Here is a 98,157-nt window from a genome sequence, read left to right as displayed (position 1 = left end):
GGGAAACGAAGCGGACAAATTACAAAAATCCTAGAAGCAGAAGCGATTCGTTTGGTGGATATCGCGGTTCAAAGAAATAAACCGATTGTTTTAGAGGTATTAGATACAACTCTATCAAAGTCTGCCGGCCGTTACCGCAATCGGAAGCAAAACCGAAGGATGAGCATGTTTGCCTATAAAAAGATGCAGGATAGCATTCACAGCCGAGCCGCTAAAATGGGAGTCATTGTGTTTAAAGTGAATCCTGCCTTCACCAGCCAGATCGGGAAAATGAAGTATATGAAACAGATGCATATTTCCATCCATCAAGCAGCTTCCTATGTCATCGGCAGACGCGGCATGAATCTGAAGGAACAGGTGCCAAAGGTGTTGCGAACCTATACAGAACGTAAGGATGGGGAGCATCACTGGAAACAATGGAGTGTTTTGACAAAAGCATTCAAAGCGATTCGTCCGCACGTATTCTATCATGTATCGGGCGAATCTTATCCATTATTCAATAAAGAGATTTGTAACGATGGGCTGACACAAGCAGAACGTGATGTTTTGCAGAAGTATGTACCAAAAATTTGGTTAGAAGAAAGAGAAACCTGACTTCGTTTGGAATGGCATCATCTGTTCTTGCATCACCATCATTTTGCCGCAAAGGCCAGAGGATCTAGCTCCAGAATGGTGGGTGCATTGGTGCAAGAACATCGCAACACGTATAGGGTGAAAAAAGAGAAGCAACTATCACTACTTGTATGAGACAAAGTCGCCTCGGTGATATTTGTCCCTTACAAGAAAGTGTGAGCTCTCCCTATTTGCCTTATGAGAAGCCTGTTGAACGGCTCTGTATTTCGCTTCCTAGGAAGAAGATACGGAATCTCCCACCTCAAGGAGCGTTAGCGAGTAGGTGGGGGTAGTTCAATTTACACAATCCATTTACTCGAGGATATACAATTCGACCTTTATCCTTATTGGATTACTTAATCAGCTAAGAAAAGTGAGCGTAATCCGATTTTGATTCAATAAATTAATTTCCGCATACTGAAATTTATACCTCTCCCCAACAGAAAGAGGGTATCCCAAAAGGTTAGCGCTAGACGCCGCCCTTTCGAATACCCTTTAGTATTTTTAAATCCTATTTTCAAACGTGTGATTTAAGCGGAGAAACATTTAAAAAGGAAATAATAGCTTCAATCCAAATCCAACAAGGATGCTTCCGCCAAGCACTTCCCCATATGTACCCAGCCAAGTTTTCACATGATTCCCAAGCAAAAGGCCTGCCCATGTAAGAAACATGCTGACCGCACCAAAAATAACGACCGTAGCTACTGTACGGGCTCCATAAATTCCAAGACTTAAGCCGACAGAGAAGCTGTCCAAACTTACGCTGAGAGAAAACAAAATAAGCCCGAATCCTGCCGGAGCGATCTTGCTGTCTTCTTCTCCGAACAATGATGAATAAATAATATGGAATCCTAATCCAAGGAGAAGCAGACCACCTGCTATTGTAGAAATGGAGCCAAATTGTTCTGATAAAAAGCGCCCAATTGCCATCCCTAATAAAGGCATAATCACATGAAATATCCCGATTACAATACCTATGTAAAACATTTGCCTCAGCCTCATGGATATCATACCCATACCGAGGCTGATAGAGAACGCGTCCAATCCTAAGGCAAATGCCATGATAATAAGGGTCATTAGCTCCCCAATTACATGTTGAATGTCCATACCTTCCCTCCTTGGACTTGCTACTTAAAGATATGCAGCGCCAAGGAAGGATAGAAGTTATTTTTCAGATATGCTGCGATGACCGGCAGCCTTTGTAAGACGGTTCATGATAGCAATCCCAATCCCTTCTCCCGGGAACGCTTCGCTATAAATTACATCAACCCCAGCATCGTCAAATGAACGCAGCACATCATATAGATGAGCGGCAACAGTCGCTAAGTCGGAGCGCTGCCCACATGGAAGGATAACATCTGCTTCATAAAAATGCTGGTTTTCTTCTGTCGTCAGTACACCAACCCGAAGTCCTTCCTTCTTTCTCTGCTTCACAAGATCTTGCAGGAATTCCCTCGAGCCTTCTACAATCGTAAGCGGAGCCTTTGGTGCATAATGCGTATATTTCATCCCCGGCGATTTTGGCGCCTCCGTTTCATCCTTCAAAGCTGGATCTAATAGAACTTGTCCAACTGCCTCCTCAAGCTGCTCCTTTGTAATGCCGCCCGGACGCAAAATAACCGGAATGTCTCCTGTACAATCAAGCACAGTAGATTCAACACCGATGCCAGTAGGACCGCCATCGACAATGCCGGGAATTCTTCCGTTTAAATCCTCATATACGTGAGAGGCAAGCGTCGGACTCGGACGGCCAGAGCGGTTCGCACTTGGAGCTGCAACCGGAACATTTGCTTGCCGAATAAGCGCCAACGCAAGCGGGTGGGCCGGCATGCGCACTGCTACTGTGGATAAACCAGCCGTTACCTTGTCAGACACACTCTTCTGCTTCGGGAACAGCAACGTGAGCGGACCTGGCCAAAACATCTCCATCAGCGTTTCAGCAACTGGCGGAATATATGCTGCCATGCTATCTAGCTGCTCTTTCGAAGCTATATGAACGATTAACGGATTATCGCTTGGTCTCCCCTTTGCTTCAAATATTTTCGCAACTGCTTCATCGCTTGTTGCATCCGCTCCTAATCCGTATACTGTCTCTGTTGGAAATGCGACTGTCTGTTTTTGTCGTAAAAGCGCAGCTGCCTCCTCCAATTGTGGATAACCATTTTTATTTTCCACAGACTTATCCACAAGCCATACTTTTGTGTTCATAATTACTCACATCCCTTTTCCTCTCATAATCCTTTGTTTCTTCAGTGTACTATGAAGAAACCTAAAAGCACAAACAAGGTTTATCCACATTTTGTGGATAAACCTTGTTAATTTGTGGATATCCTTGTGAATAGCTGACAATTCAAAATAAGTGAATTTCCCCTCTCAACGCTGCCTGCAAAGTGCTCTAATGAAGCAATTCCAGCTGGAACCCGCACCTTATCCACAAGCTTAAATCCAAACAATCCAAACAGCGGCATGGCGTTTTTACTATTTGTCACCAAATACAAATCCTCGATTCCGCGCTTATGCAGCTGCTCTAAAAACGTTTCAAGAAACCCTAGCAGCTGCATTTGCTCCACATTTGGCGAAAAAACGAGCGACCGCAGCAGAGCCGCATTTCCTGCACGTTCATATCCGATCACTGCTTGTATCGCGTTATCTTCCTCTAAAAGCATAAATTGCGAATACATATCTGGAATACGTGTATCACATATTGGTACTTGTCCAAGAAAAGCTAGTAAGTTATCCACATCCTGTTCTGATGCAAATCGCATATTATTCATTTCGCAGCCCCTCTCCCCATCATACAAACTACTATATGAAATGGAGCCACAAAATAGAACTTATTTAGAAAAAAGGGAGGAAAATACTTCGCCGATAAAGAATTTCACCTGCGGCTCTTCCTCTTCCTTCACGACAATTTTCTTTGGCTGCTCTTTCTGATCCACTTCTTCTAGCTCTGTCTTCTCTTTAGCTTCTTTCTTTTTCTTTGGCTCAGAAGCTTGCTCCGCAGCTTTGGACTCCGCTATGTCCTTTGCTTTTACTGCTACTTCTGTTTCCTTTATCTTCTTTGTTTCTGCTTGGATCTCTTTTATATTTCCTTTTTCTTGCTTAGGCTGCTCCTTCTCGGCATTCTTCTTCTCCGTCACAGTCTTTTTCGGCTTTTCTTCAATTTTAGTTTCTTCTGTTTGCTCCTCTTCTGCAGGCTTCTCTGCTGCTGAGGCAGTCTTTACATCTTCCTGCGCAACAGCGGTACCACTTGAGAAATCCAAGAAGCATAACGGCGGAAACAATACGCACCACCAGTTTGCGCCTTCACCTTTTCCAAGCGTCACTAACACTGCCTCATACTCTCCTGCAGGATATAGAAAATTACCATATATCTTCGTCGGAAATTTAATATGCTTCCCAAATTCTACTGTAAAGGATTGATTGCTTTTTTCTTCTCGTAACGTCTGTTCGACCGTTTTCTCTAGCTCTGGTAGGCGGCTTTGAATGATACGGCGCGCATCTTCGATAGACTTTAGATCTACAACCCAAGTATCAATTTGCGCCTTTACACGATCGCGAACCTTTCTTTTTAAAGCCTGGTCCTCTTCGGAATCACTATTTGCCAAAATCCGCAGGCGAATGGCCTCGTCCGGAATCACCTTTTGCTCAGTTGCTTCCACTGTTGTATATCCGAAATGCGCCATCATTTGCGCACCGATTACCATCAATAAAAGAAATGCGATAATTTGCTTTTTCATTCTCCCCACACCGTCCCTTCAGTAAAACAGTGTAGACACAATTCTGCCAATTTAAACTAGTAGATTAAGAAACTAGTATAAAAATTTTAAAGACCGACTTTTATAAAAGGAGCGTATAAATGTCTACGCTCCTTGCTTTGGTTCCACTTTAAGAAAGCATAAGTGCAACTACGCCTCTGTCTTCGCCCAAGAGCAGGGCTCGCCAGTCGGCGAGTTTTCTTTATAGAGCAGCGTGTTAGATCTCTGCAAATACCATTCGATCTTTTCCATTTATATCAAAAACAATCTCAACAGTTGCTGACTTAAAGGTTTGCTGCAGCATATCCCGTACCGCCTCACCTTGCCCAGCACCTATCTCAAACGCTACAATTGCCTGCTCCCGGAGGACAAGCGGCAATTCTGTCATAAAGCGGCGGTAAAAGTCTAAGCCATCCTCTCCTCCCACAAGAGCCCGTACTGGTTCATGATCCTTTACGACAGTGGATAGACCTTGCCAATCTTCATACGGAATATAGGGAGGATTGGAAACAACTACATCCAGTTTCTTTCCTTCTTGGATAAACGGCTGCAATAAATCGCCATGATAGAATGTTACATGAGCACCGAGGTGCTCCGCATTTCTTTTCGCCACCTCAATGGACTCCTCGGCAATATCAACAGTTGCTACCTGCAAGCCTGGATGTTCCAGCGCCAGTGTAATGGAAATCGCACCGCTTCCTGTTCCAATATCAGCAACCTCAAGCGGAGCTGAGCCAAATTTCCTTTGAATACGCTCCAGCACGCCGAGCACAAGCTCTTCCGTCTCTGGTCTTGGGATCAGGACTTCTTCATTCACAAAAAATGAGCGGCCATAAAAGGATTCCACCCCTGTTATATATTGGACAGGGATTCCCTCTCCATGCTTAGCAACTGCGTCCGAGAATGCGTTCTCTTGCTCCCTAGTTAGCTCTTCTCTCATATTCATTAAAAGCCCAGTCCGATTTGTCCCCATTACGTAGCAAAGCAACAGCTCGCCTGCGTTTTCATCGCGCCCTTTCTCCCGCAAAAAAGAAGAAGCCCATTTGAGGGCTTCGTACACGCGCATTACAGTGCGGACTCCATTTTTTGTGCTTGATCTTCCATGATTAACGCATTGATGATATCATCTAGCTTCCCTTGGATAATTTGATCAAGCTTTTGAATGGTCAAGCCAATTCGGTGATCCGTTACACGGTTTTGCGGGAAGTTATATGTGCGAATACGCTCTGAGCGGTCACCTGTTCCAACTGCTTGCTTACGATTTTGATCGTACTCCGCCTGCGCCTCCTGCTGAAACTTATCATACACGCGGGCACGTAATACCTTCATCGCCTTTTCCTTGTTCTTAATCTGAGACTTTTCGTCCTGACACGATACAACAACACCTGTTGGGATATGTGTCAAACGAACAGCTGACATCGTCGTATTTACGCTCTGTCCGCCCGGTCCGCTTGATGCAAATGTATCAACACGAATATCCTTATCGTGGATTTCAATCTCTACCTCTTCCGCCTCCGGCAATACCGCTACCGTTGCCGTAGATGTATGAATGCGTCCGCCAGATTCTGTCTCTGGTACACGTTGTACGCGGTGCGCACCATTTTCGAATTTCATCTTCGAGTATGCACCGGCCCCATTAATCATGAAAATAATCTCCTTAAAGCCGCCAAGTTCTGTAGGGCTTGCCTCAATAACCTCAGACTTCCACCCCTGTACCTCGGCATAACGGCTGTACATACGATATAAAGTACCAGCAAACAGGGCTGCTTCATCACCACCGGCAGCGCCGCGAATCTCAATAATTACGTTTTTGTCATCATTTGGATCCTTTGGAAGGAGCAATATTTTTAGGCGTCCTGCTAGCTCTGCTTCTTGCTTTTCAAGCTCAGAAACCTCTTCCTTCACCATCTCACGCATGTCTGCATCAAGCTTATCCTCAAGCATTGCTTTTGCATCCTTTAGCTGCTCGCGTACACTTTTATATTCGCGGTACACTTCCACCGTCTCTTGAATATCGGATTGTTCTTTTGAATATTCGCGAAGCTTCTTCGGATCATTTACAATTGCCGGATCACTTAACAGCTCATTTAATTTATCATAACGGTCTTCAACCGCCTGTAAACGATCTAACATATCATTCACCTCAATCTTCAATTTCTAAGGAATAGTATATGGGAGAAAAACAAAGAAAATCAAATACGTACAGAATAAAGAAAACTCGCTGATTGGCAAGCCCTACTTATACTTTATTCCTAAAATTTCTCGCTACGTCGAATGAACTTCCAGCTGGGAATTTATACTTTCTTACAGTGAAACAGCAGCAGCCTGCTTTTTGTCTCATTGCTCGAGGGCCTCTAACATTGAGCAGGTCCCCCAAACAGGAATGCTCTCCTATTTTCAAAAAAACCCGCTTTTTGAGCGAGTTTGCTTTCACCTTGGTACACTATGACAATGACGACACCGCGGTTCGTATGACTCCGATGCGCCAACTAAAATAATTGGATCATAAAATGATGCAGGCCTGTCATCAATAAGCCGCTGCGTACGGCTTGCAGGTGCACCGCACACAGAACAGACAGCTTGCAGTTTTGTTACTTGCTCGGCAATGGCCATCAACTCCGGAACCCTTCCAAACGGCAGTCCGCGGAAATCCTGATCCAATCCGGCTACGATTACACGATAGCCGCTATTCGCGAGAGTTTGCACAACCTCGACGATATTTTCATCAAAAAACTGTACCTCATCAATTGCTACTACATCTATCTCTTCCGTTACAGCATCCAGAATTTCAGCTGAAGACGTTACTGCCATAGCCTTCGTCTTTGCGCCATTGTGAGACACAACATCTTCTTCGCTGTAGCGGTTATCAATACTAGGCTTAAACACGATTGCGTATTGTTTAGCAAATTGCGTACGACGCACACGGCGGATCAACTCCTCTGATTTGCCGGAAAACATACTGCCGCAAATTACTTCAATCCAACCGTTTTGATTCATTAAGTACATGTTCGGCATACCTCCTGCTTTCCTTCACCACGTAAGCGCGAAGGAGAAAAGTGCCTGTTCCAATCATCTATGTTACCTTCCAGCTTATCTGCCGGGTTAGTAAAATTCCTATTTATATCAAAAAAAGCAGGCAAGCGAATATACACTTGCCTGCTTTTATCTCTACATGAATTAAAGACCGTATTTCTTGTTGAAGCGATCTACGCGGCCAGCCGCTGCAGCAAACTTCTGACGACCTGTGTAGAATGGGTGAGAGTCAGAACTGATCTCCACTTTAATTAATGGATATGTTTGACCGTCCTCCCACTCGATTGTTTCGTTGGAGTGCTTTGTAGAACCAGTCAAAATTTTGAAACCTGTGTTCACGTCCATGAATACAACCTTTTTATAGTTCGGATGAATTCCTGCTTTCATTCTTGTCATCTCCTTCCGCCCTGAATCTATTTCGAAACAGAGTTTTTCACCATGTGATGCCCTGAGGCAAAATCTTAGATGAAACACACATGATGAAATTATAACAACAGTGTGTTGAAATTGCAACTACCTGTTTTTTCAAGAAAACAAAACAGGCTGCATCCTCTTTTCTTGCACTTTCAAAAAGGCGTAAAGTTTCATCTCGCATTTCATTTCATGCAGCAAGAAACTTTAAGAATAGAGTGCAAATGCAATTATACCTTTATCCTCGCCTAATGTCACCCATCAGCGAGTTTTCTTGCTTTATTTCATTGTGACGGCGCCTTTGTCTTTTTGCTCTTGTGAAATCATTTGAAAGAATTCTTCGTTTGACTTTGTTGTTTTGAGCGTACGCAAGAAACGGTCTGTGAAGTCGGACATATCTGTCATTGCTTTGCGAATTGCCCAAAGCTTGTCTAAATGCTCCTTCGGAATGAGCAGATCTTCCTTACGCGTACCGGAACGGCGAATGTCGATGGCAGGGAAAATGCGGCGTTCTGCTAGGCTGCGATCTAGGTGAAGCTCCAGATTTCCTGTTCCTTTGAATTCCTCATAAATCACATCATCCATACGTGATCCTGTATCAACGAGCGCTGTTGCTAGAATCGTTAGGCTGCCGCCTTCTTCAATATTTCGCGCCGCTCCAAAGAAACGCTTCGGACGATGGAATGCCGCTGGATCGATACCGCCGGATAATGTACGGCCGCTTGGCGGAATGACAAGATTGTACGCACGCGCTAACCGAGTAATACTATCCATTAAAATAATAACGTCTTTTTTGTGCTCAACGAGACGCATTGCTCTCTCTAATACAAGCTCCGCTACTTTAATGTGATTTTCCGGAACTTCATCGAAGGTAGAGCTGACAACATCACCTTGGACAGAGCGCTCAATGTCTGTTACTTCTTCTGGACGCTCATCAATAAGCAGGACAATTAGCTCTGCTTCTGGATGATTGGTGGTAATGCTATGAGCAATTTCCTTTAACAGCTCTGTTTTCCCGGCTTTTGGGGGAGCTACAATCAACCCGCGCTGCCCAAAACCGACAGGCGCAACTAAATCCATAATACGTGTGGACAACTTATTGTGCTGCGTTTCAAGCTTCATTTGACGATTTGGGTATAAAGGCGTGAGCGCAGGAAAATGAACACGCTCCTTGGCAGATTCTGGGTCATCTCCATTTACTGCTTCTACTTGCAACAGTCCGAAATATCGTTCATTTTCCTTAGGAGGACGTACTTTGCCGGATACTTTATCTCCGTTTCGAAGATCGAAACGACGGATTTGTGAGGCAGAAATATAAATGTCTTCCGAGCTTGGAGAATAATTGATTGGTCGTAAGAAGCCAAAACCTTCAGATTGAATAATTTCAAGAACGCCTTCCATAAAGAAAAAGCCTTCTTTTTCTGCTTGCGCCTTCAAAATCGCAAAAACGAGCTCTTTTTTTGTTAATTTGCTGTAGTAAGAAATCTTAAATTCTTTGGCATGCTCATACAGCTCTTTTAATTTCATATTTTCTAATGCTGCAATTGTTAAACTCATTGAAACACCACTCTTTAGTTTTTTCTTTTTTAAGGGTAAAAGGAAAGGAAGGTATCGTGAAAGGCAAGTGAACGCAAGTAGAATAGTATTCACTATTGTAACCCAATTTTCTCGGTTTAATCAACCGTTTACTAAAAAAGAAAAGGAGAAACGAAGGCAGCGATTGCTGCCTTCGTTCACGGTCTTATTTAATAACAAGGTTCGACCTTTTTGCAGACTATAATGACCATCAACAAGATGGATTTCGCACGCATAACAAGGGATTATATTGTACCCACACTTCCTTTAAACCGTGAGTATTGCTATGAATTTTGTATTTGTTCGATTTCCTGCTCAGTCAGCTTTTCACGCCAAATACGAGCACCAAGTCCTCGAAGCTTCTCTTCTAACTCTTCATATCCTCTATCCACGTGTTCAAGACCGGTTAGTTCTGTTATTCCCTGTGCCATCAAACCAGCAATGACAAGAGCTGCACCAGCACGAAGATCACTTGCCTTTACCTTTGCTCCATTGAGCTCGACAGGACCTGCGACAATAGCTGTGCGCCCTTCTACCTTCACACGTGCATTCATCCGTCTCAGTTCGTCAATATGCTTGAAACGGGCACCATAAATCGTATCCGTAACAACACCCGTTCCGTTTGCTCTCGTTAAAAGCGTTGTGAATGGCTGCTGCAAATCGGTAGGAAAACCAGGATACACAAGCGTTTTAATATCCACCATCTTCAAATCGCGGCTGCCTCTCACGATAATTTGGTCATCGTTTGTTTCGACTTGAACTCCCATCTCGCGAAGCTTTGCAATTACTGATTCAAGATGCTGAGGAATCACATTGTCAATTAACAATTCTTCACTGGCAGCTGCTCCTAGAATCATGTATGTACCGGCCTCAATCCGATCTGGAATAATGGAGTGGTAACAGCCCTTAAGTGTATCCACACCGTCAATACGAATAACATCTGTTCCTGCCCCTTTAATCCGAGCACCCATGCTCGTAAGAAGGGTTGCGACATCAATAATTTCTGGCTCCTTGGCCGCATTTTCAATAATCGTACGCCCTTTTGCCCGGACAGCAGCAAGCATGATGTTAATCGTAGCGCCGACGCTGACAACATCCAAATAAATACGGGCCCCGCGCAGCTCGTCCGCACGCAAATAAATAGCGCCTTGTTCATTTGTTACACGCGCACCGAGTGCCTCAAACCCTTTAATGTGCTGATCAATCGGACGTGGACCTAGGTGACAGCCGCCAGGGAGACCGATAACTGCCTTTTTGAAGCGTCCGAGCATCGCGCCCATTAAGTAATAAGATGCACGCAGCTTTTTTACTTTTCCATTTGGAAGCGGCATGGATACCATACGAGATGGATCTACCGTCATATCCTGTCCATCATATGAAACCACACCGCCAATTTCCTCAAGTAAATCACCTAAGAGTTGTACATCAGAAATACCGGGGATGCCGCCGATTGTAACAGGAGTTTCTGCCAAAATGGTCGCCGGAATAAGAGCGACAGCGCTATTTTTCGCACCGCTGATGCGGACGGAGCCTTTAAGCGGCATTCCGCCTTGAATGATCAACTTTTCCATTTTGTTCTCCCTTCCTGGTGGATCCGCTCCACCGGTGGTTTATGTTTTACTGGTTTTTCCAGTCGTTTGCGAATTGCTCCATACCTTTGTCTGTAAGAGGGTGCTTAGAAATTTGGTCAATTACTTTGTAAGGAATTGTTGCAATATGAGCGCCCGCCATAGCTACGCGAGTAACATGGTCTGGATGACGAACAGATGCTGCAATGATTTGCGTATCGAAATTATGAATGCGGAACAATTCAGCTACCTTTGCTACTAATTGTACACCGTCTTCAGAAATATCATCTAAGCGGCCCAAGAATGGAGATACGTAAGTTGCACCTGCACGAGCTGCCAATAATGCTTGGTTCACCGTAAAGATAAGGGTAACATTCGTCTTAACACCTTTATCTGCAAGATAACGACAAGCTTCTAAACCAGCTAAAGTCATAGGTAGTTTGATTGTAACTTTTTCATCTCCACCGTTAATTTTAATAAGCTCGTCAGCTTGTGCGATCATTTCATCAGCAGTAAGCGCATCTGGCGTTACTTCAGCTGATACAGACTCTACACGTGGAACTGCTTGGCAGATTTCAGCAATACGATCTTCGAATTTAACGCCCTCTTTAGCTACTAAGGAAGGGTTTGTCGTTACACCAGCTAATACTCCTAGCTTATATGCCTTTTTAATGTCTTCTAGGTTTGCAGTATCGATAAAAAACTTCATGGATAAAATCCCCCTTTTAATGTATCAAGCATCCGAAATCGAAGTGGCAAACACTCTGATTCGCAGCTTAGTCTTTAACGTATTAAGCATACCATATTTTTTGAATTTTTCAGCATATTGTTGATTTTTGTCTGTTTTTGTAAAATGTTGACGTTTTCATCGTACAAGAAAAGGAAACCGTCTAACGGACTAGACGGTTTCCAAGCTGTAATTTTATTTCAACAACAAATTAAACTGCTTTACCGTTAGAACCGAATTCGCGAATTTTGCCAATAACAGTTTGCTTAATTGCTTCGCGGCCTGGTCCCATAAATTTACGAGGATCGTAAGCTTCAGCATCGCTAGCTAATACTTCACGAACTGCATGCGTAAACGCGATTTGGTTTTCTGTGTTCACATTGATTTTGGATGTTCCTAAAGAAATCGCTTGGTCGATGTCTTTTTTCGGAATTCCTGTACCACCGTGAAGTACTAATGGTACTCCAGTTAAGTTACGAACTTCTTCCATTTCTTTGAAGCCTAGGTTTGGCTCACCTTTGTAAGGTCCATGAACTGAACCTAAAGCTGGTGCCAAGCAGTCAATGCCTGTACGCTTTACAAGCTCCGCACACTCTTGTGGATCAGCATAAATTACGCCTTCTGCGATAACATCGTCTTCTTGTCCGCCTACAGTGCCTAATTCAGCTTCTACAGAAATACCGTTAGCATGAGCATATTCTACTACCTTCTTTGTAGTCTCAACATTCTCTTCAAATGGATGATGAGAAGCATCGATCATAACAGATGTGAAACCTGCTTCAATCGCAGCTTTACATTTTTCAAAGCTAGAACCGTGGTCTAAATGGATTGCAACAGGAACTGTAATGTTCATATCCTCCATTAAACCCTTTACCATCATAACAGTTGTTTTGAAACCGCCCATATGACGAGCTGCACCCTCAGAAACCCCAAGGATAACAGGAGACTTTTCTTCCTCAGCAGCTGCTAGGATTGCTTGTGTCCACTCAAGGTTGTTAAGGTTAAATTGACCAACTGCGTATTTACCCGCTAATGCTTTGTTAAGCATTTCTGTCATTGAAACTAAAGGCATGGTGAATCCTCCTAAACCGTTTTTGGCATCCGATAAGTTTCCATCATTCGTATTGTTACCGACGTAATAGAAAATATGTATTGAACCCTATCGGACTTTTTTCTACCTTCATAGAATAACAACTTGTCTAGGAAAACTCAACTGAATTCCACAAGGCTTCCGCACTTGAAAGCGTTTTTTTTATAATTATTTTTGGAAATTTTTAAATCTAAGCGTTTACACCAATCTCTGCCCGTACTGCTTGGCGTATTTCATCGATATCAAACGGCTTCGCAAAATGCATAAGAGCTCCTAAATCCTTTGCTTCCTGAATCATGTCCAGCTCACCATATGCCGTCATTAAAATTACTTTAATATCCTTATCAATTTCCTTCACACGTTTTAAAATTTCAATTCCGTCCATCCCAGGAATCTTCATATCCAAAACAACTAAATCTGGACGGTCATTTAAAACGATATCGATGGCCTGAAAGCCATTAGCCGCCTGATATGTTTGATAGCCCTCCTTCTGAAATACCTCGTTCAGTAAAATACGAATTCCGTACTGATCGTCCACAATTAAAATCTTTCCACTCATTGTTTCCCCAACCTTTCTTAGTTAAAAGCACGTGGTATTCTACTTTCTCTCCCACAACTACTTCTATACACTTTATTGTTTTCCTTCTTCGTCTCCTAAAAACTGCCAAAAATTGCTATATTAAGAAGGCGTTCTGGTGTGGAAATCTATTTCTCCTCCATTGTACTTGTCCTCTTCCATTTCTGCCAACTCCTATTTCGAATTTTTCAAGAAATAAGATATAATGAACAGGGATTTCAAAAGGAGTGAATCATTGTGTTAAAAATATTCTCAACGCAGCTGAGCGGGTATTTCAAAAGGATCGCTGAACAGGAAGAAATGAATATAGAAGATGGCGCACGGCTGCTCGCGCAAGCATTAATTGGAAATGGTTCTATTTATATGCATGGAATGAAAGAAATGGAAGGTGTAGTTCTAGAGGCCTTATATGGAGAAGAGCCGCTAGAGGGAACCAAACCCTTATTTGAGGGTGGAGAGCTGGCGGCTATCACTTCAGCTGACCGCGTGCTGCTCATCAGCCGTTTTTCTACAGATACCGAAGCGGTAGAACTAGCAAGGCACCTGCAGACAGAGGGACATTTTATTGTAGGTGTATCCGCAATCAAAGAAGGGATGCATTCCCTTGAGCAATTTACGGATGTTCACATTGATACAAAGCTAATTAAAGGACTTATTCCTGATGAAGATGGCGGCCGCTTCGGCTTTCCAAGCCTAATAATTGCACTGCTTGCATATTACGGCTTAAAATTTACAATGGATGAAATTATGGCAGAATACAAATAAGAGGCGAAAATATGCTCGTCTCTTATTTGTACTCGTCGATTGGTGAAGATAAAAGCAAGTTACACTTATACTGTATTCTTAACAATTACGACTACGTTGAGTTCACGTTCTGCTGGAAATTAAATGCGTTGTACATACATCCTGTCAGTCCACATCCTTGATGGAAAGTGTTCATATTTGCTTTCAAATTGACATTCCACAACATTCTCTCTGCCACTGAAGGTTTAATTTAAATTTTTATAATATTTCAATTCCATACTATCAATCAACGTTAATTTCTCTCGTGCAGGTGTTCTTGGTCTGGCATCTGGAATCATCTCTGGGTATCCAAGTACAAGGCTGCAAACCTTCGATCACTTGAAAAAACATTGCAACAAATCTAAGAATGTTAGCATCATCAACCTACATTCCCTTGTGTCAGCTGATTATTATAAAGGTCAGAGTAAAATCCATTCCTCATTCGGTAATCATTTTTTTAAAAGATTCTTAGAAATTTAAAGATGAAATATTGTATACATGCAAGTATGACTAAAAACGAAAAGTTGTAAACACTGAATTTGATTAAAAACTTTTTGCTCTCTTTACGGTTGGCCTGAATGAATAGTTTATAAGAGATTACACTGGCTAAAGACGCGATAATTGTTCCAAGTCCTCCGATATTTACTCCTAATAATAAGGGTTTCCAATCAGAAGTAAAGTTTGACAGGAGAATTGAAGCAGGCACATTGCTGATCAATTGACTCAAAACTATAGAACTAAAAAAGACAGATGTGCCTCCTCTTAAATTAGCGCGAGCAAATGTGTTCATTTCATTTGAGTTAGATATATTTCCAATAAAAATAAAAAAACAGACAAAGGTTATCAGAAGAAGATAATCAATCTTAAATAGTAATTTTCTATTCAAAATAAATGCTGTCATCAATGTGATTACTAGCGCAATGTAATAATTGATGGCTCCAAAAATAGACGCGATAATAATGACAAGTATCAGGCTCCAGACTACAGCTTTTTTTCGATCTCTTATGGTAGTAACAGGAAGTTCTATTTTTAATTCTGTTTTACGAAGTTTTTGAATAAATATAAACAACGAACTGATGCCAAGCACAGCTAATAACAGGACTGAACCAAAAAATGGGATGGGCTTAATTCCATAGTAAGAATAAATGTACAAATTTTGCGGATTTCCCATAGGCGTCAGGCTGCTTCCGATGTTTGCCGCAATTGTCTGCAGGATGATCGTATCCATCATATTCATTTGTGTCTTTTTACTAATGACAAGTGTTATTGGTACAAAGGTGAGCAAAGCGACATCATTCGTTACAAACATCGAGCAAATAAAGCATAACAAAATCAGAATAACGGATATTGTCCTGCTGTTATTGCATTTATTCAATATAGCAACAGCAAATTTGTCTAATAACTTTAGCTCTTCAAAGGCCTTTATGGCCACCATTAGATTAAATAAACTGATCAGCACTTTAAAATCAATATATTCGAGCCTTGGCGGATATATAAAGCAGCTTACAACTGCCAGTATCAGTGAAATGGTAAGCACTATATCCTTTTTTAAAAATGCAAATTTCATAAGGATTCTTTTTTTATTTTGGACGAATATTAATTCTTTCACAATGCACCACCTGTAATCTACGTTAATAGAAAGAAACGAAAGAGCAATTATTACCCTAAATAAGCATTCTCTAATATATATCCAACAAAATCCATAGATTACAATAAATTCAATAGATTTTCTTATCAACTAGATGTTCCATAATCTGGTCCTTAAATGGAATAATATGACTAACGTTTTTAAACAACAACAATAATATAAGGTATTTTTTATGTGTGGCTCCTGTCAAAAAGCATGCTTTATGACAGACAGGCTCGATATGTCTAGAAAAGAGTAGGTCACAAGGTCCTGAATGAGAATTTTGCAATATGTCATCCCTGCAAAACACTTTATGACATATAGAAATAGGTTCTTAGCGTGACTGAATTGAGGCATTTTTTCTTTTGTAAATCCACGTAATGTTGGCAGGCAAAGAAGCATCTCCTACAAGCTAGATGGCTTTTTCATATTCCCTCATTATTTTATAAAACGTGTTTTTCTTCAATTCTAACATCTCCATAAATATAACGCCTCTCTAATGTCTGCACCGACATTTTGAGAGGCACGACTTGCAAAGAGGTTACATCCAACATCCGTTACTAATGAAAGTAGCGCCACCAACACCATAATCAATCCCGTTTGCTGGATAACGTGGACATTGCGTTCTACTACTCCGAAATTAACAATATGCGCTGCTAATGTGGGCTGGAGCAAATCAAAAATACTTCAAATATCATAAAGAGCGGCCCGAGGATAACGTATTTCCAGTAAGGCCTGATATATGTTTTTAATCCCCACATACTTACTTTGCTCCTTTGGCTAGATAATCTTTTCAAAATTGGCTCATTCTAAGGGTCCTTTTTCTTCCTCTTTCTCTGTTTGATCCGTTTTTGGATTCGTATCTTCGACTTCATGGAGTTCAAAGTGCTTGGTAAATTCGTCAATCACCAACTCAATCGCTTTTAATTCCCCAAGAATAATTGGTTTAATTTCTTGGAACTCTGGTGCTTCTAGCTGCTGTTTTAATGTGATACTTTTTACCTTTAGTCTTTCTAAAAACTCAAGTGCTCGACCTCGGCGAAAGGTTTGAGCACCATGATGATGATGCTTTCCTTTATGTCTCCCTCCCCTATGCTTTTCACCTTTCATATGACCATCAAAATCCTTCATTGCTACACATCCTTTCGTATACATTTGTATACAATATTTATATACCTAATGTATACAAATGTATGCACCCTGTCAAGTAAATTGTTCATAAAGAAAACTCGCCGATTGGCGAGCCCTGCTCTCGGGCGAAGACAGAGGCGTAGTTACACTTATACTGTACTACTAAAATTCCCCACTACGTCGAATGAACTTCCATCTGGGAATTTATACCTTTTTACAGTGTGAAAAGCGAATCATTCCTAAAATTAAAGCAAAAAAAGAAGCTAATCTTCTACATATGTAGACGATCAGCTTCTTTTTCTCTTTAAACGGACTTTTTCAGTGCCCGCTCTTCTTACTATTACTTGCTCTCTGTATTAATTAAAGACGCGTGCACGAAGTCACGGAACAACGGCTGCGGTCTTGTTGGACGAGATAAAAATTCTGGATGGAACTGAGATGCTACAAACCAAGGATGGTTTTTCAGCTCAATAATTTCGACTAGGCGACCATCTGGGCTTGTACCAGAGAAAACAAAGCCCGCCTTCTCCATCTCTTGACGATATTGGTTATTAAACTCATAACGATGACGATGACGTTCATATACAACCGGCTCACCGTATGCATTAAATGCTTTTGTTTCTTCACTAAGCTTACAAGGGTATAGGCCAAGACGAAGCGTTCCGCCAAGATCTTCTACATCCTTTTGCTCTGGAAGCAAATCGATAATTGGGTACGGTGTCGTTGGGTTAATTTCAGAGGAGTTTGCTCCTTGAAGCCCTACTACATTTCGTGCAAATTCAATACATGCCAGCTGCATGCCTAAGCAAATGCCAAGGAATGGTACATGATGTTCACGAGCATATTGCGTCGCAACAATTTTACCTTCTATGCCGCGGTCACCAAAACCACCTGGTACAAGAATACCATCTGCATCTCCTACAAGCTCTTGTACATTTTCGGCAGTTACATGCTCAGCATTAATCCACTGAATGTCAATATCAGCATCAAATGCATAGCCCGCATGACGAAGTGATTCTACAACGGAAATGTAAGCATCTTGAAGCTCTACATATTTTCCTACTAAAGCAATCTTCACGACTTTAGATAAGTTGCGAACCTTATTAACAAGTGACTTCCACTCTTCCATCTCTGCCGGTTTGCAGTCAAGCTTTAAGTGATCGCAAACAATTTGATCCATCTTTTGGTCCTGAAGCGCCAATGGCACAGCATATAGTGTATCAGCATCACGACATTCAATAACTGCCTTCGGATCAATATCACAGAATAGGGCAAGCTTGTCCTTCATATCCTGAGAAACCGCCATTTCTGTACGAACAACAATAATATTCGGCTGAATACCTAAGCTGCGAAGCTCTTTTACGCTATGCTGCGTTGGCTTTGTTTTCATTTCACCTGCCGCTTTAATATATGGAATTAAAGTACAGTGAATGTACATTACATTATTGTGGCCGATATCACTTTTAATTTGACGAATGGCTTCTAAGAACGGCAATGATTCAATATCGCCAACTGTGCCGCCAATTTCTGTAATAACTACATCCGCACTTGTTTCACGGCCCGCACGGTATACGCGCTCTTTCAATTCATTGGTAATATGAGGGATAACCTGCACTGTCCCTCCTAGGTAATCGCCACGGCGCTCCTTTTGAATAACCGTAGAATATACCTTACCTGTTGTAACATTCGAATGCTTCGTTAAGTTAATATCGATAAAACGCTCATAGTGGCCAAGGTCAAGATCCGTTTCTGCACCATCACCTGTCACAAATACTTCTCCATGCTGATATGGGCTCATTGTCCCTGGGTCAACATTGATGTAAGGATCAAATTTTTGAATTGTAACATTTAACCCGCGATTTTTTAATAATCTTCCAAGAGATGCTGCAGTGATCCCTTTTCCTAACGACGATACTACACCGCCTGTTACAAAAATATACTTAGTCATGAATGTTCTCCCTTCCGTCGTATCACATCTATTATTTAATACGCCGCTTATTACGGCAGTATGTAAGGAGCAGCTCGTTTATTTACACTGTAGGAAAGTATAAATTTCCAGCTAGAAGCCATTTGACGTAGTGGGAATTTTTAGGAATACAGTGTAAGTGCAACTACGCCTCTGTCTTCGCCTAACGGCTCACCCTTGCTCTCTTCCGTAAAAATAACCATCCCCGCCCACAGGCTGCTTGCCGATACATAGCAGGGCTTTCTTGCACAGGGATTTAGACATGCCCTAAACTTATGCTACCCAAATAAAAAAAGAAAATTGCTAACCCTATACTGTTAGTGTTTCAAAATAGGGAGCAATTCTCTTTCTATATAAACAACGTACATGTTTTTGCTTTTTTAAAGAGCCCAAAAATGATTGTACCTACACTATGTAGAAAAGTCAAGAACTACAATTCTTCCTCTTCTTCTGTTTCTTCTGTTTCTTCGAAGTCTTCTTCTAGCTCTTCAAGTTCCTCTTCCTCTTCCAGGTCGTCGAGTTCCTCATCGTCTTCAATCAAGTCTTCTTCTTCAATCAAGTCTTCGTCTTCATCTTCATCATCGATGAAGTCAACATCCTCTTCCATCTCATCGAGGTCATCGAGATCATCAGTATCTTCATAATCTGTATCTTCGGCTGCGAAGTCATCAAATTCATCCTCATCGACTTTGCGCTTCTTCTTCGGTTTCGGCTGCGGCAATACTTCTTCTTCAATTTGCTCGTAAGGGTACCAGCTGCGCAAGCCCCAACGGTTTTCACCTAAGCTGATAAAACGACCATCAACGTTCAAATCTGTATAAAACTGAGCGAGTCGTACCGTTACTTGTTCTTTTGATAAACCGAGCGTTTCTGATACTTCCTCTACGATATCTCGGAATGCAGTTGCCTGCTTTTTGCCCTCGAGAATCGCATAAGCAAGCTCGATCATAGACAATTCTTTCAGTTCCTCTGGAGAATATTGCTCTAGATTCACGTGTGAGGCACTTCCTTTCTTTACCATGTATCATCTTACATCATTTCGTTCCGATCGCCAGAAATAGAATCCAGCGCCGATTCATTTGACTAGCCCTTATACCAATTAGCTTATTTTAAGGGAAATCTCATTTTACTATAAGGCCTGTACAAAAAAAATCCATACTATTCATTATAAACAAAACAGCAGGAAATATGCTATAGAAAAGAGTCCTTTTCCTTTAAGAAAAGAGAAACTTTTCTTAAAGTGTAGCAAAAGAGGGAAAACAGCCCGTTTGCCCTCCCTCCAAGCGCTGACCGATAGCCTCAGATCGCTAGCTTTCTTACATATTGCGCCGGTATTGCCCGCCCACTTCATATAACGCCTGGGTAATTTGGCCAAGGCTCGCATACTTGACCGTCTCCATTAGCTCGGCGAAAATATTGCCGCCGGAGACAGCAGTCTGCTTCAGCTGATCCAGAGCCGCTTCCGTTTGCTTTTTATTCCGTGCTTGGAATGCCTTCAAATTACGGATTTGTGTTTCTTTTTCTTCATATGAAGCGCGGGCAAGCTCCATGTTGTTCATGTTCTCTTCTGATGCCTCATTTTGGTTTAGATACGTATTCACTCCGATAATCGGCAGCTCTCCCGTATGTTTTTGCATCTCATAATACATAGATTCATCCTGAATTTTGCCGCGCTGGTATTGTGTTTCCATCGCACCGAGTACGCCGCCGCGGTCATTAATACGCTCAAATTCCTGCAAAACAGCCTCCTCCACGAGATCTGTCAGTTCCTCTAAAATGAAGGAGCCTTGCAGCGGATTCTCATTTTTGGTTAAGCCGTGCTCCTTTGTGATAATAAGCTGTATGGCCATCGCTCGGCGTACTGATTCCTCCGTCGGTGTTGTAATAGCTTCATCATACGCATTTGTATGCAGGGAGTTGCAATTATCATGCAGTGCCATAAGCGCCTGAAGCGTTGTGCGAATATCATTGAAGGCGATTTCCTGCGCATGCAAGGAGCGGCCAGACGTTTGCACATGGTACTTCAGCTTTTGGCTTCTTTCGTTTGCGCCATATCTTTCCTTCATCACAATTGCCCAAATGCGGCGCGCCACACGACCAATTACCGAATATTCCGCATCAAGTCCATTGCTAAAAAAATATGATAGATTTGGCGCAAAGTCATCAATATGCATACCGCGGCTTAAGTAGTACTCTACATAGGTGAAGCCATTTGACAGCGTGAACGCCAGCTGGGAAATTGGATTTGCGCCAGCCTCTGCAATATGATAGCCGGAAATGGATACAGAGTAGTAATTGCGTACCTTATGCTGGATAAAGTACTCTTGAATATCCCCCATTAACCGCAGCGCAAACTCGGTGGAGAAAATGCATGTATTTTGCCCTTGGTCCTCTTTTAAAATATCCGCCTGCACCGTGCCGCGAACGCGCTGCAAGGTTTGCGCTTTGATTCTCTCATATTCTTCATCAGTTATCGTACGGCCAAGCTCCTGCTCTGCCTTTTCGATCTGCTGCTCAATTGCTGTGTTCATAAACATCGCTAAAATGATTGGCGCTGGTCCATTAATCGTCATTGATACCGATGTGGACGGCGCGCATAAATCAAAGCCGCTGTACAGCTTCTTCATATCATCTAGTGTACAAACGTTCACACCGCTTTCGCCAATTTTCCCGAAAATATCTGGACGATGCGCCGGGTCTTCTCCGTATAGCGTAACCGAATCAAATGCCGTGCTCAGGCGCTTCGCCTGATCCTCCTGACATAGGTAATGAAAACGGCGATTTGTACGCTCGGGCGTCCCCTCACCAGCAAACTGCCGCTTCGGGTCTTCATCAGAGCGCTTAAACGGAAACACCCCTGCAGTATACGGAAATTCACCCGGGACATTCTCCTTGCGTACCCAGCGTAATATTTCCCCGTAATCCCTGTATTTTGGGAGCGCGACCTTCGGGATTTCTGTACCAGAAAGCGTTTTCACCTTTAATTTTGTCCGAGTTTCCTTATCACGCACCTTGATGACAAATTCATCCGCCGCATACTTCGCCTTTACCTCATCCCACGTATCCAGAATCCGCTTCGCTTCTGGTGAAAGACTATTTTCATAGCTGATCTTGACAGCCTGCAGCGTCTCAATAGCAGCGGCATCTGCCCCCTGCTCCTCAATCGCCTTTACCGCACCTTCAATTTGAAAAAGGCGCTCTGCTGCCTTCCCCTGTTCCTCTGTACTCTTATGATAATTGCGCACTGTATCGGTTATGTCACGCAGATAGTAGCGGCGGTCATTCGGAATAATCATATTTTGCTTTTGCACAGAACCTGCTTGGATTGTTTTTGGTTTCCAATTCTTATTCGCTTTCCTATTGATGAGCTCTAGCAGCCTCAGAAATACAGTGTTGGTACCCGCATCGTTAAATTGGCTCGCAATCGTTCCGTATACAGGCATTTCCTCCAGCCGCTGCTCAAACAGCATATGGCTTCGTTGGTACTGCTTTTGCACCTGACGCAGCGCATCTTCTGAACCTTTGCGTTCAAACTTGTTAATTACAATGAGGTCTGCATAATCAATCATATCAATTTTCTCAAGCTGAGACGGGGCCCCGAACTCACTTGTCATAACATACATACTTAAATCGCTGTAATCCGTAATGGCTGCATCTCCCTGACCAATACCGCTCGTTTCAACAATAACTAGGTCAAATCCTGCCGCTTTGACAACCGTAATTGCATCCTGAATCGCAAGAGAGAGCTCCGATCGCGACTCCCTTGTAGCAAGACTGCGCATGTAGACGCGCGGAGAGTGAATAGCGTTCATCCGAATGCGGTCGCCAAGAAGGGCTCCGCCTGTTTTTTGCTTCGTTGGATCAATCGAGAGGATTGCTATTTTTATATCATCGATTTCCTGCAAAAAACGGCGGATCATCTCATCTGTTAAGGAGCTTTTTCCAGCACCGCCCGTTCCCGTAATCCCAAGCACAATCGCATTGCCCTTGGCGCACTCGCCTAATGAAGCAATGATTTCACTCCCTTTTCCAACGCTTTCCTCCGCCAGGGTGATGAGTCTTGCAACAGTACTTGCATCGTCTAAGTCGATCTGCTTCGTTATATTCATGACGTCCCGCGTGGTCGGGGCATCACATTCCTCCAGCATTTTATTGATCATCCCCTGCAATCCAAGACGACGCCCATCCTCTGGTGAGAAGATTCTCCTAATACCGTAGGCATGCAGCTCATCCATTTCCCGCGGAATGATGACACCGCCGCCACCGCCATAAATCCGAATTTGGTTCGCTCCTTTTTCCTGAAGAAGATCATACATGTATTTAAAGTATTCTACATGCCCGCCTTGATAAGATGACACAGCAATTCCCTGCACATCCTCTTGAATCGCCGCGTTGACAACCTCCTCTACGGAACGGTTATGGCCAAGATGAATGACTTCCGCTCCGCTTGCTTGCAGAATTCGTCTCATAATATTGATAGAAGCATCATGCCCATCAAATAAACTAGAGGCTGTTACAAAACGAACCTTGTATGTCGGACGGTATACTTGAATTACAGCCATATTTCACTCCCCTATTCCTTTTAGATATCCCTCATTCGAACACCATTCAATAGGTACCTAAGCTGCAAATCTGTGTATTCCTCAATCGTATATAGCTTCTGCATCGCCCAGCGACGAAAGCCCCACATTTGTCCTTGTACGAAAATATTATGGGCAATCCCATCAATCTCCCGCTTCGTTAAGAGGAATTCGCCGTTTTCTACGCATTTTTGTAAAATGGTTTCAAACATCGCAACCATTTCCATCTCTTTTCCGAGAATGTACTTAATGGATTCGCTTGGTAAAGACCGCATTTCCTGATATAAAATCAGAACCTCTTCTTGAAATTCATTCATTACCTTAAAATAGCTGGTCACAGCTGCTGTCAAGCTTTCTAGGCTCCCCTTTTCTGTATTGAGGGCCTGATCGAGCCGTTCCTTTACATTTTCATAAATACTGTCACACACAAGATAAAGCACATCATCCTTGGTGCGAATATATTCATAGAGCGTACCGATGCTAAAGCCGGCAGCCCTCGCAATTTCTCTTGTTGTTGTCCGATGGAATCCTTTCTCTTTAAAGAGGCTTACAGCACCTTTGACCATTTGCGCCCGCCGCACCGCAACGAGCTTTTCATCCTTGACGGATGCTTGTACAGTATGTTTCCCCAATGTAATTCCCCTCTCCTATTGTACAAGGGAAGCACAAGAGAGCCTGCGCTTCCCTCCTCGTCTCCCGCTTCACTGATTCCTTAAAGCACCAAGTTATTTGGCTAATATACGGGAGATAACAAGTCTTTGAATTTCTTGCGTCCCCTCATAAATCTGTGTGATTTTCGCATCGCGCATAAAACGCTCCACCGGGTAATCCTTCGTATAACCGTAGCCGCCAAATACCTGTACCGCTTCTACTGTGACCTTCATTGCGGCATCCCCGGCGAAAAGCTTCGACATAGCGGATTCCTTGCTGTAGGGGAGCCCCGTTGATTCCAGCCACGCCGCTTGATATGTTAATAGCCTTGCCGCCTCCACCTGTGTCGCCATATCTGCCAGCTTAAAGGCGATGCCCTGCTGCTCAATAATCGGCTTGCCAAATTGCCGGCGTTCTTTAGCATACGCCACCGCTGCGTCCAGAGCACCCTGTGCAATTCCAACAGCCTGTGCCGCGATGCCGTTACGGCCGCCGTCGAGTGTCTGCATCGCAATCTTAAAGCCTTGACCTTCCGCGCCAAGAAGATTCCGAGCCGGTACGCGGCAATCTTCAAAGATAATTTCCGTTGTCGGTGAGGAACGAATGCCAAGCTTTGCTTCCTTCTTACCAATAGAGAATCCCGGCGCGTTAGCCTCAACAATAAACGCACTTGTGCCGCGATGCTTTACCCCAGGGTCTGTTAAAGCAAATACAATATAGATGTCCGCAACCCCTCCATTTGTAATAAAAATTTTGGAGCCGTTCAGAACATAATGATCACCGTCACGTTTTGCCGTCGTCTTCATGCCTCCAGCATCAGAACCAGATCCCGGTTCTGTTAAACCGTAGGCTCCGATTTTTTTCCCCTCCGCCAGCGGTCGTAAGTATAATTGCTTTTGCTCCTCCGTACCAAATGTATACAGCGGCCAACCAGCTAGAGAAACATGAGCAGATAACGTGACTCCCGTCGAAGCGCAAACGCGGGACAACTCCTCTACCGCGATGCAATAGGCCAGGTAATCGCTGCCAATTCCGCCGTATTCCTCCGGCCATGGAATCCCTGTTAGGCCAAGCTCCGCCATTTGCTCAAAAATCCCCCGCTCAAAACGCTCCTCCTCATCACGCGCCGCTGCAGTAGGTGCTACTTCATTTTTAGCAAAATCCCGAACCATTTTCCGGATCATCTCATGTTCCTCTGATAATCTGAATCTCATGCTTCATTCCCCCGATTCTACAGATGCTTGCTAATCACAAGGCGCTGAATTTCACTCGTTCCCTCATAGATCTCGCAAACCTTGGCATCGCGGAAAAAACGCTCGACCGGATAGTCCTCTGTGTAGCCATATCCGCCGAAAACCTGAATGGCCTCAATGGAAACCTCCACAGCTGTTTTTGATGCAAATAGCTTTGCGATTGATGCCTCCTTCGCACACGGAAGCCCTCGTTGCCGAAGCGATGCGGCTCGATAGACAAGAAGATGCGCGGCCTCCACGCCTGCGGCCATATCTGCCAGCTTAAAAGAGATTCCTTGCTGCGCGTAAATCGGCTTGCCGAACTGATGGCGCGCCTTTGCGTAACGAACAGCCTCTGCCAGCGCGGCCTCCGCGATGCCAAGCGCTTGAGCAGCGATGCCGATGCGTCCGGCATCAAGATTGGCCATGGCGATATTAAAGCCCTTCCCTTCTGCACCAAGAAGGTTTTCCGCCGGTACCATCATATTGTCAAACGTAAGCTGGACTGTACGTGAGCCGTGCAGTCCCATTTTCTTCTCATCTTTACCGATAATAAGCCCGGGTGCTCCCTTCTCTACGATGAAAGCCGAGATCCCCCGCCGGCCAGCTGACCGATTCGTAGAGGCGAATACGATATACGTATCCGCCTCGCCCCCGTTCGTAATAAATGCCTTTGAACCATTGATTAGATAGTGATCGCCCTTCTTGACGGCATGGGTTTTTAAGCTTGCGGCATCCGAGCCCGCGCTCGGCTCCGTTAAAGCAAATGCACCCAGCAGCTGCCCAGTTGCTAAGCGCGGCACAAATTTCTGCTTTTGCTCCTCCGTACCAAAGTATAAAATTGGATTTGTTCCTACAGAGGTATGCACGGCAAGAATCACACCAACCGCTGCGCTTACCTTTGAAAACTCATGAATAGCAATCACATATGACGTAAAGTCCATGCCCGCACCGCCGTACTCCTCCGGAACCGGAATCCCCATCAGCCCCAGGCTGCCCATCTTCCGCAAGATATCACGCGGAAATTCCCCCTGCTCCATACGAGGAACAAAGGGGGCAACCTCCTTTTGTGCGAAATCCCGAACCATTTTTTGCAGGGTGCGCTGTTCATCTGTCAATGAAAAGTTCACATTCTTCACCCCTAGCTCATATAGTACCGAAGGACAGGCCGGTGCGGCTCAGTCCCTACCGGCTACTCGTATACATAAAAGCCGCGGCCTGTTTTCTTTCCAAGCCAGCCTGCCTTCACATATTTTCGAAGAAGCGGGCATGGGCGGTATTTGCTGTCGCCTAAGCCCTCATGCAAAACCTCCATAATATAGAGACATGTATCAAGCCCAATAAAATCAGCAAGCGTTAGCGGCCCCATCGGATGATTCATCCCGAGCTTCATCACTTCATCGATCGCTTCCTTAGTTGCGACGCCTTCATATAATGTATAGATAGCTTCATTAATCATAGGAAGCAAAATACGGTTCGAAACGAAGCCTGGGAAGTCATTAACTTCTACTGGAACTTTACCGATTTGCTTTGTAACCTCTTCAATTGCTTCATAAACCTCATCCGTTGTCGCAAGACCCCGAATAATTTCTACGAGTTTCATAACGGGAACTGGGTTCATAAAGTGCATACCGATTACTTGTTCCGGTCTCTTTGTCGCAGCAGCAATTTCAGTGATCGGCAAGGATGAGGTATTAGACGCAAGAATTGTCCGAGCTGGCGCAATTTCATCGAGTTGTGCAAAAATTTGCTTCTTAATATCCATGCGCTCGACTGCTGCTTCAATCACAAGGTCTGCTTCAGCTGCGCTTTGGATGGTCAAAACAGGTGTAATACGTGCAAGTGTGTCATTCTTATCCTCTTCTGCCATACGCCCCTTTTCGACCTGCCGAGCAAGATTCTTCGTAATAACAGCAATCCCTTTGTCGATCTGCTCCTTCTTTACATCCTGGAGCACAACGCTATAGCCTGCCATCGCGCATACTTGCGCAATTCCGGATCCCATCTGACCTGCACCAATTACCATAATGTGTTGTACACTCATGTTTTTTCCCCCTTAATAAATATGTAATGATAAGCAAAATCAGCCTGCTTTGCTTGCGCCAAAAGTCTCCTCCCTTAGCAAATAGACCGATGATGCTAGACAACCTTTAAAGAAAACTTGCCGGTTGGCGAGCCCCGCCTTTGGACGAAGACAGAAGCCTAATTACCCCCACACTGTTTCCGGCTAGATCGAATTGACGTCTTCTAGCTGAAAACTTATACATTTTTACGGTGCGAGAAAGGTGAAAGCTCTCTCCCCTTAACGAACCTCAATCATGACTGCATCGCCTTGACCGCCGCCACTGCAAATTGCCGCAATACCGATGCCGCCGCCCCTAGCCTTAAGTGCGTGAATAAGCGTTACAATGATACGAGCACCACTGGCGCCAATCGGGTGACCGAGCGCTACGGCGCCGCCGTTTACATTCACCTTTTCCATGGGGATCCCCGCAATCTTGCTGCTAACTAGCACAACTGCCGCAAATGCTTCATTAATCTCAAATAAGTCAATATCTCTGGCAGCCTTCCCCGTTTTCCTCAGGAGTTCATTAATGACATAGCCAGGCGTCCTTGGGAAATCCTTTGCCTCTACCGCGATGGCCGCATGCCCAAGAATCGTCGCAAGCGGTGCCCTTCCCTCCTGCCGTGCCCGCTCCTCACTCATTAACACAAGCGCAGCGGCGCCATCGTTTAGTCCCGGCGCATTTCCTGCCGTAATCGTACCGTCCGCGCCAAATACAGGTCTTAGCTGGGAGAGCTTTTCTAAAGATGTATCCGTGCGCGGTGCTTCATCCCTTGTAATCATGAGGGCATCGCCCTTACGCCGCGGGATTGCAACAGGAGTAATTTCCTCCTGAAAGCTGCCCGACTGCTGCGCCGCCACCGCTCTCATATGGCTGTGATACGCCCATTCATCCTGCTCCTTGCGCAGGATTCCCTCTTCCTTCGCTACAGCGTTTCCGTATGTTCCCATATGAACACCGGAAAATGCACATGTTAGACCGTCCGCTACATTGGCATCAACAACTTCGTTATGCCCCATCCGATAACCCCAGCGTGCCCCGCCCAATAAATAGGGGGCATTGCTCATTGATTCCATGCCGCCCGCTACAATAAGCGACTGATCGCCAGCGCGGATGATTTGGTCAGCAAGCGTCACGCTTCTCATGCCGGATGCGCATACCTTATTAATCGTTTCTGTACGCGCCTCCCAGGGGATGTTTGCGTACCGGGCAGCTTGACGAGAAGGAATTTGCCCTTGCCCGCCCTGCACAACCGTTCCAAAAATCACTTCTTCCACCTGCTGTGGTACAATATCCGCCCGCTGTAAGGCAGCTTGAATGGCAATGCCTCCAAGCTCGGCCGCCTTTACATCCCTCAAGGCGCCGCCCAATTTTCCAATGGGTGTCCTTGCTGCTCCCAGAATAACTGTTCTAGCCAAGCCCCATCCCCCCTTTGCCGCACTCACGACAGCACAGCACCACTCCCAAAAATGAGATGACTGAACAATTGTTCAACCTTGCTCTATCAGGAGAAGATGAGATACAAACCTCTCTCATCTTAGCTGACCGCATCCCTTAGACTAAGAAGCCGGGTGCCCCATGTCTCCAATCACTGAACGCTCTAGAATCTCTGTTACATCGAGGGTTTCTACCATTTCCTCCACTTCCTTCGCCTTCGTACCGTCGCTTAGCATCGTTAAACAATATGGACATCCTGCGCTAATTACGGACGGACGAACTGCGAGCGCCTGCTCTGTTCTTGCAACATTAATGCGTGTTCCTGCTGACTCCTCCATCCACATCAGCCCGCCCCCCGCACCACAGCACATGCCGGTTTCACGATTTCGTTCCATCTCCACCAGAGTTACGCCGGGAATCGCCCTTAAAATATCGCGCGGCGCATCATATACCTCGTTGTAGCGGCCCAAATAACAGGAGTCATGGAATGTGATTGTCTCTTGAACCGCATGCTGGGGCTTTAATTTGCCTTCCTTTACCCATTTAGCAAGTAATTCCGTATGATGATACACATCTGCCTCTAGACCGAAGTCAGGGTATTCATTTTTAAAGCTGTTATACGCATGCGGATCAATCGTAACAATTTTTTTCACACCCGCTTTTTCAAACTCCTCTATATTCTTAGTTGCCAGATCCTGAAATAAGAACTCATTCCCAAGACGACGAGGTGTATCACCGGAATTTCTTTCTTTATTCCCGAGAATCGCAAATGAGACGCCAGCCTCATTCATCAGCCTTGCAAATGAACGGGCAATTTTTTGGCTGCGGTTATCGTAGGAGCCCATAGAACCAATCCAAAATAAGTACTCAAAATTTTCTCCCCTCTTGGACAACTCCTTCACTGTTGGGATACTTACATCCTCACATGCTTCACGCCACGTCTCGCGTTCCTTTTTGCTGAGCCCCCATGGGTTGCCCTGCCGTTCAATATTTGTCATTGCCCGCTGCGCATCGGCATCCATCCGTCCTTCCGTTAACACAAGATACCGGCGGAGATCGATAATTTTATCAACGTGTTCATTCATAACCGGGCACTGGTCTTCGCAGTTGCGGCATGTTGTACACGCCCAAATTTCAGCTTCGGTAATAACATCGCCGATTAAGTTCGGGTTGTACCCTGCGGCAGCTGCCGTTTCCTGCACGCCCGCCCCTGAGCCTTGCGCTGCAAGCTGATTACCGCGCGTGTGATTGAAGGCAAAGGCCGGAACCCACGGTGTTCTAGAGGTAACGGCCGCCCCTGTATCCGTTAAATGATCACGGAGCTTTACAATCAGGTCCATCGGCGATAGCAGCTTGCCTGTCCCTGTTGCTGGGCACATATTTGTACAGCGGCCGCATTCCACACAGGCGTACAAATCGATGAGCTGGTTCTGTCTAAAATCGGTGATGCTTCCAACTCCGAATGTTTCCTGCGACTCATCTTCAAAATCAATTTTTTCAAGCTTACCCGGGTTTGTTAGGCGGCTAAAATAGACATTTACAGGACCAGCGATTAAGTGAGCATGTTTAGACTGAGGTACATAGACAAGAAATGTAAGTAGAATCAGAAGATGTATCCACCAAGAGAGGTAAAAAAGAACCGTTGCAGCTAGTGAATTTAGATGAGATAGAATGTATGCGATTGCAGAGGCGATCGGTTCACTCCACGATAATTCTTCACCGTGCCAAATAATCCCTGCCCCATTTCCCAACAAAACAGAAATCATCAGGCCTCCGATGAAAATCAGCACAAGACCAGATTTAAAATTACGCTTCAGCCGTACAAGCTTTTCGATATAGCGGCGGTAAAATGCCCAAAATACTGCAATTAAAATAATGAGTGTCACAATTTCTTGGAAGAATGTAAATGCAGGGTAGAGCGGTCCAAGGGGAAGATGAGAACCGGGTGCTAAGCCTTTCCAAATGAAGTCAATCGCCCCAAATTGGACAAGAATAAAACCATAGAAGAACATGACATGGATAGTGCCGCTTTTTTTATCCTTCAGCAGCTTCTTTTGGCCAAAAACATTTTCTTTCACGTTTTGCCATCTTTCTTTCACTCTTCCATCAAACTCCGCTTTCCGCCCAAGCTTAATATAGGCGCTACGCGTTTGAATTACATATACGAATAGATACACCGCATATACGGTAATCACTGCAAACGCTAGCCAGTTGAAGAGCAGCCATATGTTCATTCTCTCAACCCCTTTCTATTATGGCACTTGCCTGATGGGCTTCTAGAAAAGTACTATACAGTTTGCTGGAGATCGGATACTACAATATATATGAAGCAAGAAGAGAATTCATCCAAATAAAATGAGCAGGCAGTATGTAAAGTTTTACGTAAGCGCTTAAAAAGGAAATGAGAATGGCGGCAGTTTTTTAGAGGATATAGTTTTAAAGAAAACTCGCCGACTGGCGAGCCCTGCTCTTGGGCGAAGACAGAGGCATCGTTGCACTTACGCTGTATTCCTAAAATTTCCGACTACGTCGAGCTGGCTCCTAGCTGGGAATTTATACTTTCTTACAGTGTAAATACATGGATTATACTTCCATTATAATTTGAATGAGCATTCAGTCAATGTTTTTATTCATAAGGGCAGCGAATTTTTTTCCTAACGCTGTGAAAACTAAAAGAACTAGTACAAAGAAGGGGGAGTATTATGCTATTTTTCTTGTTATCCCTCGCTTTCCTTCTCATTTGGCTGTCTGCTGATTATTGGTTCGGCAGACAAAGGCAGCTTAAACGGGTTCGACATCGTATTCTTCCCATGCGTGAGAGTGACTTTCGTTTATATACATACGGCCAAGCTCTTTATGATGACCTCTTCGCTGATATTCGCAGGGCCCGCCGTCATATTCACATTCTATTTTTCATCGTTAAAAATGACCCGATTAGTCATGAATTTTTGCGCCTGCTCATGGAAAAGGCACAGCAAGGTATAGAGGTACGGTTGCTGCTTGACCGGATTGGCAGCATTAGCCTTTCAAGAAAATGGATTCGCAAGCTGCGCCAAAGCGGCGTATATTTTTCATTTTGTCATAACATACGGCTTCCATTTTTATTTTATTCCGCTAATGAACGTAATCATCGAAAAATTACTGCCATTGACGGCGAAATCGGCTATATCGGCGGCTTTAATATTGGCGAGGAATATTTGGGACATGACCCAAAGCTTGGACACTGGCGGGATTATCATCTTCGGCTAGCAGGAGAAGGTGTACAGGATTTACAGGAGCAATTTCTTCATGATTGGTATGATGAGACAGCCGAAAACCTCATGTCCGAAGCAAAATATTTTCCAAAGCTGCAAAAAGGAAGTGTTCGGCACCGTTTCATCCCAACAGACGGTGCTTATTTGAAGCAAACCTTTCTCGACTTGATTGAAGAAGCCAAGCATGATTTATATATTGGAACGCCCTACTTCATTCCAGGCAAGGAGCTAGCAGATGCATTAGTCGCAGCCGCAAAACGCGGGGTACGCATTGCCATTCTCGTTCCGAAAAAAGCGGATCATTCCTTTGTGAGAGAGGCGAAGTTTCCGTACTTGCGGCGCCTGCTGAAAGCCGGCTGCACTGTTTATGAATTCCAAGATGGCTTCTTTCACGCAAAAATAATCATGATTGACGGCCGAATCTGTGATATCGGAACCGCAAATGTTGATTTCCGAAGTCTTTATATTAATCATGAAATGAACTGTATTATGTATGACTCGCCCTTCTTAGAGGTAATTAAAAAGGAGGTCGACCAAGATTTGGAGGCATCAACAAAAATCACCTTAGCTGATCTTACATCCTTGCCGCTTCCAGATCGAGTAAAGGAAGGAATTGCGAATATTATCGCGTTCTTTCTCTAAATTAAAGATAAGAAATCATACGGGAGAGGATTATGTGAAGATTCGATTCGGGTATGTATCGCACGCACTTTCGCTTTGGGACTGCTCCCCTGCAAAGACCATGACATTCACCCGGTGGCAGCAGCTTGAAAAAGGGGAACGGGAGGAAAAGCTCTCTATTATTACCTTGCAAAATCTACAGCACACACTGCGGGCACTTCATTACAATATTGCTCAAGAAATATGGCTCTATCGCCTCTCCTCCTCTATCGTTCCGTTAGCTACACATCCTGAGGTAGAGTTTGATTATATTGATCTGTTTCGTGATATGTGGAAAGAGATTGGACAGCTTATTCAAAAGCATCGCCTGCGCGTTAGTTTTCATCCAAATCAATTCACGCTGTTTACAAGTGACAAGCAGCATATTACGGACAATGCCGTAGTGGATATGGAATACCATTATCGTGTTCTCGAAGCGATGGGCATCGCGAAGGAATCCTATATTAACATCCATGTCGGCGGCGCTTACGGAGATAAGGAGGCAGCTATCGCCCGTTTCCATCAAAATCTCCAAAAGCTCCCTTTACCGATTAAGTGGCAAATGACGCTTGAGAATGATGACAAAACATACACAACTGAGGAAACTCTCGCCGTTTGTCAAAAAGAGCAAATTCCGCTTGTGTTTGACTATCATCATCACAAGGCAAATGAGAGCGGTGATGATCTCACTGCACTGCTTACGGATGTATTCACAACCTGGGATCATACAGAGATAATTCCGAAGGTACACTTGTCTTCTCCAAAATCTGAAAAGGAATTTCGCTCTCATGCTGATTATGTAGATGCCGCTTTTGTCAGACCATTCTTCGAAGCAGCTAAGGGGACTGGACGTGACTTTGATGTGATGGTTGAAAGCAAGCAAAAGGATAAGGCGGCGCTGCAGCTTGTCGAGGACTTTGCCAAAATGAGAGGGTATAAACGGATAGGCGGCGCTACAATTGAAATTTAATCGTACTAACGAGCTTGCTGTAGAAAAGTAGAAATGAAAAGGAGCTGATACCTCGAGCCTGCTTTCAGCGGACTTTTGGATATCAGCTCTTTTCTGGGCAAATAAACAAGGTAATGCAGCAACTATCTATTTCGTAACGCAGAGACTTTCGTAGCTACGACGAAACGCAATTAGATCTTTAATCGTAATGATTTTTAAGTTAAAACGTTCAGCAAGCAAGACTAGGTCTGGCACACGTGCCATTGTACCGTCATCCTTCAAAATTTCACAAATCACACCCACAGGCTCCCCGCCTGCTAATAAAGCTAAATCAACAGCTGCTTCCGTATGTCCTGCTCGATAAAGCACTCCGCCCTCTTTCGCTATTAACGGAAACACATGCCCCGGACGGCGAAAATCACTCGCTTTTGTATCCTCACGTAATAAAGCTTGGATTGTTTCAGAGCGTTCAAATGCACTAATTCCTGTTGTAGTGGTTTTGTAATCGATACTAATTGTAAAGGCTGTGCCATGCATATCTGTATTATGCTGCTGGACAATCATCGGATGCAGTTCAAATTTTGCAGCCAGCTGTTCAGAAATTGGCGTGCAAATAAGCCCTCGGCCGTACATAGCCATAAAATTAATCACTTCAGGTGTAGAATGTTCAGCAAGCGCAACAAAATCACCTTCATTTTCGCGGTCTTCATCATCACACACAATAATGATTTTTCCGCTCTGTAAATCCTTCAATGCTTCTTCAATTGTATGAAACATATTTGTCACCTCAACCATTTAACTAGCAAGAATTTTTAAAGAAGCTTTTTAAACTGGGAAATGACATTTTCAACTGTAAAGCCGTATTCCTCAATTAGCTTATCTCCTGGTGCTGAAGCCCCAAATTGATCGATAGCCAGTACAGAGCCATGGTCACCAACATATTTGCTCCAGCCTAAGGAAGCTCCCATCTCAATGCCAAGGCGCGCTTTTACGTTTTTAGGAATTACACTTTCTTTGTATGCTACTGATTGTTTTTCAAAACGATCCCAGCTCGGCATGCTAATTACCGATACGTGAATCCCTTCCTCCTGAAGCGCCTTTTGTGCTTCGACAGCTAGAGAAACCTCAGAGCCGGATGCGAGTAATAGACCAACAGCATCACCTTTTGCTTCAGAAATCACATATGCTCCCTTTTTCACACCTTCATATGCCCTCTCAGCATCAACAAGCGTTGGCAAATCCTGACGTGTAAAAACAAGAGCTGTTGGTGTGTCTTTACTTTCTAATGCCAGCTTCCAAGCCGCCGCTGTCTCATTGCCTTCTGCCGGGCGCATGGTAGATAAACCCGGCAGTGCACGTAAGGATGCAAGCTGCTCAATCGGCTCGTGCGTTGGTCCATCCTCTCCAACAGCAATACTGTCATGAGTAAATACATAAATAACGGGCAGCTTCATTAATGCAGAAAGACGAATCGCCGGGCGTAAATAATCCGAGAAGACAAAGAATGTAGCACCAAAGACCTTCACACCGCCATGAAGTGCCATTCCATTAAGAGCTGCACCCATTCCGAACTCGCGAACACCAAACCAAATATTACGCCCGCTGTAATCTGCAGCGCTAAAGTTTCCTTCACCCTTTAGTAAGGTTTTATTAGAAGAGGCTAAGTCAGCGGAACCTCCAAATAATTGCGGTGTATGTTTCGCAAGAGCATTTAATACTGTGCCGCTTGAAGCACGGGTTGCTAACTTATCTTCGCCAACGCGGTACACAGGAACGTCCCCAGCCCATCCTTCTGGAAGCTCGCCATGAATTGCTTGCGTTAACTCCTTCGCCAAGGCTGGATATGCTTCAGCATATTGGGCAAATAACTGATCCCATGCTTGCTCCTTCTGTTCCCCTGCTTCCTTTAGGCCTGCAAAATGTTCTTTCACTTCTTCTGGAACATAGAATTCCTCTTCATAATTCCAGCCGTACTGTTCCTTTACAAGCTTGATTTCAGCTTTCCCGAGCGGGGAACCATGTGAATCAGATGTACCGCCTTTATTCGGAGAACCATAACCAATGATTGTTTTGACTTCGATTAACGTTGGCTGCTCCTCATTTTCCTTTGCTTCAGCTAATGCTTTGGCAAGTGCATGAATATCGTTGCCATCCTCAACACGAATCACTTGCCAACCATATGCTTTGAAACGGTCCGCAGCACTTTCGCTAAATGACATATGAAGGTCGCCATCAAGAGAAATATCATTTGAATCATATAATACAACTAAACGGCCAAGCTTAAGATGACCCGCAAGCGAAGCTGCTTCTGCAGATACACCCTCCATCAGATCGCCATCACCGCAAATGCTGTAGGTATAATGATCAACAACATTAAAATGATCGCGATTGTACGTAGTCGCTAAATGTCTTTCTGCCATTGCCATCCCTACAGCCATGGCAATCCCTTGTCCTAGAGGACCAGTTGTAGCATCTACCCCAGGTGTGTGCCCAAACTCAGGATGACCTGGTGTTTTGCTGCCCCACTGACGGAAGTTTTTTAGTTCTTCTAATGATAGATCGTAACCAGTTAAATGAAGCAAGCTGTATAATAACATAGATCCATGACCTGCCGATAATACAAAACGGTCACGATTAAACCAGTTCGGATTGCTTGGGTTATAATTCATAAACTTTGCCCAAAGTGTATAAGCCATCGGTGCGGCGCCCATCGGCATTCCCGGATGACCGGATCCAACCTTTTCGATTGCATCAATAGAAAGAGTTCTAATAGTATTAATAGATAGCTGATCAACATTTACTTTTTGTTCAATCACGACTTTTCCTCCTTAATGGCGCGCCTCAATGAATTGAAAGTTTTTAATACTACCTCCAATTGCTATAAAGGAGTGTGTTAGCATAACACCCGCTTCTTTTTTACGGACTCCCTTAAGCAACGCTCCATCTGTAATTCCTGTTGCTACAAAAAAGCAGTCATCTGACTTTACAATTTCATCAATCGTTAACACTTTTTCAGGATCGGTTAACCCCATTTGAATGCAGCGATCGAATTCCTCTTGGTTTTGAGGAACAAGCTTGGCTTGAAAGTCGCCTCCCAAACATTTTAAAGCAGCCGCAGCAATAACCCCTTCTGGAGCGCCGCCTGTCCCTACTAATATGTCAATATCCATTTCCTCAATTGCTGTAGCGATTGCGCCAGTCACATCACCATCAGAAAACAGCTTGACTCTCGCGCCCGCAGCAAATACTTGTTGAATTAAATCATGATGACGCGGTCGATCTTGAATCATAACTGTCAGTTCGGTTACATCTTTTCCTAATGCCTTTGCGACAGACTTCATATTTTCAGTTAACGATGCATCTATATTTATGGCTCCCTTTGCCTTTGGACCTACAGCTATCTTTTTCATATACATATCAGGAGCATGCAGTAAACTTCCTTTAGTAGCTGCAGCAAGTACAACAAGTGAGTTATCCTGCCCTTTCGCCATTAAGCTTGTCCCTTCAACAGGGTCAACTGCGATATCTACCTCAGGTCCATTTCCCGTTCCAAGTTCCTCACCGATATAAAGCATAGGGGCCTCATCCATTTCCCCCTCACCAATTACAATCCGACCATTCATATCAATGAGGTTCATTTGATTACGCATCGCTTCTGTTCCGGCCCCATCCGCTGCATTTTTATCTCCCTTTCCTATCCATGGATAGGAAGCAATAGCTGCCCGCTGTGCTACAGTGAGGAAATCCATGGCTAACGTTGGGACGCACTCTTTACTGTTAATACTTGTTCTAATCAGCATATTATCCCCCTACTAGTTAAGACTTCAGTTAAAGAGATGAATTTATATACGATTAAATAAATAAATATACAACAAAGTCATGGAGGATTCACTAGGAAAACCCACACTAGGAATGGTAAACTCCATTTTCTTTTAAGAGGTATAAACAAAACCGCTATAATGCTTCCCTTTATCTTTTAGGGAAAATATATCTCTCAACTTAAAAGTCATAATGAGAATCCACCCTCTTATTGAAACGGCAAGACCGACTGTTTTCCTTTCCATAAGCTGGCGGATCCTCTATTATTTCCTTACCTATGACTATTTCTTACCTCTACTAACTGTATACCTTAAACAGCTTGCACCGCATTAACTGTAGTTAAGAAAGTAGAGAGAATTAAGAATGCTGATGTTGCACCTGGATCTTGGTTTCCTAATGATCTCTCCCCTAAACGGCTCGATCTTCCTCTCTTAGAAAGTAAATCTTTCGTAGATTCCATACCCTTTTCTCCGGAGGAAACCGCTTCCGTAAACGCTGCCATAAAGTCACCAGTTTGCTCAAATCGGCTCTTTAGGCTTTCTAAAGCAGGCTGCAGTGTATCAACCATTGTCTTATCGCCAACCTCTGCCTTTCCGCGTTCTTTAATTCCCTCAATAAAAGCTACCCAGAAGTCCTTCAAATCTTCGCCTGTCAGTTCTGATTTACCCTGAAATACCTTTGCCCCTTTTAGAAATCCTGTTGCGTATAGAGGTCCTACAGAGGAGCCTACTGCACTTAAGAATGTCCGGCCTGCAGTAATACAAACTCTTCCGCAATCCTGTTCTTCTCTTAGCTCATTACTTAACTTTTCATCAATAGCCTGCCAGCCGATTGACATCGTTACACCGTGGTCACCGTCACCAAGCTTTCTGTCCAGCTCTGATAAATAGTCTTTATTTTCTTCAATCACTTGAACTACATTCTTCAAAAAGGCTTTTAAGTCTGCTGCAGTAAACTTCATCTTATATTTCCTCCTTATTTCTGAACATACATTGGACAATCTGCTTGGTGGTCAACAAGCTCCGTTAGCTCATCATCTAACTTAATTAAAGTAACAGAACAACCGCCCATTTCTAATGATGTGCTATAATCCCCAACGTAAGAACGGTGAATTTCAATACCCTTTTCAGTAAGAATTTGCTCTACTCTTCTAAACATGATGTATAACTCCATACGTGTTGTGGAGCCTAAACCGTTTACAAGAACGGCTACCTTTTCCCCTTTTTCCAAAGGCATATCAGCTAGAATATCATTGACTAAACGATCCGCAACTTGATCAGCCGGTTGAAGCTCGCCTTTTTCAATTCCTGGCTCTCCATGATGACCAAGGCCGATTTCCATTTCATTTTCCTCAAGTTCAAAGCTTGGCTTTCCAGTCTGTGGAAGAGAGCAAGGCGTTAATCCTACACCCATTGTACGTGTATGGTCATTTGCTTTTTTCGCAACTCTTACTACTGCTTCTAAATCGTAGCCTTTCTCTGCTGCTGCACCAGCAGCCTTCGTTACAAAAAACTCACCCGCAATACCTCTGCGCTTTTCAATTTCTTCTTTCGGAGCAGATGCTACATCATCTGTTACTAATACCATTCCTACCTTAGTTCCATATTCTAAATCAGCTAAATCAGCTGCCATACCAAAGTTCATTACATCTCCAGCATAATTGCCGTATACGTACACAACACCGGCGCCTTTATCAATTGTTCTTGTCACTTCTAAGATTGGATCTGGCGGCGGAGAAGCAAAAATGTTACCGACAGCAACCCCGTCAGCCATCCCGTCTCCAACATATCCCATAAAAGCAGGTTCGTGACCAGAGCCGCCACCAATTAATACACCCACTTTTCCTTCGCGAGTTTCTTTGGCTGTTACAAGGGAGCGCTTATTCTCTGGTAACTGCTTTACATATTGGGGATACGCTTTCACGTAGCCCTCTATCATCTCATCTACGACGTTATTTGGATTATTAATAAGCTTTTTCATGTTAGACACTTGCTCCCTTCAGGAATTCTTGTTCTCTATCGCTAATTTGTTGAATTTTACGTCCAGAGTTTCCTCCAGTAAATTCTGATTCTAAGTATGTTTTTACAACAGCTTTAGCGAGTTCAATACCAATTACCTTAGCCCCCATTGTTAACACTTGTGCGTTATTACTTTTTTGAGCACGTTCGGCTGAATATACGTCGTGACACAAAGCTGCGCGAATTCCTGGTACCTTCCCAGCTGCGATTGCAACTCCTATACCAGTGCCGCAAACTAAAATTCCTCTTTCGATTTTGTTTGCATTAATATCGCTAGCAACTTGGAAAGCTACCTCAGGATAATCAATTTCGCTGCAAGAATCAGCACAACCGTAATCATACACCTCGTGACCTAATTCTTTTATATATTCTTTAATAGCTTCTTTCATTTCAAACGCATTGTGATCGGAGCCTAATCCAATTTTCATTATACATCCACCTTTCTGATTTTTCTAACTAGATTTTTGAAAGCTTATTTTTATAATCTTATTTTTTCATTTATTCTTAAAATTGTCAATTGATTATTTTCGTTTATTTTCGATATTTTTTGTTTGTGTTTTTATTTATCCATTTTTCAAAACAAAAACTTAGATATAAGAAAAGTAGACAAAGCCTGCCATTTTTGGCCTTGGGAGCTAGACATCGCCCCGAAAATTTATACTTTCTTATTTTGAAAGAAAACTCACCGATTGGCGAGCCTTGTTCCCCGGTAAAGACAGAGGCGTAGCCCTACTTATACTGCATTCCTAAAATTTCCGACTACGCCGAATTCACTTCTAGCTGGGAATTTATACTTTCTTACAGTGTAAAAAAAGAAGAGTAAATCAGCTGGATCGCTATATATCCCAACTGATTCCTCTCCTTATTTATCAATGAACATTTAATTGCTTGCAGCCTGCTTAATATTATTTAAATCATTGGATTGAGTTACCTTTCCAATCTTAGGAAGAGTAACAAATCTCATTAAAAGTGCACTAACTATATATAAAGCTGTATAGATCCAAATTACACCCACTGCACCAAGGCTGCCAATGAAAACGCCTACAATTGCAGGTCCAACAAATGTACTTAATCCTGCTCCAAGACTAAGAATTGACATTGCAGCACCCTTATTTTCAGGAGCTAATGAAGGAACGAGTGCAGATAACGGAACGTAGCCGGCTAAGCATGCTCCAAAGCCTGCAGCTGCAATCGTTGCTGCTATATAATTCGCTCCCATAAACGCTGGTACATAATAAAATGCTAGAGTAAAGAACGCACAGCCTACTCCACCAAACCACATAACCGTATTACGCCAGCCCAGCTTATCACCAACGATACCAAAAATTAAGTTAAACACAATATTGGTTGTCCAAAGTGCACCGTAAATTTGCAGCCATTCTGTCCGTGTAAATCCAGCATCCATCATATATGTTGGCATGAATACAACAAATCCGTATGCTCCTGCTGTATTAATTGTTCTTACAAGACCGCCTAATCCAACCTTTGGGATTTCAAACGCAATAGTAATCCCTTTTGTCAAGTATTTGAGAGCTTCCGCTTTCGTTTCAAACTTCTTATTATTTTTTTGACTCGCATCTTCTTTATTTAACAAAATCGCAATGGTAGCGCCTAACGCAACAAAGATTAATGCGCTCCAAAGTGTATGGATTTCACCTAAAATTGGAAGAGCAAAACTAGAATAGTAGGCACCTAACACATTTAAACCACCCGTAAATGCAAACCAAAACCAGCCCACTGCCGTACCAAGCTTGTCGCTTGGAGCATAGTATGTAATCCAAACCAAAAAGGAATACGCAAACAATGGATAACCAAGACCCCTAAGAGAATACGTAGGAATCATAATAGCAAGATTCATGCCTTTTATCCCAACTGTCAAGAAAGCCAATGTGCCAATTACAAATAAAGATAATCCAATAATCATTGCTTTTCGTGGTCCTAAAATTTCAGCAAGTACCCCAGATAGCCATGCTGCGATTGCAACCGCGAAACCGTATACAGAAAACAATAGGGCAGATTCTTGTACCGTTAAGCCATGATCCATTAAATAGGAAGAAAGCCATCCCTGCTCAAGACCGTCCCCCATCATAAAGATTAATACCCCAAACAAACCTAATGCCATTTTAGAATCCAAGCCTAGTTTTTGTAACACTCCATTCACGTGTCTTCCTCCTTTATACTTATTTCAGGAATAGTCTCCTGAGTATGCGCCGGAGACTATTCCTCACTTTACTGAGTTAAAGGTTTCTTATAGATTCGGATTTAAAACTACCTTTAATGATTGGGATCCATTTTTAACAAGCTGGAAGCCTTTTTCAAATTCTTCTAATGGCAATGTATGTGTTACAACTCCTTCTGTTGGGAGGTCACCATTTGCAATTCCTTTAATAACGTGCTCATAGCAATATGGGCCTAAGTGTGATCCTAATATATCTAGCTCTTTTCTATCACTGATAATACTCCAATCAACTGTAACTGGATCTTTAAATACGCTAAATTCTACGAATCTACCCAGCTTACGAATCATCGTTAAGCCTTGCTCAACTGATTTTTGCGCTCCAGTTGCTTCAATATAAATGTCACAGCCATAGCCATCTGTTAACTCTTTTACAATAGCGATTGCATCTTCTTTTGCTGGGTTGATAACCATGTCAGCACCGAATTTCTTTGCAAGCTCTAGACGATCTTCAAATAAATCCAACACAATTAATTTTCCTGGACCTGATTTTTTAATAGCTCCAATCATTCCAAGGCCGAGAGTTCCTGCTCCAGCAAGTACAACTACATCCCCAAGCTGAATTTGTGCACGCTGCACTGCGTGGAATGAACAAGCATACGGTTCAATTAGAATGGCTTTCTCGATTGGCAGGTCCTCTGGAACCTTATAGTTGATTGCTTCCTTCGTAAACTTCATATATTCAGCCATTGCACCATTTACATTGTTTTGGAATCCATATAAATCATGTTTTTCGCACATCCAATACTGACCACGGTTACAGAAGCGGCATTTCCAACAAGGAACAATTTGTTCAGAAATCACTCGATCTCCAATCGCAAATCCTTCTACTCCTTCACCCAATGCAACAACATGACCAATAAATTCATGTCCTGGAATCATCGGTGCTTTAATATAAGCCGGTTGTGTCGCATCTCCCCAGAAACTTGGAGCGCCTTCAAATGCTTTCAAATCCCCTGCACAAATTCCGCAAGCTTCAACCTTTACTAAGATTTCGCCTTCACCAATCTCTGGAACTGGGACTTCTTCCAATCGATAATCACCAGGTGTATAGGCTACTACAGCTTTCATTGTTTTTGGAATAGTAACCTGATTAGGATCTTGATTTGTGACAGTAATTGGACACATAATATATCTCTCCCTTGTTTAATAAGATGCTTTGCTTTTTAAATTCTTTGAGTTAGGTTTTACGTGAACCTGCACTTCCAATTATGAGTAGTAGGATAAAAAGAATTCAACCCCTACCCTTCAGATAACGCTTACATTTGCGATAGTGAAAGGTTTAATAAATCTATCCCCCTCCTTATAATCTAACACCAAGTATAAGCACACATTCTACATGATCACCTTACTCCTTCTTGTTGTTTTCTTTCGTTAGATGATTTATTGTTTTCATTATATTACACTTTTTATCGTTTAGTCAATTTATTTTTTCGTTATCTTTCGTTTTATTTTCGTTTATTTTTTATTATTAAATAATTTACATTATATCTAATAAGTGTTGTAATATTATTATAAATGAAAATCCGTTTTTGTTTATTGTTGTTTAATATCAAATTTTGTAATTATACCTTATAAAACGAAAAATACATTAACAAAATACACATACACGAGGGTGAGACTCATGAGAAAAATGTTTGCTCCAGAAAGACAAAAGATTATAATGGAAAAATTAAACGAACAACAAAGAATCATCATAAAGGATCTCTCAAGAGAAATAAACGTATCGGAAGCTACCTTAAGAACAGACCTGACTAAAATGGAGGAAGAAGGCCTCCTCAAAAGGACACACGGCGGAGCTATTCTGCCAGATGATATAGATAACGAAACTAGCTTCTCCACACGGGAACAAAAAAATAGGGATGAAAAATCTGCCATTGCAAAAAAAGCGGCAGAATTACTTTCCCCGGGCCAATGTATCATGTTAGACGCAAGCTCGACAGCTCTGGAACTTGCCCGTTATCTGAGAGATATGCAAATTCGCCTAACTGTCGTTACAAGCGGAATTAACACCGCCCTTGAATTGCATGATCATCCCGATATTACGGTTATCCTACTAGGCGGAATTGTCAAAAAGGGCTCCTATTCCCTAGAGGGAAGCTTAGGTATAAATATTTTAAGCCAAATTAATATCGACTTGATGTTTACATCAGCCAATGGCTTTTCATTCGAATCTGGCTTAACTGATTTCAGCGTATATGAAGTAGAGCTAAAAAAGGCTATGGTCAATGCCGCAAATCGGGTAGTTGCCTTGCTTGATCATACTAAAATCAACAAAAATTCTATTGCTTCATTTGCTTCAATTGACCAAGTAGACACCATTATAACTGACTATGCAATGCAGGATAATCTTCTAAAGAAATTTAAAGAACACAACATCGATGTAAAGGTAGTAGCAATTTACTGAGACGTTCTTTGCTTCCTTCATTAAAGATTATCTTCAACCAAAACATCCCTCCCCATATAACTGGAAGAGGGATATTTTTTATAGTAAAGTGCTTCTACGCATGTATCAATTCATACAAAATCATATTTTGTCATAACCGTTGTTGCCATATCTTGATTTATAGGGGACTAAATTCCATTGCTATACCCCATTCGCAGCCCCATCACTCCGCGGATCTACCCCACCATGCAGAAACCCTTGCTCATCTATCAAAATTGCATTTGCGTGCCCCATTGCCTGATCCAGATCATGAACCCGTTTTACTAGGTGACCCGCCGCCTGCAGCGCTGCTGTAACCTCCTTGGAAATCCGCCCCTCTATTTTCAGCTCCTGTGTGGCTTCTCCCCATGTTCTTCCCCAGACAAACCGAGGTTCACTAATGGCTTGCTGCGGATTCATTCCATAATCTAGCATTCTTGTAATTATAACTGTTTGTGTTTGCGGCTGCCCCTCTCCCCCTTGCGTGCCATATAACACATAAGGCTTATCATCCTTAAAGGCCATTGCTGGCATTAACGTATGGAAGCTTCGTTTCCGAGGCTCTAAGCAGTTGACATGATTCGGGTCTATTGAAAAGAAGGAGCCGCGATTTTGCATAAGAATGCCCGTGTCCCCTGCAACGATCCCAGAGCCAAATTCAAAATAAAGACTTTGAATAAATGATACTGCATTACCCTCCTCATCAACTACAGCCGCATGGGCTGTGTCACTTCCAATTGGCTGTGTCGTGATATCCCGCACCTTTTGGAGGCTGATGGATTGGGCCATTTCTTTTGCATATGTCTTGCTTAATAGCCTCTCAAGAGGAATGGAAGCAAAATTAGGATCTGTTAAGAATGCGTTTCGATCCTCAAAGCTCCGTTTCAGTGCTTCTACTAGCAGATGATAGTATTCATAGGAGCCGTGTGGAATTGTCTTAAGATCATAGTTCTCTAAAATATTTAATGCCATTAAACCAACAAAGCCTTGTGAATTTGGCGGCACCTGCATGATATTATAGCCACGATAGGTAGAGGATATTGGCTCTGTCCAGCTCCCCTTGTGCGCTGCAAAATCCTCCATCTCCAGCAATCCGCCCTTTTCTTGCAGACCCGCTACAATCCGCCTCGCTAGTTCGCCCTTATAAAAGGAATCCCTTCCCTGCTCGGCAAGAGCTTTTAATGTGTTAGCTAAGCCTTTTTGAATAAACTTCTCATTTATGCGCGGAGCCCGACCATTCGGCAAGAAAATAGCTGCTGTTTCAGGATACTGAGCCAATACGTCCATAGTATGCAATGTGTTAACATGCTGATTTTTTGAAAAAGGAAAGCCAGACTCTGCATACGTAATCGCAGGCTCCAAGACATCGCTGAGGGAAAGACGGCCATACTCCCGTAATACAGCATCCCAGCTATCAACCATGCCCGGAACGGTAATGGCACTTTTGATCCCGCGAGTTGGAATCGAAGAAAAACCAGCAAAGGACTCCCTTGTTACCTTATACCCTGATCTCCCGCTGCCATTATATGCTCGCGCCTTATGATCCTTCTTATTGTACAGCAGCCAAAATGAATCTCCCCCAAGCCCTGTCATATGCGGATAGACAACTGCGAGGCAGGCACTTACTGCCACTGCTGCGTCAAAGGCATTTCCCCCTTTTTGTAAAATCCTCTGTCCTGCCGCGGAAGCCAAGTAATGCGGGCTGACAACCATTGTTTTCGTTCCAACCATAGCTTCATTCATACCGCATGTTCCTCCCCTGTTTTATGATCTTTATTTATCCCTAATATAGAGCGATCATCTCTATTTATTCCTTTATCGGTAAACATAAACAGAATCGCTCCGACAATCAATAAAGCTCCTGATAGGTAAAAACCAAATTCCAAACTTCCTGTTACATCAGCAAAATAGCCTGTAATGTATGGTGCAAAGATAGATGACAGCATACCGCTAAAATTAAAGAACCCATATACCTTGGAATACATTGACGATGGTGTGATATCGGCAATATAGGAAATAAGAACTGGATCCAGCGCAAGCTTTCCAAGTAATCCATACAATACTAAACCGACAATCATCAGCGAGTAATTTTCTGTATACGGAATTACAAGCTGACAAATGGCTCCGGCTAAGGCTAAACCAATAATAAGCGGCTTCTTGCTTTTGATTTTATCTGAGATGAACCCAAAGAAGATCGCACCTGGTATAGAAGCCCATGGTACCAAGGAAGAGATGATACCTGTTTGTGAGCCATCCACACCTCTTGCGGTTTGCAGGTAGTACGGAAGCCAAGTTAGCATTCCGAAAAAGCCATATAGAGAACAAAAAATGATGATATAGACGAAAATGTGGTTTTTTGTGAATAAAAGCTTTAAATTCCCCTTCTCTTGTTGTTGCACATGCTGCTTCTCATTTCCTCCCTGACTATCACGGACAAATAAACCAATTAAAATCGCAATTACGATGGTTGGAATTGCAAATAGGTAAAATGAGAACTGCCAGCCTTTATCTAATGTATATGTAAAATAACTAGCGGAAATAAAACCAAGTGAAATCCCAAATGCCATACCGCTATTGATAAGAGCTGATACAATACCACGGTACTTTTTAGGAGTTAAGTTAGAAGAAATACCGTATTGAGAGCCGTAATATGTCCCTTCTCCTAATCCCGTTAAAGCCCGCATCATCAGAAACATGACAAAGGTGGCAGCCGTACCGCTCAGATAAGTAGCAACACCAAATAAAATGTATCCAGTCACCAACACCTTCACTCGGCCAAATTTGTCAGCTAAAAATCCAGTTGGAATCTGCATAAACGCGTATGCAGCAAAAAAGACAGTGGACATAAGTCCCAGGTGCGCCTTGTCTAAATTCCATTGCTGTCCAATCTCCCCCATCACCGGTGACAAAATATTGCGGTCAGCATACATAAACACCCACCCTAAAAAGAATAGGAAAATGACCACAGCAGGATGTGTTTTCTTCATCGCTTTCACTCCTTACGTTTTTTGGAAATGATGAGCTCATTATATAAACACATTTTCCACCCTGCTGTATTCTCGGAAGATTTTCTTACACACTTTCTTTCGTTTCGAAATTATAATCACTCATTTTTATTGATTAAGAACAAAAAAATGTTAATATAATTACAAATAGATCAATATTTATCAAATATGATTACGAAAGGAAAGGTGAGTTTTTTGTCATCTGACTATCATGTTCCAAATCTGGTTTTAGACGAACTAGACAAGAAGATTCTGTCCCGGCTTCATGAAAACAGCCGTCTCTCCTACACAGATTTAGGAAAGGAAATTGGAATATCACGTGTAGCAGTACAGTCTCGTATTAACAATTTGATGGAAAAGGGAGTAATCGAAAAATTTACGACCGTTATCAATCCAACCAAAATTGGAATTCACGTATCTGCTTTTTTTAGCGTGGAGGTAGAGCCGCAGCATTTAGAGGCGGTAGCTGATCGGCTAGCTGAGGAGCATGCGGTTACAAGCCTATATCATATGACAGGACCAAGCAAATTGCATATGCATGGGATTTTTACTGATAATCAGGAAATGGAGACTTTTTTAACAACAAAGCTGTACCCTCTTCAAGGGGTAGTAAGCGTCGACTGTCAGATTTTAATTAAGCGCTATAAAAGCCGTATGGGAATGAAGTTATAGACGAATGGGGGAAGAAAGGTGAAAGGTTCATATAAGGAGCTTACACTGGCGATGCTTCGCACAGGTATATTCGGGTTTGGCGGCGGTCCTTCGGTTATTCCGTTAATCCGCCATGAGGCCGTTTCTCGTTACCGCTGGCTGGAGGATGATGAATTTGGTGAAGTTTTGGCAATCGCCAATGCTTTACCCGGACCAATTGCAACAAAAATGGCAGCTTACTTAGGGTATAAACAAAAAGGAGTATTGGGCGCCTTTACTGGTGTGCTGGCACATATTTTGCCAACGTGTTTGGCGATGATTCTGCTTCTCACAGCTGTAAATGTCCTGAGCTACTCAAAAGCTGTGGGCGGTATGATTGCAGCGGTGATGCCGGTAATTGCAGTCATGCTTGGGCTCATGGCCTATGAGTTTGCGGAAAAGGCTGTGAAGGGCTTAGGGAAATGGCTTGGCGGGCTTTGTTTTATCATTTCCTTTTTACTGCTGCAGGTGATTTCCATCCATCCTGCCATTGTCATTGTCATATTTCTCGCATATGGGGCTGTTCACTTCAAGCTCAAGGATAAAAGTAAGCATAACAAATCAAAAGGCAAGGAGATGTCGGTATGACTGATTGGATTAATATATTGATAGGCTTCTTCCTTGCAAATGTACTTGGCTATGGCGGAGGACCAGCTTCCATTCCTCTTATGTATGCAGAGATTGTAACCCATCATCATTGGTTAACCAATACAGAATTTTCAAATATGCTGGCACTTGGAAACGCATTGCCAGGACCAATTGCAACCAAAATTGCTGCATATGTTGGCTATGATGTCTATGGATGGTGGGGCTTCTTTGTTGCTTTATTCGCGACTGTTTTTCCATCGGCTCTTGCGCTTATCCTTTTATTAAAGGTTATCCAGCGCCATCGCCAGTCCCTCATCGTAAAAGGAATGACTCTACTTGTTCAGCCTGTCATTGCGATTATGATGGCCGTCCTAACCTGGCAAATGATGAAGGATGCTGCCCTATCCATCGGAATATGGCAATCACTCATTATTGCGCTTATTGCTTTGCTGGCGCTAACAAAATGGAAGGTTCATCCTGCCCTACTTATCGTTGCTGCCTTTACATACGGTGGGCTGATTCTTCCACATTTGTAGTTTACATGCAAAAAAGCCAAGAAAAATTAATTTTTCTTGGCTTTTTTCATGAATACATGAGTTTTTGTAAAGAATAAATTTTGGCTGAGAAATTTATTCTTTGGGGGAAAATCAATATGAATGAAAATCGGATCAAATTAACTTCATCTGAAATTGCTGCGATTTGGACATCTTACATCAATAATAGTATGGCCAAATGTATTTTAAGCTATTTTCTGAAAGATGTAGAAGATGAAGATATTCGACCTATTGTTCAATTTATTTATGATACCGCAATTACTAATTTAGAAAAGCTTACTCATTTGTTTAAAGAAGAGGCTTTACCTATGCCGATAGGTTTCACAAGTGAAGATGTTAATATGAATGCTCCTCGTCTATATACGGATATGTTTATGCTTACATACCTTAACCATATGGCAAAGGTTGGTTTACTTACATACAGTGGTTATATTAGTATAAGCGCACGTAAAGATGTAAGAACCCATTTTATAAAAGGTCTTGAGAAATTATCCGAGTTATATGATAGAAGCTCTGATGTGGCTCTATCAAAGGGTATATTTGTTAGAGCTCCTTATATTTCCTATCCAACAACAACCGATTATGTTGATAGCAAAAAATATTTAAGCGGGTTTTCTCTCTTTAGTAAAGAAAGACCGTTAAATGCTATTGAGATCTCTCATCTTTTCATGAATATGCAAACCAACTTAATAGGATCAAAATTGGCAATTAGCTTTGCCCAAACCTCGCCCATAGAAAACATTCAGCAATGGATGTTACGAGGAAGAGACATCTCTAAAAAACATGTAAAACTCTTCATTGCTATCCTTATGGATAACGATATACAACCGCCTATGTCGTCCGATAGCTCTATAACCGATTCGACAATTCCGCCCTTTTCTGATAAATTGACCATGTTTCATATGACACTGTTAAGTACTTCAGGTATGGGAAACTATGCGACTGCAGCTGCAGCGAGCCAGCGAAGCGACTTAATAACCAATTATGAGCGGCTATCACTTGAAATAGGACAATATGCTAAGGATGGTGCAAATATTATGATTCAAAATAGCTGGCTAGAGCAACCACCTGGGACACTAGATAAAGAAGCGTTGACGAAAAAAAAGAACCTATCATAGCTTTTCACAAACATCACACTGAGAAATGACAAGCTTTCCAGTGTGATGTTTCTTTTTCCTAATCAACAGTTAAACTTTCTCCAAGTAATCTTATGTGAACAAGGGTGTCCGAAAAGATAGCGCACATGGCTAACCTTTTCGGACACCCTCACAGTCCAACAATTATTTGGTAAAACGGTATACAATTGCCTCATATGGGCGAAGGTTACTATGCTTATAATCTTGAGCAGGGTCTGCATAATTAGAAATCAACACTTCGCTGTTCCAGCCTTCAAAGCTGACCTCTTCTGGCAATACCCATTCTGCTCCCTCACTGTAATAGTTGCTGACCGTCAACAATACCTCATCCTCCGTACGACGTATATACGCCCAAACCCGTGGATGATCTGCCAGCAGCAGCTCATAATTGCCATACGTAATAACATCGTATTGCTTTCGAAGTTCAATGAGCTTTTTATAATAATGTAAAATGGAATCAGGATCCTTGACCGCTTCTTCTGTATTAATATCCTTGTAATTGGAAGCTGCTGCAATCCAAGGCGTTCCTGATGTGAAGCCCGCGTTTTCAGTAGCATCCCACTGCATTGGCGTACGTGAATTGTCTCTGGATTTTTGCTGGATCGCGGCCATAATATCCTCATGGCTCATGCCTTGCTCCCGCTTTAATTTATAGATATTTAATGTTTCTACATCACGGTAGTCATCAATCGAATTGAAGCCTGGGTTTGTCATGCCAATTTCTTCGCCTTGATAAATGTAAGGAGTCCCCTGCAGCATATGCAAGGAGGTTGCCAGCATTTTTGCTGATTCCTTTCGATATATCGTGTCGTTGCCAAACCGAGAAACAATACGCGGCTGGTCATGGTTGCACCAGAAGATGGCATTCCAGCCTCCTCCATCATACATCCCCCTCTGCCATGTTGACATAATGTCTTTCAGCTGCAAGAAATCAAAGTCCGCTTTTGTCCATTTGTCTCCATTCGGGTAATCTACCTTTAAGTGATGGAAACTAAACGTCATACTTAGCTCTTTTCGGTCTGGGTTTGAATACTTGATGCAGTTATCAATCGTTGTAGAAGACATCTCACCGACCGTAATAATATCTGTGCCTGCAAATACTTCCTCATGCATCTCTTGCAGGAATTCATGCACACGCGGACCGTCAGTATAATATTTACGCCCATCATTCATTGCGCCCTCTGCTGTGTCATTCGGAAAGCTTTGATCCTTTGAGATTAGATTGATAACATCAAGTCGAAAGCCAGTCACCCCTTTTTCCGCCCAAAACGCCATCATTTTATATACTTCCTTGCGCAGCTCTTCATTTTCCCAATTTAAATCTGCTTGTGTAGTATCAAACAAATGAAGGTAATACTGTCCGGTTATTTCATCATACTTCCAAGCAGATCCGCCGAATTTGGATTCCCAATTCGTTGGCTCGTCACGCCAGATGTAAAAATTGCGGTATGGGTTGTCCTTGCTCTTTTTCGACTCTTGAAACCATTTATGCTCCGTTGAGCTATGATTCACGACGATATCCATCATAATGCCGATATTTCGCTTTTTGGATTCCTCAAGAAGCTCTTCGAACTCTTCCATCGTACCGTAGCTTTCATCAATTCCATAATAATCACTTACATCATAGCCATTATCATTTTGCGGCGATTCATAAATCGGAGTTAACCAAATATAATCGACTCCTAAAAAGGAAAGATAGTCCAATTTTTCGATAATCCCTTTTATATCTCCTGTTGCACCACCATTATGACTGCGAAAGCTTTTCGGATAAATTTGATATACTACAGACTTTTTCCAGTCCTGTTTCATTTTTTCCACCACCATTTGTTATTGAAGCAGACATTTTTTACTCATGTCATCGCCTCTAAAATTTCCGACTACGTCGGTTCACCTCTAGCCGGAAATTTATACCTTCTTACAGTGCAAGATACCACTATGAGCAACTTGTCCGCTAATAGTGATATCACTGCATAAGCAGCACTAGGAGGCTGTGCAAGTGACAGGCTCCGAATGATGCATAGATTATTTTTCCTTACGCAGTTTTCCAAGGATTATAGTTAATACGAATGGTACAACTAACACGATTACCATACCGATGAAAAACGCTCCCCATTTTTCCGGGAAAATGGATAAGAATCCAGGTAAACCGCCCACACCAATGGATGCAGCTTTTACACCTTGAAGTGAAATAAACATACCCGCAAGCGCGGAGCCAATGACAGCTGAAATAAAGGCATAGCGGAATCGTAGGTTTACACCAAACATAGCCGGTTCTGTAATACCAAGATAAGCAGAGACAGCAGACGTTGCGGATAAGCTCTTTAATTTCTCATCCTTTACTACGAACATCATAGCCAATGCAGCCGTACCTTGCGCAATATTTGACAAAGCGACCATTGGCCATAAGAATGTACCTCCTGTGCTTCCAATTAACTGCAGGTCCACCGCCAAAAACGTATGGTGCATCCCTGTAATAACGAGCGGTGCGTAAAGTCCCCCGTAAATAAGTCCGCCTAAAAGCGGCGCCACCTCGAAAATACCTACTACTGCATTTGTAATGACGTTGCCAATCGCAAATGTGATTGGTCCAATTACGATAAATGAAAGAAAGCCAGTTAGTAATAACGCGATCGGTGCTACAAGCAATAGCTGGAATGCATCTGCGATACGCTTCCTTAGAAATTTTTCAATCGTAGCTAACACATAAGAAGCAAGTAATACCGGCAATACCTGACCTTGATAACCAACCTTTTGGACGTCCAGACCAAATAAATTCCATTTCGGGATTTCCTTTGCCGCTCCATATCCCCATGCGTTGAGAAGATCAGGATGGACGAGCATTAAACCAAGAACGATCCCCAATAGCGGACTTCCGCCAAATCTATTGACAGCGGACCAACCAATCAAGCCTGGCAAAAATACAAACGCCGTATTCGCAATTAAGTTAATAATGCTGGCAAAGTCCTTCCATTGCGGATAGACATCGACTAACGCCTTCTTATCAAAGAAAATGCCAGGTCCGGTCAAGATATTATTAATCCCCATCAGCAAACCTGCTGTTACAATGGCTGGCAAAATTGGAATAAAGATATCTGCCAATGTTTTAATCGCACGCTGCAGCGGATTCAATTTTTTAGCCGCTTCATCCTTTATTTCTTGCTTACTAGCTTGAGAGATTCCTGTCATCCCAACCATTTCGTTATACACTTTATCAACGGTCCCCTGCCCGATAACAACCTGGAACTGACCGTTTGTAGAGAAGGAACCTTTAACTAAATCAATCTGCTCTAATGCCTCTTTATCTACTTTACTCTCATCCTTTAAAGCAAAGCGCAAACGAGTTACACAGTGAGTCGCAGCAGCAATGTTTTCTTTACCGCCAACATGAACAAGTATCTCTTCAGCAACCTGACGATGTTTATCGCTCATTATTAATCCTCCCTTATATTAGAAACGCCTTAGATAGCGTTTACATGTAGCGTTTACAGTTTTCATCTTAACTTATATATACGAGTTAGTCAACACTTATATATACGAGTTATCTGTTGTTTTAACCAATCCCCATTATCTTCAATAAAAGGTATATATTCACTTCGTAAAGCATGTATGGGTTCATTTATGAGCATAGCGGTTGGAGAAGATATCCGAGGTTCTGCAAGTACCTTGAAGTGGGCCGGCACAAACCGTGAAGATGAGAGAATTGAGATCCAGGGTGATAGAAAGGCTAAAGTAACGCCCAATTTATGGCACACCCATCCGGCCTAGACGAACGCGCGGAAGCAAACGTTTATCGTATAGCCAAACCGAATGAGATCTATGTCCTAACAAATGAGGGATGGCTGTACACCAGAACCAGCAAACTTATCAAGCTTAAAAAAATGCAAAGGATACAGAACACTCACCGATTAGCAACCCCTGCCCCCCAGGCGAAGACAGAGGAAGTGTCATAATGACTCCCCATTATGACTCGATCCTTTTACGAATTACAGTTATGATCAATAACATAACAGGGACTACAATCTGAAGGGGGACATGTAAAAGCATCGGGACTTTCTTTAGCCCAATTTCTAGATGCTCGATATAAGAATCAGCAATCATAAATGACAAAGGGACTGCAATTGCACCAAATAAAAGGACCATAGCACGATAATTTTTTAATTTAAACAGCTGGGCAGCCCCGATTGCGGCACCATAGAGAAACGAACCCACTTTAAAGAATCCGCCTATTATCATCGTGATAATTACAACTGCATCAAAGCCTTCGACGAAGCCCCCAATAGATGCCATTCTCACTACCGTAAGCAATGGATATGTCTTCTTACCGACCCAATCAGGACCTATGACTAAAATGATGCTCAGCATATTCACAGTCAATAAAATGCCAGCTGCAAGAACTACCATCATGCCTACTTTCTTTACCTTCTTTGGATTATGTAACACCGGCCAAAGCATCATAAATAGTACCATTTCTCCGAACGGAAACGAGATAGTAAGCGGAAAGGCAGCGTTCCATACTGTTCCAATTCCTTTTTCTAGTATAGGTGTGAGCCGTTGTATATCGACAACATGAGAGCTATATACGATAACCCATGTAAATACTGCGATGAGAAACAGAAAAGGAAAGAAGACCTCCCCTGTACGAGCGAATACCTCAATTCCACCATATAAACAGTACATAATTACAGCCATAAAGCCGCCAATAACAAAGATAGTGGGGGTTTTCGGCAAGATAGTTCCGGCGATAAGCTCACCAAAATCCCTTGCCACTCGTGAAGCTATATAAATAAAATAAAGAATATAAACTAGCATCAATGGATAACCGATCCATCTTCCTACAATTTTAGGAAGCATTTGTACCAGTGTATCCCCTGGATAGTATTCAAATAATTTGGTATACACCCACATTAAGACCAACCCACAGAACATACTGACTAGAATGACTAACCAAGCGTCCTGTCTTGCTTCTGCGCCTAACCCAAAAATTACTGTACTCCCTACTTCAAAAGCCATCATTATATAAAAAAGTTGGACAGATCCTATTTTTTCCTGCATCATTTATCGTTCTCCTTTATATCCGTTATTACGCATAGGATATATAGAATAAAAGTAGCGATTGTTATTCTTTTATAGTATATGATTTAGTTTTCAACCTCTTCTGTATGATGGCAATAAGCAGTAACAACATCGGAAGTACTGTGAAAGTAGATACTAGATAAAAAGGTTCTATTGTTCCTAAAAATCGGGTCAGCTCCTGCGCGTCAGAAGATGACCATATACCAAATAAAACTATAAAAAGGCCAAGCGGGAGTACAATAGGACGGTAGTCAGATAAACGCAGCCATTGGGCAGTTCCGAGAACAAGTACATAATAGAAGACTGAAATCTTGATAAATAACCCCATTGCCCAAATCATTATCACAAATGATTCAAGATGCTCAAAAAAACCAGCAATGCTAATATATTTGAGTGCCAAAAACACCGGATAGCTATGTCTAGTTACCGAATCTCCCAACAAAAAAACGGCAATAAGATTCACAAAAACTGACAATATCATCACAACAAGCATCGAAAGCATCCCCCATTTCCTCCCTTTTGTATGATCTGTTACAAGGGGAAGCATCATGGAAATAAGAAAAACTTCACTAAACCAAGCCATCGGTGTAGACGCTCCAAAGACGGAAGGCATCATGCCATGATCCATAATCGGAAGCATATTCTTTAGTTGTAAATCAGGCATGAGCAGAAGAAACAGGAGCGGAGAAACAGTAAAGATTGGAACTAACAGTTGAGAAACTCTCCCCAATACTTCTACACCGCCTCGTACTGCAAAGGCACAGACCAAAACCATGCTTCCCATGATCACCATCATCGGAGTTTTAGGAAAAAAAGAAGCCATAAAGAAATCTGAATACTCCCTAGCTATAATGCCGCATGTGTGCAAAACCACAAACAAGTAGACAAACCCCAGTATTTTTCCTGGAATCTGTCCAATAATATGTCTACTGTATTCAATAATGGATTCCTTAGGATAGAGCCTATGTAATTGATACGCGATGAAAACTGTAAAAAATCCATTCAAGGAGGCCAAAAGCGGCGAGATCCACATATCACGCCCAGCAAATTTTCCCGTAATCGCTGGAATGACTAGAATAGCGGTTGCCATTATCGTTGGTATCATCATCAGCGCCATCTGAAATGCAGAAATTCTCCCTTTTTCAATCATTCTCTGTTCTCCTTCTTTTGGTTCATATCCCTTGCTACCAATTGCGCTCAAGCACCTTACCAAGCGGCTTGAAAAACTTAGTAACCATTTGCGTAGGCCCTGCTATATTCGGAACGAAAAGGAGAAGGATAGCGAGCAGGCACCCCATGGCTGTTAGGATTACAAAAGCCGCTTTTTCCTTGTTCTGATTCCGATTCATTTTTGGCCATTCATACAGCGTGATAAGAACCACCCATACTGTTATTCCTGCTATCGTTGTCCATTTCATTTCTCTTCAACCTCGTTTTCCCTCAAGCCTGCTGGTGTGGTGGACAGACCAGGCCGTTTGACCCTTGTTTTAATGTCTACATTCACATCTACCTGCGGAAGCACATCATCCCAATGATCTTTGACCTTGTTCCATTGTTTCGGATATTTACGATGAAACGCATCCGCAAAACCGAACGCGTCCACATTCATTTCTTTTTTTACTTGGGTAAGAGTCTGGTTAATACGTTGTGTGATATCTTTTTCTAAATCCTTTTCCACTCTCTTCAGAACATTGGAATTCATAATGTCAAGACGGCTTCCATTTTGCACAATGGCGCCTTCTGATTTGATTTTCACCTGCACCTTCCACTTGCCATTCTTTATAGTCGGGAGGAGCTTTGTTGTTTCTTGAATAGGATCCAACGATATAGATTGCCCTTTTTGAGGATGTATTGTAACTGAAGTCACTCCAATCTCATTTCGCAGCCATAGCAGTCCTTTGGTGCTTGAAATATCAATGTAACCGACCATTTTATCTCTCTTAAAAAGAGCAGTGCCTACTATATAAGCAGTTGTTTCGTTGGGTTCTCCTCCCTTTTCTGGCGGTAGCTTTTTAATCAAAGGCAGGAGAGCCGCCCCCGCATCACCTGTTATCATCTGTTCAAAATCTTTCACGGTAACATTCACACCGGTATGCATTTCTGCTAGCTTCCGGAGCGTTTCTCCCTCATATGGCTCTAAAGGAGGCTTGAACTCTAGAATACCAGCCGCTTCTCCAAAACTAACAAACAATTGAGCGCGTTCCCGAGGTTCCGGATGGCGCATCAAAAAGTCAAGCTGCTCATTAAGATCTCCTTTTTTAGCGAGCTTATGACCGATAATATATGTTTTGCAGTGCCCCCAGAAAAGCTTTCGCGGAAATTTCACCTGGAGCTTTGATGCAGCATCCGCCATATCTTCTCCCACTGCTGATCTCACCAAAACCTGAGCGCCTGAACCTCCTGTTCCTGTCCCTCCTCCCATTTGACCACCGCCCCCAGCCCGTGGAACCAAAACCTGCACCGTAAGCTTGATGTTTTTCCCTTCTTCTTTGTCAATAGCCGCTCCTAATACTAGTGCTGTGTCATTCACCTCTCTCCTGTCCCAGCAACCAGTAAGCAAAAAGGAAACAAAAACCAAGAGAAGAATGATAGCTAGTTTTATGATGCTTCGACATAGAAAAAGGTTCATTCTTGTTCACATCCTTCTCATCATGTTTTTGCTCTACTGCTCGCCGCCCTTACTCGGATCCGGTTTTTGCCCGGAAGATTGTCGATACGGGTTAAATTCCCCAGTTAAATGGGGCCTTGTATTCATCATCCACCATGGCGCCCGAATCAAGGTATCTTTCACCTCATTCCCTTTCATCGGAGCGATAGGTGTAAGGTATGGAATCCCGAAGGAACGCAATGTGCATAAGTGAACGACAATCGTAATCACCCCAAGCATAACCCCAAGTAAACCGAGCGATCCGGCGAGCAAAATCATCGGAAAGCGCAGCATCCGCAATGCAATCCCTTGGGTATAATGCGGCACCATAAAGGATGCAACTCCTGTAATTGCAACAACAATGACCATCGGAGCCGAAACCAGACCAGCTTGAACAGCTGCTTGACCGATAACTAAAGCACCTACGATACTAACAGCAGCCCCGACCTGCTTTGGCAGCCGAACCCCTGCTTCACGCAATGCTTCAAATGTAACCTCCATCATTAGCGCCTCCACTAAAGCAGGAAACGGAACAGCCTCCCGTGAAGATGCCACGCTAATTAACAAGGATGTTGGCACCATCTCTTGGTGATATGTAAGAACGGCCACATAAAGTGAAGGCAGGGTAAGAGAGAACCCCATAAATACAAGGCGCAACAAACGAATGGCTGAACTCACCAGATAACGCTGGTAATAATCTTCCGGCGACTGAAGCAAGGAAAAAAAGCTAATAGGAGCAATTAAAACAAAAGGAGTTCCATCCACTAGAATCACCACACGTCCCTCTAAGAGATTAGCAGCGGCTACATCAGGACGTTCTGTATTAATGAGTTGCGGGAAGGGTGAATAGGGATTGTCTTCAATCAGCTCCTCGATATACCCGCTTTCTAATACACTGTCTATTTCAATTCTCTGCAATCGATTTTCTACTTCCTCAATAAGAGTTTGATCCGCAAGTCCTTCCATGTAGGCAATTACAATATTAGTGCTGGTATAGCGCCCGATTGTCATCGGTTTCATTTTGAGGGCAGGACTTTTGATTTTTCGTCGCAGGAGAGCCGTATTGATCCCCAAGGTTTCCACAAAGCCTTCCCTTGGTCCCCGCACAACACTCTCTGCCTGCGGTTCTCCAATTGCTCGCTTTTCCCACTTAGCCAGTCCAAAGGCTAATCCAAATACCTCCTGTTGTATTAAAAGCACGGGATGTCCGACGGAGATATTCTCTATACAATCCGTAAGCGTCTTAATTTCTCTCATCTTTGAAATATGTAGCTTTTCCTCTAACAGCTCATATGGATTACAGAAATCCCCTTCTATTTCTGACATAAGGGGAGCAATCACTTGATCATCGATTTCCGCGTTATTCGATAATCCTTCTATATAAATAAGAGCGGCCTTTGTTTGTCCGCCAATTAAAAACGTACGGAAAACAACATCAAAACAATCCTGATACATGGAGCGAAGAACCTGTAGATTTTCATCCAGCTCTGAAGAAAGCAGTGTCTGTTGGTCTATAGCTTGCGATTCTTGTGTACGGAGTTGTTCTTTCTTATGAAATCTTTTTCTATTTTTTCGAAATAACATGTACAGCGCCTTCCTCTTGTTCAAGGTTGTATGAAAATTCATGATAAAACATACCTTTATCTTGTGATGTACCAATAAAAACTATCCTATGTTATTGGGAATTTTTTCAGGCTCTTAAACACTATAATTGCTTTATGTATATACAAAGATCTTGTTCAATGACATATCCCATACAATCCTGCCAGATATTGATTTTCTGACAATTTCTTCGCCTGCCCATACCTTTGAAGAAAAAAGATGAAAGCATCAGAAAAAGCATACCCATTGCTGGGTATGCTTCTAGCGACGAGCCACATCTGAAAAATAAAATCTATCCAGGCGGTGTCGTGATTCTGTATATTCGAATTGCCGTCCATCATACAAATGCGTATAGTTTTTAACGACAATTACATAATCTGTCCCATTTAAGTCTAAGTATTTTTGGTCTTCTTCCGTACAGGGCTGTGCTTCAATTACCCGGTGCGCATAGCTAATTTGCAGACTTAACGTTTGTTCAATATACTGGTAAATTGAGGCCTGTACAGTCTCCTCGGTGAGGTCAGGTATGATATCAGAGACAAAATAGTTCACGTCTAAAATCACATTCTCCCCATCAATATTACGAACACGCTTAATTAGATCAATCTCTGTTTTTCTCTTTACATTCAGAAGCTTCGCAACAGCCTTGTCAGCAGACAGCCTCTGCATTTCAACTACCTTGGTTACAATATTTCGATTGAGCCGTTCATTTTCCTCTCTAAAGCTTACAATTCCGCCAAGACGAAACTCAATATTTTTCTTACGAAGAACGAAGACGCCCTTACCATGAATCTTTTGCACATACCCGCGCTCCTGCAATAGATCCACCGCTTTGCGCACCGTACCGCGGCTTGCATCGAACTGTGCCATTAACTCTGTCTCTGATGGGATCTTGTCTCCTTCTTTCAGTTTACCGCCTTCAATTTGTTTTATGATTGCGTTATATATCGTTTCGTACTTGCTCATTCAAAAATCTCCTTTTTTCTATATAACCTTAGTATACCATTGTTTGCGGCGACAGGAAAAAAAGCGCCCTACATGGCTAATGGTGTATAATACAAAGACTTTTAGCTGCTTTATCACAAAACTTCTCCGCCACATATATTATCATTATTTAGAGGCGGCAATTGTCATCATCTAGGGAAAAATGATACTATCATGTGAGATACACTTCAGAGAAAAGGTAGGTTTATCATGATCATTAGAAATGAACAGGATTTGGAAGGATTACGAAAAATCGGACGAATTGTCGCTCTCGCGCGTGAGGAAATGAAGCGATTGGCAAAACCCGGCATGACAACGAAGGAGCTCGATTTAATCGGTAAACGCATCCTTGACGAGCATGGTGCAGAATCTGCGCCAGAGAAGGAATATAACTTCCCAGGCATCACATGCATCAGTGTTAACGAGGAAGTCGCGCATGGTATCCCTGGGGATCGCATGATTCAAGATGGTGATCTTGTAAATATTGATATTTCGGCAGCGCTCGACGGCTATTACGCGGATACCGGCATTTCCTTTGTAGTTGGGCAAGGAGATGAGCTCAAAGCAAAGCTATGCCAGGTTGCAGAGGATGCATTTTGGGCAGCGATGAAAAAAACAAGAGCTGGTGCGAAGCGTAACCAAATTGGGCGTGCCGTCTTTAACGAGGCACGTAAAAATGGGCTTGCTGTTATCGAAAACCTGACCGGTCATGGCATCGGCCGCAGCCTCCATGAGGAACCAGAGCATATCTTAAACTACTTCGATCCGCGTGACGGGGCATTGCTAAAGGATGGACTTGTATTAGCAGTAGAGCCGTTTATCTCCGCAGGAGCAAACCATATTGTTGAGCTAGGTGACGGCTGGACATTTGTAACACCGGATAAAAGCTTGGTAGCACAATGCGAGCATACAATTGTTGTTACCAAAGGTGAACCAATTATTTTAACTGCTCTAGATTAAGGGAATAATCTTATGGAAACGGGACACTCTTCTCTGCAGCACTGCACGGAAGAGTGTCCTATTTTACACTTTAAGAAAGTTCTCCATTATGCACTTGTAGGAATTCGCCCACTAAGCAGATATGATTTTGACTGATTAGTTATATTCCCTAAACACCTCACTTCCTAAAAACTTCATTTCATGTAATGTTTTATAACATTAAAATATTTAGATAACAAAGCTCCTTTTTCCTTTAAACCCTTATTCCTCCTGAATCTTCTAGGCTTCTTCCTCTTTAGCCAACAGGAAATGTATGCGTTATCATTTTCTGAATTTTCAAAATGATGTTAGCTTTTCTCACAAAACTGCTTCATTTTTTCTTTAGCCATAGTATAAATACTCTAGATACAATAATTGAGTAAGGGAGAGGGAGAATATGAAGTTAGCTGATTTAAAGAAGAGCGGACATACACCATCACTCGTTGCATCGTTTTTATACTTTGATGTAAGCTTTATGATTTGGGTTATCCTTGGGGCACTTGGAGCCTTCATCACAGCCGATTTCGGATTATCGCCAGCGCAAAAGGGATTAATCGTTGGGATTCCGATCTTAGGGGGATCTATCTTCCGAATCATATTAGGGGTTCTAACAGACCGCATCGGACCAAGAAAAACAGCAATTGGCGGTATGATTGTCACAATGGTTCCTCTGCTTTGGGGATGGTTAGCTGGAAACAGCCTGAATGAATTACTTGCAATCGGTATTTTATTAGGAGTAGCCGGCGCAAGCTTCTCTGCTGCACTGCCAATGGCAAGCCGTTGGTATCCGCCTCATCTGCAGGGCTTGGCAATGGGGATCGCTGGCGCAGGTAACAGCGGAACATTATTTGCAACATTATTTGGTCCTCGTCTTGCAACAGCATACGGTTGGCACAGTGTTTTAGGTTTTGCACTTATTCCTTTAATCCTTGTATTTATTGCTTATCTATTTATGGCAAAGGATGCACCGTCCCAACCAGCACCAAAAACATTAAAAGAGACATTCTCTGTGTTCAAATATAAAGATACTTGGTTCTTCTGTGCTCTATATAGCGTTACATTCGGAGGCTTTGTGGGACTTTCCAGCTTCCTGAGCATTTTCTTCGTAGATCAGTATGGCTTATCAAAGGTATCTGCAGGTGATTTCGTAACCCTTTGCGTGGCATCTGGAAGTATCTTACGACCAGTTGGCGGTTTTCTTGCTGATAGAATCGGCGGAACAAAGCTCCTTATCTTCTTGTTTAGCGCAGTGGCTATTCTCATGTTCGGCGTAAGCTACTTGCCTGCCTTTAGTATCGTTATGGTTATGCTATTTGTCGGAATGGGCTGCCTTGGTATGGGGAATGGCGCAGTATTTCAAATCATTCCACAGCGCTTCCGTGAAGAGATCGGTATGGTTACAGGTCTTGTCGGCGCGGCTGGCGGTATCGGCGGCTTCTTCGTACCAAACCTATTAGGATCTCTTAAGCAGATTACAGGCACATATGCATCAGGATTTATTGGGTATTCTTTAATGGGACTTGCAGCTTTAATTGTATTGCTTACAGCTGTACAAACTTGGAAGAAAACTTTCTTAGTTCAAAGCAATAAGGTAGAAGCATAAAGAAAACTCGCCGACTGGCGAGCCCTGCCCTTGGGCGAAGACAGCGGCATAGCCCCACTTATACTTTATTCCTAAAATTTCTCGCTCCGTCGAATTGGCATCCAGCTAGAAATTTATACTTTCTGAAAGTGCAATAAAAAACACAGCCATTCCGGCTGTGTTTTTTTATGCTTTAAGAAGCAGTGAAGCAGATTAAATCTGCTTTGCTTCTTGTCTTTACATTTTCTCCGGTGCAGAGACGCCAATTAAAGCTAATGCATTATGCAAGGTAATTTGCACTGCCTTCATTAGGTCATAACGCGCCTGACTTTTTTCCATGTTTTCACGATCTAATACCTTTTCCGCATTGTAGAAGCTATGAAGGGCAGATGCTAGCTCAAATACGTAGTGCGTCATGCGATGCGGCAAACGTTTTACAGCCGCCTCCGCTACTGCTGCCGGAAATTCACCAAGCTTTTTCAAGAGGTCAATTTCTTTCTCAGAGTCCACTAATGCATAATTGGCACTGCTGCCGTGTGTTAAGCCAAGCTCTTCGCCTTGACGAAGGATGCTGCAAACACGGGCATGCGCATATTGTCCATAGTATACAGGATTTTCATTTGATGTGGATACAGCAAGGTCCATATCAAAATCAAGATGGGAATCGCTGCTGCGCATCGCGAAGAAGTAGCGCATCGCATCCACGCCAACCTCTTCCATCAGCTCGCGCAATGTAACAGCCTTTCCTGTACGCTTGCTCATTTTTACCTTTTCACCGTTTTGGTACAGCTGCACCATCTGGATGATTTGTACTTCCAGGGCATCGCCGCTATAGCCAAGTGCCTGGATTGCCGCTCTCATACGCGGGATGTAGCCGTGATGGTCCGCGCCCCAGATGTTAATAAGCTTCTCAAAGCCGCGCTCTAGCTTATCACGGTGGTAGGCGATATCCGGTGTTAGGTATGTGTAAGAACCGTCATTTTTAATAAGCACGCGGTCCTTGTCATCGCCATACGTTGTGGAACGGAACCATGTCGCCCCGCCCTCCTCAAAGATTTCGCCGCGCTCCTTTAATACGTCTAAAGCTTGGTCAATCTTTCCGTTATGGTATAGGGACGTCTCAGAATACCACACATCAAAGCCAACACGGAAGCTTTCTAAGTCTTTTTGCAGCTTTTCTAATTCATATTTTAAGCCGTATTCGCGGAAGAAATCATAACGTTCTTTTTCGTCCGCATTTAGATAGCGATCCCCAAACTCGTCAGCCAAGCGCTTACCGATTTGGATAACGTCCTCGCCATAATAACCATCCGCCGGCATTTCTGCCTCCTTGCCAAGTGCCTGCATGTAGCGCGCCTCTACGGAAAGAGCGAGATTATGAATTTGGTTTCCGGCATCGTTAATATAATACTCCCGAGATACATCGTAGCCCGCCTTTGCAAGCAAATTGCACAGAGTATCGCCAACAGCCGCGCCGCGGGCATGGCCTAAGTGAAGGTCGCCGGTTGGGTTTGCGGATACGAATTCCACCTGAACCTTTTGCCCCTTCCCTGTATTCGTTTCGCCATACTTCTCTCCTGCTTGCAGAATCGCAGGGATGAGGTCTGTTAAATAGCTGTTATTCATGTAAAAGTTGATAAAGCCCGGTCCGGCAATCTCAATTTTCTCAACAGATGCCTTAGTTTTGTCAAAGCCTGCAGCAATTTCCTCGGCAATCGCACGAGGAGGCTTTTTCGCAACACGCGCTAGCTGCATCGCCATGTTTGTAGAGTAATCGCCATGTGTCTTGTCCTTCGGCGTTTCAAGGATAACATTTGGGATTTGCTCTTCTGAAGCCAAGCCTGCCTTCACAACTGCCGCTTGAATCTCTTGCTTTACTAGTTCTTTTACTTGCTCTAAGGAATTCATTTTACACTCTCCTTCAACTTCATCGTAATCGTATATCGTCCCGCTTCACTGCCGCTAATGCGCAAAGCGTATGTAAAAAACAGCTGTCCTCTTTTCTTCTGATCCGACCATTCAAAAAGAACGTTATCTGTTTTTGTTTCTAATGGAAATGTTCCTAGCTCGCTTGTGTACGTTCCTTTTGTCCATTCTCCCTTTTTATGGGTTTGCCGCATGGACACAGAACCAGAGCGCATAATGAGCACTGTATCGTCCTGAATTTTAACGACTGTCTTTACCTCTCCCTGCTCATTTGGCTCTTGAAACGTAATGTATGTACCTTGACCTTTTTCATAGTATAAACCATTTGTTTCAAAAGCAATAGTTTCCTTGCGCGCCCCTTCGCGAATTTGTGTTACAAAATGAACATGTATCGGCAAACCTGCAGTACCCTTGTCCACATCTTGCCCACCTTTCTCATTCGCTAAAATAGTCACTTTCACTATCATACCAAAAAGAAAAGGGGAATGTCTTGCAAAAAGTGAGAAAAAGCGTTGACTGCTTAGCTGAAAGCTCATACTTTCCTAAGATGTAAAGAAAACTCGCCGATTGGCGAGCCCTGCCTTCGGGTGAAGACAGAGGCGTAGCTCTATTTATACTTTATTCCCAAAATTTCTCACTACGTCGAATTATCTTCTAGCTAGAAATTTATACTTTCTTAAAGTATAAAAAACAGCCAGCTCTCCTATCCGAAAGCTGACTGCTTCAAACTCGTTATTTGATTAGCGCTGTTGTACCAAGCCTAGCAAAATTTCGCGAACGATTTTGCCTGCTACAATCGGTGTTTGTTCACTATGGTCATACACTGGCGCAACCTCTACAATATCAGCACCTACTACATTCACCTCAGAATTTGCAAGCTCTACTAAAGATGCAAGCAATTCCTTGGATGAAATGCCGCCTGCTTCGAGTGTACCTGTTCCAGGTGCATGAGCAGGATCTAATACATCAATGTCAATTGTTAAGTACACTGGTCTTCCCGCCAATTCAGGCAACACCTTCTTCAGAGGCTCAAGAACATCAAACTTGAACAGGTTCATCCCAACTTCCTTCGCCCACTGGAACTCTTCCTTTAAACCAGAGCGGATCCCGAATGAATACACATTTTTCGGACCAATTAAGTTGCAAACCTTCTTAATCGGTGTTGCATGCGAATATGGCTCGCCTTCATAATTATCACGAAGGTCTGTATGCGCGTCAAAATGAATAATCGCAAGATCTGGGTACTTTTTGTACATTGCCTTCATAACTGGCCAAGATACCAAATGCTCACCGCCAAGACCAAGCGGAAACTTGCCGTCAGCTAACAAGCTGTCGATGTATTCTTCAATCATATTGACGCTTTTTTCTGGATTTCCAAATGGAAGCGGAATATCCCCCGCATCAAAATATTTTACTTCCTCAAGCTCACGATCCATATATGGACTGTATTCTTCTAGTCCAATTGACAACTCACGGATGCGAGCTGGGCCAAAACGAGAGCCCGGACGGAAACTTACTGTCCAGTCCATCGGCATGCCGTAGATGACTGCCTCAGCCTCATCATAATTTTGATGACTTTTAATAAAAACATTACCAGAATATGCTTCGTCAAAACGCATATCTTTCTCCTCCTATCTATGTAAACACACTGCCTATTTAATTAAATCACCAACGAACTTCGGCAAAGCAAATGCTGCTTTATGAAGCTCCTTTGTATAATATTTTGTTTCAATATCGTGAAAGCGCGCTTCGCTTACCGCTAATGGATCATGCTGCTTAGATCCAATTGTGAATGTCCAAAGGCCGCTTGGGTACGTTGGAATGTTTGCGGTGTATAAACGTGTGATTGGGAAAATCTCACTTACGTCCTTAAACACATTTGTAATCAATTCCGGTGTAAACCAAGGGTTGTCCGTTTGCGCAACGAAAATCCCATCTTCCTTCAACGCCTTAGAAATTCCCGCATAGAAACCCTTTGTAAATAAATTTACCGCCGGTCCTACCGGTTCTGTAGAGTCAACCATAATGACGTCATATTCATTTTCGCTTTGCGCAATATGAAGGAAACCGTCGTCCACCTTTACTTCTACACGTGGATTATCCAACTCGCCTGCGATCTCTGGCAAATACTTCTTAGAATACTCAATTACTTTGCCATCAATTTCAACAAGTGTCGCTTGTTTCACGCTTGGGTGCTTTAAAACTTCACGAATCACACCGCCATCTCCGCCACCTACCACAAGCACGTTTTCAGGGCTTGGATGCGTAAACAAAGGAACATGAGCCACCATTTCGTGGTATACAAACTCATCCTTTTGTGTTGTCATGACCATCCCGTCAAGAATTAGCATGTTTCCAAACTCTTCTGTTTCTACCATGTCAAGCTTTTGAAATTCTGTTTGCTCTGTATGTAAAGTGCGCTTCATTTTCGCTGTAATTCCAAAATTCTCTGTTTGCTTCTCCGTAAACCATAATTCCATCTCAGTATCACGCCCTTCTTCTTTATTTGATTTACAGTTGCAGCCACCCTAAATATCACTTAACAAAAATAAAACAAAAACTCTAAAATGTATAGATGAAAATACAAAAAACACATGGGCTTCTACAACATCTTCACATTATATTTTTCACAGCAGCTATGTATCATTTCTATTACCTTTTCCGACTTTTAAAATAAATATGAAGAAAACCCCTATTACTATGAAGGAGCACAATTGTCTCTTCATCTCTCTAATCTGTCCTGGCATCATTTGCAAATGCCTTCGCTAATAAGCTTGCTTTTCTTCCACACTCCTATACCTAAGCAAACTTCTCTTAACATTCAGTTGAAGGGAAATAATATTTTTGTTAATTTTTTCAAAATTTATTGTTCTTTTATTTATTCAACCTCATAATGAATATGTTACAAATAAATGGAAGGAGATTTTCCTATGAAGCATCCTCTCATTTTTGCTCACCGCGGCGTAAAAGGAACACATCCAGAAAATACAATGGCTGCTTTTTTAGAAGCAGAGCGCGTAGGTGCTCACGGGATTGAGCTGGATATTCATCTTTCTAATGATGGCGAAATCATTGTCATTCATGATGAAACACTCAATCGCACAACAAATGGAACAGGTCTGGCATTCAACTATACACTACAGCAGTTGAAGGCGCTTGATGCGGGCAGTTTTTTTGATCATCGCTTCGCTGGGGAGCAAATCCCTTCTCTTCGTGAAGTACTGGCTTGGGCTGCGGGAACTGCACTATTACTGAATATTGAACTAAAAAATGATATTATCCGCTATCCTGAGCTTGAGCAAAAGACAGTGCAGCTCGTTCGTGAGTATGGCCTAGAAGATCGGGTTATATTCTCCTCCTTTAATCATGAATCTATTGAGCTGCTCTCTTCCCTTGCGCCGGAAATTCATAGAGCACTTCTCTATCATGAGCCATTACCTGATGCGCTAATAGAGGCAAGAAGGCGGCAGGCAAGCGGGCTTCATCCAAATTTTATGCTGCTGACAAAAGAATTTGTTCAGTGCGCACAGCAGGCAGGCTTTACACTGCGCCCATATACCATTAATGAATATAAAGATTTAGAAAATATGATTGCCTTAGGTGTAGATGTCATTATCACCGATTGGCCATCACGTGCCTTTGAACTGATAAAAGAAAGAGAACTTCTGTAGAAGGCAGCTGAAAAAGTTCATTTGAAGTACAAAAAGAAGCTAATCATCCGCAATAGATGATTAGCTTCTTTTTGTACTTCACTGTAGGAAAGTATAAATTTCTAGCTGGAAGGCAACTCCTCGGCGGTCTCCTTTTCCCCTTCTTTCTCATTTCTTTTCGTTTAAAAATATGGAAATTTTTCAATACTAATAAGAGCATATGAGCCGGGGGGTAACAGAAATGGAATTAATTGCAAACAAGAAAACGGCAAAGTATATACGGGCAATTGCTTTTATAAGTTTGATTTTCTCTATAGGTCTTGCGACTCTCATTTCGCTGTGTGTTATTATCGCAAAGATTGCAGGTCCTCCTCCTGTATCTGTTCCGCAAACAACTGTTTTTTACGCAAATGATGATTCCGTCATTGGACAAAGCAAAACAGCAGAAAATAGACATTGGGTCGCACTTGACCAAATTTCCCCATTTGTAAGAGAGGCTACAATCGCAATTGAGGACCAACGTTTTTATGACCATTACGGCTTTGATGTTAGACGTATTGCTGGTGCAATCGTAGCTGACATTAAAGCGATGGCGAAGGTTCAGGGAGCAAGTACCATTACGCAGCAATACGCTCGTAACCTTTACTTGAGCCATGATAAAACGTGGAAGCGAAAAGCGATGGAGGCTCTTTATACCATTCGACTTGAGGCGAATTACAGCAAAAATACAATTTTGGAAGGATATCTAAATACGATCTATTACGGACATGGCGCATATGGCATTGAAGCGGCCTCTCGTCTATATTTTAATAAACATGCTGCTGATTTAACGCTTGCGGAAGCAAGTATGCTTGCAGGGATTCCAAAGGGGCCTAGCTATTATTCTCCTTATCTGAATGAACAGCGCGCGAAGCAGCGTCAAGCTCTCATTCTCGGACAAATGCGTGAGCAGGGCTATATTACAAAGGCGGAGGAAGCAGAAGCCAAACAATCAAAGCTTGCGCTTGTTCCGCTTAACCAAAACGAAGTTGCTGCGCAGGCTCCCTATTTTCAGGATGCTGTACAGGCTGCGCTCCTGAATGACCTAAAAATTGATGAACAAATCATCGAGCAGGGCGGGCTCCGTATTTACACGACCCTTGACCCGAAGCTGCAAGCAATTGCAGAGCAAACGGTGCAATCAGTCATTCCAGACAGCACCGACATCGAAACAGCACTAGTTGCGATGGATCCGAAAACAGGTGAGGTAAAGGCCTTAATTGGAGGCCGCGATTATAAAAAAAGCCAGTTTAATCGTGCAACGCAAGCCTATCGACAACCAGGCTCTACCTTTAAGCCATTCCTATATTACGCGGCACTAGAACAAGGCTTTACACCAGTCACCCGCCTTAAAAGTGAATATACGAAATTTAAGCTAGCAGATGGGGTATCTACCTACGCCCCAACAAACTACAATAACTATTACGCGGATGACTTTGTCACTATGATGCAGGCGCTGGCTGTTTCGGATAACATATATGCGGTAAAAACGCATCTATTTCTCGGAGAAAACACGCTTGTTAAAACAGCCAAAAAGTTCGGGATTACAAGCAAGCTGGACCCTGTCCCTGCCCTTGCTCTCGGATCCTCTCCTGTGAAGCCGATTGAAATGACGAATGCCTACAGCATGTTTGCCAACGGCGGCAAAAAGGTATCACCTCTTTTTGTAAGACGCATTATCGATCGTGATGGAGCGGTTTTATACGATGCACACTTAGAAAATGAACAAGTACTCGATAAAAATAACGCGTTCGTCACAGAAGAAATGATGACAGGCATGTTCAATAAAAAGCTAAGCGGCTATGCAACCGTAACTGGACAAGCGATTATTCCAAAGCTTACAAGACCATACGCAGGAAAATCCGGCTCTACAAAAACAGACAGCTGGATGATCGGCTTTACACCGCAGCTTGTCACCGGTGTCTGGGTCGGCTACGACAAGGAACGTGACATTACAAGTGCAGCTGAGCAGCGCTACGCAAAGAATATTTGGGCAGATGTAATGGAGAAAGGGTTAGAAAAGGAGAAAAAAGAGAAATTTAAACAGCCCGCTGGTGTTGTTGCCCTTGACATTAACCCGAAAAATGGAAAAATCGCTACAAAGGGCTGCCCGCTTAAGGTAAAAATGTATTTCACAAAGGGAACAGAGCCAACAGAATACTGCATGGATCATTTGGACGGAGAGGATGAATTTAATAAAATTCAGCTAAAGGCAAAGGATGAACAAAAGAACGGTTGGTGGAAGAAATATTTCCCTTGGTAAACCCAAAGAAAACGATTTTGTCAATTGGCAAAATCGTTTTTCTCTTAGAAAGAAAAAAGAAAACCTAAGATGAACTTAAGCTTTCTGTTTCCAATGCTCCGGCATTCTTAGAGAAGCTGGCAGCTTTGTCTGCATATTGCCCTTCGCAGCATTCACCTGCGCCTGCGTAAGAAAAATACTCCCCGTAAGATCCGCACCACTTACATTAGCATCTCTAAAATCCGCACCAATCAAGTCAGTTAATCTGAGGTCAGCATCTCTCAGATCAGCAGCTATCAGTAAGGCTCCTCTTAAATTAGCTCCTTTAAGGTCAGCGTCTCTAAGATTAGCACCAATCAAATCACTGCCGCGCTTAAATTTTTTTCCAAGCTTTTTATTAGAAATTTTAGAGCGTACTAGTTCACTTGTATGTAAAAGTAAATCGTTTATCTTCATCCTATGCTCCGGTACATTAATGTTTAGAATAGCTTCCGTGCCTTGTTTTGTAAGGCTTTCTGTTTCTTCAAAAGCAGCTAGCAGCTCATTGTAAATCGGTCTAGCAGCCTGATTTACAAGCGCTTCCTGCAAATACCAAAGCATTTCCTGAAGCTGTTGCATAATCGGAAATACAGCAAACATTTCCTTAGCTAAATCTTTATTATTCTTCCAATCGTTCCCCTCATAAATGATTTGAGAAACCTTTTGTCCGGCTCCAAAACACTCATATGCAACACAGCCTCGGAAGCCTTTTGTTATAAGGTCTTGATGAATGCTGCATAAGTAATTTGATTGCAGGTTCGAACAAGGCGTTCCTCCATCCTTATCAACCGCGAAATCAGCAGATTTTGCATAGGGTAAAGCTACACAACACAACCCAAAACAATTTGAGCAATCTGAACGTAAACTATTTTGGATGTTGTTATCTATTTCTAACTTATTAGACAAAATAATCCCCCCTCTTTTAATATATCTTCTTACAGTGGAACACAAAAGGTCCCTGCCCAGTATAAAATGTACCCTTTGTAAAGGACACTTTAAAAAAGGTCATGCAGCTCGAAGAAGATGATCTCTGTATTGCACAGGGGTCATCTTTTTTAGATTCCACTGATATCTATAATGATTGTAATAGGTCATGTATTGCTTGATCTCTCGTTTGAGTTCGTCCAGGTTGGTACATGCCTGAATAGAGGCTTCATCTTTAAAATGGCCAAAGAAAGACTCTTGCGGGGCATTGTCCCAACAATTCCCTCGTCTTGACATGGATTGGCGTAAGCCTAGCTTCTTCACGATTTTCTGGAAGTCAGGGTGCGTGTAGTGGGTTCCTTGGTCCGAGTGGATCAACGCATCTTTCACCTTCTTAAAATTCCGATTCTTCTTTAACTTGAGAAGAGTGTCAGTGGCTAGATCCATCGTGATCCGTTCTGACACATGATAGGCCAAAATCTCATTCGTAGAACTGTCCTTGATCGTCGATAGATAGGCCCTGTGTCCATTGCCATACGACAAATACGTGATATCTGTCAGAAGTACCTTTCCGGGAATATCCTGTTTAAACTCCCGATTTAATAGGTTCGGCACAACGCGGTGTTCATGGGTAGCTTTCATCATCCTTCGGTAGGGGTTTGCCTTGCGGATGGGACAGATGATGGCATACTTCTTCATAATTCGCCGGATCCGTTTTAAATTGTAGACAACCTGAAACTGACCCGCCAATGTCATTTTGATTTGACGAGCCCCTTTCTTGCGGCCTTTAAAGTGAAGGGCCTTGAGGACAAGGTCCCTTGTGACTTCATCCTGTTTCTGTTTTCGCTGTCTTTGTTCCTGTGATTCGACCGAGAAATACTGATAGTACCCACTGCGAGAAATGCCAGCCACCTCACAAAGATACTTCACCATATGAGTCAGTTGATACTTCTCAATGACGGAACGAACCAACTGATATTTCTGGCAAGGAGGAACACTTACTTGCTTTCCCCGAACCTCCTTTCTGCCAAACGAATCTTTTTTAACAGTTCATTTTCAGCCTGTAGTAATCGAATTTGTGCCTCTAGACGGGCATTTTTCTCTTCTAGTGTGAGTTCCTTCTTGCGTGGCCTGCCCAGACTTGTTTTTCTCGCATCTTGTAACCCAAGAACCCCGTGTTCCGCGTATGCTTTCCGCCACCTCTCCGATGATGACCTTACTCTCTTTGCCCCAATTAGGCTCACATCGAAACCGCATTCTTGAAAGATTTCCCTTGGTAGTTTTCCCTTGTCATACTCCGTAATGAAAATCCGCTTGAACTCTTCTGTATATATAATTCCCTTTGGACTAACCGATTGCACATACGGATTGCTTATCAGGAATTCCATCTCTCTTTCTGTAAATATCTTTTTACTCATCGTCTCTTCCCCAGTATTCATTTCTTTTTTTCATTATACAAAAATGTACCCTATAGGTAGACCTTTTTTAAAGTGTCTACTCTATAGGGTACATTTTAGTATGCAGAGACCTTTTTCTATTCTAGTTTTCCTCTAAACAGGCTTTTTCACCTTAATAACACGGATTCGCATTTCCCCCAATAGCAAAACTTGCTTATTCGGTCAATAAATCCTGCTTGAGCTTCGCACTGGAGTTTTTCCAGATATCTTCATCATGTGACTTTAGGAAACTGCCAAGAATCTTTTTGGATGCCTCATCCATATGATCCACAATAATATGACGCTTCAAGGATTTATCCATTTTATTTACATGCTCTGGAAGCAGCTTATAGCCGCGGCGCGCTTCACGATCTACTGTCATTTCGCAAGCTGTCGCACCCGCATAATACGCTCCCTCTGCTGTTCTTTCAATAGTTACCCAAACGAGCCAATACGGCTTTCCATTTGGTACCTCTTCCTTGTTGGTTAAGAATTTAATGCCTTTTTCAACTGCGCTGCGGGCATGCATCGCCCCCACGTCTACATATGCAGTCCCTTCTGTTACATCCACAATAACAGGGGACATATTCTCCAAGCTTAATGCACCGACACCAAAGCCGCCGTGTCCGCTTGTTGAATCATTTTTTACAATATTAAAGCCAATTGGCTTTTTCTTTTGTTGCTCTTCCATTCTGTTTTCCTCCTGCTTCTCTTTTCCTTATATTGTATCATTATGAAACATACAAACCAAAGAGCGGCGCAATGATGCTCTCAATCGCTCCTGATACATACGGTATGACAACCGAAAAAATTGGTCCAATTGTATATTGATCAAGCGGTGTGATAACTAACACCAGAAAAATAATCGCTCCGTAATTTTCAAACTGTGTCATCTTTGCCCGCACATTCATCGGCATAAGGTCCTCCAAGATGCGATAGCCGTCGAGCGGCGGCAATGGCAGTAAGTTAAAAACAAATAGAACAAGATTTAAGCCGATGAAAATTTGAAAGAATTCATACAGTGTTTTTCCGATTGCATCCGGCAGCATGTGCAGCGCACCCGTGCTGATAAGAGCATACCAGAGAATGTAACCAACAATTCCTAAAAACAAGTTGCTAAGCGGTCCAGCTACGGAAACTAGTATACCTGCCAGACGCGGTCGCTTAAAGAAATATGGATTTACAGGAACCGGTCGCGCCCAGCCAAAGCCAAGCAGGAAAATAGCAATCGTCCCGACTATATCAAGATGGGCTAGTGGTGATAACGTTAAACGTCCTTGTTGCTTTGCAGTGGGGTCTCCGAATTTATACGCAACGTAAGCGTGAGCAAATTCATGAAGGGAAAGGGCTGCTGCTATTGCTAACACGACCAGCGGGATTTGCTGCAATGGGTAAACAAATAAATGGTCCATCATTCATCTCCTTTTTCAAGCTTTACCGTAAGCATACCAAAAATATAAAGAAAATGTTTGTTTTCTGATTTCTTCCTAACAAAATTCGCTATAATAGGAGTGTATTTTACATAAAAAGGAGTGGAAATCATGCCATATGTTACAATTAAAATGCTGGAAGGCCGTACAGAGGAACAAAAAAAAGCTCTTGCTGAAAAGGTAACAGCTGCAGTCGTTGAAACAACAGGCGCACCAGCTGAAAAGGTTGTTATATTCATTGACGAAATGACTAAAAATAACTATGCAATCGCTGGGAAGCGTTTAAGCGACGAATAGAAAACTCGCCGATTGGCGAGCCCTGCCCTTAGGCGAAGCCAGAGGCATAGTTGTACTTACGCTCCTAAAATTTCCGGCTATGTTGAATTCGTTTCTAGCTGGAAACTTATACAGCCTTAAATGTAAAAAGGAAAAGACCCTGCTTGGGTCTTTTCCCTTTTTGAAACAGACCGTGTCCGCTGTCTTTATTACCCTTTTCCTTCTAAAATACTAATGATTTTTTCCTTCACTTTTCCTTTCCGTCCATCCTCGTATAAGGTGTCATACGGATAAAAAAGCTTTTGATCCATGCGTTTTTTGCCTGTAATAGCTTCAACGATACTCGATTCACGTGATAATTCACGAAGCTCGCCATTTGGCATCAGCAGCATAATCGGCAAACGTTCCTCTTCTTCACCTGCCCGATAAAAGTCATACGGCAGGTCAGAGGTGGAATCTACAACAAGATAATAATCCGGGTCGATGCCAGCCTTCTTGCATAAGCTGCTTAGCTCCATCCAGTTATTTAATCCGTGATATTTTTCTGTGAAATCTACATATTTAAATAAGTTTCGGTTCACAAAGCGCCGGCAGAGATCACTTAAAATCGCATCTTCTTCCTCCTGCCATACTTGAAAATAATAGTACATAATATTTTCATCAAGCTTTAAGTAATCTTCAATCGTAACCTCATCCTCAAATAGCGAGTAGAAATGAACAGGCTGATGCCTGAATGAGTAATATTGCTTATGAAGTGCCTTCGCGCGATGCAAGATCTTTGTTAAAATAACCTCCGCACTGCGTGTGACCGGATGGAAATACACTTGCCAGTACATTTGATAACGGCTCATAATATAATGCTCCACCGCATGCATACCGCTATACTTAATTACAACCTGATCCCCGTGCGGGCGCATCACACGTAAAATACGCTCCATATCGAAGTTTCCGTAGGTGACCCCAGTAAAATAGGCATCTCGCAGTAAATAATCCATTCGGTCTGCATCAATTTGACTGGAAATCATACTAATTGCTAGCTTATTATCAGAGGTTTTCGCAATAACCTCGGCTACCTTTTTCGGGAATTCACGGTCAACCTCCCGCAGCACTTGATTAATTTCTGTATCACCAAGGATAATGCGCTGCGTGAAATGCTCATGGTCAAGATGAAATACCTTTTCAAAGGAATGTGAAAATGGCCCGTGCCCAACATCATGTAAAAGCGCGGCACATAAGCAAAGTAAGCGATCCTCAGTATTCCATGCGGGTCTGCCATCAAACACATTATCAATCATCCGACGAATGATTTCATATACGCCGAGCGAGTGATTAAATCGGCTATGCTCCGCTCCATGAAACGTAAAAAATGTTGTACCAAGCTGTTTAACGCGGCGTAATCTTTGGAACTCTGCTGTACCGATCAAATCCCAAATGACCTGATCATCCACATGAACATATTTATGTACAGGATCCTTAAACACCTTTTTTTCATTCATTTTGCCATTGGGATATACCATTTAAGATACCCCCTTTCTTTGCTACTATCATACCTGTATTATACCGAAAGGATAATGAGATGAGAAAGACCCGCCTATGCATTTATATTCAATTACATACAAATTCCAATTAAAGAAAACTCGCCGATTGGCGAGCCCTGCCCTTAGGCAAAGACAGAGGCGTAGCCCTACTTATACTGTATTCCTAAAAGTTAGCTTCCTGCTAGAACTTAACTTTACGCTCTCCTAATAGTGAAAAAAGCACTTCCTCTACCGAGAAGTGCTTTCCTTATTTTCCTAGTTTATCCTCAATTTTTTTAATTAATTCAGTTTCATTTGGTGCCGAAACAGGGCGGTTATTCACGAACGCAAATGACTTTTTACGCCCTGGCCCACAGTATGACTGACAGCCAACCTGCACATCTGCATCCGGGTCTACTTTCTTTAAACGCGGAAGCAATGTTTTTAAATTTGTGGCCTGACAATCATCGCACACCCGAAATTCATTTGCCATCTTGCACAATCCTTTCTCGAGCTCAAACTTTTCGCATATATTAGTATGCACCGTTGCACGATTTGCTAAAAGATATTTTACCGTTCTTTTTAAAATGTTGCAAGCTATCCGTGCACGATCTTATAAGGCAAAGCTATCATTAATTGTTGTCCACATAGCAAAACAGGCAGAAATAATGCATCTGCCTGTTTTCCTATTCATATGTATTTTCAAAACGCTCTAAATGGCAGAACTATTAAAAAAGGATGGCAACCAGACGACCATAGAGGAATTTCCTCTTTAGGCTCTAAGCTTTGCGTCCCTGCTTTTCAGCCAGGTTTGCCTTTTACATATCATATAAAAATGTAGTGGGGTATTCTCTTATAGAGAATACTAAGTAAGTATGAACATATTATACATTTTTTTATAAGAAAAATACATACTCTTTTTATTTTCTCCCTATATTTTCCACTTCCAATCGACCTGAAAAGCTAATCTGAAAGAGAGATAGTATGTTTTACTAGGAACTTCAGAGCCTCTATCTCTGGAAATAATCTACCATTTTTTTAAAAGGTTTGTATAAGACGTATCATTTCCGTCCATCCTAAAGGTAGAAAACACTTTAGAAAGGGATTAAGGAGATGATTCTATGAAGATAAGACAAGATGCTTGGACAGAAGAAGATGATTTGCTTTTGGCAGAAACAGTACTGCGCCATGTCCGGGAAGGAAGCACACAATTAAACGCCTTTGAAGAAGTAGGAGATAGACTTAATCGCACATCAGCGGCTTGTGGATTTCGTTGGAATGCCGTTGTACGCTATAACTATGAAAAAGATCTACAGGTAGCAAAAAGGCATCGCAAAGAGAAGATGCGTGCAATCGGCGGGGATCAGGCAAAGAAAAAGCTGCTGTATACACCACCAGCACCAGCTCCTGCCGTGCGTACTGTTGATATGGAAGCTGATGAAGTCATAGAAAATACAGTTCTACTAGAAGAACCTTCCTTCACCATGACGGATACTGCTGTTTTTAGTCCAAGGGAGACTTCTTCTCTTACAATGGCAGATGTAATTCATTTTCTACAATCTTTAGGAAGCTCAGATGTAAAGGTCACTGCATTGGAGCGCGAAAATGAACGATTAAGAAAAGAAATTACTGAATACATGCATAAAAATGAAGAACTAGCAGGCAAAGTTGCCAAGCTAGAGCAAGAATCAACGACGATTCAAGAGGATTACGAAACAATGATGAAAATTATGAATCGCGCCCGTAAGCTCGCTCTTATGGATGAAGAGGAGCGACCAACAACAAGCTTCCGAATGGACCGAAACGGGAACCTTGAAAAAATTGCAGAATGATAGCCGCAGAGGAGATAGCTATATTGCTATCTTCTTTTTTGTTATAATGACTTAAGGAAAGCGGACATAGACCATTTTACCTGCGGGAGACCCCCGTTCAATAAAATCGGCAGCAGTCCATTAAGCTTTATAACCTCATCATAAAGGGGCTACAGACATGCGTGATTATCGTTCTATTTTATCTCAGCCCCAATGGCGCATCATTGACCAATCAAGCCTAGGACCGCAGTTTCAAGCACTGCAGTCTTTCGCGATGGATGATACATTATGTACAACAGTCGGCAGTGGGCTTTCCCCTGCAACGGTGCGCTCTTGGGTTCATCACAATACAATTGTACTTGGCATCCAAGATACAAGGCTCCCGTTTTTACAGGAGGGCATAAACTTTTTACAGGAGCAGGGCTGGAATGTAATTGTACGCAATTCAGGCGGTCTTGCGGTTGTGCTGGACGAAGGAGTGTTAAACATCTCCCTCATCCTGCGCGAAGCCGATAAGAGCATTGATATTAACCTTGGCTATGATGCAATGCTGGGGCTCATTCAAGAAATGCTTCATGATTATGGTGCTGTCATTGAAGCAAGAGAGATTGTTGGCTCCTATTGTCCAGGCAGCTATGATTTAAGCATTGACGGTAAAAAATTTGCCGGTATCTCACAGCGCCGGATTCGCGGCGGGATTGCTGTACAAATTTATCTGTGCGCCACGGGCAGCGGCTCAAATCGAGCTGCCCTCATTCGCGATTTTTATCAGCTTGCGCTAAAGGGAGAGCAGACAAAGTTTGTCTATCCTGTTATCGTGCCGGATGTAATGGCATCCTTATCGGAGTTGCTGAAGACAGACATCACCGTGTATCACTTAATGATGCGTCTGCTGCAAACACTTCAACACTTTACGCCGACGCTCTCACCATCACAGCTGCTTCCTGAAGAGGTCTCAATGTATGAACAAAACCTCCATCGGGTTTTAGAGAGAAACAACAAAGCTCTAGGATAAATACCCAGCGGAAGCGCAGCAGGATAGCGTATACAGAAAACTCGTCACCTGGCGGACAGAGACACGGTTGAACTTATACTTTGTTCCTAAAATGAAAAAAAGCCCAATATGGGCTTTTTTTATTTACAGTGCTTGACCTGCAGTGATTAAAGACAGCTTATATACATCCTCTTCATTACAGCCGCGGGATAAGTCATTTACAGGCATGTTCAATCCTTGTAAAACAGGTCCAATCGCCTCAAAGTTCCCTAAGCGCTGTGCAATTTTGTAGCCGATATTTCCTGCTTCAAGGCTTGGAAATACAAATACATTCGCATTCCCTTCAATAACAGAACCAGGCGCTTTTTGCTTCGCAACAGCTGGTACGAAAGCCGCATCGAATTGGAACTCACCATCCAATGTTAACTCCGGTGCCATTTGCTTCGCAAGCTGCGTCGCTTCTACTACCTTTTCTGTTTCCGGAGATTTTGCTGAACCCTTTGTTGAGAAGCTAAGCATTGCAACGCGCGGGTCAACACCAAACAAAGCTGCTGTTTTTGCGCTTTCTACTGCAATCTCCGCCAAATCCTGGCTGGATGGAGAAATATTAATTGCACAATCAGCAAATACATATTTTTCCTCTCCACGTACCATGATAAACACGCCAGAAGTTTTAGAAACGCCTGGCTTTGTTTTAATGATTTGCAGGGCAGGACGAACTGTATCTGCCGTAGAATGAACTGCTCCGCTTACAAGTCCCTGTGCTTTGCCCATATAAACAAGCATTGTACCAAAGTAATTTTCATCTTGTAATAATTTGCGTGCATCTTCTTCAGATACCTTTCCTTTACGACGCTCTACAAAAGCCGCTACCATCTCTTCCATTTCGTCATAAGACGCTGGATCATAAATCGTAACACCGGATAGCGCTACATTCAAAGCATCTGCCTTTTGCTTAATCTCAGCTGTATTCCCCACTAAAATTGGGTTTACTAGCTCGTCCTTCGCTAAGCGGGCTGCTGCGCCAAGGATACGCTCATCTGTTCCTTCTGGAAGAACAATCGTCGTTCCCTTTCCGCGAAGCTTCTCTTTTAATGTTGCAAATAAATCACTCACTGTTGTTACCTCCTATGTACTTAACTGTATTTAAGGATACGCCTTTTTTCCTCTAATTTAAACTTTTTCAATTTAAAAAAACGCCCAAAAATAAATGATTATATATTTAGAATGTTCTGACCGTCATTCGCTAGCAGGAATTCCTATTTCTTGATGCTTTTATGGTATAGTAAATATTGTACGAAATGAATTTAAAAATTGAGGTGATTAAGATGAGTGAAGCAGCAAAAACATTAGATGGTTGGTATTGCCTGCACGATTTCCGCTCTGTGGACTGGACTGCATGGAAGCGGTTATCAAGCGATGAGCGTCAGACAGCTATTTTTGAGTTTTTGGATCTAGTGGAAAAGTGGAGCAAAACAGAGGAAGCAAATGAAGGCAGTCAAGCTGTGTATACAATTGTTGGGCAAAAAGCAGATTTTATGCTCATGCTTTTACGTCCAACAATGGAAGAATTAAACGAAATTGAGACGGAATTTAACAAAACAATGCTTGCTGAATATTTAGTTCCTACATATTCCTATGTGTCTGTCGTGGAATTAAGCAATTACCTGCCTTCTGACGAGGATCCATATCAAAACCCACAGATTATAGCGCGTCTGAAGCCAATTTTACCAAAAGCGCAATACATATGCTTCTACCCAATGGATAAGCGCCGCCAAGGGGACGACAACTGGTACATGCTTCCGATGGAGGAGCGTAAAAAAATGATGTACAGCCACGGTAAAATTGGTCGACAATATGCGGGCAAGGTACGCCAAATTATTACAGGCTCCGTTGGCTTTGATGATTATGAATGGGGCGTAACATTATTCTCAGATGACGTACTTCAGTTCAAAAAGCTTATCTATGAGATGCGCTTTGATGAAGTGAGCGCACGCTATGGTGAGTTTGGCTCCTTCTTCGTCGGCAACATCCTCCCGAAGGAAAAGATTGCAGAATTTTTACACGTATAATGATGGATGCTTCCTGTTTTCGCAGGGAGCATTTTTTGTTGCCTAACTCCTATAAGCTTGATTTTCTTAGTTGTCATATCTCCTTTTCCCTCTCCATACATATGGAATAGCGGTTCTTTTTGATAGCAGCATTCCCTTAAAGCAACAAAGTATAGTTTACTGGCCCGAACTGCCTTTGAAGTGAGGTGAAAGGTATGGGAGTTATTCCATATACCGAAGAGCATGTAAAACTTCTCGCGCGATTGATGAGAGCAGAAGCTGAAGGCGAAGGAAAGCAGGGCATGTTGATGGTTGGAAATGTCGGCGTAAACCGGGTGCTCAGCGACTGCCTGGACTTTAAAAAAATTCGTGATCTTCAGCAAATGGTATTTCAAACTCCGGGCGGCTTTGAAGCAACTCAAAAAGGATACTTTTATCAACGGGCAAGAGACAGTGATATTGCGTTGGCGCGCCGTGTGATTAACGCGGAACGCTTCTGGCCTGCCACATATGGCTTATGGTTCTTTAGGCCAGGGGGGGATTGCCCCCCTACATGGTTTAATCAACAGAATTCCGGAAGATTCAAACAGCATTGCTTCTACCAGCCATCCGGAAGTGATTGTCCGAAGGTTTACTCTATTTAGCTAATCATAGGGAGGGTTTAGGATGAATCAAAATCCATATTATGGATCAGGCTTTTATCAACCATCAGGAACACCAGCACCTGCTTCTGGGCAGAATGGTTATTATGCACAGCAGCCTGCTCAACAAAGCCCACAGGCTGTACAGGGCGCGCAGGCTGCACAAGCCGCGCAGGCACAGTTCGCAATGGCTTCAGGACAGCTGCCTTTAGAGCAATCTTATATCGAAAATATTCTTCGTTTGAACAAAGGTAAGCAAGCAACTATATTTATGACGTATGAACGAAACAGCTCACTCGGAACGCAGTCATATACAGGCATTATTGAAGCGGCTGGGCGCGATCACGTTATTATAAGTGAGCCTGAATCGGGAAAACGTTATCTCCTGCTCATGATTTATTTAGACTATGTAGAATTCCCAGGGGAAATCAATTATCTTCCGCAAGGGCAAGCTGCAACGTATCCACCGCGGAGATAAAAAGCGCAGTTGGATACCTCCTACTACGCACAAAAGCTGGCAGCCCAAGGGCTGCCAGCTTCTTTTACGTAAAACGCTAAGCAGCGAATACCTCTTTGTAAGTAAATCAGGCTGCGCTGCTTTTCTCTATAATCCCTTTACTGCTGCGATCGCAAGCAGCACCCATGCCGTTAAGAAGGCTACGCCTCCAAGCGGTGTAATAGCTCCAAGCACCTTAATGCCAGATACGCTTAATACGTACAAGCTTCCTGAGAATAAAACCGTTCCTGCAACCATAATCCACCCTGCCGCCGTAGTAAGTGAACTATCTGGCAGCTTAGCTAAAAGAAATGCCACCACAAACAAACCAACTGCATGGAACATCTGATATGTAACACCTGTTTTCCATACCTCTAGCATTTTGGCGGAAACTCTACCTTCTAAGCCATGTGCGCCAAATGCGCCAAGTGCAACCGATAAAAACGCACTAATGCAACCTAAAATAAAAAACACCTTCATATCCTTCACCGTCCTCTTACCTAATCTTAGAAGAATTCACACCGAAAGCCAACCGTTTTGTCTCCTAAAGAAAACTCGCCGATTGGCGAGCCCTGCCCTTGGGCGAAGACAGAGGCGTCGTTGCACTTATACTTTGTTCCTAAAATTTCTCACTACGTCGAATTAACTTCCAGCTAGAAGCTTATACATTCTTACCGTGCTAGAAATCCAATAAGGAACCTCCGTTTGCGCCTTCTTCCTTTAAAAGCACTGGTGCAGGAGAAAAAGAAGGGGCTGTATGAACAGGCCTTTGCTCCAACATTGCTGCTGGCGCAATCTGTGCCTCTTGTTGCTCCTCCAGCACTAGGTCACATAGGGCACGGATAGCAGCTAAATGCTCCCGAACCTTTGCTGTGTTATGCTGCTGCCTTGCAGCCGCAACCTCACTCGTCAATTTGTTTAATACCGCCTCTACAGACACTTGCATCATTGTTCACCTCATTATTTCTATTGATATGCCTTTTCCATTAGTTTTAGCTTTTTTATCGGTCCAAACACTATTATCATATCATGTTCAAGAAGCTTTTCCTCCCTTGTTGAGTTATGAATAACAATATTATTTCGGAGCACAGCTAAAATAGTGACATCAAAACCATCTTTAATTGCTTATATATTCCAAATCTTATACTTGAAATTGGACAATCAATGCACTACAATACGTAGTGGAAGGTGAAAACATGAATATCAAAAATTTCAAGTACGATGAAGTGGGGCTATCCCGTTTTTTTGGACCGTTAGAAGCCAAAATTATGGAGCTTCTCTGGAATGCGGATGAGCTCAGCATTAAGGATGTTCAACAACGCCTTGAGCAGGACAAGCCCGTCAATTTCAACACTGTTATGACTGTTATGAATCGACTGGTAGAGAAGGGAATTCTAAAAAAGAGATTACAGGGAAGACTTTCACTATTTCAGCCGGTTCAATCAAAGGATCGCTTTATCGAAGAGCAATCTAAGAAGATAACAGAGAACTTGCTTGATGAGTTTGGCGGTGTTGTAATCACCCATATGCTTGATGCATTGAAAGATGTAGACAAAAACCTGCTGGATCAATTAGAACATAAAATTCAGCAGTTAAAACAGGATAAGCTATGATGTGGTGTAAAAAGAAGTCGGCCTTTATTCTGGGATTAAGTCTCCTTATTGCGGTTTTTGTATGGAGCCAGATAGGGATGTACTTAGCACATCTCCTATTTGGAGTAAATATTCGTGTAAACTTTTTTAAGTTTTGCATTAGCTTGTTCAAGGAAAGTTCATTTTACTACTTTCTTGTGCTTCTTCTATTAAATGCATTTATTGCCTATACCGTGCTTGTAACACTTATTAAGGTTACAGAGCAGTATATTGTAGCTAAAAAGTTTAAACAGAAGCTAGTCCATCTAAAGAGCATAGAATTAACCAATATCATGAATGAGGAATACAACCGGCAAAATCAAGATATTATGGTCATTCATCACAATCAGTCACTAGCGTTTACAATTGGATGCATGAAACCGTATATCGTTCTCTCAAGCGGTTTAATCGAGATGCTGGAGGACCATGAGCTTGAGGCAGTAATAGAGCATGAAACCTTTCATCAAAGAAACCGTGATCCGCTAAAGGTTTTCATCCTGCAATTAATCTCGCAATCCCTTTGGTTTATTCCGGTAACCAAATGGGCTTACCAAAACTATAAAATTATGAGTGAAGTGCTAGCCGACGGATATGCAATCCAAAGAACAGGTTCTGAGCTAGGTCTAGGAAGTGCCTTGTTAAAGCTCATTAAAAATGGGTTTCATCCAGGCATAGGTCCTGTCTTAATTCACTTCTCGGATGAATCCGTAAATTACAGATTACAGCAGCTGGTGGATCCTCAAAAAACGATACCGGTAAGGCTTAAAACAACATCTATTGTAATTTCTATACATGCGTTATTTCTTTTTATGAGTATGGTTCTAGTAACCATTACTTAATTTTTTTTTTACCTTCCAACACTACATAGTGTAGTGCAAAAATGAAAGGAGAGATAAGTAATGAAAAATTATCAAGAAATTGGAGCATTTATTTTAAGGGTAGTATTGGGAATCACCTTCTTTGTACATGGTCTAACAAAGTTTCAAAGTGGTTTAGGCGGTCTTGCCGGATGGTTCCAGAGCATGGGCATACCTGGCTTCATGGCATATGCTATCGGTACAATTGAATTAGTGGGCGGAATCGCCTTAATCTTAGGTCTGGGAACAAGAATCATTTCTGCTCTGCTTATTGCCATTATGGTGGTTGCCACTCTGAAAGTGAAATTAGCAGCTGGATTCTTAGGAAATGGACAAGGAGCTGGCTACGAGCTAGAAGTTGCTTTAATGGTGATGGCTCTTCATCTCGCTTTAAATGGAAGCTCCTTCCTATCATTAGATTCTAGGCTTCCTTTTACAAAGGCGCGGGCAGCAGCTAGAGCATAAGAGGAAAATCAATAAATCGTTCAGGAGGGTCTTAGCAGCCCTCCTTTTTATATGGAAAACTTCTAACCTTGCAGCCTACGACTATTGTTGTTAGGATAGTAGATAACACGAACGATGGAAAGGGCTGAATAAGATGTCTTACAAAATGATTGTACTGGATTTAGATGATACACTGCTGCGCGACGACCATACTATTTCTGAGCGTACAAAAAAAGCGCTTATGGATGCACAGGAGTTTGGTGTGAAGGTTGTACTTGCTTCTGGACGTCCCACATACGCGATGCTTGATATTGCAAAGGAACTTCACCTAGAGAAGTATGGAAGCTATATTCTTTCCTTTAACGGCGCCAAGATTATAGACTGCCAAACAGATGAGGAGCTATTCAGCAGTACCCTATCACCGGAAACAACCCATCACTTATATGAAGTGAGCCGCCGTGAGGATATTGATGTTTGGATTCACACATATGTTGGTGACACAATTGTAACTGAGGCAAATAATCAATATACTGAGATAGAAGCAGAAATTACCGGACTGCCAATCGTGGAGGTTGATAGCTTCACAGCTGCAATTGATGAGCCTGTTGTAAAAGTATTAATGGTGGAGGCTCCAGAGCGTCTAATTGGAATAGAAAAGCAGCTGCAGGCTGAATTCGCTGGAAAATTATCCGTTATGCGTTCTAAGCCATTTTTCCTTGAATTTACAGAGGCTGGAGTAACAAAGGGTACAAGCCTCAACTATCTGATTCAAAAGCTCGGTATTAAGCGTGAGGAAGTCATCGCAATGGGGGACAGCTACAATGACCAAGCCATGATTGAATTTGCGGGTCTTGGCGTTGCTATGGGGAATGCACCTGATGATATTAAGGCTATAGCGGACCATGTAACAGATACAAATATGAATGATGGCGTAGCAAAAGTTGTTGAGGAATTTGTCCTGACTGTACGTGTTTAATACTCAGACTACCCTTGCTCTTGAGGAAAACATTCTGAAGACAAAAGCAGGTAGATAAATCCAAAAAAACTCCCTTCCTAGAAATATAGGAGGGAGCTTTTTTGCACTTTAAGAAAGCATAAATTTCTGGCTGGAGGACCATTCGACGTAGTCGGAAATTTTAGGAATACAGTATAAGGGCAACTACGCCTCTGTCTTCGCCTAACAGCTCGCCAGTCGGCGAGTTTTCTTTACACTGTAAGAAAGTATAAATTTCCAGCTGGAAGATCATTCGACGTGGTCGGAAATTTTAGGAATACAGTATAAGGGCAACTACGTCTCTGTCTTCGCCTAACGACTCGCCAGTCGGCGAGTTTTCTTTATTATTATTTCATATATACATGTCTCTTGCGTGCAAAACGTCTCATTAATTCCTCGTACGCACCTGAACCAAGGGTAACGCCTAGGATGATAAATATAAACCCAAGCAGCTGCTTCCATACAATGGTTTCCCCGAGGAAGAGAAGTGAGCCAATTAACGCAAAAAACGGGTTGAAATTAATGAAAATTGACGCTTCTGCTGCCCCAATTTTTCCGACACTATAATTGTAGATCATGTGGCCAAAAGCCGTCGCAAGAAGAGCTGATAGCAAGAAGAGACTCCAAGCAGCGATAGATCCTCTTGTCATGCTAGAAAGCCCGCTTGGTTCTATAATGAGGCTGATGACAAATAAAAACGCTGAACCAAAGATTAGCATATAGCCCGTCATAAGACGTGGATCGATTGTCTTAGAAGCCTTTTTAATAGTAATAAAGCTGACTGATTGTGACAGGATGGATAAAAAGATATCTATATCGCCGGAAGAAATATGGTGAAGGCTCTCACCATTCCCTAAAATAACAAATGACACTCCGAAGAAACCAAGCAACACCCCTACTACCTTCAAAACAGTCGCTTTATCCTTTAAAAACAACATTGCAAGGATGGCCGTCAAGAGCGGCGCCATTCCCAAAATCAAACCAGTATTCGTTGCAGATGTTTTCGTCAAACCGACAGATAAAAAATAATGATGTCCTACAACATTAAATAAGCTTCCTATGAAAATATAAAACCATTCTTTTCCCTTTGGCAGACGTACCGCTTTTAAAAAGCCAAGAATGAGAAATACTATACATCCGGCTGTAAAAATCCGAAAAGCTGTCATCGTAACCGGCATAAAACTCGTAACCAATATTTTTGTAGCAATTACGTTCATTCCCCAAAGCAACATGACAAATAATAGCAGACTATATATTTTTGATTTTGACACCGTCATTCTCCTCTTCACTACTAAGATGGAAAAAAGGGAAGAACGGCTTCCCGCTTCCCTTTTCCATTCCTCTATTTTATAATAACTTTCCTGCTTTGTGAATTACTATGTATCCCTGGATTTCCCCGTATAAAGAAAACTCACCGATTGACGAGCCCTGCTCCTGGGCGAAGTTTCAACTGGAAATTTATATATTTCTACAGCGTAAAACAGAGAAAAAAAAGCCCAAAGATCCCTTCATCATGAAAGGATTTCCTTGCGCTTTATAAACATGAGTAGATCTCGTCCCTCTAAATATTATGAAATATCCGGTATTTCCCAATCAATCTCTGTCTCATGGACACTTTGCAAAAATGCATTTACCTTTGAATATGGCTTGCTTCCAAAAAAGCCTCGATTTGCTGAAAATGGACTTGGATGCGGAGCCTCAATGATATAATGCTGGCTATTTGTAATGAGAGGAGCTTTTGCCTGTGCATGCTTACCCCATAATACAAACACAATTGGCTTTTCCCTCTCATTTAACAGCTGGATGACACGGTCTGTAAACGTTTCCCAGCCCTTTCCCTTATGAGAGTTCGGTTCGCCTTGCCGCACTGTTAATACTGTATTTAACAAAAGAACGCCCTGCTCTGCCCATTTCACTAGGGAGCCGTGATTTGGAATATGGCAGCCAAGATCATCATGTAGCTCCTTGAACATATTCTTTAGTGACGGTGGAATACGAACACCTGGATTCACAGAGAAGCTTAAGCCTTGTGCTTGATTTGGACCATGATACGGATCCTGGCCAAGGATAACAACCTTTACGTCATCATAATCTGTGTAATGTAATGCATTAAAAATCTCATCGGGCTTTGGATAGACAATACGTGTACGGTACTCCTCCTTTAAAAACTCACGAAGGCTTTTATAATATGGCTTTTCAAACTCTTCTTGTAAAAGTGGTTCCCAGTCATTTTTTAGGATTGTCGCCACCTTAACCACTTCCTTTCTTAGTCTCTTTTTAGTTATTTTGCCCATACTTTTCATAGTACACGTTTTAGTTGTTAATCAAAAGAATTGATGATAGAAACTAGTGCTTCTACATATGCAGTATCTTATATGTAAAAGAAAACTCGCCGATTGGCGAGCCCTGCCTTTGGACAAAAACAGAGATGTGTAGTTGCCCTTATACTCTATTCCTAAAATTTCCCGCTACGTCGCATGGTCTCTTGAATAGAAATTTAGGCTTTCTGAAAACGTAAAGAAAAGGCCGACTCCAAGAGATCGACCTTTTTATCTAAATTCGCCCAGATTGGTTCGGCTTCCATAAATAAGGGCAGACGCTGCATTCGGATGCTACGCATCGCTTAGATGAAAATGCATCCTCTGATTATACCGAACGGCGGCAAAGAAGACGCTCTAGCATAAGTCCTATTCATGATGATAGCTCTGAAAAAACACAAGAGGTTTCATCGCTTTCTCCTCGTTATGAATAGGCCTTCTCGTATGATCCGAACAATACATTATATGAACAAGCTTACCTGTAAGACACGGACAAGTTCCTTAATTCCTTGCCTAACTTGTCATATCCTGCTTCGTAAATACAAAAAATGACACAAACAGTGAGACGGCTGCCCAAGCCGTTAAATTCAGCAAAGAAAAACTCATAGATAATCCCTTTAATGCTGGAAGCTGTCCAGACAAGTAATCGGTAAGCGATAAGTTAACACTAAAAATATACTTCGCTCCCTCCCAGGACGTCGCAAAGTTGCTTAAAATATTCCCAGCAATTAAGCCAGCAAGCATCACTCCCATACCAGCTGGTGTATTGCGGATAAGCACCGAAATCATAAAGGAAATCGTTCCAATCACAACCGCCACAAACCAAGCTAATCCATATGCCATCATAACGTACATCCACTGCGGAACAAGGTGAACGAAGTTTGTATTCAAGCTTTCGTTTTCGATTACAAACCCGGTTAAGACAGGAAGCATCCATCCCGAGTAGCCAAATACAATCCCCGATAGAAGATAAGCGATGATACCGACAAGCAGCAAAATCAGCGAAACAAATAGCAGCATCGTGACATATTTGCTCAAAAGCACCTTCCACCTTCGAACCGGTCTGGTCAAAAGCATTTTAATCGTCCCGTCACTCCGCTCTCCTGAAACAATATCAATTGCAACAATCATGACAAGCAACGGCACAAATAGGGTAATGCCCTGTTCGATAAAGGCTCTTGTAAAGGTTGGAGCTCCCGGCGCATTTGGATTAATATCATGATCCAAATAATATTGCTGCTGTTCAATACGCACCTTGAGCCATTCTCTCCACTCTTCTGGCAAGCGTGAATTGTTCAAACGATTTTGCGTATCAACAATTTGCTGCTGCAGTGACACTCGCCAATCACTTGTACCGAGGCGCTTCATTGTTGTTTGCACCTCCCTATACTGCGCATATACAAAAATAGGGATTAATACAAGTAAAATCAGGATGATCACAAAGACCCTCTTTTTTCGATAAATCTTCTCTGACTCGTTATAAACTAGCTGCAAAAACTCACGCAATTCCTTCAGCTCCCGTCAGCTCCATAAACAGATCCTCCAAGGTAAATGCAACCTCACGCACACTATGGACATCTATACCATTTTCAATGAGTTGCTTATTGTATATGCTAATTCGTTCAATCGGCATACGGCATGTAATGACATTCTGCTGCGCTGTAAGCTCCCTTACTTCTGCTAAACCTCTTAAAATGCCTTCTGCTTTTTCAACTGGTGTTACAATCCACTCTACTCTATCAGCCGCTTTTTTCACCAAATCTTCAATAGTAGCTACTGTAATCATTTTTCCATGGTTAATGATCGCAACTCTATCGCACATCATTTGCACCTCGCTCAGCAAATGGCTAGAAATAAACACACTCATCTGCTCTTCTTGTACGAGATGATGAACAAATTCACGCAATTCTCGAATGCCGGCCGGATCTAAGCCATTTGTCGGCTCATCTAAAATTAGCAGCTTAGGTTTGCCAAGCAATGCCTGTGCGATGCCAAGACGCTGCTTCATTCCAAGTGAATATGTTTTAACTCTATCGTGAATACGCTTGTCCAAATGCACCATCCGAACAATCTCATGAATCCTCTCATCTGTTACATCTCCAAGCATACGGGCAAACTGCTTTAAGTTCTCCCAGCCTGTTAAATATGTATACAGCTCCGGATTTTCGACAATACTTCCAACCTGCCGCATCGCATTTCGGAACTCCTTGCGTATATCATATCCCGCAATTGCAATCTTGCCCTCCGTTGGCTTAATGAGCCCGACAAGCATACGAATTGTCGTTGTTTTCCCAGCCCCATTCGGCCCTAAAAACCCGAATACCTCTCCTTGCTGTACCTCAAAAGAAATATTCTCTACCAATGTCTTCTTCCCAATTACCTTTTTAAGGCCTTTTACAGAAAGCACCGTTGTCATTAATCTGTCACTTCCTTTTTATCAATACCTAACTGGCTCACAAGATCTTGCAGCAAGCGATTAGCTACTAAAGCATAGCCCTTTTCATTCGGGTGAAAATGGTCAGAATACAATAATTCCTTCCCTCGGCTGTGAAACAGGTCAAATACTGGAATAATATGTACATTTGAAAATTCAAGCGCTGTTCGCTCCAAAGAAGCATTCCAGTTCACAACAACAGCTGAGGAGCCGCTCAATTCCGGTACATCTTCAAATGGGTTATATAAACCAATCCAAAAAATTGGGCAATCTGGATTTACTTTACGAATCAGCTCGATAATATTCTTCGCGTTTGCTTGGAAGGTTGCTTCGTCCGGTCTATATTTCGTTAAATCAAGATTTCCAAGCGCTTCCCAGCCCGGGAATAAATCATTTCCGCCTATTGTAAAAACAATTACATCCGCTTGCTTTATAGAATACTGTACACCTTTATCAGCTAATTGCTTTAGCAAATCCGGCATTTTAGCACCACTTACTGCAAGATTTGCAAGTGAGGTCTTTTGTTGATACTCGCTCTCTAAATGATTACGCACACGGCCGATATAACCGATTGCTTCTTTATCGCCAACACCACGTGTTAGAGAATCCCCCAAACTAACTAGCTGCAGATTTTTATCATTTTTCTTTACCTTCGTTGCTTCTTCACCAGCCTTTGGCATACTAGAAGCCTTCGGGTTCAGTACGTCATTTGCACCAACTATGAATCCGTACAGAAACAAACCGAGAGATACAGCCATAACCGCAAGCAGCACCTTAATCATGATAGGTCTCATGCCTCATCGACTCCATTTTTCTATATAATGAAAACATTACCAATTACCGATATTATAGCAAACAGCAAAAAAGAAACAAAACGATGCGGTAATATGCTAATGAGAATGCAAGAGCCTTCTTAATAAGCTTCTTCCCATCTCAGTGCATCCGTTTATTTTTAGATAAAGAAAACTCGCCGATTGGCGAGCCCCGCTCTTGGGCGAAGACAGGGGCGTAGCCCTACTTATATACTGTATTCCTAAAATTTCTCGCTACATCGAATTGGCTTCTGGCTAGAAATTTATACTTTCTTACAGTGCAAAAAAAAACACCTTAAAAGCATTAGCCTTTAAGGTGTGTTACTGTATTAAAAACAACCTGTACGCCTTCGTTTACAATTTGAAGCCCTTCTACAGCACAGCTTGGGAAGTGTTCCTTCAGCTCCTTGCTAATAAGCTCTCCCGCACCCTTGCGAACGAAGCAAAGTACAGTCGGACCTGCACCGCTTAGTGCATATCCATATATATCCGAATGGCTCGGAAGCGTTTTGAGCACCTGCAGCTCAGCTACAAGCGGTGTACGGTACGGCTCATGAAATAAATCGCGCTTCATTGCCTCCCCCGCAAGCTTCCAGTCTTCCTTCAGAAGTGCAGCTACAAGGAGATTACTAACCCCGCTGCCCTGAATCGCTTCCGCATAGGAAAGCTGACCAGGAAGTACGTTACGTGCATCAGATGTTTTCAGTTCATAAGAAGGAATAATCGCTACAAGCTCCATATCTGTAATGGACTGCTGTACAAGAGCTGCAGATTGCCCATCATATGTGCCGATGACAAGCCCGCCATATAATGAAGCTCCAACATTATCGATATGCCCTTCCATCACGCTTGCAATGTCTAGCTTCTCCTGCATGGACAATTGCAAGTCGCAAAGTATATTCGCAATCTCAATTCCTGCAATAATTGCAGAAGCACTGCTGCCAAGACCGCGTGTCAGCGGAATATCACTTTCTACCTCTAAGCGGCAATATGGCAATGTTTTTTTATATTCGTATGCAACCTCTAAAGCAGTCTGAAACAACAGATTACTTTCATCAGTAGGTGTTCCCTCTAATGCTGGTGACTTTGCCACACAACGCCAGCCAGTGTCTTCATACACATCAACTATTAAATATTTACTTACCGCAAGGCCGATCGAATCAAAGCCTGGACCAAGATTGGCTGTACTTGCCGGTACTTGAACGGTAAACATGGGACCGTTTGCTGTCATTAGAAAACAACTCCTTCGGCATGCTCGAACAAGATTCCTTCATCGTTCGGCAATACCCTTGGTTCAAATTTCTTTGTCTTTATGCGGTAGCTCTTGTGGGAATAGCTATAACATAGCTGACCTTTTCTGAGTTCGCATCTTTATACCTTATTATTGCGTTAGCATTACTTTTTCTATTACTTTCCTTCTCCCTCAATGCGGTAGCTTGCTTTCACACCTTGCACAACGTTTAAGCCTTCTAAACGCTGTAAGATGGACTTGTAGCTTGTAAGAGAAGTATGGTGCGTAACAAGAACGATTTCCGCAGTTCCTTTTTCCTCAAGGGGTGTTTGAATAATCTTTTCAAAGCTCGCCCCATATTCAGAGAATAATGATGTAACCTGCGCAAATACACCTACTTCGTCTTTCACATGGATGCGAAGGAAATATTTTGCTGTAATTTCGTCCTCATTCTTGAGTACTTTTGGATATTGCGGCGTTACGGTGCTATTGCCGTTCACACCCAATCTCATATTTCTCATCACCGCTACTAAGTCAGAAACGATTGATGTTGCTGTTGGAAGACTGCCTGCCCCAGGACCATAGAACATTGTCTCTCCAACTGCTGCTCCGTACACATACACAGCATTGAATTCATTTTGTACAGCCGCAAGCGGGTGCGTGTTTGGAAGAAGCGTTGGCTCTACACTCACCTCAAGCTTTTCGCCATCGCGCTTCGCAAGTCCAATTAGCTTCATTGTATAGCCAAGCCCTTGGCTGTACGCTAAGTCTTCCTCTGTGATCGATGAAATTCCTTTTACGCTAACATCCTTTAGCTCCACATTTGTGGAAAAGCCAAGCGTTGCAAGAATTGTCATCTTACGCGCTGCATCCAAGCCTTCTACATCTGAAGTTGGATCCGCTTCTGCAAATCCAAGCTCCTGCGCTTCCTTTAACACATCCTCATATGCTCTTCCTTCATTTGACATCTTTGTCAAAATGAAGTTTGTTGTTCCGTTCACAATTCCCATCATTTTCGTAATTCGATCAGAGGAAAGTCCGTCCACAATGGTGCGAAGAATCGGGATACCGCCAGCTACACTTGCCTCATAAAATAAATCACATTGATTTTCCTTTGCTACAGAAAGCAGCTCAGTGCCATATACAGCCATTAAGTCTTTGTTGGCTGTCACAACATGCTTGCCATTTTGCAATGCGCGTAAAATATGCGCTCTTGCTTCTTCAAGTCCGCCCATTACCTCAATAACTATATCAATATTCTCATTGTCGATGATTTCCGTTGCATCCTTAGTGAGCATATCAGGGGTAATTTGGACATCTCTTTCTTTTTCTAAGTTCTTCACTAAAATTTTCGTAACTTTGACAGGACAACCGATTTGATGAATGAGGCGATCTTGATGAGCATTAATGATCTTGACCACCCCACTGCCAACTGTGCCGAGTCCTAGTAAACCAACCCGAATTTCTTCCACTATAGTCCACCCCTTTTTTACAAAATGATATTTATGTGCAATTATATAATTTCATGTCGTAAAAAACAATATATTGTCAACATTCTGAATACGTTTTATAATTTTATCCCTAAGAAAACGTTACCACTTTCATAAAATGAATGGTGTTTCCTGGTATACATAATAATTGAGCCAATTGGAAAATAACAAATTCCCATGACTTCTCCACTTCACTATCGGGCTCTGAGTTGGATCATTATCCCGATAATAATTTTTTGGAATCTCAATTTCTAAGCCTCTGCTTATATCACGATCATATTCATTCTTTAACGTATCACGTCCATATTCACTATGACCGAACACAAAAATATTCTTCCCTTTAGCATCAGCGGCAATATGCACACCTGCTTCGTCAGATTCTGCCAAAATCTTCAGCTCTGGTACTTTTATAATATCCTCTTTCCGTACTTCTGTATGCCGCGAATGAGGAGCCCAAAAGTATTCATCAAATCCGCGCATTAGCTGCACATTCTGCACCTGTACCTCATGCTCAAAAATACCAAAGGTTTTCTCTTCAAGCGGGTATTTTGGAATGCCATAATGATAGTAAATCCCAGCTTGTGCACCCCAACAAATGTGAAGAGTGGATGTTACGTGAGTTTGTGTATAATCCATAATACGTTTTAGCTCTTCCCAATAATTCACGTCTTCAAACTCCATCGTCTCTACCGGAGCTCCGGTGATGACGAAGCCGTCAAATTTCTCTCCTTCTACCTCGCTGAACGTTCTATAAAAGCTCGTCAGATGCTCCTGTGACACATTTTTTGACGTATGTGATTCCATATGAAGCAGATGAACGTCAACCTGCAGCGGTGTATTGCCAAGAAGGCGTAACAGCTGCGCTTCAGTTTCCTGCTTTGTCGGCATTAGATTCAAAATAGCAATCTTGAGCGCACGGATATCCTGATGCTCCGCACGTTCCTTCGTCATAACAAAAATATTTTCCTTCTGCAGGACTTTACCAGCTGGTAAGTCTTTATTCACGATGATAGGCATATTCTTTTCCTCCGGATAATGCTTGATATAAATCTGCAATTAACTCTTCCACCTCTTGAATACCGATGGACAAATGAATGAAGTCCGGTTTGACTCCAGCAAGAAGCTGCTGCTCCTCAACCGTTTGGCAGTGCGCTATGCTCGCCGGGTGAATCGTTTCTTGCTTCCATGCTTCTCTCATTCCCGCACCCTTCTTTCCTCGATATACACTTTCTTAAAAGTATAAAAAAAAACTGCTCCTTTTCCCCGCAGGTAAAAGAAGCAGTTATGTCCAAATTCATCCGGCTCATACCTCTCTTATCTCTCAGGAAATATACCTGCAGGATTTGGCACAATTCCGTTCGACGGCTGTTGCCAAGGCTTCATAGGGCCTGTTCCCTCTGCCTGTTCTTGATAAGTCGTATGCATTCATTAGTGCTGATTGTATCGAAATTAATTGGTGCTGTCAATATATTTTGTGAAGATTCATATAATTTGGTTGAAGGCTGTACATCATCAATATAACCAGCTTTCCTGCCTAGAAGATATCACTGGTTACATCTTACCCTTCCTTATATCAGCCAGCCTTAAACGCAACAAAAATATTGTAGCCTAACAGATTAGACACACTCTACTTAATATTAATAAAGAAAGCAAACGAAAGCATCGTTTGCTCAGGGCTCTCAGGCTTGTTCATCTTCACCCTAATCACATCGTCATCTTGACTATCGTGACCCCGTTCATCCTCATTCTCTATTGGACTTCAGACCATAAAACAAAATATAAAAATAACCTTATATATTAAAGGAAGTACAGTAAAAAGTTCGTTCTGTTCCTACACATACTTGTTTTATAATTTCACCTTTGTCTTTCATCTATTTAAAGCAATTTTATAATAGATAAGGTTTTCAATCAACGATCAAAATCTCTATAAATTACCAAAATAATACATAAAAAAAGAAGGAGGTCTTTAACTGGATATTGAATATAATTTTCCCATAAGTATAAAAAATCATATTTCCGAGATTACTCTACAAATCCTATGCCTCAGCAATCTATTCGTACATTACATCTGCCTTCTTTAGTAAAAACAAAAACTTCTATTAGTTATTGTCATTCTCATAAATCATACACCTCATGCCTTACCCATGAAAACCACCAGAAAGGTAACATTCTTTGGAAGTGGATGGTTGAGAAGAAGAAAACCAAACGCTACAAAGAAGGACCCTTTATGAACATCTTTCGTAGAAGGGTATTTGATACGTACCCTGATGCTCACATGACATATAGGAGCATGACTACACCAAGAAGAAAAAAACTGCAGCTCGAAAAAACACATTACAATGATGCCATTGCAACTACAGGGATAACCAACATCCAAGAAAATACGGCTCACGTTCTGTATATCAAACAATTTAGGAAGAAAATACGCTCTTTACATGAAGCAACCGCTAGAAAAGGCAGAAAAGAAAAAAAATACACAATCCAAACGGAATGAAAAGAACACAAAATCAGTCAGTTCATGGCACTTAAACGTGCCCAAACTTCCTACAAGGCAATTGCTTCCTCATATGGTGTTACGCTTAGTTCATCTGCTCCGGTTGTCTCAACACCTATATCTAATGGCTCAAGTACAGGTCATACAACGGTATCATTAAACGTTCGTACTGCTCCAAGCATTACAGCAGCACGTATTACAACATTGCCACAAAACACAACTGTTACTATTTATGAGACAAGGAATGGATGGTACCGCGTTGCGGCTAACAGTATTTCTGGCTGGGTTTCCTCTCAATATATAACCGTATCAAACACAAAGACCGCACCTAACGGAAAGAGCGGAAAAACGACAGCTGCAGTCAACTACCCACCACTTAAACGTTAACACGTTTTGAAGTGGGGGCTTGTAAAAGCCTAGTTGTCTAGTCTTGGTCTCCGGTATATGGTGAGCCATAGCGAGTGACTACGTTGGATCAGTCAATACGGCTTTGTGTGATTCCCAAGCACAATCTGTCGTTCAGGCTCTGTAACAGTTCTGAGAGGAGGAACGGTCAACCTGAAGTAAGAAGCTGATCCAACATTGACGAAGGGAAACAAACTCTAAGGAGGGACGAAACTTGCGAGTATTCGTCAGAAATTTACGAGGAGAGCCACTTATGCCTTGTTCAACTCGTAAGGCTAGAATTCTACTCAAAGAACAAAAAGCAACCATTGTAAGATACAACCCTTTTACAATTCAGTTATCGTATACAACTGGAGAAACAACACAAGAAACAAAATTAGGAATTGATTTAGGGGCAAAGCACATGGGAGCTGCCGTTACATCTGATGAAAAGGTTCTTGGAAAAGCAGAAATAGAGCTACGTCAAGATGTAAAAAGCAATTTGGAAACAAAGAAAATCTATAGAAGAAGCAGAAGAAATCGTAAAACACGATACAGAAGGTCAAAATTCA

The 98,157-nt window shown here is 42.6% G+C and carries 90 protein-coding genes, 2 pseudogenes and 2 riboswitches; of the genes and pseudogenes, 26 read left to right on the top strand and 66 right to left on the bottom strand.

What is annotated here, in order from left to right; all coding sequences use genetic code 11:
• The coding region (locus tag EP737_RS08235) for an IS200/IS605 family accessory protein TnpB-related protein (protein WP_165350724.1) at window positions 1–594 on the top strand (594 nt) is incomplete at its 5' end.
• Between the two features lie 564 nt (window positions 595–1,158).
• Here EP737_RS08235 and EP737_RS08230 read toward each other — a convergent pair.
• From EP737_RS08230 to EP737_RS08170, 13 genes are all read right to left on the bottom strand, one after another.
• Entirely contained in the window at window positions 1,159–1,719 is a 561-nt protein-coding gene (locus tag EP737_RS08230) for a manganese efflux pump MntP (protein ID WP_129727488.1), read from the bottom strand.
• Window positions 1,720–1,776: 57 nt separating this feature from the next.
• Window positions 1,777–2,820 carry an L-threonylcarbamoyladenylate synthase gene (locus EP737_RS08225; RefSeq protein WP_129727487.1) on the bottom strand — a complete coding sequence of 348 codons (1,044 nt, stop codon included), beginning with the start codon at window positions 2,818–2,820 and terminating at the stop codon, window positions 1,777–1,779.
• Window positions 2,821–2,927: 107 nt separating this feature from the next.
• Window positions 2,928–3,386 carry a GNAT family N-acetyltransferase gene (locus EP737_RS08220; protein WP_129727486.1) on the bottom strand — a complete coding sequence of 153 codons (459 nt, stop codon included), beginning with the start codon at window positions 3,384–3,386 and terminating at the stop codon, window positions 2,928–2,930.
• 60 nt (window positions 3,387–3,446) lie between these two features.
• On the bottom strand, window positions 3,447–4,352 hold the full coding sequence (gene spoIIR, locus EP737_RS08215; RefSeq protein ID WP_129727485.1) for a stage II sporulation protein R: 906 nt from the start codon (window positions 4,350–4,352) through the stop codon (window positions 3,447–3,449).
• Between the two features lie 235 nt (window positions 4,353–4,587).
• Entirely contained in the window at window positions 4,588–5,436 is an 849-nt protein-coding gene (gene prmC, locus EP737_RS08210) for a peptide chain release factor N(5)-glutamine methyltransferase (protein ID WP_129727484.1), read from the bottom strand.
• On the bottom strand, window positions 5,436–6,503 hold the full coding sequence (gene prfA, locus EP737_RS08205) for a peptide chain release factor 1 (protein WP_129727483.1): 1,068 nt from the start codon (window positions 6,501–6,503) through the stop codon (window positions 5,436–5,438). The genes prmC and prfA overlap by 1 nt, the downstream gene beginning before the upstream one ends.
• Window positions 6,504–6,800: 297 nt before the next feature.
• On the bottom strand, window positions 6,801–7,376 hold the full coding sequence (locus EP737_RS08200; RefSeq protein WP_129727493.1) for a thymidine kinase: 576 nt from the start codon (window positions 7,374–7,376) through the stop codon (window positions 6,801–6,803).
• A gap of 171 nt (window positions 7,377–7,547) precedes the next feature.
• A complete protein-coding gene (locus EP737_RS08195; RefSeq protein WP_129727482.1) occupies window positions 7,548–7,790 on the bottom strand; it encodes a type B 50S ribosomal protein L31 in 243 nt (80 codons plus the stop codon).
• A 303-nt stretch (window positions 7,791–8,093) separates the two neighbouring features.
• Window positions 8,094–9,371 (bottom strand): transcription termination factor Rho, encoded by a 1,278-nt coding sequence (gene rho / locus EP737_RS08190; protein ID WP_129727481.1) that lies wholly within the window; start codon window positions 9,369–9,371, stop codon window positions 8,094–8,096.
• A 302-nt stretch (window positions 9,372–9,673) separates the two neighbouring features.
• A complete protein-coding gene (locus tag EP737_RS08185) occupies window positions 9,674–10,960 on the bottom strand; it encodes a UDP-N-acetylglucosamine 1-carboxyvinyltransferase (protein ID WP_129727480.1) in 1,287 nt (428 codons plus the stop codon).
• A gap of 46 nt (window positions 10,961–11,006) precedes the next feature.
• Window positions 11,007–11,666, bottom strand: a complete 660-nt coding sequence (fsa, locus tag EP737_RS08180; RefSeq protein WP_129727479.1) for a fructose-6-phosphate aldolase — start codon at window positions 11,664–11,666, stop codon at window positions 11,007–11,009.
• A gap of 229 nt (window positions 11,667–11,895) precedes the next feature.
• Entirely contained in the window at window positions 11,896–12,756 is an 861-nt protein-coding gene (locus tag EP737_RS08175) for a class II fructose-bisphosphate aldolase (protein WP_129727478.1), read from the bottom strand.
• A gap of 208 nt (window positions 12,757–12,964) precedes the next feature.
• Entirely contained in the window at window positions 12,965–13,333 is a 369-nt protein-coding gene (locus EP737_RS08170; protein ID WP_129727477.1) for a response regulator, read from the bottom strand.
• Between the two features lie 255 nt (window positions 13,334–13,588).
• Between EP737_RS08170 and EP737_RS08165 the strand changes: the two genes are divergently transcribed.
• Window positions 13,589–14,116: a DUF2529 domain-containing protein gene (locus tag EP737_RS08165; protein ID WP_129727476.1), complete on the top strand. Its 528-nt coding sequence runs from the start codon at window positions 13,589–13,591 to the stop codon at window positions 14,114–14,116.
• 475 nt (window positions 14,117–14,591) lie between these two features.
• On the opposite strand, the gene EP737_RS08160 is transcribed toward EP737_RS08165, so the two are convergent.
• From EP737_RS08160 to EP737_RS08105, 13 genes and pseudogenes are all read right to left on the bottom strand, one after another.
• Window positions 14,592–15,743, bottom strand: a complete 1,152-nt coding sequence (locus EP737_RS08160) for an SLC13 family permease (RefSeq protein WP_129727475.1) — start codon at window positions 15,741–15,743, stop codon at window positions 14,592–14,594.
• 430 nt (window positions 15,744–16,173) lie between these two features.
• A pseudogene (locus EP737_RS26215) lies at window positions 16,174–16,251 on the bottom strand (recombinase family protein); the annotation flags it as partial.
• Window positions 16,230–16,436: a 6TM ABC transporter family protein gene (locus EP737_RS25970; RefSeq protein WP_205650900.1), complete on the bottom strand. Its 207-nt coding sequence runs from the start codon at window positions 16,434–16,436 to the stop codon at window positions 16,230–16,232. The pseudogene EP737_RS26215 and the gene EP737_RS25970, both read right to left, overlap by 22 nt.
• Window positions 16,437–16,565: 129 nt before the next feature.
• Window positions 16,566–16,892: a hypothetical protein gene (locus EP737_RS08150; protein ID WP_246040202.1), complete on the bottom strand. Its 327-nt coding sequence runs from the start codon at window positions 16,890–16,892 to the stop codon at window positions 16,566–16,568.
• Between the two features lie 340 nt (window positions 16,893–17,232).
• Entirely contained in the window at window positions 17,233–18,840 is a 1,608-nt protein-coding gene (locus tag EP737_RS08145) for a CTP synthase (RefSeq protein WP_129727473.1), read from the bottom strand.
• Window positions 18,841–19,288: 448 nt separating this feature from the next.
• The gene (rpoE, locus tag EP737_RS08140; protein ID WP_129727472.1) at window positions 19,289–19,852 is read right to left on the bottom strand and encodes a DNA-directed RNA polymerase subunit delta; all 564 of its coding nucleotides are present in this window, start codon (window positions 19,850–19,852) and stop codon (window positions 19,289–19,291) included.
• Window positions 19,853–20,174: 322 nt separating this feature from the next.
• Window positions 20,175–23,420, bottom strand: coding sequence for a fused isobutyryl-CoA mutase/GTPase IcmF (gene icmF, locus EP737_RS08135; protein WP_129727471.1), 3,246 nt, complete (start codon window positions 23,418–23,420; stop codon window positions 20,175–20,177).
• Between the two features lie 20 nt (window positions 23,421–23,440).
• Complete coding sequence (locus tag EP737_RS08130) at window positions 23,441–24,070, bottom strand: TetR/AcrR family transcriptional regulator (protein WP_129727470.1); 630 nt, start codon at window positions 24,068–24,070, stop codon at window positions 23,441–23,443.
• Between the two features lie 93 nt (window positions 24,071–24,163).
• Complete coding sequence (locus EP737_RS08125; protein ID WP_129727469.1) at window positions 24,164–25,303, bottom strand: acyl-CoA dehydrogenase; 1,140 nt, start codon at window positions 25,301–25,303, stop codon at window positions 24,164–24,166.
• Between the two features lie 17 nt (window positions 25,304–25,320).
• Window positions 25,321–26,451 carry an acyl-CoA dehydrogenase gene (locus tag EP737_RS08120; RefSeq protein WP_129727468.1) on the bottom strand — a complete coding sequence of 377 codons (1,131 nt, stop codon included), beginning with the start codon at window positions 26,449–26,451 and terminating at the stop codon, window positions 25,321–25,323.
• A gap of 62 nt (window positions 26,452–26,513) precedes the next feature.
• Entirely contained in the window at window positions 26,514–27,365 is an 852-nt protein-coding gene (locus tag EP737_RS08115; protein ID WP_129727467.1) for a 3-hydroxybutyryl-CoA dehydrogenase, read from the bottom strand.
• Window positions 27,366–27,623: 258 nt separating this feature from the next.
• Window positions 27,624–28,805: an acetyl-CoA C-acetyltransferase gene (locus tag EP737_RS08110; RefSeq protein WP_129727466.1), complete on the bottom strand. Its 1,182-nt coding sequence runs from the start codon at window positions 28,803–28,805 to the stop codon at window positions 27,624–27,626.
• A 141-nt stretch (window positions 28,806–28,946) separates the two neighbouring features.
• Window positions 28,947–31,058 carry a (Fe-S)-binding protein gene (locus tag EP737_RS08105; RefSeq protein ID WP_129727465.1) on the bottom strand — a complete coding sequence of 704 codons (2,112 nt, stop codon included), beginning with the start codon at window positions 31,056–31,058 and terminating at the stop codon, window positions 28,947–28,949.
• A 468-nt stretch (window positions 31,059–31,526) separates the two neighbouring features.
• Here EP737_RS08105 and cls point away from each other — a divergent pair, with 468 nt between their 5' ends.
• Entirely contained in the window at window positions 31,527–32,720 is a 1,194-nt protein-coding gene (gene cls / locus EP737_RS08100) for a cardiolipin synthase (protein ID WP_129727464.1), read from the top strand.
• Window positions 32,721–32,754: 34 nt separating this feature from the next.
• Entirely contained in the window at window positions 32,755–33,708 is a 954-nt protein-coding gene (gene uvsE / locus EP737_RS08095) for a UV DNA damage repair endonuclease UvsE (RefSeq protein ID WP_129727463.1), read from the top strand.
• A 141-nt stretch (window positions 33,709–33,849) separates the two neighbouring features.
• Here the strand turns inward: uvsE and ribB are convergent.
• The 8 genes and pseudogenes from ribB to EP737_RS08055 form a co-directional block, all read right to left on the bottom strand.
• Window positions 33,850–34,464, bottom strand: a pseudogene (ribB, locus tag EP737_RS08090) (3,4-dihydroxy-2-butanone-4-phosphate synthase); the annotation flags it as partial.
• A gap of 35 nt (window positions 34,465–34,499) precedes the next feature.
• Window positions 34,500–36,503 (bottom strand): transketolase, encoded by a 2,004-nt coding sequence (tkt, locus tag EP737_RS08085; protein ID WP_129727461.1) that lies wholly within the window; start codon window positions 36,501–36,503, stop codon window positions 34,500–34,502.
• Window positions 36,504–36,515: 12 nt separating this feature from the next.
• Window positions 36,516–37,487: a class II fructose-bisphosphatase gene (gene glpX, locus EP737_RS08080; protein WP_129727460.1), complete on the bottom strand. Its 972-nt coding sequence runs from the start codon at window positions 37,485–37,487 to the stop codon at window positions 36,516–36,518.
• Window positions 37,488–37,816: 329 nt separating this feature from the next.
• Complete coding sequence (gene dhaL / locus EP737_RS08075) at window positions 37,817–38,467, bottom strand: dihydroxyacetone kinase subunit DhaL (protein WP_129727459.1); 651 nt, start codon at window positions 38,465–38,467, stop codon at window positions 37,817–37,819.
• Between the two features lie 14 nt (window positions 38,468–38,481).
• Window positions 38,482–39,486 carry a dihydroxyacetone kinase subunit DhaK gene (locus tag EP737_RS08070; RefSeq protein WP_129727458.1) on the bottom strand — a complete coding sequence of 335 codons (1,005 nt, stop codon included), beginning with the start codon at window positions 39,484–39,486 and terminating at the stop codon, window positions 38,482–38,484.
• A 1-nt stretch (window position 39,487) separates the two neighbouring features.
• Complete coding sequence (gene rpiB / locus EP737_RS08065; RefSeq protein ID WP_129727457.1) at window positions 39,488–39,952, bottom strand: ribose 5-phosphate isomerase B; 465 nt, start codon at window positions 39,950–39,952, stop codon at window positions 39,488–39,490.
• A gap of 452 nt (window positions 39,953–40,404) precedes the next feature.
• Window positions 40,405–41,685, bottom strand: coding sequence for an MFS transporter (locus EP737_RS08060; protein WP_281278880.1), 1,281 nt, complete (start codon window positions 41,683–41,685; stop codon window positions 40,405–40,407).
• A gap of 87 nt (window positions 41,686–41,772) precedes the next feature.
• Window positions 41,773–42,888 (bottom strand): MDR/zinc-dependent alcohol dehydrogenase-like family protein, encoded by a 1,116-nt coding sequence (locus EP737_RS08055; protein ID WP_129727456.1) that lies wholly within the window; start codon window positions 42,886–42,888, stop codon window positions 41,773–41,775.
• A gap of 496 nt (window positions 42,889–43,384) precedes the next feature.
• Here EP737_RS08055 and EP737_RS08050 point away from each other — a divergent pair, with 496 nt between their 5' ends.
• Window positions 43,385–44,167 carry a DeoR/GlpR family DNA-binding transcription regulator gene (locus EP737_RS08050; RefSeq protein WP_205650899.1) on the top strand — a complete coding sequence of 261 codons (783 nt, stop codon included), beginning with the start codon at window positions 43,385–43,387 and terminating at the stop codon, window positions 44,165–44,167.
• Window positions 44,168–44,347: 180 nt separating this feature from the next.
• Here EP737_RS08050 and ggt read toward each other — a convergent pair whose 3' ends face one another.
• Window positions 44,348–45,928, bottom strand: a complete 1,581-nt coding sequence (gene ggt / locus EP737_RS08045) for a gamma-glutamyltransferase (protein ID WP_129727455.1) — start codon at window positions 45,926–45,928, stop codon at window positions 44,348–44,350.
• Window positions 45,925–47,172: an MFS transporter gene (locus EP737_RS08040; RefSeq protein WP_129727454.1), complete on the bottom strand. Its 1,248-nt coding sequence runs from the start codon at window positions 47,170–47,172 to the stop codon at window positions 45,925–45,927. Before EP737_RS08040 ends, ggt begins: the two co-directional genes overlap by 4 nt.
• A gap of 186 nt (window positions 47,173–47,358) precedes the next feature.
• Between EP737_RS08040 and chrS the strand changes: the two genes are divergently transcribed.
• From chrS to EP737_RS08020, 4 genes are all read left to right on the top strand, one after another.
• On the top strand, window positions 47,359–47,862 hold the full coding sequence (gene chrS, locus EP737_RS08035; RefSeq protein WP_425455866.1) for a chromate efflux transcriptional regulator ChrS: 504 nt from the start codon (window positions 47,359–47,361) through the stop codon (window positions 47,860–47,862).
• 18 nt (window positions 47,863–47,880) lie between these two features.
• Window positions 47,881–48,468 carry a chromate efflux transporter ChrB gene (gene chrB / locus EP737_RS08030; protein WP_281278879.1) on the top strand — a complete coding sequence of 196 codons (588 nt, stop codon included), beginning with the start codon at window positions 47,881–47,883 and terminating at the stop codon, window positions 48,466–48,468.
• On the top strand, window positions 48,465–49,004 hold the full coding sequence (gene chrA, locus EP737_RS08025) for a chromate efflux transporter ChrA (RefSeq protein ID WP_129727452.1): 540 nt from the start codon (window positions 48,465–48,467) through the stop codon (window positions 49,002–49,004). The genes chrB and chrA overlap by 4 nt, the downstream gene beginning before the upstream one ends.
• A gap of 116 nt (window positions 49,005–49,120) precedes the next feature.
• Entirely contained in the window at window positions 49,121–50,140 is a 1,020-nt protein-coding gene (locus EP737_RS08020; RefSeq protein WP_129727451.1) for a DUF3231 family protein, read from the top strand.
• 162 nt (window positions 50,141–50,302) lie between these two features.
• On the opposite strand, the gene treC is transcribed toward EP737_RS08020, so the two are convergent.
• The 8 genes from treC to treR form a co-directional block, all read right to left on the bottom strand.
• A complete protein-coding gene (gene treC, locus EP737_RS08015; RefSeq protein WP_129727450.1) occupies window positions 50,303–51,967 on the bottom strand; it encodes an alpha,alpha-phosphotrehalase in 1,665 nt (554 codons plus the stop codon).
• 213 nt (window positions 51,968–52,180) lie between these two features.
• The gene (gene treP, locus EP737_RS08010) at window positions 52,181–53,587 is read right to left on the bottom strand and encodes a PTS system trehalose-specific EIIBC component (RefSeq protein WP_129727449.1); all 1,407 of its coding nucleotides are present in this window, start codon (window positions 53,585–53,587) and stop codon (window positions 52,181–52,183) included.
• 531 nt (window positions 53,588–54,118) lie between these two features.
• Window positions 54,119–55,213 (bottom strand): GerAB/ArcD/ProY family transporter, encoded by a 1,095-nt coding sequence (locus EP737_RS08005; RefSeq protein ID WP_129727448.1) that lies wholly within the window; start codon window positions 55,211–55,213, stop codon window positions 54,119–54,121.
• Between the two features lie 61 nt (window positions 55,214–55,274).
• A complete protein-coding gene (locus EP737_RS08000; RefSeq protein ID WP_342772892.1) occupies window positions 55,275–56,432 on the bottom strand; it encodes a GerAB/ArcD/ProY family transporter in 1,158 nt (385 codons plus the stop codon).
• Window positions 56,416–56,649: a hypothetical protein gene (locus EP737_RS07995; RefSeq protein WP_129727447.1), complete on the bottom strand. Its 234-nt coding sequence runs from the start codon at window positions 56,647–56,649 to the stop codon at window positions 56,416–56,418. Before EP737_RS07995 ends, EP737_RS08000 begins: the two co-directional genes overlap by 17 nt.
• On the bottom strand, window positions 56,646–57,860 hold the full coding sequence (locus EP737_RS07990) for a Ger(x)C family spore germination protein (protein WP_129727446.1): 1,215 nt from the start codon (window positions 57,858–57,860) through the stop codon (window positions 56,646–56,648). The genes EP737_RS07995 and EP737_RS07990 overlap by 4 nt, the downstream gene beginning before the upstream one ends.
• Window positions 57,861–57,893: 33 nt before the next feature.
• The gene (locus tag EP737_RS07985; protein ID WP_129727445.1) at window positions 57,894–59,462 is read right to left on the bottom strand and encodes a spore germination protein; all 1,569 of its coding nucleotides are present in this window, start codon (window positions 59,460–59,462) and stop codon (window positions 57,894–57,896) included.
• Window positions 59,463–59,741: 279 nt separating this feature from the next.
• The gene (gene treR / locus EP737_RS07980) at window positions 59,742–60,446 is read right to left on the bottom strand and encodes a trehalose operon repressor (protein ID WP_129727444.1); all 705 of its coding nucleotides are present in this window, start codon (window positions 60,444–60,446) and stop codon (window positions 59,742–59,744) included.
• A 228-nt stretch (window positions 60,447–60,674) separates the two neighbouring features.
• Here treR and map point away from each other — a divergent pair, with 228 nt between their 5' ends.
• Both map and EP737_RS07970 read left to right on the top strand, forming a co-directional pair.
• Window positions 60,675–61,424, top strand: a complete 750-nt coding sequence (gene map, locus EP737_RS07975; RefSeq protein WP_129727443.1) for a type I methionyl aminopeptidase — start codon at window positions 60,675–60,677, stop codon at window positions 61,422–61,424.
• A gap of 415 nt (window positions 61,425–61,839) precedes the next feature.
• Window positions 61,840–63,045, top strand: a complete 1,206-nt coding sequence (locus EP737_RS07970) for an MFS transporter (protein ID WP_129727442.1) — start codon at window positions 61,840–61,842, stop codon at window positions 63,043–63,045.
• Between the two features lie 216 nt (window positions 63,046–63,261).
• On the opposite strand, the gene argS is transcribed toward EP737_RS07970, so the two are convergent.
• The 4 genes from argS to speE all read right to left on the bottom strand — a co-directional run bounded on the left by argS (window position 63,262) and on the right by speE (window position 67,430).
• On the bottom strand, window positions 63,262–64,932 hold the full coding sequence (gene argS / locus EP737_RS07965) for an arginine--tRNA ligase (protein ID WP_129727441.1): 1,671 nt from the start codon (window positions 64,930–64,932) through the stop codon (window positions 63,262–63,264).
• Window positions 64,929–65,369, bottom strand: coding sequence for a YwiB family protein (locus EP737_RS07960; protein WP_129727440.1), 441 nt, complete (start codon window positions 65,367–65,369; stop codon window positions 64,929–64,931). The genes argS and EP737_RS07960 overlap by 4 nt, the downstream gene beginning before the upstream one ends.
• A 321-nt stretch (window positions 65,370–65,690) precedes the next feature.
• Window positions 65,691–66,569: an agmatinase gene (gene speB / locus EP737_RS07955; protein WP_129727439.1), complete on the bottom strand. Its 879-nt coding sequence runs from the start codon at window positions 66,567–66,569 to the stop codon at window positions 65,691–65,693.
• Window positions 66,570–66,602: 33 nt separating this feature from the next.
• On the bottom strand, window positions 66,603–67,430 hold the full coding sequence (gene speE, locus EP737_RS07950; protein ID WP_129727438.1) for a polyamine aminopropyltransferase: 828 nt from the start codon (window positions 67,428–67,430) through the stop codon (window positions 66,603–66,605).
• A 450-nt stretch (window positions 67,431–67,880) separates the two neighbouring features.
• Here speE and EP737_RS07945 point away from each other — a divergent pair, with 450 nt between their 5' ends.
• The gene (locus EP737_RS07945; RefSeq protein WP_129727437.1) at window positions 67,881–68,621 is read left to right on the top strand and encodes a glycerophosphodiester phosphodiesterase; all 741 of its coding nucleotides are present in this window, start codon (window positions 67,881–67,883) and stop codon (window positions 68,619–68,621) included.
• 220 nt (window positions 68,622–68,841) lie between these two features.
• Complete coding sequence (locus EP737_RS07940; protein ID WP_246040201.1) at window positions 68,842–70,902, top strand: transglycosylase domain-containing protein; 2,061 nt, start codon at window positions 68,842–68,844, stop codon at window positions 70,900–70,902.
• A gap of 75 nt (window positions 70,903–70,977) precedes the next feature.
• Here EP737_RS07940 and EP737_RS07935 read toward each other — a convergent pair whose 3' ends face one another.
• From EP737_RS07935 to EP737_RS07920, 4 genes are all read right to left on the bottom strand, one after another.
• Window positions 70,978–71,826, bottom strand: coding sequence for a pentapeptide repeat-containing protein (locus EP737_RS07935; protein WP_129727435.1), 849 nt, complete (start codon window positions 71,824–71,826; stop codon window positions 70,978–70,980).
• Between the two features lie 99 nt (window positions 71,827–71,925).
• Window positions 71,926–73,262, bottom strand: a protein-coding gene (locus EP737_RS07930) for an IS3 family transposase (protein ID WP_129727434.1) whose coding sequence is annotated in 2 segments (ribosomal slippage) — window positions 71,926–72,875 and window positions 72,875–73,262 — 1,338 coding nt in all. Because the reading frame shifts where the segments join, the coding sequence is not laid out codon by codon here.
• Window positions 73,263–73,455: 193 nt separating this feature from the next.
• Entirely contained in the window at window positions 73,456–73,971 is a 516-nt protein-coding gene (locus EP737_RS07925; RefSeq protein WP_129727433.1) for a YwhD family protein, read from the bottom strand.
• 40 nt (window positions 73,972–74,011) lie between these two features.
• Window positions 74,012–74,692, bottom strand: coding sequence for a site-2 protease family protein (locus EP737_RS07920; RefSeq protein WP_129727432.1), 681 nt, complete (start codon window positions 74,690–74,692; stop codon window positions 74,012–74,014).
• Between the two features lie 129 nt (window positions 74,693–74,821).
• On the opposite strand from EP737_RS07920, the gene EP737_RS07915 reads away from it, so the two are divergent.
• Complete coding sequence (locus EP737_RS07915) at window positions 74,822–75,007, top strand: 2-hydroxymuconate tautomerase (protein WP_129727431.1); 186 nt, start codon at window positions 74,822–74,824, stop codon at window positions 75,005–75,007.
• A gap of 188 nt (window positions 75,008–75,195) precedes the next feature.
• On the opposite strand, the gene EP737_RS07910 is transcribed toward EP737_RS07915, so the two are convergent.
• Both EP737_RS07910 and EP737_RS07905 read right to left on the bottom strand, forming a co-directional pair.
• Window positions 75,196–76,503, bottom strand: a complete 1,308-nt coding sequence (locus EP737_RS07910) for an HD domain-containing protein (RefSeq protein WP_129727430.1) — start codon at window positions 76,501–76,503, stop codon at window positions 75,196–75,198.
• A gap of 268 nt (window positions 76,504–76,771) precedes the next feature.
• Window positions 76,772–76,996: a YuzB family protein gene (locus EP737_RS07905; protein WP_129727429.1), complete on the bottom strand. Its 225-nt coding sequence runs from the start codon at window positions 76,994–76,996 to the stop codon at window positions 76,772–76,774.
• A 244-nt stretch (window positions 76,997–77,240) separates the two neighbouring features.
• Window positions 77,241–77,329: riboswitch (cyclic di-GMP riboswitch) on the bottom strand.
• 295 nt (window positions 77,330–77,624) lie between these two features.
• Between EP737_RS07905 and EP737_RS07900 the strand changes: the two genes are divergently transcribed.
• Complete coding sequence (locus EP737_RS07900) at window positions 77,625–78,335, top strand: RsfA family transcriptional regulator (protein ID WP_129727428.1); 711 nt, start codon at window positions 77,625–77,627, stop codon at window positions 78,333–78,335.
• Window positions 78,336–78,492: 157 nt separating this feature from the next.
• Window positions 78,493–79,329, top strand: coding sequence for an octanoyl-[GcvH]:protein N-octanoyltransferase (lipL, locus tag EP737_RS07895; protein WP_129727427.1), 837 nt, complete (start codon window positions 78,493–78,495; stop codon window positions 79,327–79,329).
• Window positions 79,330–79,452: 123 nt separating this feature from the next.
• On the opposite strand, the gene pta is transcribed toward lipL, so the two are convergent.
• On the bottom strand, window positions 79,453–80,424 hold the full coding sequence (gene pta / locus EP737_RS07890; RefSeq protein ID WP_129727426.1) for a phosphate acetyltransferase: 972 nt from the start codon (window positions 80,422–80,424) through the stop codon (window positions 79,453–79,455).
• Window positions 80,425–80,636: 212 nt separating this feature from the next.
• On the opposite strand from pta, the gene hemQ reads away from it, so the two are divergent.
• The 3 genes from hemQ to gerQ all read left to right on the top strand — a co-directional run bounded on the left by hemQ (window position 80,637) and on the right by gerQ (window position 82,478).
• Complete coding sequence (hemQ, locus tag EP737_RS07885) at window positions 80,637–81,380, top strand: hydrogen peroxide-dependent heme synthase (RefSeq protein ID WP_129727425.1); 744 nt, start codon at window positions 80,637–80,639, stop codon at window positions 81,378–81,380.
• A 194-nt stretch (window positions 81,381–81,574) separates the two neighbouring features.
• On the top strand, window positions 81,575–82,003 hold the full coding sequence (locus EP737_RS07880; RefSeq protein ID WP_129727424.1) for a cell wall hydrolase: 429 nt from the start codon (window positions 81,575–81,577) through the stop codon (window positions 82,001–82,003).
• Window positions 82,004–82,025: 22 nt separating this feature from the next.
• A complete protein-coding gene (gerQ, locus tag EP737_RS07875) occupies window positions 82,026–82,478 on the top strand; it encodes a spore coat protein GerQ (protein WP_129727423.1) in 453 nt (150 codons plus the stop codon).
• Between the two features lie 126 nt (window positions 82,479–82,604).
• Here the strand turns inward: gerQ and EP737_RS07870 are convergent, their stop codons facing one another.
• Window positions 82,605–82,976 (bottom strand): DUF423 domain-containing protein, encoded by a 372-nt coding sequence (locus EP737_RS07870; RefSeq protein ID WP_129727422.1) that lies wholly within the window; start codon window positions 82,974–82,976, stop codon window positions 82,605–82,607.
• 199 nt (window positions 82,977–83,175) lie between these two features.
• Entirely contained in the window at window positions 83,176–83,445 is a 270-nt protein-coding gene (locus EP737_RS07865; protein WP_129727421.1) for a YwdI family protein, read from the bottom strand.
• 247 nt (window positions 83,446–83,692) lie between these two features.
• Between EP737_RS07865 and EP737_RS07860 the strand changes: the two genes are divergently transcribed.
• The 4 genes from EP737_RS07860 to EP737_RS07845 all read left to right on the top strand — a co-directional run bounded on the left by EP737_RS07860 (window position 83,693) and on the right by EP737_RS07845 (window position 86,404).
• Entirely contained in the window at window positions 83,693–84,109 is a 417-nt protein-coding gene (locus EP737_RS07860; RefSeq protein WP_129727420.1) for a BlaI/MecI/CopY family transcriptional regulator, read from the top strand.
• 143 nt (window positions 84,110–84,252) lie between these two features.
• Window positions 84,253–84,966: a M56 family metallopeptidase gene (locus EP737_RS07855; protein ID WP_205650898.1), complete on the top strand. Its 714-nt coding sequence runs from the start codon at window positions 84,253–84,255 to the stop codon at window positions 84,964–84,966.
• Between the two features lie 60 nt (window positions 84,967–85,026).
• The gene (locus EP737_RS07850) at window positions 85,027–85,449 is read left to right on the top strand and encodes a DoxX family protein (RefSeq protein ID WP_129727418.1); all 423 of its coding nucleotides are present in this window, start codon (window positions 85,027–85,029) and stop codon (window positions 85,447–85,449) included.
• A 133-nt stretch (window positions 85,450–85,582) separates the two neighbouring features.
• Window positions 85,583–86,404, top strand: a complete 822-nt coding sequence (locus EP737_RS07845; protein ID WP_129727417.1) for a Cof-type HAD-IIB family hydrolase — start codon at window positions 85,583–85,585, stop codon at window positions 86,402–86,404.
• A gap of 365 nt (window positions 86,405–86,769) precedes the next feature.
• Here the strand turns inward: EP737_RS07845 and EP737_RS07840 are convergent, their stop codons facing one another.
• The 9 genes from EP737_RS07840 to EP737_RS07800 form a co-directional block, all read right to left on the bottom strand.
• Window positions 86,770–87,699, bottom strand: coding sequence for a DMT family transporter (locus tag EP737_RS07840; RefSeq protein ID WP_342772891.1), 930 nt, complete (start codon window positions 87,697–87,699; stop codon window positions 86,770–86,772).
• 291 nt (window positions 87,700–87,990) lie between these two features.
• On the bottom strand, window positions 87,991–88,671 hold the full coding sequence (locus EP737_RS07835; protein ID WP_246040200.1) for a uracil-DNA glycosylase: 681 nt from the start codon (window positions 88,669–88,671) through the stop codon (window positions 87,991–87,993).
• 582 nt (window positions 88,672–89,253) lie between these two features.
• Window positions 89,254–90,246 carry an ABC transporter permease gene (locus EP737_RS07830; RefSeq protein WP_129727414.1) on the bottom strand — a complete coding sequence of 331 codons (993 nt, stop codon included), beginning with the start codon at window positions 90,244–90,246 and terminating at the stop codon, window positions 89,254–89,256.
• Complete coding sequence (locus EP737_RS07825; RefSeq protein ID WP_129727413.1) at window positions 90,239–91,156, bottom strand: ABC transporter ATP-binding protein; 918 nt, start codon at window positions 91,154–91,156, stop codon at window positions 90,239–90,241. The genes EP737_RS07830 and EP737_RS07825 overlap by 8 nt, the downstream gene beginning before the upstream one ends.
• A complete protein-coding gene (locus EP737_RS07820) occupies window positions 91,156–91,968 on the bottom strand; it encodes an SGNH/GDSL hydrolase family protein (protein ID WP_129727412.1) in 813 nt (270 codons plus the stop codon). Before EP737_RS07820 ends, EP737_RS07825 begins: the two co-directional genes overlap by 1 nt.
• 322 nt (window positions 91,969–92,290) lie before the next feature.
• Window positions 92,291–93,217 (bottom strand): homoserine kinase, encoded by a 927-nt coding sequence (gene thrB, locus EP737_RS07815; RefSeq protein WP_129727411.1) that lies wholly within the window; start codon window positions 93,215–93,217, stop codon window positions 92,291–92,293.
• A gap of 176 nt (window positions 93,218–93,393) precedes the next feature.
• Window positions 93,394–94,689 (bottom strand): homoserine dehydrogenase, encoded by a 1,296-nt coding sequence (locus EP737_RS07810; RefSeq protein ID WP_129727410.1) that lies wholly within the window; start codon window positions 94,687–94,689, stop codon window positions 93,394–93,396.
• Window positions 94,690–94,818: 129 nt separating this feature from the next.
• On the bottom strand, window positions 94,819–95,724 hold the full coding sequence (gene metA / locus EP737_RS07805) for a homoserine O-acetyltransferase MetA (RefSeq protein WP_129727409.1): 906 nt from the start codon (window positions 95,722–95,724) through the stop codon (window positions 94,819–94,821).
• On the bottom strand, window positions 95,705–95,905 hold the full coding sequence (locus EP737_RS07800; RefSeq protein ID WP_129727408.1) for a PLP-dependent transferase: 201 nt from the start codon (window positions 95,903–95,905) through the stop codon (window positions 95,705–95,707). Before EP737_RS07800 ends, metA begins: the two co-directional genes overlap by 20 nt.
• 113 nt (window positions 95,906–96,018) lie before the next feature.
• Window positions 96,019–96,124, bottom strand: a riboswitch (SAM riboswitch).
• Window positions 96,125–96,934: 810 nt separating this feature from the next.
• On the opposite strand from EP737_RS07800, the gene EP737_RS07795 reads away from it, so the two are divergent.
• From EP737_RS07795 to EP737_RS07785, 3 genes are all read left to right on the top strand, one after another.
• The gene (locus tag EP737_RS07795; protein WP_129727407.1) at window positions 96,935–97,201 is read left to right on the top strand and encodes a hypothetical protein; all 267 of its coding nucleotides are present in this window, start codon (window positions 96,935–96,937) and stop codon (window positions 97,199–97,201) included.
• Between the two features lie 24 nt (window positions 97,202–97,225).
• Entirely contained in the window at window positions 97,226–97,588 is a 363-nt protein-coding gene (locus tag EP737_RS07790; protein ID WP_129727406.1) for an SH3 domain-containing protein, read from the top strand.
• 271 nt (window positions 97,589–97,859) lie between these two features.
• A partial coding sequence (locus tag EP737_RS07785) for an RRXRR domain-containing protein (protein WP_246040199.1) occupies window positions 97,860–98,157 on the top strand: 298 nt, incomplete at its 3' end.

Source organism: Ectobacillus funiculus (genome assembly GCF_004138295.1).
GTDB lineage: Bacteria > Bacillota > Bacilli > Bacillales > Bacillaceae_G > Ectobacillus > Ectobacillus funiculus.
The sequence above is the reverse complement of the archived record's forward strand: the minus strand, read 5'-3'. Positions and strand labels throughout refer to the sequence as shown.

Bases quoted from the DNA above. Each gene is read 5' to 3' on its own strand.
- EP737_RS08225 (WP_129727487.1), bottom strand. From the start codon at position 2,820: ATGAACACAAAAGTATGGCTTGTGGATAAGTCTGTGGAAAATAAAAAT.
- EP737_RS08145 (WP_129727473.1), bottom strand. From the start codon at position 18,840: ATGACTAAGTATATTTTTGTAACAGGCGGTGTAGTATCGTCGTTAGGA.
- EP737_RS08055 (WP_129727456.1), bottom strand. From the start codon at position 42,888: ATGTGTCCAATTACTGTCACAAATCAAGATCCTAATCAGGTTACTATT.
- cls (WP_129727464.1), top strand. From the start codon at position 31,527: ATGCTATTTTTCTTGTTATCCCTCGCTTTCCTTCTCATTTGGCTGTCT.
- speE (WP_129727438.1), bottom strand. From the start codon at position 67,430: ATGGAATTATGGTTTACGGAGAAGCAAACAGAGAATTTTGGAATTACA.
- EP737_RS08170 (WP_129727477.1), bottom strand. From the start codon at position 13,333: ATGAGTGGAAAGATTTTAATTGTGGACGATCAGTACGGAATTCGTATT.
- EP737_RS08175 (WP_129727478.1), bottom strand. From the start codon at position 12,756: ATGCCTTTAGTTTCAATGACAGAAATGCTTAACAAAGCATTAGCGGGT.
- rpiB (WP_129727457.1), bottom strand. From the start codon at position 39,952: ATGAAAATTGGATTAGGCTCCGATCACAATGCGTTTGAAATGAAAGAA.
- treR (WP_129727444.1), bottom strand. From the start codon at position 60,446: ATGAGCAAGTACGAAACGATATATAACGCAATCATAAAACAAATTGAA.
- EP737_RS07990 (WP_129727446.1), bottom strand. From the start codon at position 57,860: ATGAACCTTTTTCTATGTCGAAGCATCATAAAACTAGCTATCATTCTT.
- argS (WP_129727441.1), bottom strand. From the start codon at position 64,932: ATGAATTCCTTAGAGCAAGTAAAAGAACTAGTAAAGCAAGAGATTCAA.
- spoIIR (WP_129727485.1), bottom strand. From the start codon at position 4,352: ATGAAAAAGCAAATTATCGCATTTCTTTTATTGATGGTAATCGGTGCG.
- EP737_RS08185 (WP_129727480.1), bottom strand. From the start codon at position 10,960: ATGGAAAAGTTGATCATTCAAGGCGGAATGCCGCTTAAAGGCTCCGTC.
- EP737_RS07945 (WP_129727437.1), top strand. From the start codon at position 67,881: ATGAAGCATCCTCTCATTTTTGCTCACCGCGGCGTAAAAGGAACACAT.
- EP737_RS07860 (WP_129727420.1), top strand. From the start codon at position 83,693: ATGAATATCAAAAATTTCAAGTACGATGAAGTGGGGCTATCCCGTTTT.
- EP737_RS08005 (WP_129727448.1), bottom strand. From the start codon at position 55,213: ATGATGCAGGAAAAAATAGGATCTGTCCAACTTTTTTATATAATGATG.
- EP737_RS07865 (WP_129727421.1), bottom strand. From the start codon at position 83,445: ATGATGCAAGTGTCTGTAGAGGCGGTATTAAACAAATTGACGAGTGAG.
- EP737_RS08195 (WP_129727482.1), bottom strand. From the start codon at position 7,790: ATGAAAGCAGGAATTCATCCGAACTATAAAAAGGTTGTATTCATGGAC.
- EP737_RS08105 (WP_129727465.1), bottom strand. From the start codon at position 31,058: ATGAACATATGGCTGCTCTTCAACTGGCTAGCGTTTGCAGTGATTACC.
- thrB (WP_129727411.1), bottom strand. From the start codon at position 93,217: ATGACAGCAAACGGTCCCATGTTTACCGTTCAAGTACCGGCAAGTACA.
- EP737_RS07900 (WP_129727428.1), top strand. From the start codon at position 77,625: ATGAAGATAAGACAAGATGCTTGGACAGAAGAAGATGATTTGCTTTTG.
- EP737_RS07800 (WP_129727408.1), bottom strand. From the start codon at position 95,905: ATGAGAGAAGCATGGAAGCAAGAAACGATTCACCCGGCGAGCATAGCG.
- EP737_RS07880 (WP_129727424.1), top strand. From the start codon at position 81,575: ATGGGAGTTATTCCATATACCGAAGAGCATGTAAAACTTCTCGCGCGA.
- EP737_RS07795 (WP_129727407.1), top strand. From the start codon at position 96,935: ATGAACATCTTTCGTAGAAGGGTATTTGATACGTACCCTGATGCTCAC.
- EP737_RS08115 (WP_129727467.1), bottom strand. From the start codon at position 27,365: ATGAGTGTACAACACATTATGGTAATTGGTGCAGGTCAGATGGGATCC.
- EP737_RS07845 (WP_129727417.1), top strand. From the start codon at position 85,583: ATGTCTTACAAAATGATTGTACTGGATTTAGATGATACACTGCTGCGC.
- map (WP_129727443.1), top strand. From the start codon at position 60,675: ATGATCATTAGAAATGAACAGGATTTGGAAGGATTACGAAAAATCGGA.
- prmC (WP_129727484.1), bottom strand. From the start codon at position 5,436: ATGCGCGTGTACGAAGCCCTCAAATGGGCTTCTTCTTTTTTGCGGGAG.
- EP737_RS07870 (WP_129727422.1), bottom strand. From the start codon at position 82,976: ATGAAGGTGTTTTTTATTTTAGGTTGCATTAGTGCGTTTTTATCGGTT.
- EP737_RS07995 (WP_129727447.1), bottom strand. From the start codon at position 56,649: ATGAAATGGACAACGATAGCAGGAATAACAGTATGGGTGGTTCTTATC.
- EP737_RS07915 (WP_129727431.1), top strand. From the start codon at position 74,822: ATGCCATATGTTACAATTAAAATGCTGGAAGGCCGTACAGAGGAACAA.
- fsa (WP_129727479.1), bottom strand. From the start codon at position 11,666: ATGAAGTTTTTTATCGATACTGCAAACCTAGAAGACATTAAAAAGGCA.
- glpX (WP_129727460.1), bottom strand. From the start codon at position 37,487: ATGCTGATTAGAACAAGTATTAACAGTAAAGAGTGCGTCCCAACGTTA.
- EP737_RS08125 (WP_129727469.1), bottom strand. From the start codon at position 25,303: ATGAGATTCAGATTATCAGAGGAACATGAGATGATCCGGAAAATGGTT.
- EP737_RS07905 (WP_129727429.1), bottom strand. From the start codon at position 76,996: ATGGCAAATGAATTTCGGGTGTGCGATGATTGTCAGGCCACAAATTTA.
- EP737_RS07940 (WP_246040201.1), top strand. From the start codon at position 68,842: ATGGAATTAATTGCAAACAAGAAAACGGCAAAGTATATACGGGCAATT.
- EP737_RS08020 (WP_129727451.1), top strand. From the start codon at position 49,121: ATGAATGAAAATCGGATCAAATTAACTTCATCTGAAATTGCTGCGATT.
- EP737_RS08150 (WP_246040202.1), bottom strand. From the start codon at position 16,892: ATGAAGGATTTTGATGGTCATATGAAAGGTGAAAAGCATAGGGGAGGG.
- EP737_RS08230 (WP_129727488.1), bottom strand. From the start codon at position 1,719: ATGGACATTCAACATGTAATTGGGGAGCTAATGACCCTTATTATCATG.
- EP737_RS07920 (WP_129727432.1), bottom strand. From the start codon at position 74,692: ATGGACCATTTATTTGTTTACCCATTGCAGCAAATCCCGCTGGTCGTG.
- treP (WP_129727449.1), bottom strand. From the start codon at position 53,587: ATGAGCGATAAACATCGTCAGGTTGCTGAAGAGATACTTGTTCATGTT.
- EP737_RS07850 (WP_129727418.1), top strand. From the start codon at position 85,027: ATGAAAAATTATCAAGAAATTGGAGCATTTATTTTAAGGGTAGTATTG.
- gerQ (WP_129727423.1), top strand. From the start codon at position 82,026: ATGAATCAAAATCCATATTATGGATCAGGCTTTTATCAACCATCAGGA.
- treC (WP_129727450.1), bottom strand. From the start codon at position 51,967: ATGAAACAGGACTGGAAAAAGTCTGTAGTATATCAAATTTATCCGAAA.
- chrS (WP_425455866.1), top strand. From the start codon at position 47,359: ATGATTACGAAAGGAAAGGTGAGTTTTTTGTCATCTGACTATCATGTT.
- metA (WP_129727409.1), bottom strand. From the start codon at position 95,724: ATGCCTATCATCGTGAATAAAGACTTACCAGCTGGTAAAGTCCTGCAG.
- EP737_RS08070 (WP_129727458.1), bottom strand. From the start codon at position 39,486: ATGAAAAAGCTTATTAATAATCCAAATAACGTCGTAGATGAGATGATA.
- EP737_RS08200 (WP_129727493.1), bottom strand. From the start codon at position 7,376: ATGTACTTAATGAATCAAAACGGTTGGATTGAAGTAATTTGCGGCAGT.
- EP737_RS07970 (WP_129727442.1), top strand. From the start codon at position 61,840: ATGAAGTTAGCTGATTTAAAGAAGAGCGGACATACACCATCACTCGTT.
- speB (WP_129727439.1), bottom strand. From the start codon at position 66,569: ATGCGTTTTGACGAAGCATATTCTGGTAATGTTTTTATTAAAAGTCAT.
- EP737_RS07910 (WP_129727430.1), bottom strand. From the start codon at position 76,503: ATGGTATATCCCAATGGCAAAATGAATGAAAAAAAGGTGTTTAAGGAT.
- icmF (WP_129727471.1), bottom strand. From the start codon at position 23,420: ATGGCTGTAATTCAAGTATACCGTCCGACATACAAGGTTCGTTTTGTA.
- EP737_RS07925 (WP_129727433.1), bottom strand. From the start codon at position 73,971: ATGGAAGAGCAACAAAAGAAAAAGCCAATTGGCTTTAATATTGTAAAA.
- prfA (WP_129727483.1), bottom strand. From the start codon at position 6,503: ATGTTAGATCGTTTACAGGCGGTTGAAGACCGTTATGATAAATTAAAT.
- EP737_RS07790 (WP_129727406.1), top strand. From the start codon at position 97,226: ATGGCACTTAAACGTGCCCAAACTTCCTACAAGGCAATTGCTTCCTCA.
- EP737_RS07825 (WP_129727413.1), bottom strand. From the start codon at position 91,156: ATGACAACGGTGCTTTCTGTAAAAGGCCTTAAAAAGGTAATTGGGAAG.
- dhaL (WP_129727459.1), bottom strand. From the start codon at position 38,467: ATGAAGTTTACTGCAGCAGACTTAAAAGCCTTTTTGAAGAATGTAGTT.
- rho (WP_129727481.1), bottom strand. From the start codon at position 9,371: ATGAGTTTAACAATTGCAGCATTAGAAAATATGAAATTAAAAGAGCTG.
- EP737_RS07820 (WP_129727412.1), bottom strand. From the start codon at position 91,968: ATGAGACCTATCATGATTAAGGTGCTGCTTGCGGTTATGGCTGTATCT.
- EP737_RS08050 (WP_205650899.1), top strand. From the start codon at position 43,385: ATGAGAAAAATGTTTGCTCCAGAAAGACAAAAGATTATAATGGAAAAA.
- EP737_RS07985 (WP_129727445.1), bottom strand. From the start codon at position 59,462: ATGTTATTTCGAAAAAATAGAAAAAGATTTCATAAGAAAGAACAACTC.
- chrA (WP_129727452.1), top strand. From the start codon at position 48,465: ATGACTGATTGGATTAATATATTGATAGGCTTCTTCCTTGCAAATGTA.
- EP737_RS07840 (WP_342772891.1), bottom strand. From the start codon at position 87,699: ATGACGGTGTCAAAATCAAAAATATATAGTCTGCTATTATTTGTCATG.
- lipL (WP_129727427.1), top strand. From the start codon at position 78,493: ATGCGTGATTATCGTTCTATTTTATCTCAGCCCCAATGGCGCATCATT.
- hemQ (WP_129727425.1), top strand. From the start codon at position 80,637: ATGAGTGAAGCAGCAAAAACATTAGATGGTTGGTATTGCCTGCACGAT.
- ggt (WP_129727455.1), bottom strand. From the start codon at position 45,928: ATGAATGAAGCTATGGTTGGAACGAAAACAATGGTTGTCAGCCCGCAT.
- EP737_RS08040 (WP_129727454.1), bottom strand. From the start codon at position 47,172: ATGAAGAAAACACATCCTGCTGTGGTCATTTTCCTATTCTTTTTAGGG.
- EP737_RS08220 (WP_129727486.1), bottom strand. From the start codon at position 3,386: ATGAATAATATGCGATTTGCATCAGAACAGGATGTGGATAACTTACTA.